Genomic DNA, 113,488 nt, shown 5'->3' with positions numbered 1-113,488 from the left:
TCGACCGACTAACCTTCGTGTCGTGACCGTGCATGACTCTCTAAGTTCCAAGCACTTGATAGTATACGGCAGTCGCTATGGCGAACTGCCTATCAACCTCACTAACTGAGTTAAGTCGGTAAAAATCGAATGGCCTTTTGAGGTGTGGTCAATACGAAGGAAATGTTGCTGAAAACAAAAAACTATTGAAAAAAGAGGTTTACAATGGGAGATAAACCGATATCATTTAGGGACAAAGATGGAAACTTCGTTTCTGCGGCCGATGTATGGAATCCAAAGAAGCTTGAAGAGCTCTTCACTCGCTTAAATCCAAACCGTAAGCTCCGTCTTGAACGTGAGCGTCTGGCAAAAGAAGAAGCAGCGAAACACCCTGAATTACATGAAGAAACAGAGCAAGTCTAGCACTTGCTCTGTTTTTGTCTTCTCAAATTGTGGCAATCAAAAACAGCTACTCTAGTAAGAGTAACTGTTGTGATGATTAGGCGTTTAGAACCTTGTCCAAGAATTCTTTCAAACGTGGATGTTGAGGGTTATCGAAGATTTGATCTGGTGTGCCATCTTCGAGGAACTCACCATCCGCAGTAAAGATTACTCGGTTAGCAACTTGACGGGCAAATCCCATTTCGTGAGTAACGATAAGCATGGTCATTCCTTGTTGTGCTAACTCTTTCATAACGTCAAGAACGTCTCCGACCATTTCAGGGTCAAGAGCAGAAGTCGGTTCGTCAAAGAGCATGATGTCAGGATTCATGGCCAAACCACGGGCAATTGCCACACGTTGTTTTTGTCCACCTGACAAGCTATCTGGTGTCGCTTCAGCCTTGTCTTCAAGACCAACACGCTTCAACAAATCCATCGCTAATTTATCAGCTTCTTCCTTAGTCATACGTCCAAGTTCAACCGGTGCGAATGTTACGTTTTCAAGTACTGACATGTGTGGGAAGAGGTTGAAGTGTTGGAAGACCATCCCGATGTTTTCACGGGCTTTGTCAACATTTGTCTTAGGATCTGATAATTCAAAACCATCCACGATTACTTTACCTGATGTAATTGTTTCAAGTAGATTTAGGGTACGAAGGAAGGTTGATTTACCAGAACCTGAAGGTCCGATGATACAAACAACATCGCCCTCGTAGAATTTGGCGTCAATGCCTTTAAGGACTTCATTGTCGCCATATGATTTGTGCAAGTCCTGCACATCGATTTTCAATTCAGCCATTATTTAAGTCTCTTTTCTAGTCGTTTAGCCAATTTCGTTAAGAATGTGATGATGACCAAGTAAAGGATGGCCAAGATAGCATACATACGGAATGATTGGTAGTTACGAGCAATAATGATTTTACCAGTTTGGAAGAGTTCGACCAAACCGATAGCTGATACGATAGTCGTATCCTTCAATGAGATAACAAATTGGTTGATGAAGTTTGGCAACATCAAGCGGACAGCCTGTGGCAAAATAACCTTACGCATGGTTGTATTGTAAGGAACACCCAAGCTTCGACTGGCTTCCATTTGACCAATTGGCACAGCTTCAATACCACCACGCACAATTTCAGCAATGTAAGCACCACCATTAAGTGAGAGGGCGATAGTCGCTGCCACAAAGTCATTGATTGGTGATTGGTGACCAGTGATATTTTCAATCAAGTTTGGAATACCCCAATAGATGAAGGCTGCAACGATCATCAATGGGATACCACGGACAACGTCAACGAAGACTTGTGAAATCACACGAAGGGTCTTGTTTGGTGCAACTGCCATCATACCGAAGATGACACCGATAATCATGGCAATCGCAAATGAAAGAAGGGTCAATCCAATAGTGATACCAAGACCTTGAAGAAGTTGGTGGTAGTTGTTTTTAATTAAGCCAACAATTGTTGTTTCATCAACAGCTTTGGTTGAGCTCTTTTCTTTAGATTTGTTATTGTCAAGGTATTTGTTGATAATCTTATCATAAGTACCGTCTTTAACAATAGCAGCCAAACCATTGTTGAACATTGTAATCAATTCAGGGTTAGTCCCTTTTTTAACAGCAAACCCAACTTCACCAGTAGAGATTCCCTTAATAGGTGTTTCAAAGTTACGTCCTTGTTGGATAGCGTAAAGAAGAACAGCTTCGTCATCCATAAGGGCATCGATTGAACCAGAGTTCAAGCTGTCATACATAGTAGAAGCTTCATCGTATGCACGAAGCGTGAAGCCATACTTATCGGCATTTTCTTCTAACCAAGAGTAAGAAGATGTTCCGTTTTTGGCACCAATAGTCTTACCTTTGAGATCTTCGTATTTCTTAACGTTAGAGCCTTTTTTCACAGCCAAACGAATGTTTGAAGTGTAGTAAGGATCTGAGAAATCAAAGATTTGTTTACGGGCATCCGTGATGGTCATACCAGCTAATACCGCATCGGCTTGGCTAGATTGAACGGCATTAAGGGATGCATCGAAACCAGGGTTGGTTAATTTGACATTGAAACCTTGGTTTTTAGCAATAGCGTTGATGATGTCAACGTCAATACCAACATACTTACCAGAACCATTTTGATATTCAAATGGTGCAAATGATGAGTCCATTGAGATGGTGTAAGTTTCCTTGGCAGGAGTTGCTTTTGCATTAGCATCACCAGTCAATTTAAGATCTGCTGAAGGTTTTGAAGAAGATTTTGATGAGTTACCCAACCATTTTTTCATGATTTTGTCGTAGGTACCATCTTTCTTCATAGCTTTAAGAGCTTCGTTGAATTCCTTGATGAGGTATTCGTATTTGCCCCCTTTTTTCACAGCGAAGGCAAAGCTACCGATAGATTCAGGCTTAATATTGATGGCATAGTCTTTACCTTGACCAATAGCGTATTGAACAACAGGAGTGTCGTCCATGGCTGCATCAACGGAACCAGAATCCAAACTATTGTTCATCAAATCACTGGTGTCAAACGTTTTAACAGTGAAGCCATACTTGCTTGCGTTTTTATCAAGCCATGATTGGGCAGCAGTACCGTTTTTAACACCGACTGTTTTACCCTTCAATTGTTTGTAGTCACTGATTTTATCACTACTACGTGTGTAGATAACAATGGATGTGTCGTAATAAGTGTCTGAGAAAGTGAAGACTTTCTTACGGGCATCGGTAACAGTCGTACCAGCCATAAGGGCATCGGCCTGTCCTGCTTGTACCGCATTAACGGCTGCGTCAAAACCAGGATAGGTTTGGTTAACATCCCATTTTTCACGTTTGGCAACTTCATTGATAATATCAACGTCGATACCCTTGTAGGTCTGATCAGAGTCTTTGAATTCAAATGGGGCATAGGCTGTATCTGAAACAACTGAAATCGTGCTAGCAGATGCTTTAGCTCCGAAAACAAAGAAAACTGACATGGCACTCAAAAAGAGTGTCAGAAGTTTTTTCTTCATTATAAAAAGTTCTCCTTTATAAAATACCTTCCTATTTTATCAAAAAAAGCCTTTGTTATCAAACTTTGAGAAGTTTGATGTTAGAAAATATAACAAGATTCGTCAATTATTAGAGCTATTTAAGAAGAAGTTGACAAGCCTATGTCAATTCGTTACACTGGAATCTAACACAAGTAAGGTTTGTAACAGGAGTTATTTAAATGAAAAAACGTATGCTTGAGAAATATACTAGACTATATGATAAAGTCCCAAGTTGGCTGATGATTATGCTCTCTTGCCTTATTGCTACTGGTTTTGTCCTTATAGGTGGACTGTTAGCAGGTTTTGTTGTAGGAATTCCGGTAGCCCTTGTCCTCTTTGTCATGATGCTAAATGGTAGTGTGCAACCGCAGGATATTAATGCAATCGCCTTTAAGTTATTCTCATCTGAGTATTTTGAACTGGGTGTTTTTGCCTTTACTGCTCTGATCGTCTTTTTCTGGGTCAAAGTTGTTGAAAAACGCTCCATTCGTTCCCTTGGATTCTTTAGAGGCTCTATTTGGTGCCATATGCTCAAGGGCTGGGGATTTGGGACTCTACTCTTGTTAGTGAGTTTTCTCGGGACTTATTTACTTGGTGGTTTAGAATTTGTAAGAGTAGATTTTTCTCAGAGAACCCTCCTATATATACTATCCCTAATACCTTTCTGGTTTATCCAAGGTGGAACCGAGGAGCTAGTGACTCGTGGTTGGTTGCTTCAGACAGTGACTAATAAATTGAACCTTTCTTGGGGAATTGCTATTTCAAGTTCTCTCTTTTCAATGCTACACATGGGAAATCAAGGTGTTACCGCCTTGTCTCTTATCAGTATTGTTTTAGTAGGGGTTCTCATGGCCCTTTACATGCTCAAGACAGATAATATCTGGGGTGTTGCTGCCCTTCACGGTGCTTGGAACTTTGCGCAAGGAAATCTAGTTGGCGTGGCAGTTAGTGGACGGGATGCAGGCGGTAGCTTATTGCACTTTCAGGCCAGGTCAGGCGTACCTGATTGGTTGTCAGGTGGAGCCTTTGGTCTAGAAGGGAATATCGTTACCTGTCTCGTTCTCCTGGTAGGTATCGTCATTCTCCGATTACAATTGAAAAAAGAAAATTTTTAAGGCTGAGTTCTAAAGACTCGGTCTTTTTACTTCTATGTTAAAATAGAAGAAACACTTGGAGGGGACAATATGATAGTTAAGCTTGATAGGGTCATGTTGAAATTGAAAATAGTGGTTGGCCTTATATTTTCCGTCTTGTCTTTATGGATTCTTTGTCCTGAGCTCATTAGAGGTTCTCTCCGTGAAAATCCAGTCAAGCAGTTTCTTGCTGTCATTGTTTTATTTTGGCTTTTATTTTCCATTATTCTTCTCATAGACGGTATCGTAAATCTCAAAGGTCATGGTAACCTCTTGGAACTTGATGACAATTTCTTGACCTACTACGGCCAAGCATTTGGACGGAAAACCTTTGACATTCCCTTATCCGAGATTGAATTTGTCAAGAAAGCTTGGACAACACGGATGGAGGATATTGAACGCTCTTCGACGGTGAGATATTCTTTGAAACGCATTGAGCATGTCTTCGACTATGATGCCGAAGTTGATGATAAAAAGAGGTACCAGGTTTTGCTTGTCTTCTTCAAAAATGGTGAGACAGCTGTTACCTATGATAAAAAGCTTGGTCATCAATCACGGAAGAAACGTGCCTATGTCGCTAAAATGCGAATGATTCAAATTCCGCTTACAAGTGGGGAAATTTTCTCCGACCAAGAGATGAATGATTACATAAATGAAAGGAAAAATCATGATAGATAGAAAAGAAGACAACCAATTTCATTTGGTTTCTAAATACGAACCTTCTGGGGACCAACCTCAGGCCATCGAAACCTTGGTTGATAATATTGAAGGTGGGGAGAAGGCTCAAATCCTAAAGGGAGCAACAGGGACAGGTAAGACCTATACCATGAGTCAGGTCATCCAGCGCGTGAATAAACCAACCTTGGTTATCGCCCACAATAAAACTTTGGCAGGTCAGCTTTATGGTGAGTTCAAAGAATTTTTCCCAGACAATGCTGTGGAATACTTCGTTTCCTACTACGATTTCTATCAGCCAGAGGCCTATGTGCCATCATCAGATACCTATATTGAAAAAGATAGCTCTGTCAATGACGAAATTGATAAGCTCCGTCACTCAGCAACATCAGCCCTATTGGAACGCAATGATGTGATCGTTGTGGCTTCTGTTTCTTGTATTTACGGTTTGGGTTCGCCCAAAGAATATGCGGATTCAGCTGTCAGCCTGCGTCCTGGCCAAGAGATTTCTCGAGACAAGTTGCTCAATGACTTGGTTGATATTCAATTTGAGCGAAACGATATTGATTTTCAACGTGGGAAATTCCGTGTACGTGGCGATGTGGTCGAAATTTTTCCTGCCAGCCGTGACGAACATGCTTTTCGAGTGGAATTTTTCGGTGATGAGATTGACCGCATATGTGAGATTGAGAGTCTGACCGGACGTAATCTCGGTAAAGTTGAGCACCTTGTTCTTTTCCCGGCTACTCACTTTATGACCAATGAAGAGCATATGGAAGAAGCCATCAAGAATATTATGGCAGAGATGGAAGCTCAGGTTAAGCAATTTGAAGCCGAGGGAAAACTCATCGAGGCTCAACGTATCCGTCAACGGACAGAATACGATGTCGAAATGCTTCGTGAGATGGGTTACACCAACGGTGTCGAAAACTACTCACGCCACATGGATGGTCGTAAAGAAGGCGAGCCACCATTTACTCTACTTGATTTCTTCCCAGAAGATTTCCTCATTATGATTGATGAAAGCCACATGACAATGGGACAGATTAAAGGAATGTATAACGGAGACCAAGCCCGTAAGAAGATGTTGGTTGATTACGGTTTCCGTTTGCCATCGGCTCTTGATAACCGTCCCCTCCGACGTGAAGAATTCGAGAGTCATGTGCATCAGATTGTCTATGTGTCTGCTACACCGGGCGACTATGAGATGGAACAGACCGAGACTGTGGTTGAGCAAATCATCCGTCCAACAGGGCTTCTTGATCCAGAAGTCGAAGTTCGTCCAACTATGGGTCAAATGGATGACCTTCTTGGTGAAATTAATGTCCGTACTGAAAAAGGTGAGCGTGTCTTCGTCACAACTTTGACTAAGAAGATGGCTGAGGACTTGACGGACTACCTCAAGGAAATGGGTGTCAAGGTCAAATACATGCACTCTGACATTAAGACTCTAGAGCGTACGGAGATTATCCGTGACCTGCGTCTAGGTGTCTTTGATGTCCTTATCGGAATTAACCTTCTCCGTGAGGGGATTGACGTTCCTGAAGTTAGTCTGGTTGCTATTTTGGATGCGGATAAGGAAGGCTTCCTTCGTAACGAACGTGGACTTATCCAAACAATTGGACGTGCTGCCCGAAATAGCGAAGGACACGTAATCATGTATGCGGATAAGATTACGGAGTCTATGCAGAAAGCCATGGATGAAACGGCTCGTCGTCGTGAAATCCAAATGGCCTATAATAAGGAACACGGCATTGTTCCACAAACCATCAAGAAAGAAATTCGAGATCTTATTTCGATTACCAAGGCTAATGAAGCAGAAGTGGCAGAGGATACGGTGGACTACAGTGCCATGAATAAGAAAGAACGCCAAGAAGCCGTCAAGAAACTTCAAAAACAAATGCACGAAGCAGCAGAATTGCTTGACTTTGAATTGGCGGCTCAAATCCGTGATATGGTGTTAGAACTGAAGAGTATGGATTAATTGACATTTCAGACTTAGCCATTATTTAAGCAATCTACTGTATATGAAAGGAAGGAAAATATGTCACGTTCGCAAGCAACTATTTTGACCAATATGTGCCTCATTGAAGATGGTCATGGAAATATTGTCATGCAAATCCGTGATCCAAAACGTTATTCCTGGTCGGGAGCAGCCCTGCCCGGTGGTCATATCGAAGCACATGAAGGTCTAGTAGAATCAGTTATCCGTGAAGTTAAGGAAGAAACTGGCTTGACCATCAGAAATCCTAAGCTAGTTGGTATGAAGCATTGGTACACGACAGATGACGAGCGTTACCTGGTTTTCCTCTATAGAGCTTCAGACTTTGAAGGAGATATTCACTCGACAGAAGAGGGCGAAGTTCGCTGGGTTGCTAGGGAGGATGTGCCTAAGATGGACTTGGCCTATGATATGCTCAATCTGTTACGTGTCTTTGAAGAAGACCAGCTCTCAGAACTTTTCTATCGGGAGCGCCTTGAAGATGACTTCATCCGAGAATTTTGGTAATAAAATGAACTATTTATTCAAATGAATGAATAGTTTTTTTATTATTTTTAAAACGATATGGAGAGCTTTAAAATAAAGCAAATTCCTAGTGATTAACAAGCAAAAAATTAATAAAAATAAAAATTATAATCAATAAAAGTCCATTTCCCCATTGACAAATGAATAATAATACATTATTATACTTACATAGTTAATAAATATAGAAAAGAGATTGATTATGAAAACATGGAAGAAACTTTTGTTGGGACTTACTGGAGTCTTTGCTTTGACGGCTTTGGCTGCTTGTTCGTCATCAAATAATACCTTGGACAAGGTCAAGGATAAGGGAACTTTGACAGTTGCTCTTAATCCCCACTTTGCTCCCTTTGAATTTAAAACCCTCCAAGATGGTAAAGATACTGTCGTTGGGGCAGATGTTGAAATTGCTAAGGCTATTGCTGATGAACTTGGTGTGAAAGTCAAATTCTCTGAAATGTCCTTTGACAATGTCCTAGCCAGCGTTCAGTCTGGTAAAGCAGATATTGCCATTTCTGGTATTTCAGCAACGAAAGAACGTCAGAAAACCTTCGATTTCTCAGATACTTACTATGAGTCTGAAACAGTTCTTGTCGTTAAAAAAGACGACACAGGAACTTATAAACAAACCAGCGACTTTGCTAAGAAATCTGTAGCTGTTCAAAAAGGTTCTATCCAAGAAAAAATTGCCAAATCTAATTTGTCAGATGCTAATGTTGTCGCTTTGTCACAACCTGGCGAAGCCATCAATGAATTGAAGTCTGGTCAAGTTAATGGTGTCGTTCTTGAAAAAGCTATTGCTCAAGGTTACGTGGAACAAAATAGTGACTTGGCTGTGTCAGACATTAAGCTCAAGTCAGATTCAAATGATGCTTATGCTGTAGCCATGCCTAAGGGAAGCGATAAACTAAAAGCTAAAGTCAACAAGGTGATTACTAAACTCAAAAAAGAAGGTAAAATTGATAGCTTTGTACAAGACGCTTACGCTCTCTCGCTAAAGAGTCCTACTAAATAAGGAGTAAACAATGAAGAAATTTTGGTTTGTACTCACGGCCTTAGTCGCAACTTGCGTCCTGGTCGCCTGTAGCGGAAGTCAGGGGGTGAAACCTCAAACGATTAAGGACAAGAAGAAAATTGTTGTCGCCACTGAATCAGAGTTTGCGCCTTTTGAATTCAAAACGCTCATTAATGGCAAGGACACTTTGGTCGGAGCAGATATCGAGTTGGCCAAGGCCATCGGAAAGAAATTAGGTGTCAAGGTCGAATTTTCCGTTATGTCATTTGACAATGTCCTAGCTAGTGTGCAAAGTGGCAAGGCAGATATTGCCATCGCAGGGATCTCGGTAACAAACGAGCGTAAGAAAGTCTATGATTTTTCTGATAGCTATTACACCGCTGAAAATGTGGTTATTGTCAAGAAAGATAAGGTCAATGACTTTACAAGCACTGATAGTCTAGCTAAACAAACCGTCGGTACTCAAAAAGGATCTGTTCAAGAAACAGTCGCTAAGAAACAAATTCCGAAAGCTAGCGTGGTTTCACTGGCTTCAAATGGTGAAATGATTAATGAACTCAAGTCAGGACAAATTCAGGCCGTTGTACTTGAAAAGGCTATTGCTGAGGGGTATATCTCTCAAAATGATGATTTGACCCTTGCCAACTTTAACCTCAAGTCAGACGGTTCAGATGCCTATGCAGTTGCAACACGTAAAGGCTCAGATGCCTTACTTAAAGAAATTAACGCCGTCATCAAAGAGACTAAAAACTCAGGCAAATTTGACCAATGGCTAAAAGAAGCATCGACTTACAAACAAAGTAAGTAAAATGAAAAGAGTTTCTATGATGAATTGAATAAAAGTTTTTTTAGAAACTTTCCTTAGGTGATGCCGAACGTCAGCCAACTTCTTTGAAGTTCCATGACTAGGTTTTGTACCTAAGATCTCAAAATTTCCAAGCACCTGAAACGAACACGTTTCAGGTGCTTTCATCACGGCGGAAAGTCTCATTTGATGCTTACTTTGCTAACTTAAGAGAGTTTTCAAAAATATTCTTAAATCTAAAATGGGGAATACCCCATTTTTTATTGAATTCTATGTTAAAAACAGGTATTATCAATGTAAGTCTGTCATAAATGACAATAAATAATGTAGTAAAGCAGAGCTTGAGATTAGCAAGGAGAGATAATGAAGCTACCACGTTTTGGTGTTGAAGAATGGCTTAATGTCCATGAAAAATCCGCCATTTATGATATTGCAGGTGTTTCAATTAAGGCCCTTACCCTAGAGGAATTATTTGACCTCTCAGGTATTGATAAGGACACTTTTTTTAACCAACTTTTAAGGAAAAAGATGGATTACGGCTGGATCGAAGGGTCGCCAGAGTTTAAGGCTCAGGTGTCAAGTTTGTACAAGAATATGCCAGTTGACAATATCCTCCAAACCAATGGGGCTACAGGTGCGACTATGCTTGCCCTCTATGCTCTGATTGAGCCAAAGGACCACGTTATCTCCATGTATCCCACCTATCAACAACTTTATGATATTCCTAAATCCCTAGGAGCAGAAGTGGATTTCTGGGAAGTTCAGGAAGATAAGGGCTGGTTGCCTGATTTGGATCAACTGCGTCGGCTGATTCGTCCTAATACCAAGATGATTTGTATTAACAATGCTAATAATCCTACCGGTGCCCTTATGAATGCTTCCTACCTCAAGGAGTTGGTGGCCATTGCTAAGGAAGTGGGCGCCTATATTTTCTCAGATGAGGTTTATCGCAGTTTTGATCATCCTGCTCCTTCCATCGTTGACTTGTATGACAAAGGTATTACGGTCAATAGTCTGTCGAAAACCTATTCAATTCCTGGTATCCGAGTAGGCTGGGTAGCTTCTAATGCGGAGGTGGCTTCTATTCTGCGAGATTATCGTGATTACACAATGATTTGTGCCGGTGTTTTTGATGACATGGTGGCGACCCTTGTCCTCAAAAATAAGGAAGCCATCTTGGAGCGTAACCGTAAGATTGTGACGGAAAATATAGCTCTTATGGATGCCTGGATTGCTGGTGAGCCTAAGGCTTCTTGGATTCGCCCAGCTAGTGTGTCGACTTCCTTTGTCAAGTTAGAGGTTCCTCGTCCCATTGAAGACTTTGCTCTTGAACTTTTACAGGACTATGGTGTTCTCGTTGTTCCAGGTAACCGTTTTGACAAGGAATCCCATGTCCGCATCGGCTATTGTTGTGACAAGGAAGTTCTTCAGAAGGGTTTGGAAAAACTTTCGCAATTTTTGCATAAATGTTGACATTATCACTAATTTCAAGTAAAATAACAAGCGAAAAATTATATTTATACAGGAGTTTCTTATGAAAATGAAAAAACTTTTCCTTGGGGCTATGGCTCTCCTTGCTACTGTGACTTTAGTAGCTTGTGGGTCAAAAAAGGATGCTTACGAATCCATTAAAGAAAATAAAAAGCTTGTTGTAGCTGTGAGCCCAGACTACGCACCATTTGAGTTCAAAACCTTGATTGATGGCAAGGACCAAGTGGTTGGTTCAGATATCAAATTGGCACAAGCTATCGCCGATGAACTCGGGGTTAAACTTGAAGTGACAACAATGAGTTTTGACAATGTCCTCTCTAGCCTTCAAGCTGGTAAGGCTGATATTGCTATTTCAGGTATCTCAGTGACAGCTGAACGTAAGAAAACCTTTGATTTCTCAGATCCTTACTACGAAACACAAAATGCTATCATCGTACGTAAAGATCAAGCCGCTGATTACTCAAGCTTAGATGCTTTCAAAGGTAAAAAAGTAGCCGTTCAAAAAGGAACTATTGAAGAAGGCCTTGCTAAGAAACAATTGAAAGATTCAACAGTCGTATCACTGACAGCTATGGGTGAAGCTATTAACGAAGTCAAATCTGGCCAAGTTGATGCTGTTGACCTTGAAAAACCAGTAGCAGAAGGATATGTTGCCCAAAATTCAGATTTAACTTTGGCAAGCGTTGCTCTTAAAGTTAATGATGGCGATGCGAAAGCTGTTGCCATGACTAAAGGTAATGATAAGTTGAAAAAAGCTGTTAATAAAGTTATCAAGAAATTGAAAGATAATGGTACTTACGACGAGTACATCAAGGATGCTTCTAAATACACAGCAGTTGACTAAAATAGGAACTGGAGATGATTTCTCTAGTTAGCTTGAAGACCAAGTCTTCTTTTTGAGACTTTCCTTAGGTGAAGTTGGAACTTATCCTTTCCTAAGGAGGTTTCAAACCTAGAATCTCAAAACTACCAGCGCCTGAAACTATAGAAGTTTCAGGCGTTTTATCGTGGCAGAAAGTTGTGTTAATAATCTCCTTATTGGAGAAAGGAGTACACCAAGGTTTTTGAAGTGATACTTAGGTCATCTCACTATTTAAAATGCTCTGTATATGTATTGACTAGAGAAATTTTTATTATGCCTAAGGAAGTAAAAACCTATCTAGAATTTCAAAAGGTGGAAACCTAAAAGATATTTCTTGACAGACAAAGATGAGTTTTGTATACTTGAATAGAACGTGTAAAATGTTACATTATCTTGAGGAGGTGAATTCAATGTCAAAAACAGTTGTTCGTAAAAACGAATCACTTGACGACGCTCTTCGTCGTTTCAAACGTTCTGTGACTAAAGCTGGTACTCTTCAAGAGGCTCGTAAACGTGAACATTACGAAAAACCTTCTGTAAAACGTAAACGTAAATCAGAAGCAGCTCGCAAACGTAAAAAATTCTAATTAAGAATGATTCTATAGCAAAAAAGCTTGAGTATATTCTCAAGTTTTTTTCTGTTTTAGCGAATAGATAAGACAGTTGGTTTTACTAAAACGAAAAAGATGTCTAATAATTATCAGACATCTTAGTTTCATATGCTTTTAGTTAAACAAATAGAGATTATTTGTTTGCAAGAAGGTCGCGGATTTCAGCGAGCAATTCTTCTTGTGATGGACCAGCATTTTCAGCAGCTTCTTCAGCAGCTTCTTTAGCGGCTTTATTGCTAAGAGCAGTTGCTTTACCAGCAGCTTTAACAACGAAGAAGAGAGTAGTACCAACGATGATGAAGTTGATGACTGCGCTCAAGAAGCTACCGTATGCGATACCATTCCATGACAATTTAGAAAGGTTTTCAACGTTAGCAGCCTTAACAACTGGGTTAAGGATAAGTGGTGTGATGATATCACCAACAAGTGAAGTAATGATAGCGTTGAAAGCAGCCCCCATAACAACGGCTACAGCAAGGTCAAGGACATTCCCCTTGAACAAAAAGTCTTTAAGTTCTTTAATCATTTTGACAATGATTCCTTTCTTTTATTTACTTTTAATAGTTTATCCGATTTTGTATACCTTGACAAGGGATTTGCTCAGAAAAATCATTTTTATTTTACTTTCATTTTTCATCATGCTATAATTAAGGGTAATGCAATTATGGTAAGATAGGGGGCGAGTATATGGCAATTGATAAAGCTTTAATAGAAGATATTAAGAGCAGTACCAATATCGTTGACGTGATTGGTGAAGTTGTCAGTCTAAATCGAGCAGGTCGCAATTACCTCGGACTTTGTCCCTTTCATAAGGAGAAAACCCCCTCTTTTAACGTTATTGAGGACAGGCAGTTTTACCATTGCTTTGGTTGTGGAAAGTCTGGGGATGTCTTTAAATTTTTAGAAGAATACCGTCAGATTTCTTTCCAAGAAAGTGTCAAGGTTCTGGCAGATCGCTTAGGTATCGCAGTTACGATAGATGCGCCAAGGCAAGCCCAACAGCAGCATTCTCCAAATCAAGCTTTTTACGATCTTCATGAGGATGCTCTTAAATTTTATCATGCCGTACTGATGACGACTAAGATAGGAGAGACGGCGCGTGCTTATCTTTATGAGCGTGGCATGACTGACGATTTACTTAAGGCCTTTCAGATTGGTCTATCCCCTGACGAACCAGATTATCTCTATCAGTCTGTTTCCAAAAAATACGACGAAGAGGTGCTGACAGAATCAGGTCTTTTTAATCTTTCTGAAAGTAATCGTCTTTTCGATACCTTTAAAAATCGAATCATGTTTCCGCTCAAAAATGAATTCGGTAAGACAATAGGTTTTTCAGGTCGTGTTTGGACTAAGGAAGCTATTGAACAAGGGCAAGCTAAGTACAAAAATACCAGAGCTACTCGCATTTTCAATAAATCCTATGAACTCTACCACTTAGATCAGGCTAAGCCAGTGATTCAGAAGACTCATGAAGTCTATTTGATGGAGGGCTTCATGGATGTTATTGCTGCTTATAGGGCTGGGCAGGTCAATGCGGTAGCTTCTATGGGAACGGCTCTGACGCCTGAACATGTCAATCGTCTTCGAAAATTAACCAAGAAGATTGTTTTGACTTATGATGGTGATAAGGCTGGGCAAAATGCTATTGCTAAGTCTTTGGAGCTTTTGTCGGACTTCCAGGTCGATATTGTTAAAATACCAGACAATATGGATCCTGATGAGTACCTTCAAAAAACATCTGAAGAGGCTTTGGGTAAACTGCTGGTCGAGTCTCGCATCTCAGATGTGGAATTTTGGATTGGCCAACTTAAACCTGCTAATGTAGATAATCTTCAAGCAGAGATTGCTTATGTTGAGCAGATTGCAAAGATTATTGCCAAGTCACCATCTGTGACGGCGCAAAATTCTTACATTTCTAAGGTGGCTGACTTACTGCCTGACTTTGACTTTTTCCAAGTTGAGCAAGCAGTTAACAACGAGCGCCTGACCTTGAGAAATCAGCAGACGGCTCAATTATCGGCTGCTGGCAATAGTAGTTATGAGTCTTCTGCGTCAGGATTTAGAGGAACGGTTAAGCTACCATCTACGCCTAAGATTACAGGCCTCCGTCGGGCGGAAAATCAACTCTTCCATCGCATGCTTAATCATCCTATGATCTTGAATGATTACCGGATGCGGGATGATTTTTTCTTCCAGACAGCCGAGCTAGAGGAGCTTTATCAGCTTCTTAAGCAGGATGGCCAGATTGACACGGTAGCTTTGTCTGTGCTTCCTCAAGAGGTACAAACAGCCTATTATCAGGTTTTAGAGGAGATTTTGCCACCTGAAACCAGTTTAGAAGAAGTCCAGGCTATTGAAGAGCGTAGAAATCATTTTCTGAGGGAACTGGACTTTCGTAAGCAAAGTAAACAAATAAGAGAATCAAGTAACCATGGTGATGTGGATGCAGCGGTGGAAGCCCTGCAGATGCTTATCGCCCAAAAACGAGATATGGAGTAACACATGGCAAAGAAAAAACAAAATACAGCATTTAACGTTCAAGTCGCTGATTTCATTCGTAACCACAAAAAAGCAGGTACAGCAATTGATGATGAAGTCACAGAAAAACTGGTTATCCCATTTGTTCTTGATGCTGACGGTATTGATGACCTTTTGGAACGTTTGACAGACGGTGGTATCTCTATCACTGATAAGGATGGAAACCCTTCATCTAAATATGTTGTTGAAGCACCAAAACCAGAGGAATTGACAGACGAGGAGCTTCTTGGTTCAAACTCAGCTAAGGTCAATGACCCTGTTCGTATGTACCTCAAAGAAATTGGGGTAGTCCCTCTTTTGAGTAATGAAGAGGAAAAAGAATTGGCTATAGCTGTCGAAAATGGTGACTTGGAAGCTAAACAACGTTTGGCAGAAGCCAACCTTCGTTTGGTCGTCTCAATCGCTAAACGTTATGTGGGACGTGGTATGCAATTCTTGGACTTGATTCAAGAAGGTAACATGGGGCTTATGAAAGCCGTTGATAAATTTGATTACTCTAAAGGTTTCAAATTCTCAACTTATGCGACATGGTGGATCCGTCAAGCTATCACACGTGCCATCGCAGACCAAGCACGTACCATCCGTATCCCAGTTCACATGGTTGAAACCATCAATAAATTGGTCCGTGAGCAACGTAATCTTTTGCAAGAGTTGGGCCAAGACCCTACACCTGAACAAATTGCAGAGCGCATGGGTATGACACCAGATAAAGTCCGTGAAATCCTCAAAATCGCTCAAGAACCAGTCTCACTTGAAACACCTATTGGTGAAGAAGATGACAGTCATTTGGGTGACTTTATCGAAGATGAAGTTATTGAAAATCCAGTCGATTACACGACTCGTGTCGTTCTTCGTGAACAATTGGATGAAGTCCTTGATACTTTGACAGACCGTGAAGAAAACGTTCTTCGTCTCCGTTTTGGTCTTGATGATGGGAAAATGCGTACTTTAGAAGATGTTGGTAAAGTCTTCAATGTTACTCGTGAACGTATTCGTCAGATTGAAGCGAAAGCCCTTCGTAAATTGCGCCATCCAAGCCGCAGTAAACAGCTTAAAGACTTTATTGAAGACTAAGAGAGTAAAATGGAGTAGGGCCTGATGTAGGGCCCTGATTTTGGAGGAAAAACTATGTCTGAAGTGACCTATACTGAAGCAGAAATTGAAAAAATCAAAGACCGTATCTTGGAAGCCCTGGAAATGGTTATCGACCCAGAGCTAGGGATTGATATTGTTAACTTAGGCCTCATATACGACATCCGTTTTGAGCAGGATGGTTCCACTGAGATTGATATGACCTTGACAACGATAGGTTGTCCCTTGGCAGATCTTTTAACAGACCAAATTCATGATGCCATGAAAGAGGTACCAGAAGTCACTAAGACTGAAGTGAAGTTGGTCTGGACACCAGCTTGGTCTGTAGAAAAAATGAGCCGTTATGCCCGTATCGCTCTAGGTATTCGTTAGGAGAACGTTTATGAAAACACTGGCTATCGTTGTCCCTTGTTATAATGAAGAAGAGACTATTCACCCATTTTTAGAAACTTGTCAATCTGTTGAAAAGCAGATGGCCAATCAACTGGCATTCGACTATTACTTTGTGAATGATGGTTCTAAGGATAAGACTTTAGAGGTATTGAGACAGGTTTCAAAGCAATTTGAAAATGTTCACTATCTATCTTTCTCACGTAATTTTGGTAAGGAAGCTGGCTTGCTTGCAGGTCTTGAAGCAGCTCAGGGTGACTATGTGACAGTTATGGATGCTGACCTTCAGGATCCGCCTGAACTGCTTATTGAGATGTATGCCAAAATTCAAGAAGGTTATGATGTTGTTGGGACCCGTCGTGCTGATCGTAAGGGAGAGCCTCCGATTCGTTCCATCTTTGCCAAGACTTTCTATTGGCTAATTAACAAAGTTTCTGATACCGAGATGGTTGATGGCGCACGTGATTTTCGTTTGATGACTCGCCAGGTTGTTGATGCTATCCTAGAACTCAAAGAGGTTAATCGTTTTTCAAAGGGACTCTTTTCTTGGGTTGGTTTCGATGTGGCCTATGTTTCTTATGAAAATCGTGAACGTGTAGCTGGAGAAACCTCTTGGTCTTTCTGGAAACTATTGAATTACTCTTTAGATGGTTTTATCAACTTTTCAGAAGTTCCTTTGAAACTAGCTACATGGGCAGGAACCTTCTCATTCTTGATTTCTTTGGTTGGAATTGTTTTCGTCATTATCAGAAAGTTGACCATTGGTGGAAGCGTAGCTGGTTGGGCGAGTCTTGTCTCTATTATCCTCTTTATCGGAGGTATTCAGCTCTTAGCGCTTGGTATCATCGGTCACTACATTTCCAAAATTTTCTTAGAAACTAAGAAACGTCCAGTGTATATTGTTAAGGAGAAGGGTTGAAAATGATTGAAGAGTTTTTAGGGTATCTTAGCAACTTCTGGGAGTTTATAAAAAGAAATAAAAAAGCATGCTTTATTATTCTTTCTATTTATCTAGTTGTAAACATTAATATTGGTTTAGCAGAGTTCCCATATATTGATGATATAGGTCGACAATTGGAAGGATATTCTGGCTTCTCAGAACATTATTCGAGATATCTTAGCGAGATATCTGCTCGGTTAATTCAAGGTGGAAGTCATTTAACTGATCCGGGACTTTCTACAAATATTATCTCAGCATTTATTTTAACTTTTGCAAGTGTAACTTTACTTTTTGTTTTATTTCCTTCGAAAAAAGTTAATCTAGCTTTGACTTTATCTTCAATAGTTATCGGTGTTAATCCATGGTTTCTAGAAGCACTGAGTTTTAGATTCGATAACCCATTTATGTCGTTGAGCATATTAGTGTCTCTCTTACCATTTATTTTTTGGGAATCAAAGAAGCTATTTAATCTTTTTTCAATCATATGTATTTATTTGATGTGTAATTCATATCAAGCATCGTCTGGAATATACATTTTGATGGTATTGACATTGGTATTTCTAGAGCTTATTTATGGAAATAAATTTAATATTAAGGGGTTACTGAACTCGGCCATATCATATATTATTGGTATGGTTTTGTATAAAGTACAAATTACTATTAAACCACCGATATTTGCGGAACAAGGGAAGACTCCAGGATTATTTCAACTTCCGAGTGTCATATTAGGCAATGCTAAAGGATATCTTAAAAATATCTATCTTCAAAGTTCTAAGACATGGATTTACCTTGTTATAGTATTACTCTTTTTGCTGATAGTAAATATCCTTATTAGTGGTAAACAGAAGAAGATATTTAGTCTATTATATACATTCATTTGGCTGTCTGTAGGTAGTGTGATTAGCTATGGTGCCTACTTAGCACTCCCAATGCAATTTTATTTAATGAGACCTAGATATGAGTATGGGCTAGGTGCATTTATCTCAATTATTTTAGTTGTAATTGTGGGTATAAGTAGTAAGAATAGTATTTTGAGTATTATCAAATCATCAGTTTCTGGCATATTTGTTTTTTATATGTTAACATTTTCACTTATTTATGTTAGTACATTGAAACAGCAAAATACAATATTTGAAACTCAAAGTTCGATTGTAGGAAATACGTTAAACAAATATGTCAATAAGAATAACCAAGTCGTTAATTTGAATAAATTCCTTCCGAATTCACCGATTTATGAAAATACTAGTTCTGTTTATCCCTTAATTGGAAGTTTAGTGATGCCAAATACCAATATTTCTTGGGACATGACTAAGAGATTTAACAGTTTGACAAAATTAGATGTTGAGTTCAAACCTTTTGATACAACACATCTAGATTCCAGTTATAAGTTACTAGAAACTACAAAATTGTTTGATCTTTATTCTAAAGATGAACAATTATATCTATTCATGAAATAGGAATTAGATAAACACAGAATAAAGCAGATTTTTTCTGCTTTTTTTGTTAAAATGAAACTAATATTATGTAATTACGAGGAGAATATTATGATTCTAGTAACAGGTGCAAATGGCCAACTCGGAACTGAACTTCGTCACCTTCTTGACGAACGCAACGAAGAGTATGTAGCAGTAGACGTAGCAGAGATGGACATTACAAATGCTGAGAAAGTAGACGAAGTGTTCTCAGAAGTGAAGCCAAGTTTGGTTTACCACTGTGCAGCCTACACTGCAGTGGATGCCGCTGAAGATGAAGGCAAAGAACTTGACTATGCTATTAATGTGACAGGAACTGAAAATGTCGCTAAAGCTTCAGAAAAGTATGGTGCAACGCTTGTTTATATTTCAACAGACTACGTTTTTGATGGTAAAAAACCAGTTGGACAAGAATGGGAAGTTGATGACAAACCAGATCCACAGACAGAATATGGTCGTACAAAACGCATGGGTGAAGAACTTGTTGAAAAACATGTTTCTAACTTCTACATCATTCGTACTGCGTGGGTATTTGGTAACTATGGTAAGAACTTTGTCTTCACTATGCAAAATCTTGCTAAGACTCACAAGACACTTACAGTCGTTAATGACCAACATGGTCGTCCAACTTGGACACGTACTTTGGCAGAGTTTATGACTTATTTGGCTGAAAATCGTAAGGAATATGGTTACTATCATTTGTCAAATGATGCAGCAGAAGATACAACTTGGTATGACTTTGCGGTTGAAATCCTCAAAGACACTGATGTTGAAGTGAAGCCTGTAGATTCAAGTCAATTTCCAGCCAAAGCGAAACGCCCGCTTAACTCTACAATGAGTTTGGCAAAAGCTAAGGCTACCGGATTTGTCATCCCAACATGGCAAGATGCTTTGAAAGAGTTTTACAAACAAGAAGTGAAATAATCGAAATAATAGAGATAATAAGAGAGCAGTCCCCTGTGACTGCTTTTCTGTTTGCATTAGGCAAAAGCCTTGTAAAATGGTATAATTGATTAGATTATAGACTTGTTAGAAAGGGGATTTATGCAACACGTATTCATTATCGGAAGTCGTGGACTTCCTGCAAAATACGGTGGTTTTGAGACATTTGTAGAGCAACTGGTCTCCAACCAAGTTTCATCCCAAGTTAAATACCATGTTGCCTGCCTTTCTGATGAAAAGGCCTATGAGCATTTCGAGTATAAGGGTGTAGATTGTTTCACAATCAAGGCACCCAAATTAGGTCCAGCTCGTGTGATTGCCTACGATATGATGGCTATTAACTACGCTTTAAAGATAATCCGTGATGAAAATATAAAAGAACCGATTTTTTATGTTCTAGGAAATACTATAGGTGCTTTTGTAGCTCCCTTTGCCAACAAGATTCATAAAATTGGTGGTAAATTCTATATTAATCCAGATGGTTTAGAGTGGAAAAGAGCTAAGTGGTCCAAGCCAGTACAAGCTTATCTAAAGTATTCTGAGAAAGTGATGACAAGATATGCTGACTTGGTTATCTCGGATAATCCAGGAATTGAAACCTATATTCAGGATGCCTATCCGTGGTCTAAGACAACTTATATTGCCTATGGAACGGACCTGTCACCGACCACACTTACAAATCAGGATGCTAAAGTTAGAGATATTTACAAGACGTGGAGCACTAACGAGAAAAATTATTATTTGATTCTTGGTCGTTTTGTTCCAGAAAACAACTATGAAACGGCTATTCGTGAGTTTATGAGTTCCTCAACGAAACGTGATCTAATTATTATTTGTAATCATGAGGGTAATGCTTACTTTGAGGAATTACGTTCCAAAACTCAGTTTGATAAGGATTCACGTGTTAAGTTTGTTGGAACTGTTTATGATCAAGACCTATTAAAATATATTCGTAAAGAAGCCTTTGCTTATATCCATGGTCATGAGGTTGGAGGAACCAATCCTGGCTTATTGGAAGCTCTAGCACAAACTGATTTGAATTTAGTTTTAGGTGTCCCGTTTAACCAGTCAGTAGCTCAAGATACAGCTCGTTACTGGAAAAAAGAAGAAGGGAACCTGTCGCATTTGATTGAGCAAGTAGATGAAGTTGAAGATTATTCTGAACTAGGTAAGTTAGCTAAAGAAAATATGAAACAGAACTTTACTTGGAAAAAAATTGTAGGTGAATACGAGGAGTTATTTTTATCATGAAAGTAAATATCTTACTGTCTACCTACAATGGTGAACAGTTTTTAGAGGAACAAGTAAAGAGTATCCAAGAGCAAACCTATCAGGAATGGCAACTTCTCATTCGTGATGATGGTTCGTCTGATGGAACAGTAGAAGTTATTAAACAATTGGTTGCTAAAGACCCACGTATTCACTTTATCAATGAGAATCAAGTCGAAAATGTTGGTGTTATCAAAAGTTTTCACACTCTACTCAAGTATGGGGATGCAGACCTTTATTGTTTTAGTGATCAGGATGATTTTTGGCTTCCTGACAAAATCTCACTTCAAGTGGCAGAAGCAAAAAAGTATTCTCAAGATAAGCCTTTACTGATTTATACTGATTTAAAGGTAGTAGACGAAAATCTATCAGTCCTCCATGAGAGTATGATTCGTACTCAGTCCGACCATGCTAATACTGAGTTGATTCAAGAGTTGACTGAAAACACAGTTACTGGCGGTGTTGTTATGATTAACCATGCTTTAGCGGACTTATGGACTGGTGAGGAAAAATATGATTTGCTGATGCATGACTGGTATCTGGGTTTGCTAGCTTCTGCATTTGGGAATCTAGTCTATATTGATGAGCCAACTGAACTTTATCGTCAGCATAGCAGTAATGTCCTTGGAGCTCGAACTTTGCGAAAAAGGATGAAGAATTGGGTTAGACCCCATATCCTATTTGCCAAATATTGGAGTCTTATTAAAGCTAGTCAAGATCAGGCTAGAAATTTACTAGAACTCCCGTTAAGTTCAACGAATAAGGAAATCATTGAAAACTTTGTGACAATTATGGATGCTCCATTTAGAGAGCGCTTTGGACGTATCCGAAAATATGGTTATCGAAAAAATAGAGCATTTCATACAACTGTATTTACGACATTGATTCTTACAAAGTTTGCATATAGAGGAGAAAAAGATGTTAGACTTTTTTAGTCAGAAAAATCGTATTTTGTTACGAGAAATGGTAAAAACCGATTTTAAATTGCGCTATCAAGGTAGTTTAATCGGTCATTTGTGGTCTATTTTGAAACCACTTATGCTCTTTACAATCATGTACCTAGTGTTTGTTCGCTTCTTGCGTTTTGACGACGGAACACCGCATTACGCTATTGGCCTCTTAATTGGTATGGTTACATGGAGTTTCTTTTCGGAAGCGACTAGTATGGGGATGATGTCAATTGTATCAAGGGGTGACTTGTTACGAAAATTGAATTTTTCAAAAGAGATTATCGTCATTTCATCTGTTGTTGGGGCCTCAATTAACTATATTATTAACCTACTTGTTGTCTTTGTTTTTGCCTTAGTCAATGGTGTCAATTTTTCATTTGGCTGGCTGACAGTTATTCCATTGTTTGCTGAACTCTTTCTTTTCTCAGCAGGTATTGCCTTTGTCTTAGCAACTCTCTTTGTTAAGTACCGTGATATCGGTCCGATTTGGGAGGTAGTTATGCAAGCTGGTATGTATGCGACACCTATTATCTATTCGTTGACATTTATTTTGCAACGTGGACAGGTTAAGATTGCAAAACTGATGATGTTGAATCCTTTAGCACAAATTATTCAGGACTTGCGACACTTTATTGTCTTCTCCGGTAGCTTACGAGGTTGGGATTTAATTGGTCATAAGGCTATTGCTGTTATTCCATATTTCCTACCATTTGTCATCTTTGCTATTGGTTACTACATTTTCCATCATCAAGCTAAAAAATTCGCGGAGATTCTCTAATGACAGAAAAGAAAATTGCAGTTAAAGTGGACCATGTAAGTAAGTTTTTCAAATTACCGGTTGAGTCCACTCAAAGTCTTAGAACTGCCTTGGTAAATAGATTTAAAGGAATCAAAGGCTATAAAGAACAACATGTTTTGAAGGACATTGACTTTGAAGTTGAGGAAGGAGATTTCTTTGGAATCGTGGGAAGAAATGGTTCAGGGAAATCGACATTATTGAAGATTATTTCTCAGATTTATGTTCCTGAGCAAGGGACTGTTACTGTGAATGGTAAAATGGTTTCATTTATTGAACTTGGTGTCGGATTTAATCCTGAACTAACAGGGCGTGAGAACGTTTATATGAATGGAGCCATGCTTGGCTTTACGACAGCAGAAGTAGACGCCATGTATGATGAGATTGTTGAGTTTGCTGAGCTTGAAGATTTCATGAACCAAAAACTCAAGAACTACTCATCTGGTATGCAGGTCCGCTTGGCATTCTCTGTGGCTATTAAGGCACAGGGGGATGTTCTTATCCTTGATGAAGTTCTGGCAGTAGGTGATGAAGCTTTCCAACGTAAGTGTAACGACTACTTTATGGAACGTAAAAAATCAGGAAAGACAACTATTCTTGTAACCCATGATATGGGTGCCGTTAAGAAGTACTGTAACAAGGCTATCTTGATTGAAAATGGTTATATCAAAGCAAAAGGTGAGCCTCGTGATGTTGCTAATCAATATAGCTTTGATAATACTGAACAAGTGGTTACTTCAGATCAACCGGGAATTGAAAGAAGTGGTTCAGTTGTTGAAAATTTGAAGCTGTCACTATTGTCTTCTAAAAGAGCTACACCAAATGAACCAATTTCATTTGATTTGACGTATACTTTGCTTGAAGATGTGCCTACTTATATTGCTATCTCATTTACAGATATTGATCGTAATATTTGGATTTATAACGATAATACGATGGATGATTTAACAAGTGGTAAGGGTGACATTAAAGTAAACTATCAGTGTTCACTAGCAGGACTAAATGATATTAAGTTAAAACTCGAAATTACTGTGAGGGATGCGAATAACCAAGTTCTAGCCTTTCTTCCAGCTGATGAGATTCCAGTTATTGTTCTAAATAGGAATGATATCGATGAAGATGATGAGTCAGCTAAAGATTCTGCAACTGGTATTATTCAAAGAAATGGGAAGTGGAGTTTTTCTTAAGTAAAAAGGAAAGTTTGAATGAAAGTATCGATTATTTGTACCAATTATAATAAAGGGGATTGGGTACGAGAGGCTATGGATAGCTTTCTCAATCAGAGAACGACTTTTGATTTCGAGATTATTATCATTGATGATGCTTCAACAGATCATTCGTATGAGATTATTCAAGATTATCAAAATAAATTTCCTGAAAAAGTTAGAACTTTTCGTAATGAAGTGAATCTTGGCATTACTAGAACTTGGAAAAAAGTTTGTCAAGAAGCTAAGGGTCAGTACATCGCGAGATGTGATAGTGATGATTTTTGGACAGATCCATTAAAACTTCAAAAGCAAGTTGATTTGCTAGATTCTTCAACAGATTCACTGTGGTCAAATACCGAATTTGATATGGTAGACCTAGACGGAAATATTATCCAAAAAGATGCCTTTGCTAATAAGGCACTTCCTTTGATTGATTCTTACGAAGAGATGCTTGTCATGAAAGGAATGACAATGGCTTCAACCTGGCTGGTTGATACCGCTCTTATGCAAGATGTATCTGATCAAATTAGCGATACAGCCGCAGACGATACATTTGAGTTACAACTTGAATTATTCAAACGCACTAAGATTTCTTTTTTAAGTGATTCTACTACAGTATACCGTATGAATTTAGGGTCAGATTCAAAGCCTATGACACTGGACACTGCTGAAAAACGGTTTACAGGTATTTTAAATTCTCAAATTAAATATCTTAATAAGTATCCAGATCAGGATATTCAAAGGATATCGCACCTAGCACTTGTTAAGGATCGTGATTTGGATATCTTAATCTTTAAAAAAGATCGTCAGATAGAAGATTTAGATTCCAGACTGAATCAAGTATCACATATTTCTCATAATCAAAATGAGTATATTGAAGTCTTGAAAAAAGAAAATCAAGATTTTCAAACTGAGTTGAGTCGTATACGGAGTCTATATGACGAATTGCAGATTCAATATAACAGTGTTGTTACTTCGAGAAGATGGACAATACCAACTAAAATTATTAATTTCTTTAGGAGAAGTAAATGAAACGTTTATTGCTTTATGTTCATTTCAATAAATATGATCATATTAGTCGACATGTATTTTATCAACTTGAACATATGAGACCATTATTTGATAAATTAGTTTTTATTTCAAATAGTCGTCTTAGTGAAAGTGAAGTACAGAAACTTCGTGATAAACACTTGATTGATGATTTTATCCAACGTGAGAATAAAGGTTACGATTTTGCTGCTTGGCATGATGGTATGGAATTTATTGGATTCGATAACTTGAAACAGTATGATTCTGTCACCGTTATGAATGATACCTGTTTTGGTCCTCTATGGGAAATGGCACCAATCTATGATAAATATGAATCAAACCCCAATGTAGATTTTTGGGGTATGACTAATCATCAAGGAATCAAGGCTGGTGATATTTATATTCATGAACATTTGCAATCTTACTTTATTTCATTTAAAAAACGTTTAGTTGAATCTAGTGTTTTCCAAAGGTTCTGGAAATCAGTTGAGAGTTTCGAAGATGTTCAAAAGGTCATCGATAATTATGAAACTCTTTATACCAAGAAGTTTATGGATGCTGGATTTAACTATGAATCGATTCTTAATACGATTCCGCTAAAAGATAAGTTCTTCCATAGTAATTTCACAATTCATTATCCTCATGTTTTACTTGATGCAGGGGTTCCGTTTATTAAGGTTAAAACATTTGATTTAACTCAACACCTTGCCCCTTATCTGCTCAAGGAGATTGAGAATAGAACGGACTATCCAGTAGAATTTATCTTATCTCACATGTCGGATATGAGTTTACCGACTCCACCTTACTTACTTGACCGTAAAGTTATTCAGGACAGTCCACAGGATTATTCAGACACTAAAAAGATTGCTGTGCATCTCCATACCTATTATGTAGATTTGCTTGATGATTTTTTACGACAATTTGAGAATTTTCATTTTACTTATGATCTCTTCCTGACGACGGATTCGGAAGAAAAGAAGAAAGAGATTCAGTCCATTCTTGATAAGCATGGCAAAGAAGCACGAATCTTTATTACTGGTAACCGTGGTCGTGATGTTATTCCAATGCTCAAGCTGAAGGATGAGCTTTCCGCTTACGATTATATTGGGCATTTCCATACAAAAAAATCACCAGAATATCCTTATTGGGTTGGAGATTCATGGCGAAATGAACTTTTCTCAATGTTGATTCAGCCTGCTGATAATATCATTGCAAATCTGGAGCATGATGATAGATTAGGTTTAGTAATTGCTGATATTCCAACTTTCTTCCGTTATACTAAAATTGTAGATCCTTGGAATGAGAATCGTTTTGCTGAAGGTATGAATGATTTATGGGAGCGGATGGATCTTGGTCGAGATATTGACTTTGATAAAATGAATACTTTTATCATGAGTTACGGGACATTCATTTGGTTCAAGTACGATACTTTGAAACCATTGTTTGACCTAGATTTACAAGATGAAGAAATCCCAGCAGAGCCAATTCCTCAACATACTATTTTGCATTCAATTGAGCGTATTCTAGTGTATCTTGCATGGGCAAGACGTTATGATTATGCTATTGCAAAAAATGATATCTATATTACGCCTTTTGTAGATAATGTTGTATTGAATATTCGACCTGATACGTTACCAAATACTTATATTAATTTTGATAATATTGGTGGTATTAAAGGTGCTATCAAATATATTATTGTAGGACCAGGAACTGCTGTGAAGTATATTTTGAGAAGAATAAAACGTAGGTTTAAATCAAAGAGTAGTAAGAATACTTTGAAATGATTTTGACAGTTATCAAGATATTTAATAATCTTGATGTTCACATCTAACAAAGTATTTCATATAAAGGAGATATAATGAAAAAAAATACAGTCTTTGTCTATACTATGTTTTTATTAGTTTATTATTTACTTTAGAGTCAGTTGTTTATATAGGTGATCCAGGAGATCAATTTGAATTTGCTAAAATGGCAAATAAGTTTTCTTTTTTTGAATTCGCATTTTTTAGATATAAAACCTGGTCAAGTAGGCTTCTTATAGAATCAATTACCATGTTTTTATCAGCACATTATTTAATTTTCAAATTTTGCTTATTTGCTGGAATGATAATATTTTTCTATTCATTAAATGAATTGCTATTTAATAAAGCAAAAGATTATAGAATAAAATATATAACTCCAATACTTTTTTTGGTAAGCTTTCCAAGTGTATTTTTCACTAGTGCCGGTCTGATTGCAACGATGACGAACTATCTTTTTCCAATGATATCTTTTGTTGTTGGTTGCTATCTTCTCAAATTCTCTAACAAATGGTTTGTTATATCTTCGGTACCGTTCTTAATTTTTGCATGTATGCAAGAGCAGTTTACTGTATTTGCATTTTTACTTGCTATATATATATCATTTAGAAATCTTGTTATCAAAAAGGAAAAATTATCTTTAAATATCATTCCGTTAGTAATTTGTTCTATTTTAGGATTGATATCAGCGATTATTTCTCCAGGTTCCAAAATTCGAGTTATCTTGGAGACAAAAACATGGTATCCGGGATTTGATAAGCTATCTATTTTTACAAAAGTAGCAAAGGGTTTTTTAGAAACAAATCGTGTTTTGTTTTTATCAACAGAGTTGAGTGTTATTTTCTTAATCTTATTATTGTTTGTATTTATTTCGCTTACTAAGAAACTCTGGAGAGTGACATTTATATCAGGTAGCTTGTTATATATTTTACTTACCAATAAACTGGGTATCTCTAGTATACTCTCTGCTCTTAGTAGGTTGATTGATATTCAAAATAGTCGAAATAATATGGTTTATTTTAATTGGTTTGAAAATCTTTTTCCTTTGATATTTTATACTTTTATACTTTTATTATTGGCTTATATTACTTTTAAATCGTTTAGTGATTATGAAAAGGGTGTGGATGCGGTTGTAATTTTGGCAATAGGTTATATTTCTCGTATGACTGTTTCGCTATCTCCAACTCTCTATGCATCTCAGTTAAGAACCTTTACACCACTTGTCTTCTCGCTCTTAATATTAAGTATTCTTCTAATCAAGGAGGAAATCGATAATTTGAGTATGATTAAGGATTGCGAGATTCCAGTAAAATAGGAAAGTATTTTATCACATTTGAGTAGTTGAAATAAAGTATCTTCTACTCATTTTTTGTTTACACGACAGATAGGAGAAAATTTTGAATAAAATTTATAATTCTTCGAAACTATTATTGTATTTATGGAGCGTATTGTTACTATCTTTATTGACTTTATCTTCAATACTTTATCGAACAATCCTTCTTATGGATGGATCTGAATTTGCCTATATACATAGAAATAGTTTTGTTTTTATTGGGTTATTTATACTAACAGTAATAATATTTTTCATTTTGTTACGGTTTATAATAAGGTTACCGTCAAAAGTAATTTTTTTATTAGGGACTATTTTTTATTTAGTTCTAGGAATATATCTTATAATGCATCAAAACGACATGTTACGACACGATGCGCTTCAAGTTCTAGTTGCTGCTAAATCTTTAAATAAATCTGATTATAGTTCACTTCAACCATTGGTAGGTTACCTTTTTAAGTATACGCACCAAATTGGCTTAGTTAGTTTGGAAAGATTACTTTTGATGTTATTAGGTTCTGAAAATGTTGAAGGTTTATTTATAATCAATTTAATATTATCAATCTGTGATAACTTTTTACTTTATAGGATAACAGATTTAGTTTTTAAAAACTCTCAAGTAAGTAAATTATCAATGGTAATGGCTTTCTTATTTCTTCCCCACATCTTCTTTATACTTTTTGTTTATGGAATAAACTATGGTCTATTTCTAGTCTTATTAAGTCTATTCTTCTTAATAAAATTCATTAATGATAAAAAGTGGGGCAATTTTGCTGGGGCACTTATTCCTTTGATTCTTGCTGTGGTTATAAGAAGTAATTATATTATTATGGCTATTACCATTTTTATCGTATTAATTTTGGATTTCTTGAGAACAAAAAGCTGGAAAAACATCTTACTAAGTATTTTACCTTTCATAATTGTTTCATTGCTTAATGGTATTTTGGTGAATTCATATGAACAAGCATCAAAAGTTAAACAAATTGATGGAGAACCCAAAATTGCTTGGATTGCTATGGGGCTAGATGATAATCCAACCTATAATAGATTGCCAGGCTGGTATGATGCTTATGTGGAAAATGTTTATACAAAATATAATGGTAACGGAGATGGTATAACTAATGATAGTAAAAAACTGATTGCTAAAAGATTAGATACATTTTCGGAAAATCCTAGATATACCTTCAATTTCTTTAAAAATAAGTACATTTCAACATGGACAGATAGTCTTTTCCAATCAATTTGGTCAGGACCTAATAGTAGTATGCCTGTTGAGGGTCAGTCAGTTAATGGCAAATTGATGTCGAGTATTTACCATGGAGGTGTAGCATATAAGGTTCTTTATTACTATGCCTCAGTTATTTTGATAATTATCTATGGTGGGGCAATGGTTTCGATGATAATTTCTATACGCAATATGAAAGCATCGAACTTATTCATTCTAGTTTTTACAATATATCTAACTGGTGGAGTTCTCTTCCATTTGATTTGGGAAACGAAAAGTCAGTACGTTTATCCATATGTTTATTTGCTTTTACCTTTAACAGCATATGGATTACATTCTTTGTATAATGTTCTTCCAAATAAAATTTCAAGTTACCTTAAAAATACATAATTTCCCCCTCCCACTTACGAATAAGTAAGTAGGAGGTTTTTTCTTATGTATAGTATTGTAGCTGAGGAGTCGGGACTTTTGCCTCGTGAGCGTCTCTTGCAGAAGGGGGCGGAGGTTTTGTCAGATCAGGAGCTGTTGGCCATAGTGCTGCGGACGGGAACTAGGTCGGAGTCGGTCTTATCTATGGCTAGTCGTATTTTGAAAGGGATGACGAGTTTGGCAGATTTATCTCGTTTGTCTTTAAATGAACTTCAGGCCATTCCTGGTATTGGGCGTGTGAAGTCTATCGAGTTGAAGGCTATGGTGGAGCTGTCTAAGCGGATTGAGAAGGCTGAGTTGGCTCGTTCTGAGCAGATTATGTCTAGTCAGCAGGTGGCCCGTCGTATGATGTTGGATATTGGGGACAAGCCTCAGGAGCATTTGGTGGCCATTTACCTGGATACGCAGAATCGTATCATTCAGCAAAAGACGGTGTTTATTGGTGGGGTGCGTCGTTCGATTGCAGAGCCTCGTGAGATTTTGCATTATGCTTGTCATCTGATGGCGACATCTTTAATAGTGGTTCACAATCACCCGTCTGGTGAGGCCTACCCTAGTCATAATGACATTGATTTTACGCAAAAGATCAAGCGGTCTTGCAATGACTTGGGGATTTGTCTCCTTGATCATTTGATTGTAGGCAAATCCACCTATTATTCTTTCCGAGAGGAAAGAGAGGATTTTGAGCTCTAGTAAGAGTCCCGCTAATATAGAAATACAAGAAAAGGAACTGAGACTGTACTCAGTTCCTTTTATAGTTCGTTAACAACATATTCGAAGAGTTTGAGGTCTTCTTCACGTTTGTCTAGGAGAAGCTCAGGATGCCACTGTACGCCTAAGAAGCGAAGGTTTGGCGTGTTTGACTCAACGGCTTCAACAGTGTTATCTTCAGGGTCACGCGCAATGACACGAAGGTCAGAGGCCAAGTGTTTGATGCTTTGATGGTGGAAAGAGTTAATAGAGGTTTCACAACCGTAAATGTCCGCCAACTTGCTGTGCTCTTCAATCACCATCTCGTGATAAAGATAATCCGAAGGTTTGTCTTGCCAATGATGCTCGATGTCTTGGTGGAGGCTGCCACCTAGGGCAACGTTCATGAGTTGGGTACCACGACAGATTGAAAAGATTGGTTTCTTTTGTTTGGTAGCTTCTTCAATCAGTGCCATCTCAAAGAGGTCTCGCTCAAGGAAGAAGTCATTTTCACTGGCATGATTTTCCTCGTTGTAGAATTTAGGGTCAACGTTTTGTCCACCAATGAGGATGAGTTTATCAATCATGGAGATGTAGCTCTTGGCTTCCGAAGGATCAGAAACAGGTAGGAGGATTGCTAGACCTCCGGCCCTTTGAACCCCTTCGACAAAGCCAGTTGGGGCATAGGACCAGTTAATATCTTCATGGGCTGGGTTTGGCCTTACATTGGCTGTGATTCCGATAATAGGTTTAGTCATTACTTCTCCTTGATTTTTCTTCTTCTTTCATGAAATAGAGTAGGGTTTGTAGTTCACTAGTGAGGTCCACGTACTGGACAACCACATGGCGAGGAAGATTGAGGTTGACTGGAGAGAAGCAGAGGATACCTTCAATACCAGCTTCAACCAAAAGATCAGCCACTTCCTGTGCCTTGATAGATGGCACTGTCAGGATGGCTGTTTTGATGTCTTCTTGGGCAATCTTATCTTTGATTTGAGAAATTCCATAGATGGGGATATTGTCCTCAGTTTGAGTGCCTACCAATTCGTTGTCGTCCGTGTCAAAAGCCATGACCAGCTGCATGCGGTTACGCTCTTGAAAACGATAGTGGAGGAGGGCACGTCCAATATTTCCAACCCCAACAAGGAGTACCTTGGTGGTTGAATTGTCGTTAAGGAGTTCAGCGAAAAATGTCATCAGCTTGTTCACGTCATAACCAAAGCCACGACGACCTAACTCACCAAAATAAGAGAAGTCCCGACGAACAGTAGCAGGGTCAATCCCGATAGCTTCAGCAATTTGCTTGGAGCTTGCTTTTTCAATATTTTCACGATGGAATCGTTTGAAAATACGATAGTAGAGAGAGAGACGTTTGGCGGTGGCGTTTGGGATGTTTTTCTCAAAAGTCATTGATCGCTTTCCTTTCTTGAATTAGTTTGAATATCTTATATTTTAAGAAAAGATTGTGAAGATTGCAACAAAAGAGTGTAAATGAAGCGATATAAAAAACCTATCACAAGGATAGGCGCTTTCTATGTAGCTAGAAAAATGTCTTAGACTTCTTCTTGCTCAAATACTTGACGATCAACCAAACTCTGCATCAAGAAATAAAATTTTTCTTGTAAGATGTGGTGGTCTTCTTTTTTAAAGATATTAACGTTACGAAGACCAGATTTGTCTGTGATGGACAATTTGAAGCCGGTCAAGTCTTTGTTAATAGTGATTTTGAGTGGGAAACCTTCGCCTGAGTTAGGTACTTTTTCGAGCAGGCGGTGTAACTCGTAGTTTCCGATTTTATTTTGCACAAAAGTCGTGTCACGTAGGGTGAATTTTTTGACATTAGGGCTGATGCTATAACGGTATTTGCAGTCAGCTAAATGAATGCTTTTTTCAAATGCCATGTTAGTCTCCTATGATTTGATTAAGTTTTTCGGCCAGAGCTAGAAGTTCTTCAGCAGTGTTATCCTCTGATAAGCTAATACGGATAGCAGTCTTAAGCTTGTCAGAATCCTTGCCATAGAGGGCTTGAATGACATGGCTGGGGTCAACAGTTCCGGCAGTACAAGCAGAGCCCGTTGAGACAGCGAAACCAGCCAAATCTAACAGAGTTAAGAGAGGACCATTTTCCTTACCAGGAAAACTGATGTTGATAACGTGAGGTAGGCTAGGACCAGCGCTATTAATCTCGTAAGGAACGGTAAGAGCGTCTAGGAAAGTCTGACGAATTGTTTCCACATGTTGGTAATTGTCTTGGTAGTGGTCGCTGGCTTGCTTGTAAGCTGCGGTCATCCCTACAATTCCGACTAGATTTTCAGTACTGGCACGACGTTTTTCCTCTTGTTCACCACCATGGAGAAAGTTGTCAAAGTGCAAGTCATTATGATAGAGCATGCCGACACCTTTAGGTCCATGGAATTTGTGGGCGCTGATAGAGACGAAATCGGCACCGAGTTCCTCAGGGTGAATAGGAAGTTTCCCTGCAACCTGAACGGCATCCACATGGAAGGCAGCCTGGTGGTCAGCGAGTAAGTTCCCAATTTCCTTGATAGGAAGCAGTTGGCCAGTTTCGTTATTGGCATACATGACAGAAACGAGAATGGTATCGTCACGTAGAGCGTCAGCGATTTGTTGGGCTGTGATAACCTGATTTTTCGGTTGAATATAGGTTACTTCAAAACCAAAGCGTTCTTCCAGATAGGCCATGGTGTGAAGGACCGAGTGGTGTTCAATGGCCGTCGTAATCAAATGTTTCCCCTTAGCTTGATTGGCGAGGGCGTAACCTTTGATAGCTGTATTATTTCCCTCGGTCCCACCAGAAGTGAAGATAAGCTTGCGGGCAGGAACGTCGAACTGTTTGGCCATTTCCTCACGTGCTTCACGGAGTTCTCTGGAAGCTTGGCGCCCATAAGCATGAAGACTCGATGGATTTCCAAAGGTTTCAGTCATGACATGGGTCATAGCTGAGATAGCAGCGGCATTCAATGGTGTTGTCGCTGCATTGTCCAAATAAACCATAACTTAGTCCTCATTAGATTTATAAGCAAAGAGTGGGCTAAGTGGTTGGCGTTCAAAGATACGAGTAATAGCGTTGGCAATGAGCTTACTTGCTGAAATGTATTTAACGTTTGTTGGAACTTTTTCTTTAGTTGCAACGGAGTCTGTCACCAAGATTTCTTTGATTGGTGCAACGTTGAGGATTTCAGCAGCTCCACCTCCGAAGAGACCGTGGCTAGCTACGGCATAAATGTCTTTCACACCAGCACGTTCAAGGATTTTGGCAGCTTCGGCAAAAGTTTTACCCGTATTAAGAATATCATCAACAATGATGGCTGTTTTGCCTTCAACTTCACCGATGATATAGCCTTCCTCACGTTCAGCGTCATCTTGGGCGTAGTCGATGATAGCGATTGGGGCATCAAGGTATTCTGCCAAACCACGTGCACGTTTAACACCAGAGTTTTTAGGACTAACAACGACAATATCACTACCTGTGAATCCTTTTTCGTTGTAGTATTCAGCAAATAAAGGCATCGTGAAAAGATTATCCACTGGAATGTCAAAGAAACCTTGAACTTGGACAGCGTGAAGATCAAGAGTCAAAATGCGGTTAACACCAGCTTTAACAAGCATGTTGGCAATCAATTTAGCAGTGATGGGCTCACGCGAAGCAGCGATACGGTCTTGACGTGCGTAACCAAAATAAGGCATAACCACGTTGACAGAGTTAGCGCTGGCACGTTTGCAGGCATCAATCATGATTAGTAATTCCCAGAGGTAATCGTTGACAGGTTTATTAGTAGATTGGATGATATAGATATCGTCCCCACGAACAGACTCTTCAATGTTAATCATGATTTCTCCATCAGAGAATTGACGTGAAGAAACTTTACCAAGTGGCAATCCGGTAGTCTCAGCAATTTTTTCAGCAATTTCGGGATTTGAGCTGAGAGAGAACAATTTCAATTGTGGGTTTGCTTTTTGATGTACCATGATAATGGTGACTCCTTTAATAAATAAGTGCTAAGCCCAGTTAGGGCTATTATAAATTAAACTACAGATAGTTCTATTTTAGCAAAAAGCAGCAGAAATTTCAGCCATCAAACTATGATATGAACGAAAATGACGAACCTTTAGAGAAAAATTGTCTCTTGTATGCGTTTTTAGACCAAACAGTAATGGTATTTCTGGTTACTCCTTTGGTTATCAAAAAAGACAAGGCACAAACCTTGTCTCAGAAATGAAATGAATTTTTTTATAGACTGGCATCGTAACTAATGAGCAGATTTTTTATCAGCTATTGTTAATTAGTCTTTATCGCGCTTGAGAGTAGCTACAAAGCGTGCTACCTTACTTTTGGCATATTTAAAGTTAATGTTATTTTCTTTAAGAAAGGCATCGAAGTCATCTTTGCCTTTTTCGGCATCCAAAACTTCCAACTCCAGTTCATAGTCTTTCTTGTCAGCGTAAACATTGACATCAAGGGCCATAAGCCCAATGTTGGTCTGGTATTCACGACGAGTTGTGGTTAAATGCCCGAGAACGGTCAAGTCCTCTAACTTAACCCCACGCTCCAGAAGAATGGACTTGATTTGGCAATCGGGAAAGTCTAGTGACTTGGTCATAGCCTTAGCCTCTGCACAATCCATGGTGACGTTGTACTCCATGTTTCCAACCTTCTCAGGAATTTTCAGAGTCAGTTCTCCATGAGTCGGGAGCGTTCGGATGCGTAAAGACAACTTTTTGCTCTTCATATCACCCTGAATGGTGTCAATGTAATAGTTTGTTTGTGTAACAGGTGTTACATGGGAGAAAAGCATAGCCAAACGATTATACTCATCTTTGGTGAGTAGAGTTTTGTACTCTATCTCTAAATGGTTCATGTGTGTCCCTCCCTCGTCCTTTAAATATGGTATAATATAACAGATTGTTTTTATTTTATAAAAAACTAAAGCTTTTGACAAGGAGGAGTCCTATCTTGACCATGGATTGGGAAGAATTTTTAGACCCCTATATTCAGGCCGTAGGTGAGCTCAAGATTAAGCTCCGAGGCATTCGTAAACAATTTCGTAAGAAAAATCGTCATTCGCCCATTGAATTTGTGACGGGCCGTGTGAAGTCAGTGGCTTCCATTGAGGAAAAAATTGCCCTACGTGGCCTGTCTGTTGAGAATTTGGCCAAGGAAATGCAAGATATTGCTGGACTGCGTATTATGGTCCAATTTGTCGATGATGTGGATGAGGTTTTGGCTTTGCTTCGTCATCGTAGTGATATGACCATAGTCTCAGAGCGTGATTATATTAGGAACCGTAAACATTCGGGTTATCGTTCTTATCATGTTATCGTGTCTTATCCTGTTGATACCATTGATGGTCGTAAGGAAATCCTTGCCGAGATTCAAATTCGGACTTTGGCCATGAACTTTTGGGCCACTATTGAACATTCCCTTAATTATAAATATCAGGGAAATTTTCCAGAGGAGATTAAACTCCGCTTGGAAAATACGGCACGCATGGCTTATCAGCTTGATGAAGAGATGCGTAAGATACGTGATGATATTCGAGATGCTCAGTTGCTCTTTGATCCAATCAACAGAACTTTGAAAGATAGTGTAGGAAATAGTGATGACACAGATGAAGACCTTTTCGGATGAGATGAAGGTGGCTATTATTGCTAATGGCAAGCCCCAGAGTAGGCGTGTTGCCTCAAAACTTTTTAATGCCTTTCGAGACGATCCTGATTTTTATTTAACCAAGAAAAATCCTGATGTGGTCATCTCTATCGGCGGTGATGGCATGCTGCTATCAGCCTTTCATATGTATGAAAAAGAGCTTGCTCGTGTCCGTTTTGTTGGCATTCATACGGGGCATTTGGGATTTTATACAGATTATTTAGATGGTGAGGTTGAGCAGTTGATTGAGACCTTGCGTAAGGATCGTGGCGACAAGATTTCTTACCCGCTCTTAAATGTCAAGCTAACCTTGGCTGATGGCCGTTCCTTTACATCAATTGCGCTCAATGAAGCAGCTATTAAACGTAATGAAAAAACTATGGCAGCTGATGTCTGCCTCAATGACATCTTATTTGAGAGCTTCCGTGGGGATGGTCTGTCTGTAGCAACGCCGACAGGTTCGACTGCCTACAATAAATCCTTGGGTGGTGCAGTTCTTCATCCCACTATTGAGGCCCTGCAATTGACTGAGATTGCCAGTCTTAATAACCGTGTTTACCGTACCTTGGGCAGTCCACTTATTGTTCCTAAGAATGAGAAAATTACCATTTATCCTACCCGTATGGGGAGCTACACGCTTTCGGTTGATAATAAAACCTACACTAATCGTAATGTGCAAAAGATAGAGTTCTCAATTGATCAGCGTAAGATTTCCTTTGTAGCTAGTGCCAGTCATACCAGTTTCTGGGAGCGTGTACGTGATTCCTTTATCGGAGACATGGAAGAATGAGATATGAATTTACTGTGGGACGTTCCTGCCGAGTAAAGACCTTTTTGAAGGAGCATGATGTTTCCAAAGGACTTTTGGCCAAGATTAAGTTTGAGGGTGGTCATATCTGGGTCAATGGTGAGGAACAGTTTGCGACCTACCCTGTCCATGAGGGAGATGTGGTCGCTATAGAGATTCCTGATGAGGCACCACATGATACCTTAACTCCCATCCCGTTTGACTTGGATATTGTCTATGAAGATGACAATTTCTTGGTGGTGAACAAGCCATATGGTTATGCCAGTATCCCAAGTGTCAACCATGACAACACCATGGCTAATTTTGTCAAATATCACTTTGTTAGCAATAATTATCCCAACCAGCGTGTGCATATTGTGACACGTCTGGACAAGGACACGTCTGGCCTCATGCTTTTTGCCAAGCATGGTTATGCCCATGCACGTATGGATAAGCAGTTGCAGCAGAAGTCCATTAAAAAGCATTACTATGCCTTGGTTGAAGGTGATACTAAACTTGAGGAGCAGGGAGAAATCATTGCCCCCATTGCGCGTGATGTGGATTCCATCATCACACGTCGGGTCCATAAATCAGGAAAATATGCTCATACCAGTTATCGTTTAGTAGGGGATTATGGGCGAGTTAAGTTGGTTGATATTAATCTTCATACTGGACGGACGCACCAGATTCGTGTGCACTTTGCTCATTTGGGTCTTCCTCTTTTGGGAGATGACCTTTATGGGGGCTCTCTAGATTATGGAATTGAACGTCAGGCCTTGCATTGTCACCGTCTTGCTTTTGTCAATCCCTTTACCAAGAAAGAGATGGTCTTTGCGTCTTCCTTGACAGATGACTTTGAAACCGTTATCATGGACTTACAAACTAAAAAAGATTGATTGAGGAGTATTTATGCGTAGTCTATTTGGTGAACTTCGTGAACGTATTTTAGGAAAGAACATTAAGATTGTTTTTCCTGAGGGTAATGACGACCGTGTGGTTCGTGCAGCTGCCCGTTTGAAATTTGAAGGATTGGTGGATCCTATTATCTTGGGAGACCCAGCTGAGGTTCACAAAATCTTGAATGATCTTGGCTTTGCAGATTTTAACTATACGATTATTAATCCTGAAACCTATGAAGGCTTTGAGGAAATGAAGGAAAAATTTGTCGAAATTCGTAAAGGAAAAGCGACAATTGAAGATGCAGACAAGTTGCTTCGTGATGTTAACTATTTTGGTGTTATGTTAGTGAAACTTGGTCTTGCTGATGGTATGGTTTCAGGTGCTATTCACTCAACAGCAGATACAGTACGTCCTGCCCTTCAAGTTATCAAGACAAAACCAGGCATTTCACGTACTTCAGGTGTTTTCCTTATGAACCGTGAAAACACTAACCAACGTTTGGTTTTTGCTGACTGTGCTATTAACATTGATCCAAACGCTCAAGAACTGGCAGAAATTGCTGTGAATACTGCTGATACAGCTGCCATTTTCGGACTTGATCCTAAAGTGGCCATGCTTAGCTTCTCAACAAAAGGTTCTGCCAAATCACCAAAAGTTGATAAGGTTGTTGAAGCAACAGCTCTTGCTAAGGAGATGCGTCCTGACTTGGCTATTGATGGTGAGTTGCAGTTTGATGCAGCCTTTGTTCCAGCAACAGCGGCTATTAAGGCACCAGACAGTGACGTAGCAGGACAAGCTAATGTCTTTGTCTTCCCAGGTTTGCAGGCTGGTAATATTGGCTATAAGATTGCCCAACGTTTGGGAATGTTCGAAGCTATTGGGCCAATCTTGCAAGGTCTCAATAAACCAGTTAACGACCTTTCTCGTGGTGCTAGTGCCGAAGACATTTACAATCTAGCGATTATCACAGCTGCTCAAGCACTTAATAATTAAAAGTAATGATAAAAGGAGGTCTGGCCGAGTGGCTGGGCCTTTTTATGCAACTTTTGTGATTAAAAATAAATCAACTTAAACTAAAGGAAACCCTTTATTGATAAGGAATCGCAGTGGTTTTCGTGTTTACAAATGTTATCGAATTGTACAAAAGATTCTAATAATAACTGTTCTTTTTGATTATTTATGCTATAATGAAGCTGTAAAAAATTTTATGTTTTGGAGAAATCTTATGAAAAAAAGTAAATGGTTAGCCTTAGCAGGCGTTGCCGTCCTTAGTGTTGGTATTTTGGCGGCTTGTTCATCTAAGTCTAGTACCAGTGGTACTACTTATGGTTACGTTTACAGTTCAGATCCTGAAACTTTGGATTACATTACCTCAAATACAGGACCTACAACAACTGCTGTGACAAATGGTGTTGATGGTCTTATGGAAACAGATAAATATGGTAATCTTGTACCTTCAGTGGCTGAAGATTGGTCTGTCTCTCAAGATGGTCTAACCTACACTTATAAAATCCGTAAAGGGGTTAAATGGTATACCTCTGATGGTGAAGAGTACGCTGACGTTACGGCCAAGGACTTTGTAACAGGTCTTAAGCATGCGGCAGACTCAAAAGCTGGCGCTCTCTATTTGGTTCAAGATTCTATTGCTGGTTTGTCTGACTACCTATCAGGTGCCAATAAAGATTTCTCAAAGGTTGGAGTTAAGGCAATTGACGACCATACCTTGCAATATACACTTAAACGACCAGAGCCATACTGGAACTCTAAGACAACTTATGGTTTGCTTTTCCCAGTCAATGCAGACTTCCTTAAGACTAAAGGAAAAGATTTCGGTAAGTCAACAGACCCAACCTCTATCCTATACAACGGTCCATTCCTTCTCAAATCTTTGACAGCTAAATCATCAATCGAGTTGACTAAGAATGAAAACTACTGGGATAAGAAGAACGTTCACTTTGATGCTATCAAATTGACCTATGATGATGGTTCTGATCCAGAATCTTTGGAACGTAGTTTCACTGATGGTGCTTATAGTATTGCTCGTGTCTACCCAATGAGCTCTAACTATGCATCTGTCGAAAAGAAATATAAAGATAATATCTACTATACAGCAGCTGGTGCGTCAACGTCAGCTATGAGTGTCAATATTGACCGTCAAAGTTACAAATACACTGCTAAAAAGACTGACGCTGAAAAGACCTCTACGAAAAAAGCTCTTTTGAATAAAGACTTCCGTCAATCAATTAACTTCGCTATTGACCGTACGGTATATCAATCACAAGTCAATGGTAAAGAGGGAGCAGCTAAAGCTATTCGAAATCTCTTTGTTCCTTCTGACTTCGTTAGTGCAGGTAATAAGACCTTTGGAGATCTTGTTACTGAAAAGATGAGTTCATATGGTGACGAGTGGTCAGGCGTCAACTTTGCTGATGGTCAAGATGGTCTCTACAATGCTGAAAAAGCTAAAACTGAGTTTAGTAAGGCTAAAGAAGCTCTCCAAGGAGAAGGTGTTCAATTCCCAATCCACTTGGACCTTCCAGTTGACCAAAGTTCTAAACTTAATGTTTCTCAAGCGCAATCTTTGAAACAAACCATTGAAAAATCATTGGGAAGTGACAATGTGGTGATTGATATCAACCAATTGTCATCTGATGATATGTAAAATGCAACCCTTAATGCGCCAAATGCGGCTGCAGAAGATTGGGATATTTCAAATGGTGTTGTTTGGAGTCCAGACTATCAAGACCCATCAACTTATCTTAATATCTTTAAGACAACATCAAATGAAAACACTAAGACCTTCATGGGATATGATAACCCAAATAATGCGGCAGCAGCTCAAGTAGGACTTAAAGATTATGATGCCTTGCTTGACTCAGCAGATTCTGAAACAACAGATCTCAATGTACGTTATGATCGTTATGCTCAAGCTCAAGCTTGGTTAGAAGATAGTTCACTTGTCATTCCTTTGACGGTTGGTAACGGTGCAGCTCCAGTTGTCTCACGTTTGACACCATTTACAGGTTCATATACTCAAGTGGGTGATAAGAGTTCAGGTGACTACTTCAAATATGTTAAACCACAAGAAAAAGTAGTTACTAAGAAAGAATTTGAACAAAGTCGTGAAAAATGGCTCAAAGAAAAGAAAGTGTCTAACGACAAGGCTCAAAAAGATCTTGCCAAACACGTTAAATAATGCCATGGAAAGAGGCGTAAGCCTTTTTCTTTTGGCCAAAAATTTATCAAAATGCTTTTGAAAGTAGCTATCAATTGTGAGAAAGAAGGCATAAGACAAAATATTCTGAAAATTGCTGTTATTTCGATTTTTATGGTATAATGGTGATATGACTATGATTTTTTGGAGAATGCTTATGAAAAAAAGAAGATAGTGCGTTACGATGTTAAACAAAAAGACAAGCAAGGCTGTGGTGAGGTCATCCTCAGGTAACTTTGGTTAATCAGAGTGTCGTACCAACGCATGCTTGATTGATAACAGACTCAGGTGACTATTCAAGTAGGAGCTGAGGGTTCTGACAGATGTTTACGCATCTTGAATCTTCAAAAGCTGTTGTCATAAGAAAAATGATGATACAGCCCGTGAAAACTGGTTTAAAGAAAAGTCTAAGTCCAACGAACACGCTCAAAAAATCATGAGAATGACGTTAAATAAAAGGACGATAGAACTTTCTCATTTGATTGGGAAAGTTCTTTTGGAGTTAAAGGAAGAGACATGAAAAAATACATTTTATTGAGAACCCTTCGTTCTCTATTGTCAATATTTGTCGTGACGGCCTTGACCTACACCATTATTTATACCATGGTGCCGAGGCGTCTGATTTTCAGACAGGACCCTAACTACAACAAGATTGCAAAGACAGCCGATTCGAAGGCTAACTATGAAAATACAATCTATGAGCGAATGGGTTATATTGATTACTATGACACCAAGGAATTGCAGGAAAAAGCAAGCTCGCTTGATAAGTCTGTAACGACTAAACCAACCAAGGCCAATAAGGCTATCTACCAAAAATATGTGGATAGTTTGGGACGTGGCTGGCATTTGCAGCAGTTTAAGGAAAGTAAGCAATTTTATGCGACACGTGATGTGCCAGTACTTGAACGTGTATTTGGCTTCTATAAGCACCTCTTTGAATTTGACAATACTGGATGGGTGAAAGATAAAACAAATCCAAACTTGAAACGTTACATTCGAATTGAAAATGATCCGGCTATTGGTTGGTCAGTGGTTGGTTCAGGGACTAAGCATAAATATCTGCTTTACTTTAATGGTCAGTTCCCATTTGTTCACCAAAACTTCGTGAAGATGAACCTTGGTACGTCTTACCCAACCTATGCTGATCAGGGTGTCCTTGATGTCATTACGCAGGGCCAAGGACAAACCTTAACAACTGATGTGAATTTCCCAACGGGTAAAAAGCCATCTTCAGTGGATATTTACTCTCGTACCTATAAATCACCAAGTCAGGCTGACGAAAGAGACCGTTCTTTGTTTGGCAATGATCCTTATACAGCAACGAAAAGTCATTACCAGTATCCATCAATGGTGACAAGCTCTGCTATTGCTGGATTGATTGGCTTGGTCTTGTCTTATGCATTGGCGATTCCATTAGGGTCATACATGGCCCGCTTAAAGAACACCCTCTTTGATAGTGTGTCAACAGGTATTCTGACCTTCTTGCTTTCTCTACCAACTATTGCCTTGGTTTATATCATTCGATTGATTGGTTCTGAAATTGGTCTTCCGGATTCCTTCCCAATCTTGGGTGCAGGTGACTGGCGTTCTTATGTCTTGCCATCTGTTATTCTTGGTCTCTTGTCAACACCAGGGCTTGCCATTTGGATTCGTCGTTATATGATTGATTTACAATCTCAAGACTTTGTTCGTTTTGCACGCGCCAAAGGGTTGTCAGAAAAAGAAATTTCAAACAAACACATTTTCAAAAATGCGATGGTATCCTTGGTTTCAGGAATTCCAGCATCTATCGTAAGTGTTATCACCGGAGCTACCTTGACAGAAACTATTTTTGCCTATCCTGGTATGGGTAAAATGTTGATTGACTCTGTTCGTGCTTCAAATAATGCTATGGTTGTGGGTCTCGTGTTTATTTTCACAGCTCTCACCATCTTCTCATTGCTTGTGGGTGATATCCTTATGACAGTGATTGACCCACGTATCAAATTGACATCTAAAGGAGGTAAATAATGGCTTCAATTGATAAAAGTAAGTTCCAATTTGTAAAGCGCGATGATTTTGCCTCTGAAACAATTGATGCACCGGCTTATTCTTATTGGAAATCGGTGATGCGTCAGTTCCTTAAAAAGAAATCAACAGTAGTCATGTTGGGTATCTTGATTGCCATTGTTTTGATGAGTTTTATTTACCCGATGTTTTCAAAATTTGATTTCAATGATGTCTCAAAAGTTAATGATTTCAGTTTGCGTTATGTTCACCCAAATGCTCAATATTGGTTTGGTACCGATAGTAATGGTAAGTCTCTATTTGACAGTGTTTGGTTTGGAGCTCGTAATTCAATCCTTATCGCTGTTATCGCTACCTTCCTTAATGTTGTCATTGGTTTGCTTGTGGGTGCTGTTTGGGGGATTTCTAAGACCTTCGATATGGTTATGATGGAAATCTACAACATCATCTCAAATATTCCTGACCTCCTTGTGGTTATTGTCTTGACTTATTCATTGGGTGCTGGTTTCTGGAATATGATTTTTGCCATGACTGTGACAGGTTGGATTGGAATTGCCTACAGTATCCGTATTCAAATCATGCGTTACCGTGATTTGGAGTACAACTTGGCTTCCCGTACACTGGGAACACCAACGGCAAAGATTGTGGTTAAAAATATCATGCCACAACTTGTGTCAGTTATCGTGACCATGGCGAGTCAGCTTTTGCCAGGATTTATCTCTTACGAAGCTTTCCTTTCCTACTTCGGTTTGGGACTTCCCGTTACAACACCTAGTCTAGGTCGTTTGATTTCAGACTATGCTCAGAACGTTACGGTCAATGCTTATCTTTTCTGGATTCCATTGACAACCTTGATTCTCGTTTCTCTTGCCCTCTTTATTGTTGGTCAAAACTTAGCGGATGCTAGTGACCCACGTACGCATAGATAGGAGTCCAATATGACAGAAAATAAAAATGTAATATTATCGGCTCGCGATATCGTCGTGGAATTTGACGTTCGTGACCGTGTTTTGACAGCTATTCGAGGGGTTTCCCTTGATTTGGTTGAAGGTGAGGTTTTGGCCTTGGTTGGTGAGTCTGGTTCAGGTAAATCAGTCTTGACTAAAACTTTCACAGGGATGCTTGAAGAAAATGGCCGTGTAGCCAGTGGATCTATTAATTATCGTGGTCAAGATTTAACAAAACTTAAGAGTCACCAAGGTTGGGCACCAATTCGTGGAGCTAAGATTGCAACAATCTTCCAGGATCCTATGACCAGTCTGGACCCTATTAAGACTATCGGTAGTCAAATTGTTGAAGTCATTGTCAAGCACCAAGGTAAATCGCCTAAGGAAGCTAAGAAAATGGCCATTGACTATATGGACAAGGTCGGTATTCCTGATGCGGAGGAACGTTTCAATGAATATCCTTTCCAATATTCTGGTGGGATGCGTCAACGTATCGTTATTGCCATTGCCCTAGCTTGTCGTCCTGATATTCTTATCTGTGACGAGCCAACAACGGCTCTTGACGTGACTATTCAGGCTCAAATCATTGACCTCTTGAAATCACTCAAAGAGGAGTATGGTTTCTCGGTCATTTTCATTACCCATGACCTTGGTGTCGTAGCCAGTATTGCTGATAAGGTTGCGGTTATGTATGCTGGAGAAATCATTGAGTTTGCTACGGTTGAGGAAATTTTCTATGAACCTTGCCATCCCTATACTTGGAGCTTGCTGTCAAGCTTGCCACAGTTGGCTGCTGATAAGGGTGAACTCTTCTCAATTCCAGGAACACCGCCATCACTTTATACACCTGTAGTTGGAGATGCCTTTGCCTTGCGTTCAGACTATGCTATGCAAATTGACTTTGAGGAAAAAGCGCCACAATTCCAAGTTTCTGATACTCACTGGGCTAAGACCTGGCTCTTACATGAGGATGCGCCAAAAGTTGAAAAACCTGAGGTCATCCAAAATCTACATGAAAAAATCCGTGCCAATATGGGATTTGCACATTTAGAAGATGAGGAGGAAGGCAATGCCTGAGAAGTTAGTTGAAGTAAAAGATGTGGAAATTTCCTTCGGTGAGGGAAGCAAGAAATTCGTTGCGGTCCACAATGCTAATTTTTTCATCAACAAGGGTGAAACCTTTTCCCTCGTTGGTGAGTCTGGTAGTGGTAAAACGACTATCGGGCGTGCCATTATTGGTCTAAATGATACCAGTAATGGCGACATTATATTTGACGGTAAGAAAATCAATGGACATTTATCTCACTCTGAGAAAAATGACCTTATCCGTCGTATTCAGATGATTTTCCAAGACCCTGCAGCTAGTTTGAATGAACGTGCGACGGTTGACTATATCTTGTCTGAGGGTTTGTATAACTTCCATCTTTATAAGGATGAAGAAGACCGTAAGGCTAAAATCAAGGAAATCATCAAAGAAGTAGGGCTTCTCGAAGAGCACTTGACACGTTATCCTCACGAATTTTCTGGGGGACAACGTCAACGTATCGGGATTGCGCGTTCCTTGGTTATGCAACCTGATTTGGTTATTGCCGATGAACCGATTTCAGCCCTTGACGTGTCAGTCCGTGCCCAAGTCTTGAACTTGCTTAAGAAATTCCAAAAAGAGTTGGGATTGACCTACCTCTTTATTGCTCATGACTTGTCAGTGGTCCGTTTCATTTCTGATCGTATCGCTGTTATCTATAAGGGAACAATTGTGGAAGTTGCCGAAACGGAAGAACTCTACAACAATCCTATTCACCCTTACACCAAGTCACTCTTGTCTGCTGTTCCTATTCCAGACCCAATCTTGGAACGTAAGAAAGTTTTGAAGGTTTATGATCCAAACCAACACGACTATTCTGTCGATAAACCAGAAATGGCTGAAGTACGCCCAGGACACTTCGTTTGGGGTAACAAGGCAGAAATCGAGACTTACCGTAAAGAACAAAGCAAATAAGTCTTTTCAATGCAAAAAAAATCGTGTTCCAAAAGGACCACGGTTTTTATTTTAGTCTAAATTCAAGCGCTTGGTCATGATATAGTAGGTACCAAAGTAGCTTGCAGCGATAATAATGATAGACTGAATGATACCCAAAATATATGTCAAATTGTTCATTGAATTACTTGTGATATTTGAAGTCAAAGCAGCGCTAAATCCAAAGAAGAAACCAATAAAGAATAGGATAGACTGAATAGCGAAATAAGCGACAAACCCCATAAGAATTTTGTTAGTGTTGAAGAGATTTCCGATACTAATACAGAGGTAATAAAGTAGAATACCAGCAATTGTTCCTAAAATTGTAGCAGGGATGAAGAGGTAGAGGGCCCCCATTTCTTTTAATATTTGACCAAAGTAGCTGGTAGTCAGGAGGATATCTTTCATATCAAGGTTGAAAGCGGCTATAATGCCAATTGAAGCGAGTACAACGAGAGATGAAATCGTATCTAAAATAAAGGCTACAAAGAGTTTAGACAAGACAAGCTGGTGCGCTGAAACAGGAAGCGTGTTGCTTAGGTAGCCTTCTCGTCCAAAGACGCTGGTCGCAAAGCGTTTGATGATGAGGACAATAGTTGCGATATAGATGGTTCCCCAAACAACAATGGTAGCAATAACAATCAGTGTAAAGAAGGCCATAAAAAGTAGGCTTGGTTCCTTATGGCTATGTTCAAAGGAGACTATTAATTTTTGAAGCATTAAGCCCAAAGGTATAGACAGTAGGATGGCAATCCCATAGATGCCAAGGTACCACTTGCGGACTGATTGTAATTCATACTTAACTAATTTCCAAAACATGCTCATACCTCCTAGTTGTGGAACATCTCTCTGAAGAGCTTGTCAATAGACTTGCCATGGGCTTGGCGGATATTATCGGCATCTCCTTGAAGTTCAATCTGACCGTACTTTAAGAAAACAACCTCGTCTAAAATAGATTCAACATCTGAAATCAAATGAGTTGAGATGATAACAGAAGCTTCTTCCGAGTATTGGTTGATGATGGTCCTGAGGATATAGTCACGAGATGCAGGGTCAACGCCACCAATAGGCTCATCAAGAAGATAGAGCTTGGCCTCTCGGCTCATAACCAAAATCAACTGAACTTTTTCCTTGTTTCCTTTTGAGAGGTCTTTGAGACGAAGATTAGGTTGAAGGTGTAGATCCTCCAGAAGTTGCAAGGCAAGAGGATAGCGAAAGTCGGCATAGAAATCTTGGAAGAAGTCCAAGTAGTATTGGATGGTCTTACTTTCATCTAAATAGGTTGTGTCAGGCAGATAAGCCACTTGTGACTTGGTGATAGGTGATGGCTCAAATCCGTTAATCGTTACAAGACCAGAAGTTGGCTGAAGGAGGCCATTCAAAATCTTAATGAGGGTCGTTTTACCACTTCCATTTGGTCCTAGGAGACCAACAATCTTTCCTGAAGGGATAGTCATAGTCACATCTCTTAGGGCTGGAATACCATTGTAGGTTTTGGTGAGATTTGTTAAAGTTACAATATCAGTCATCAGTCTATAACTCCTTTCCTCTTTGTTCAATGTAGTCGGTGATAATGGTTTTAATTTCAGGTGAACTGAAGCCAATAGCCGACATTTCAGTGACAAAGTTCTTAATCAGGTTTTGAGCAATTTCGTGTCGTTTTTGGTTAATGAGTTTCTCGTCTTCGGTGACAAAGCGACCAGAAGTACGGGCAGAGTAAACCAAACCTTCTTTTTCCAGTTCTTGGAAGGCCCTTTGTACAGTGTTTGGATTGACACCGGCTTCTTGAGCGAATTCTCGAACGGGTAAAAGTTGTTGCCCCATGCTTAATTCTTTAGAAGCAATTTTAAGTTTGACACGATAGGCGATTTGAAGATAAATGGGTGATTTTTCATCAAATGTCCAAGCCATAAGAGACTCCTTTCTAGGAAATATCATTACATTATTTTTGTACTACAGTAATGATACAACTTAAAAACATAATTTGCAAGTGAAATACTATATTTTCTCTCATAACTGTGGCTTTTCCCTAACTTATGTTTCTATTTTTGGTACAATAGGAGCAAGTGTATTCGACCTGAAGGGAGATTATTTTGAAAATTTTAGCAACAGATATGGATGGTACTTTTTTGGATCATCATGGTACTTATGATAAAGCACGTTTGGATAGCCTGTTGGATGCTTGTGAGGCCAAGGACTATGTTTTTACAGTTGCCTCTGGACGGGCTCTTTTAGCCTTGGAGGAGCTTTTTGACGGGTTTGTGGACCGTATTGCTATCATTGCGGAAAACGGAGCCTTGGTTCAGTATAAGGGTCAGGTCTTGTTTGAGTCCAAGCTAGAACCTAAAGATTATTTGGAAATTGCAGACACGACTTTAGCCTTGCCAACCTGTGAAGGCATTCTCCTGTCAGGGCGTCAGGGAGCTTACGCACCTAACGACGCTGCCTCTGCCTATCTTAAGGCTATGGAACGTTATTATAAAAATGTCGTGGCGACAGACCTTGAATCAGTGACTGATGATATTTTTAAGGTGACGGCTAAGTTCCAAGGGGATACCATCATGGAGCGTGGTGACTATCTCAACACGATTTTTGAGGATATGACGGCTGTGACAACTGGCTTTGACTCTATGGATATTATTCTTAAGGGTGTGGATAAGGGCTTTGGCCTCTACCATCTCTGTCAAGAGTTAGGGCGTCAGGCTTCTGATGTTGTGGCTTTTGGTGATAATCTCAATGATATAGAGATGTTGACCTTTGCGGGTCGTGCCATTGCGATGGGAAATGCGCGTGATGAGATTAAGGCTGTAGCTGATGAAGTGATTGGTCACCATAAAGATGGTGCCGTCTTTGACTATATGGAAGGGTTGGTAGGTTCAGATGTCTGAGATTAAACTACTGGCCTTGGATTTGGATGGGACGCTTTTTACCAAGGATAAGCAGGTTACTGTTGAAAATAGAGAGGCTCTAAAAGCGGCAGAGGCTAAGGGGGTTCACGTGGTCATTACGACTGGTCGTCCTCTTCCTGCAATCGACCATATTTTGAAAGATTTGGGCTTGTTGGACGACAAGCATTACAGCGTGACTTTTAATGGTGGCTTGGTTCAGCGCAATAACGGTGATATCCTCGTAAAGAAGGAGATGAGTCGAGAGGATATAGAGCAGGTTTATGCTGCTTTTGAACCTCTGGGACTTCCCATGGATGTTCTCAGTGATGGCATCGTCTATGGTGTGCCAAGTAAAGGAAACCACTCTCTCTACCGCCAGGCTAATCCAGCCCTGACCTTTGTTGATGTGAATAGCATTGATGACATTCCGAAGAATATCGTCTATAATAAGATTGTTACGGTCTGTGAGGAGGCGTTTTTGGATGCACAAATTCCCAAATTGCCTAAACAGCTTTCCGAAGACTTTGAAGTTTTTAAGTCTCGAGAAATTATCCTTGAAGTGATGCCTAAGGGTGTTCATAAGGCTGAGGGATTGAAACTATTGTCAGATTATCTGGGCATTGACCAAAGTCAAGTCATGGCCATGGGTGATGAGGAAAACGATTTGACCATGTTGAAATGGGCTGGTCTCGGTGTGGCTATGGCTAATGGTGTTGATAAAGTCAAGGCTGTCGCAGATGCTGTAACAACCAAAACGAATGAAGAATCTGGTGTGGCAGAGGCCATCCATAACTATATTTTAGAGAAATAAGGAGAACCAAATGGGTCTATTTGATCGATTATTTGGACAGAAAAACGAACAGTCACAGGAAGCTGCAGAAACTGTTGCCAGCAATGATTTAACAGATGACATTTCAGAAACAGAGTCTCTTGACAATCAAGACTTGCAAAACTTTGACTCAGAAGTCGAGTTCCTTGATCATCAAGATTTATCAACAAGCGAGTCAGCTAGTGAGAGTCAAACTGAGCAGGTAAGTCAGTCAGAAAATCCAGAAGAAGCTTTATCCACAGAATCTGTTGATGAAGTGGCTGACGCTGTAGACGTGAACAGCGAAGAAGTATCTGAAGAAGAAACGGTTGAAGATTTTTCTGAGGATAGTATTTCTTCTAGTGAGTCAGAAGTAGGTCAAGAGCCTGAAGAAAGTCAAGCTGCTGTGGATAACCATTTTGCTGATGTCATGGCTGACTATTATGCCAAGAAAGCACAAGTAGCTGCTGCTGCCGAAAAAGGTGAAACAGTTACTTTTGAAGCGGTTCAAACCCGTCAAGTTGAGGAAAAACCCGAAGAAGTTGCTACTTCTCAAGTAGAAACAGAACAAGAAAAGTATGATCGGACACTCAAAAAGACTCGTACTGGTTTTGCTGCCCGTCTGAATGAATTTTTCGCTAATTTCCGTCGTGTTGATGAAGAGTTTTTCGAAGAATTGGAAGAAATGCTAATTCTCTCTGACGTTGGGGTCAATGTTGCGACACAATTAACGGAAGACTTACGCTATGAAGCTCGCCTTGAAAATGTCAAAAAGACTGAGGATCTTCAGCGCTTGATTATCGAAAAGCTTGTGGATATCTATGAGAAGGACGATGTTTACAATGAGCAAATTAACTTCCAGGATGGCTTGACTGTTATGCTTTTTGTTGGGGTCAATGGTGTAGGTAAGACGACATCTATCGGTAAGTTGGCACACAAATACAAACAAGAAGGTAAAAAAGTCATGCTGGTTGCTGCTGATACCTTCCGTGCAGGGGCAGTTGCCCAGTTGGTCGAGTGGGGACGTCGTGTAGAGGTGCCAGTTGTGACTGGCGCTGAGAAGGCTGACCCTGCTTCAGTAGTCTTTGATGGTATGGAAAAGGCTCTTGCTGAGGACGTTGATGTTCTCATGATTGATACGGCAGGTCGCTTGCAAAATAAAGACAACCTCATGGCAGAGCTTGAAAAGATTGGCCGTATTATCAAACGTGTGGTCCCAGAAGCTCCTCATGAAACCCTCTTGGCTTTGGATGCTTCAACAGGTCAAAATGCGCTTAGTCAGGCTAAGGAATTTTCAAAAATCACACCCTTGACTGGTCTTATCTTGACTAAATTGGACGGTAGTGCCAAGGGTGGGGTAGTTCTAGCCATTCGCCAAGAATTGGATATCCCAGTAAAATTGATTGGTTTTGGTGAAAAAATTGATGATATTGGTGAATTCCATTCGGAAGAATTTATGCAAGGTCTCTTGACTGGCTTGGTTTAAAAGATAAGAATAAAAGAGTGAGTGCTAGGAAAATAGGATTCACTCTTTTTAATGGTTCCCTCACCTTGAAAAAAGTCGCTTTTATTGGTAGAATAGTAAGGTAAAAGGCATGCTCCGGTGAGTGAGCTGTCACGGAATCAATCAACAACCCCCAAGCTGTAGAAATGAGCATCTGCTTTTCTGTTTTTACGGCAAGTTTAAAGAGATTTTTAATCTTAGTTTAAGGAGAAGACATGTCTGATCGTGGACTTTTAATTGTTTTTTCAGGGCCTTCTGGTGTCGGAAAAGGAACTGTCCGTCAGGAAATTTTTTCAACACCTGACCACAAATTTGAATACTCAGTCTCAATGACTACACGTGCCCAGCGTCCTGGTGAGGTTGATGGAAAGGATTATTTCTTCCGTTCTCGTGAGGAATTTGAGGAGCTTATTCGCAACGGCCAAATGTTGGAATATGCTGAGTATGTTGGTAACTACTATGGAACACCATTGACTTATGTTAATGAGACCTTGGATAAGGGTATTGATGTGTTTCTTGAAATCGAGGTACAAGGAGCCCTCCAGGTTAAGAAAAAAGTTCCAGATGCTGTCTTTATCTTTTTGACACCACCAGATTTGAACGAACTTCAAGAACGTTTGGTTGGTCGTGGAACAGATTCTGAGGAAGTGATTGCTAAACGTATTGAGCGTGCCCGTGAAGAGATTGCTCTTATGAGCGAGTACGATTATGCTATCGTCAATGACGAGGTGCCTTTGGCTGCTGAACGTGTCAAACGTGTCATTGAAGCAGAACATTTCCGAGTAGATCGTGTGATTGGCCGCTATCGTAATATGATTTCAGAAAAGAAATTATCAGATAAATAAATTAGAAATAGGTATAGAATTATGATGTTGAAACCCTCTATTGATAAGCTTTTGGATAAAGTGCCTTCAAAATATTCATTGGTTATTTTGCAAGCCAAACGTGCTCATGAATTGGCAGCTGGTGCTGAACCAACTCAAGAATTTTCAGCTGTCAAATCTACGCTTCAAGCCCTTGAAGAAATTGAATCTGGAAATGTCACAATCCACCCAGATCCAGAAGGTAAACGTGAATTGGCACGTTTGAAAGTTATCCAAGCACGTCTAGCTGCTGAGGAAGAAGAACGTAAAATCAAAGAACAAATCGCTAAAGAAAAAGAAGAAGGCGATAAAATCTAAAATCAAAGTCTAGCTTTGGTTTATGAGGACAGGGGGAGCTGAGGCATAGTGTCTCAGCTTCCTTCTTTATGATGATAATCCAACTCAGGAGGTCCTGAGCACTACAAAATACTGGTCTTAAGGCAGTGATGGGAGGAGATATATGGTTTTAGTTGCACAAATAATTGTAGATGTTCCTCTGATGCAGACGGACAGGCCTTATAGTTACCTTGTACCCGAATCAATGCAAGGTCAAATTGCCATCGGTATGCGGGTTCATGTCCCTTTTGGTAAGGGAAATCGTCTTTTGCAAGGCTTTATCCTTGGTTTGGAAGAGCAGGAAAATGGAGACAATCTTCCAGAGTTGAAGCCTATTGCGGAGCTTTTGGATTATGAGCCGGTCCTAAATCAGGATCAGCTGGATCTGGCTAACCAAATGCGACACACGGTCTTTTCCTATAAGATTTCCATCTTGAAGTCTATGCTTCCAGGTCTTCTTAATTCTCAGTATGACAAAGTTATCATGGCGACTGATAAGCTGAGTGAAGAGGAGAGGGTCACTTTTCTTCAGGGGCGAGACCACATTCTTTTCTCCCAATTATCAGAGGAACAAGGTCAAGCTATTCCTCGTCTGGTGCAATCTGGTCGCGTAACGGTTGATTACATTGCCAAGGATAAGCAAAATATAAAAACGGAGAAGCATTATAGTGTTCAAAAGGGCATTTTAGAGACTTTGGACATTTCGCAACGAGCCAAGAAACGGTTAGAGTTAAGGGACTTCTTGCTAGAAAAAAGTGAATCTGGGAAGTTGGCTGACCTCCATAAATTGTTTTCTCGAGATGTGGTTAAGTTTTTCATTGAAGCTGGAGCTTTGGTCATCACTGAGGTTGAGGTTAATCGTGCCGATAGCTACTTTGAAAAGGTAGCAAGGACAGATTTTCTGGAGCTTAATGCGCAACAGGCGCATGCTGTTGAAGTCATGACAGGTCAGATTGGTCGTGGTGGCAAACCGTTCTTGTTAGAAGGAGTGACGGGTTCGGGTAAGACGGAAGTCTATCTTCATCTTATTGAGCGGACCTTGGCCATGGGGAAAACAGCCATTGTCTTGGTTCCAGAGATTTCCCTGACACCCCAAATGACCAATCGTTTCATCTCTCGTTTTGGTGACTTGGTGGCCATTATGCATTCAGGCTTGTCAGACGGTGAGAAATTTGACGAGTGGCGTAAGGTTAGGTCTGGTCAAGCCAAAGTTGTTGTAGGGGCACGTTCGGCTATCTTTGCTCCCTTGGACAATATTGGAGCAATCATTATTGATGAGGAACATGAGGCTACTTACAAACAAGAGTCCAATCCTCGCTACCATGCTAGAGATGTGGCCTTGCTTAGGGCCAAGAGTCATGGCGCTATTCTTGTCCTTGGCTCAGCGACGCCTTCTATTGAGACACGAGCGAGGGCTCAGAAAGGGGTTTACCATTTTCTTGAGTTGACGGAGAGGGCCAATCCTAAAGCTAAAATTCCACAGGTAGAAGTGGTGGATTTTAAGGACTTTGTAGGCCGACAAGAGGCGAGTGATTTTACGCCACCTCTCTTGGAAAAAATCAGAGAACGCTTGGCACGCAAGGAACAGGTTGTATTGATGTTGAACCGTCGTGGGTATTCCTCTTTTGTCATGTGTCGTGACTGTGGCTATGTGGATGATTGTCCCAACTGTGATATTTCATTGACCTTGCACATGGATACCAAGACCATGAATTGTCACTATTGTGATTTTCAAAAAGCAATACCACATGTCTGCCCTAACTGTCAGAGTCGTCAGATTCGCTATTATGGTACAGGAACACAGAAGGCTTATGATCAATTGACAGAACTCTTGCCTGAAGCCAGAGTGATTCGGATGGATGTTGATACGACACGTAAGAAAGGGGCTCACGAGAAGCTCTTGGAGGCTTTTGGAAGTGGTAAGGCTGACATTTTGCTTGGGACCCAAATGATTGCCAAGGGCTTGGATTTTCCAAATGTTACCTTGGTAGGGGTCTTGAATGCGGATACGTCCTTGAATTTACCGGATTTTCGTTCGGCTGAGCGTACCTTCCAACTCTTGACTCAAGTGGCTGGTCGTGCCGGTCGTGCGGACAAGGAAGGAGAGGTTATTATTCAGACCTATAATCCTAGCCATTATGCCATTCGGTTTGCCCAGCAACAGGATTATGAAGGTTTTTATGCCTATGAGATGGGGATTCGCCATCAGCTGTCCTACCCGCCCTATTTCTATACGGTAGGAATCACGCTTTCTCACAAGGATGAAGAGTTTGTAGTCCGCAAGAGCTATGAGGTTATGGCTTATTTAAGAGAGTACTTGTCAGACAAGGTGACCTTCCTAGGGCCAACGCCTAAGCCTATTGCTCGAACACATAACCTTTATCATTATCAGATTATTATCAAATACCGTTTTGAAGATAACTTGGAAGAGACGCTTAATGGGGTCCTTGATATGACCCAGGAACCTGAAAATAAGGACCTGCGTCTGATTATTGATCACGAACCTCAGAATTTTACTTAATCTAGAAAAGGAAAAATATGACAAAATTAGTATTTATGGGAACGCCTGCCTTTTCAGCGACAGTGCTGGAAGGACTTTTGACAGATGAGCGTTACGAAATTGTCGCTGTTGTCACACAGCCAGACCGTGCTGTCGGCCGTAAAAAAGAAATCCGCATGACACCAGTTAAGGAAGTGGCCTTGGCGCATGATTTGCCTATTTATCAACCTGAAAAATTGTCGGGTTCAGAAGAGATGGCTCAAGTAATGGCACTAGGTGCTGATGGGATTGTGACTGCGGCTTATGGACAATTTTTGCCAAGCAAGTTGCTTAATAGCATGGATTTTGCGGTGAATGTTCACGCTTCTCTCTTGCCAAAATACCGTGGTGGGGCACCGATTCACTATGCCATTATCAATGGTGACGCAGAAGCTGGTGTGACGATTATGGAGATGGTCAAGGAAATGGATGCTGGGGACATGGTCAGCCAAAAGGCCTTGCCAATTCTTGACGAAGATAATGTCGGTACCATGTTTGAAAAATTGGCCGTTTTGGGTCGTGACCTTTTGCTTGAGACCTTGCCTGCCTATATTGCAGGAGAAGTTAAACCTGTTCCTCAAGATGCTAGTCAGGTAACCTTTTCACCAAACATTAGCCCAGAAGAAGAACGCCTTGATTGGAACAAGTCAGCACGTGACATCTTCAATCAAATCCGAGGAATGTATCCATGGCCTGTGGCCCATACTTTGCTTGATGGCAAACGTTTCAAGATTTATGAAGCAGACTTGGTAGAAGGTCAAGGACAGGCTGGTCATATCATTGAAAAGACTAAGAAGCGTTTGGTCGTTGCGACTGGTCAAGGAGCTATTTCGCTTAAGACAGTTCAGCCTGCAGGGAAGCCTCGTATGGCTATTACTGATTTTCTCAATGGGGTCGGTCGCAATCTTGAAGTAGGTGATGTATTTGGCCAATGATTGGAAAAAAACAGCCCGTGGACAGGCACTTGAAGTCTTAGAAGAAGTCTTTCAGGAAGGGGCTTACTCAAATATTGCCCTCAATGCACGTCTAAGCAAGTCGCATCTAACAGATAAGGACAAGGCCTTGGTGACGGAAATGGTTTATGGGACCGTTGCCCGTAAGATTACTTTGGAATGGATCTTGGCCCATGTTATTGAGGATCGAGACAAACTTGAAGCTTGGGTGTACGACCTCTTGCTTTTGAGTCTCTACCAGTTGGCTTACTTAGATAAAATTCCAGCCCATGCGGTGGTTAATGATGCCGTTTCTATTGCTAAAAATCGAGGTAATAAAAAGGGTGCTGAGAAGCTGATTAATGCCGTTCTTCGGAAATTGTCTAGTCAACCATTGCCAGATCCAAGTAAGATTAAACGTGTCAATAAACGCTATTCTGTTCAATATTCCCTACCTGTATGGTTGGTGAAGAAACTTATTGACCAGTATGGGGAAGACCGTGCCCTTGCTATTTTCCAAAGTCTTTTTGTGAGAAACAAGGCTAGTGTTCGTGTGACAGATGTGTCTCGTATGGAAGAGATTGCGGATGCAACTGGTGCTGAACGTTCAGAACTGTCACCAGTTGGGCTTGTTAAGTCCTCTGGTTACTTTGCTGGGACAGAATATTTTAAAGAGGGCTTGTTAACCATTCAGGATGAGACCAGTCAACTGGTTGCGCCAACTTTAGGGATTCAAGGTGAAGAAGAAATCCTTGATGCCTGTGCGGCTCCTGGTGGTAAGACGGTCCATATGGCTTCGTATTTGACCAGTGGACATGTAACAGCGCTTGACCTTTATGATCATAAACTAGATCTCATCAAGGAAAATGCGCAACGACTTGGTCTGGCTGATAAGGTTAAGACACAGAAACTGGATGCTAGTCAGGTTCATCGAGTCTTTCCAGCTGATAGTTTTGATAAGATACTCGTGGATGCTCCTTGCTCAGGAATTGGGCTCATCCGTCGAAAACCAGACATTAAGTACAATAAGGACCTGCAAGACTTCGCATCCCTTAAGGCTGTGCAGTTGGACATCTTATCCAGTGTTTGTCAAACCCTACGCAAAGGTGGTATAATAACATATAGTACTTGCACCATTATAGCTGAAGAAAATCAAGAGGTGATTCAAGCTTTTCTTGAAACGCATCCTGATTTTGAGCAAGTTGCCTTAGACCATCCATGCCAAAACATAATGGTTAATGGCTGTTTGGCAATCACCCCCGAACAGTATCTAACTGATGGCTTCTTTATCGCACAGTTGCGTAAAAAGGCCTAGGGTTACAGAGGAGGAAATGCTGACGCAAGTCAGAAAGAAGATTATGGAATTTTCATTATTAACGGACATTGGCCAAAAGCGGTCAAACAACCAAGACTTTGTTAATAAATTTGTTAACCAGGCTGGTGTTACCCTTGTCGTTGTTGCAGACGGAATGGGTGGACACCGAGCTGGTAATATTGCCAGCGAAATGTCAGTAACGGACCTTGGTCGTGATTGGATCAACACAGATTTTCGTGAATTAAGTAAGATTCGTGATTGGATGATTGCTGCTATTGATGCAGAAAATCGTAAAATTTATGAACTCGGTCAAAATGAAGAGTACAAGGGCATGGGAACAACTATTGAAGTTCTTGCCTTTGTTGATAATGCTGTGATTTTTGCCCATGTTGGGGATTCACGTATTGCTCACATTCGTAATGGTGAATACAAACAATTGACAAGTGACCACTCTTTGGTAAATGCCCTTATCAAGGCTGGTCAATTGACAGAGGAAGAGGCAGCTGTCCACCCGCAACGTAATATCATTACGCAATCTGTAGGACAATCTGCCCCAATTGAGGCGGACCTCGGTGTGCAACAATTGGAACCTGGAGACTATATTTTAGCGAATTCAGATGGATTAACAAATATGATTTCAACTGATCAGATTGTTCATATTGTCAACAGTCCTGGATTTGTTGAAGAAAAGACTAGCCGTTTAGTGGCAGCTGCCAACGAGGCAGGTGGTCTTGATAATATCACAGTTGCTCTTGTTAAGATAGAAAGTGAGGAAGGATAATGATCCAAGTCGGCAAATTGTTTGCTGGACGTTATCGAATCCTTAAAGCTATCGGACGTGGCGGTATGGCGGATGTTTATCTGGCTAACGACCTGATTTTGGATAATGAAGAAGTGGCTATCAAGGTGCTTCGGACCAATTATCAGACCGATCAGGTGGCTGTAGCGCGTTTCCAACGGGAAGCGCGTGCCATGGCAGAACTCAGTCATCCAAATATTGTTGCGATTCGAGATATTGGCGAAGAAGACGGCCAGCAATTCTTAGCGATGGAATATGTGGACGGTTCGGACTTGAAGAAATATATTCAAGATCATGCACCTCTATCTAACCAAGACGTTGTGCGTATCATGGGAGAAGTTCTCTCTGCCATGACTCTTGCCCATCAAAAAGGGATTATTCATAGGGATTTGAAGCCGCAAAACGTTCTTTTAACAAAGGATGGAACGGCTAAGGTGACCGATTTTGGTATTGCAGTGGCCTTTGCTGAAACGAGCCTGACTCAGACCAATTCTATGTTAGGTTCAGTCCACTACCTGTCTCCAGAGCAAGCGAGAGGGTCTAAAGCTACTATTCAGAGTGACATCTATGCTATGGGTATCATGCTCTTTGAGATGTTGACAGGACATATTCCTTATGATGGTGACAGTGCAGTTACCATTGCCCTCCAACATTTTCAAAAGCCTCTGCCATCGATTTTGGCTGAGAACCATAACGTTCCTCAAGCTTTGGAGAATGTGGTTATTCGAGCGACAGCTAAAAAGTTAGAAAACCGTTACCACAGTACTCTGGAAATGAGCCGTGACCTTGTGACGAGTCTTCATCCTAGCCATAGTCGTGATGCTAAGGTAGTCTTTGATGACATGACGGATACCAAGACCTTGCCTAAGGTTGATCCAGTTCCGTCAGCAACCCTTGAGAAAAAGACTGCTGCTCAACCATCAGAGCCTACGCCAACCCAAAGTAAACACCCAAGGAAAAAACCTTCTCCAGCTAAAAAGAAGAAAAATCTCTTTTCAACTCTACTCAAGGTTTTCCTAGGACTAGTCTTTATTGGCATCATCATCTTTGCCTATTTGGTATTTACTAACCCAGATAATGCTCAGGTGCCAAATGTTGTCGGACAAGAGTTGTCAACGGCTCAGACGAAACTTGAAAGTGCAGGCTTTAAGGTCGGTGATGTCAAAGAAGTCGAGGATGATTCTGTCGACAAGGGCAAGGTTATCAAGACAGATCCTACAGCTGGAACGACTCGTAAAGAAGGAACAAGCATTGATGTCTATGTTTCTTCCGGCGACAAAGGATTCACTCTGAAAGATTACAAGGGCAAAAACTACAAGGATGCTGTCAAAGACTTAACCTCAAATTATGGGGTATCTGAAGATCAAATTGATATTCAAAATGTCGAAGATGATAGTGCCGATGAAGGTGAAATCTTGTCACAGAGCCCTGGTAAGAATAAGACCTTTAATCCTAAAGATTCTAAGGCTAAGATCAAGTTCCGTGTGGCAACACCTAAGACCATCACTATGCCTGATGTAACAGGCTTGACAGTTTCAACAGCAGTGCAGACCTTGAACCGTAAAGATATTTCAAGTAGTAATATTGAATATCACGACTATAATACAGGCGCCAAGTTGGATAAGGATAAGGTTCCTAGTAGTACTGAGGTTCTTTATCAAGATCCACAAGTTGGTACTGCCGTTGATGGTACGGTGATTCTCTACGTTTCTATCACAACAGCAAGTTCAAGCCTTCAGTCAAGCTCAACAAGTACGACTCATTCGTCATCTACCAGCTCAAGCACTGAAAGCACATCTTCAAGTACAGAAACATCTACAGAAGCTACCCACACAGAACAACAATAGACTGCTTGTCATTGAGAAGTTCTGAAAAGAATAGGAATGGTTTTATGTATGCGAACGAAGCAAGCATAAACCGAGACTTTCGACTACGATAACTATGCCTGAACTTTAAAGTTTCAGACGTTCGGAAGCTTCATGATTGTAGTTATGAGACTCCAAAGGGTTTTGCTGACGCTTGTCTTTATCTTAGGAAAGTCTCAACAGAATTAATATCAAAGAGAGGTTGTGAGACCTCTCTTTTTCTGCACTTTTTGTCAATTGGCCTAAAATTTGATAGAATGAAGCCTGTATACTTTTATGTGAGAGGTCCTTATGACCAAATTTAATTTTTTCTTGGTAGTGGAAGCCTTACTTTTGACTTTAGGGTTAATCACTATCTTTAACAATGATATTACCAGTTTTATTTTTATTTTAGTCTTGACTCTCTTGGCTATCCGTTTCTTTAATAAAGAGTCTAAGAGTGATTTTGTCTTGACGATTAGTTTAATTTCACTTTTTTTGGTTTCCATGTGGAATGTCTATGTGGTACTTGCTATCTTGGTGGGTGTAGCCTATGTCATGATTAACCATTTTTCACAGGTTAAGAAAAAGAATCGCTATGCCCTCATCAAGTTCAAAGAAGACGATTTAGATCCTCGGGCTGTGCGAAATCAGTGGATTGGGACCCGTATGGAGCCAGTGAGTGATCGCTATGACTTTGATGACATCAATATTATCCGTTTCTTTGGGACAGATGTGATTGATTTGACTCAGGTTATTGTTTCAGGTAGAGACAATGTTGTGATTCTTCAGAAACTGTACGGGCCAACGACGGTCTTGGTGCCCATTGATGTCTCTGTTAAACTTAACATTTCTGCTATTTATAGCTCTGTTACCTTCTTCAATGAAGATGAATATGACCTTCGTTATGAAAGTTTGACCTTGCAAGGTGCGGAGTATGAGCATGCCTATAGAACCGTCAAATTGATTCTCAATGTGGGAGCTGGGCCAGTGGAGGTACGTCGCAAATGAAAAAACAGTACCTATTTTTAATCCTTATTTACTCGGTTGTTGTCCTGGTCGGTGTCACCTTGGTTGTGATGGACAGTTTCAATCTCAATTTTTCATTGGTTTTTGGTAGTCTTTCCCAAGCGTTTCACTTTCTTTTTAACATGTTCTTTGTGGTTCTGAGTCTGCTCATTCTGCTCTATATCCTGTGGGCTATTGCTAATGATAATAGTATGCGTTCGGTCAATCAGGATTTGCGTCGGATTATCAATAACCAATCTGTTAAGCGCCAGGGAGATATTGAGTTAGACAAGAACATGATGCGCCTGTCTCATAAGATGCGCAAATTGACTGAAGACCTGCAAAAGACTGAGAATGCTCAGGCCCTTCAAAGCCGTGATATTATCAAGAAGGAGCGAGGTCGTATTGCTCGTGATCTTCATGATACGGTGAGTCAGGAACTCTTTGCGGCTAGTATGATTCTGTCTGGGGTCTCTCAAATGGTGGATCAGCTGACTAAGGAGGACCTCCATAATCAGATACAGGCGGTGGAAGCCATGCTTACTGATGCTCAGAATGACATGCGTGTTTTACTCTTGCATCTTCGCCCGACTGAGCTTGAAAACAAGACCTTGCAAGAAGGTTTGCAGATGATTCTTAAGGAGCTAACCGATAAATCCAATATTCGTGTGATTTACAAGGATATGGTTAAGAAAGTGCCTAAGCGGATTGAAAATAATCTCTTTAGGATTGCCCAAGAGTTTATCTCTAATACCCTAAAACACGCCAAGGCTAGTCAAATAGAGGTTTATCTCTACCAAAATAGTCAGGAGATTCAGTTGAAAATGCTGGATAATGGTGTTGGTTATGATTTGAATGCCTCGACTGACGAAATGAGTTACGGATTGAAAAATATCCAAGAACGTGTCGATGAAATGGCTGGAACCGTACAGTTCCTATCTGCTAAAGGTAAAGGAACCTCCATTGATGTTCGTGTGCCAATATTGAGAGGAGAAAATAATGTCGAATAAGATAAGTGTGATTTTGGTCGATGACCATGAAATGGTCCGTTTGGGCCTCAAGAGTTTCTTGAATCTTCAAGGAGATGTAGAAGTGGTTGGAGAGGCAGGTAATGGCCGTGAAGGTGTCGACCTGGCTTTGGAATTACGTCCGGATGTGGTTGTAATGGACCTTGTCATGCCTGAGTTAGATGGCGTACAAGCCACTTTAGAATTGCTCAAAGAATGGCCTGAAGCTAAAATTTTGGTTTTGACCAGTTATTTGGACAATGAAAAAATTTATCCGGTTATTGAAGCAGGTGCTAAAGGTTACATGCTCAAAACTAGCAGTGCGGCAGAAATTCTCAATAGTATCCGTAAGGTTTACCGTGGTGAGGAAGCTATCGAGACTGAGGTAGACAATAAGATTAAGTACCACGATAGTCATCCAGATTTACATGATGACTTGACAGCACGTGAACGTGATATCCTGGCACTTTTGGCTAAAGGCTATGACAATCAAACCATTGCTAATGAACTCTTTATTTCGTTGAAGACTGTCAAAACGCACGTTTCGAATATCTTGGGTAAACTCAATGTAGATGATCGTACTCAAGCAGTAGTCTATGCTTTTAGACATCATCTAGTTTCACAAAACGATGATTAAGGTGGCTCATGTCAACTCGTCTGTAAAAAAATACCAAGAGTATTTGCTTAAAGAAAATTTTTTCTGATTTTGTCAGTCAAATATATTGACTTTATGTCTAGCAAGACATACAATAGAGTTATCCTAAAACTTTTCTTTTTTCATATGAGGTCACTCAACCTCGTATCATCCATCTAAGTGCTCTTAGATGATGAAATCTCCTAATTCAAAGCAATCGGTTAACCGGTTGTTTTTTTGTGAAAAAATGTTAAAAAGTGTTGACAGTCATCCTATCTTTCTGTAAAATAGTAAGAGTCTTTTGGGGTATAGCCAAGCGGTAAGGCAAGGGACTTTGACTCCCTCATGCGTTGGTTCGAATCCAGCTACCCCAGTTTTATCTGAGGGTAAAAAGATAAACTATGGTCCGTTGGTCAAGGGGTTAAGACACCGCCTTTTCACGGCGGTAACACGGGTTCGAATCCCGTACGGACTATTAGTACCAGCTAGAGAGAGCTGGTTTTTTTGTATCCTTTTTGATAGAATAGAGAAGCTAATTGGCCAAAACAAGACCATTCATGCTACTCTAAAATTAAAGTCAATAGAAGCATCTGACGTGACTAAAAAGACTCATGTGATGATGACAGACATAGGTTCGCCTTGCCTTAAAATAAGAATGCCCAAGCGATTCACTGAAGTCTTTCACCTTTCTAGCAAGGAAGAGTTTAAGTTACTGCTTACTTTGATTGAGAAAAATAAATAAGGAATTTAAATGACATACTATAACGTTGGAAAGATTGTAAACACACAGGGCTTACAGGGGGAACTCCGTGTTTTGTCTGTAACGGATTTTGCGGATGAACGTTTTAAAAAGAAGAGTCTCCTAGCCCTTTTTGATGACAAAGATAACTACATCATGGATGTTGAAGTTGCTAGTCACCGTAAACACAAGAACTTTGATATTGTTAAGTTTAAGGGACTCTATCATATCAATGATGTCGAAAAGTACAAGGGGTACAGCCTCAAAGTTGCTGAGGAAAATCTAACAGACCTTGATGATGGGGAGTTTTACTACCATGAAATCATTGGTCTTGATGTTTATGAAGGGGATACCCTTATCGGTCAGGTTAAAGAGATTCTCCAACCGGGGGCCAACGACGTTTGGGTAGTGAAACGCAAAGGCAAGAAAGACTTGCTCCTGCCTTATATTCCACCAGTGGTTCTCGATGTTGATGTTGCGGCTGGCCGTATTGAAGTTGAACTCATGGAAGGGTTAGACGATGAAGATTGATATCTTGACGCTATTTCCAGATATGTTTGCTCCCTTAGAGCACTCCATCGTAGGCAAGGCCCAGGAAAAAGGTCTCTTAGAAATTAACTATCATAACTTTCGTGAGAATGCAGAGAAGGCTCGTCATGTGGATGATGAACCCTACGGTGGCGGACAAGGCATGTTGTTGCGTGCTCAGCCAATTTTTGATACCTTTGATAAACTACAGGTGACCAAACCTCGTGTCATTCTCTTAGATCCTGCAGGACGTACCTTTGATCAGGTCTATGCGGAAGAATTGGCTCAAGAAGAGGAGTTGGTCTTTATCTGTGGCCACTATGAGGGCTATGACGAACGCATCAAAACCTTAGTGACGGACGAAATCTCACTAGGAGACTTTGTCTTAACAGGCGGAGAGTTGGCTGCTATGACCATTGTAGATGCAACTGTCCGCTTGATTCCAGAGGTTTTGGGTAAGGAAGCCAGTCATAAGGATGATAGTTTTTCATCAGGGCTTTTGGAGTTTCCACAGTATACGCGTCCAGCTGAATTTCGTGGCATGAAGGTACCTGATGTTCTCTTGTCAGGACATCATGTCAATATTCGACGCTGGCGGATGGAGCAAAGTTTGCGTAAGACCTTAGAGCGTCGACCAGATCTTTTGGAAAACTATGATTTTACAGATGAAGAACGTCAGATTTTAGAAGAGATAAAAGCAGAAGGAAAATAAAATGTCAGAAGAAAAGATTTACGATATTACCATTATTGGTGGTGGACCAGTCGGTCTTTGGGCAGCTTTTTATGCTGGCCTACGTGGCATGACTGTTAATATTATTGAGAGTTTGTCAGAGCTTGGTGGTCAGCCTGCCATTCTCTACCCAGAAAAGAAAATCTACGATATTCCGGCCTTTCCTCAAACGACAGGTGCGGAATTGACAGACAACCTCTTGATTCAGCTCAAGCGTTTTGAAGACCGTGTCGATATTCATTTGAAAGAGGAAGTACAAACCTTTGAGAAGACGGATGGTGTCTTCACGATAACGACTAGTAAGGGTCAACACTTGTCTAAGGCTATCGTCATTGCTTGTGGAAATGGTGCTTTCGCTCCACGTCCTTTGGGTGTGGACAATGAAGAAGATTATGCAGATAATAACTTGTTCTATAATGTGCATAGTCTGGACCAATTTGCTGGCAAGAAGGTTGTGATTGCTGGTGGCGGTGATTCAGCCGTTGACTGGGCCAATCACTTGGATGGTATTGCTGAGAGTGTGACCTTGATTCACCGTCGTGATGCCTTCCGTGCCCATGAGCACAGTGTTGAGCTACTTCATCAATCGTCAGTTAACGTGATGACGCCTTATGTACCGCTTGAAATTAAAGGCGAAAATGGTCTCGCTCAAAGTTTGACGGTTCAAAAAGTGAAGTCAGACGAGGTTGAGGAATTGCCATTAGATTCCCTGATTGTCAGCTTTGGTTTCTCAACTAATAACAAAAATCTTCGCAATTGGAATGTCGATTACAAACGTTCAAGTATTGCGGTCAATCCTAAGTTTGAAACGTCGCAAGAAGGGGTTTACGCTATCGGTGATGCAGCAGAATATGACGGTAAAATTGATTTGATTGCTGTTGGTATGGGTGAAGCCCCTATCGCTATTAACCAAGCTATCCAATATATTAATCCAGATGGTAAGAACCGCCCAGTTCACTCAACGTCTTTGATTGAAGAATAATTTTAAAAGAAGACTTTGCTTTCAATTTCAAGAGAGACTTGTCTCTCTTTTTTCATGTTTAAAAACGTGGTATAATACAGCTATGGCTAGAACGAAAAAAACAAAAAAGGGGACGGATTCTAAGAGCAGTAAGAAGCGGCCCACAAAAGCAGAATTAGACAGACAGAAGGCGATTAAGCGGATGCTATGGACCTTCTTTTTTGCCTTTGTCTTAATTTTCCCAGTCTTTCGATTGGGTTTCTTTGGGATAACACTCTACAATTTCTTTCGTGTGTTTGTAGGCAGTCTGGCTTATCCATTGATTTTTGCCATCTATGTCTATCTTTTTGGGTTTAAATGGTTGCGTAAACATAGCAATTATGTGACGGGATTTTGGATGGCTTTTGTAGGCCTCTTGATAGAGTTTCATGCCTATCTCTTTACCTTAGATCGTATGGATGGTCTAGATATTTTCCCTGGAACGATGGATTTGCTTTTTGGGGAATTTGTGAGTGTGCAGGTAGCTCGCTTCACAGGGGGAGGTTTGTTAGGTGCTCTCTTGTATAAGCCTAGTTACTTCCTCTTTTCAAATCTTGGTAGTTTCATGATTGGTGGCTTGTTCATTCTCTTGGGTGCTTTTATTATGAGTCCCTGGGATGTTTTGGATGTCATTGATTATGCTAAAGCAGTATGGCAACGAGGTGCTGAAAAGCGTTTGGAACGAATAGCTCTACGGCAGGAGAAGAAGGCAGAGCGTCAGGCCCAGAAAGAGCGTGAAGCGCAAGAACGTGCAGAGGAAGAACGTCTGGCTGATTTGACCGTTGATGAAGAGACTGGCGAAATTTTAGAGGACGAAGCAGAGGAATTACCGCAAGAAGCCGAGATTTATACTCCCGAACCAGAAATCAGTGATTATGCCTCTGAGGTCTACGATGACAATTTTCCTCCAGAGGATTATGAGGATTTTCAAGCGAACTTCCCTCCTTATCCAGAGGATTTGCCAACCGAAGAGTTTCCACCATCTATGGTGGTTGAGGGCGATGATGCTCCTGTTGAGGTAGATTTTACACCGAAGGAGCTCTTGCAGTACAAACTCCCTACTATCGATCTTTTTGCACCGGACAAACCTAAAAGTCAGTCTAAAGAGAAAAACATTGTTCGTAAGAATATACGTATCCTTGAGGATACCTTCAAGAGTTTCAACATTGATGTCAAGGTTGAGCGGGCCGAAATTGGGCCATCTGTGACCAAGTACGAGGTCAAACCTGCTGTTGGGGTTCGGGTCAATCGTATATCCAATCTAGCGGATGACTTGGCTTTGGCTCTTGCCGCAAAAGATGTCCGCATTGAGGCGCCTATTCCTGGAAAATCTTTGGTTGGTATTGAAGTTCCTAACTCTGAGATTGCGACGGTGTCTTTCCGTGAACTTTGGGAGCAGGCTAAGACAGATCCTAATAAACTCTTGGAAGTTCCTCTTGGTAAGGCGGTTGACGGTTCGGCTCGTAGCTTTGATTTAGCTCGCATGCCTCACTTGTTAGTGGCTGGGTCAACAGGTTCTGGTAAATCTGTTGCGGTTAACGGAATCATCTCAAGTATTCTGATGAAGGCTCGCCCAGATCAGGTTAAGTTCCTCATGGTCGATCCTAAGATGGTTGAGCTCTCTGTTTACAACGATATTCCTCATCTCCTCATCCCTGTGGTGACCAACCCACGTAAGGCGGCTAAGGCCCTTCAAAAAGTGGTGGATGAGATGGAAAATCGTTACGAACTCTTTAGTAAGTTTGGTGTACGTAACATCGCTGGCTACAATGCCAAAGTTGAAGACTGGAATGCCCAATCGCAAGAGAAACAGATTCCTTTGCCTTTGATTGTGGTTATTGTCGATGAGTTAGCTGACTTGATGATGGTGGCCAGCAAGGAAGTGGAAGATGCTATCATCCGTCTGGGACAAAAGGCGCGTGCAGCAGGTATCCACATGATTCTTGCCACCCAACGTCCATCAGTTGATGTTATCTCTGGCTTGATTAAGGCCAATGTGCCATCTCGTGTGGCCTTTGCCGTGTCTTCTGGAACAGATAGTCGTACCATTTTGGATGAAAATGGAGCTGAAAAATTACTCGGACGTGGGGACATGCTTTTCAAGCCTATTGATGAAAACCATCCCGTTCGTTTGCAAGGCTCTTTCATTTCTGATGATGATGTGGAACGCATTGTGACCTTTATCAAGGAACAAGCCTCAGCTGACTACGATGAGAGCTTCGACCCTGGTGATGTTTCTGAAAATGATTTTGGAGGAGCTTCATCTTCTAATGGTGGGGGTTCAGAAGGCGATCCGCTTTTTGAGGAAGCCAAGGCTCTGGTATTGGAAACGCAAAAAGCAAGTGCATCCATGATTCAACGTCGTCTATCAGTTGGTTTCAACCGTGCCACTCGTTTGATGGAAGAATTGGAAGAAGCAGGTGTTATCGGACCAGCCGAAGGTACCAAACCTCGTAAGGTTTTGATGACTCAAGAATAATGATACAAAGCGTATCAGCTTTAGCCTGTAGCCTATAATATTCTAAAATGACTAAAGGATATGAGAAATAACTGCGTTTAGTGGATTTCTCATATCCTTTTTTTATTGGTAGGGAGAATAGTTCTTACTTTAGAAAAAAACGCTTTCAAATTCACCTTTATTTTGTGTTATAATGAGTGTATGTATTACTTAGATAGAAAAGGAGAAAAAATGGACAACAGGGTAATCGTTCATTTTCACAGTATGAACGGTGAATATTCAAAATATAGCATGTGGAGGTGGCTAGATGGCTACTGGGGAAAGGATGCGTTTTTTTCAGGCCAAGATGACTTTGGCTTAATTGGAGAAGTATCATTTCCAGCATCTCGTTTTATTGATTCTGTAAATTTGTTGGTAAAAAGCGGGAACTGGTCTAGTCAAACACATGATTATCATATTCGTCGTTTTTTGGGGGATGCTCCCAATGAGATTTGGTTGGTAGAGGGAGATTCTGAAGTTTACTATTCAAAGCCAGCTGCTTTAACTAGCAGTTGCTTTACTGAACGTGACCACCATGCCTTTGACATGGCCATTCGTAAGAAAGAATTCGACCAAAAATGGGGCTTTCAAGGCTGGTTAGGTCACAAATACCATGCAAAAGAAACAGAATTCCGTTTGTGGGCCCCTTTGGCGCACCGTGTTCAGGTCCTCATCTATAGAAAAGATGGAAAACGTCCTCGCATCATTAAAATGAAAAGAGGGACAAGTATCAACAAGGATCACCATCAGTTAAATAATCAGGGTGTGTGGACAGCTAAAATCAAACAAAACTTAGATGGAGTGGCTTACCAATATCGTGTGTATCATGAAGAAAGATTCTACCAAGACACACGAGATCCTTACAGCCTGGCACTTAGCTTAGATAACAAAAAGAGTCTGGTCGTCAATCCAGAACGAATGATTCCAAAGGGCTATCAAAAAGTCACAAAAGCCAATGCCCACTGGCGAACCAAGAATCCATGCTCTGCAGTCATTTGTGAAATGCATATCCGTGACTTCTCTAAGTCAAAGACTTCAGGGGTCAAAGAAAAATACAGAGGAACCTACCTCGGTGCTTGTCAAGAGGAAACAAAGAATGCTCATGGTGATGTGACTGGATTTGATTACATCAAGGGTATGGGATACAATTACATACAATTGCAACCTGTTTTTGACCACCATAAGACCTATGACGAAAACGGCAATATTCTATACAACTGGGGATACGATCCTGAAAACTATAATGTTCCCGATCGCCAGTTTGCCGCTGACCAAAAGAATCCTTTAGCCCCTATCTTAGAACTGAAGAATATGATTCAGGCCTATCATAAGGCAGGTATTGGAGTTATTATGGACGTTGTTTATAATCACACCTACTCTTCTTACAGTTCACCCTTCCAATTGTCTGTACCGGCTTATTATTACCGTATGCATGACAATGGTTCGTTTCAAGATGGTTCTGGTTGTGGAAATGAAACAGCGAGTGACAAGGAAATGTTTCGTAAGTATATGATTGATTCCTTGACTTACTGGGTTGAAGAATTTGGAGTTGATGGTTTTCGTTTTGACCTAATGGGATTGCATGATGTTGAAACAATGAATGCTATCCGCTCAGCCATGGATGCTATTGATTCCCGTATTTTACTCTATGGTGAAGGATGGGATATGGGAATAGGTTTAGCCAGTGAACAAAAGGCTAAGAAGGATAATGCAGCCCTCCTTCCTCGTATAGGTTTCTTCAATGACAATTCACGTGATGCCGTTAAAGGGGCAGAAGTATATGGCCATATCAGTAAAGGTTTTGTTTCAGGTGCTCCAACAGAAGATAAAATTGCTAAGAGTCTCTTGGGAAGTCGTGGCTTTGTCAATTACTTGATGCCAGGACAAGTATTAAATTATATTGAGGCTCATGATAATTATAATCTTAACGATCTCATGAATCACTTACATCCTGAAGAATCTGAAGAAGATATTGAAAATCGTATTTACTTAGCTAATGCTTTAAATCTGAGCATGCAGGGAATGTGCTTCATGCAACTTGGTCAGGAGTTTCAACGGACTAAGATGGTGGGAACTGGACCTGATGGTGCCATTACCAATGAGGATGAACAACGTGCTATGAATAGCTATAATGCGCCAGATGAAGTTAATCAGGTGGACTGGAACCAAGTTACGCTTAAAAAATCATTGATTGCCAAGGTTGCTAAGTTGATTGAAAGAAAGAAAACAAGTCCTGAATTTTCATACCATAGTTTCGCAGAAATTTATGATAATCTTTTTGTATTTAAAGCGGAGTATGACTCAGGTATTGTGGAATTACATGTTTCTGGTCATCTAAATAAAGCATTTGTTTTTAACAATGTGAAAAAAAGTTTAGATATTTTCTGACAGGGCATAGAAAATATGATATAATTTAGTAAACGCTTACATAGAGGCTTTGATAGCTCACGCATTATCTAGAAAAGTTTTAGTGTAGTAGAATTATCAATTTTCAGGAAGGAGAGATGATATGAAACATGATGAAGCTATGTATACATTTGGAATAGGTGAGAATTTCCATTTACAAAATTATCTAGGTTCACATGAGATAGATGGTAGTGAAGAGGGCTATGTTTTCCGTGTCTGGGCACCCCATGCTGAAAATGTTCAGGTGATTGGTGACTTTACAGGATGGTTTGACGAACCCTTAGACATGGTTAAAAATCATATTGGTGTTTGGGAGGTAACGTCAGACCTCCCAGAAGAAGGTCAGCTTTATAAGTTTTTGGTTAAGCGCAAGGGTGGTCAAGTGGTCGAAAAAATGGATCCTTTTGCCACTTACTTGGAACCTAGACCAGGAACAGGAGCTGTGATTCGTAAAAAAGTTGACAAAAAATGGAAAGATGGCCTTTGGATGGGCCGTCGTAAGCGTTTAGGTTTTCAAAAACGTCCCGTTAATATTTATGAAGTTCACGCCTCTTCTTGGAAGTTAAAAGAAGACGGTCAACCATACACCTTTAAAGAACTCAAAGAAGAGTTGATTCCATACTTGGTTGAGATGAAATACACACATGTTGAGTTTCTTCCTTTGATGGCTCACCCTCTAGGGATGAGTTGGGGTTATCAACTGATGGGGTATTTCGCTTTTGAACACACCTACGGTACACCAGAAGAATTCCAAGATTTCGTTGAAGCTTGTCACCAAAATAACATTGGTGTTCTGGTAGACTGGGTTCCAGGGCATTTCACTCAAAACGATGATGCCTTAGCATACTTTGATGGAACGCCAACATTTGAGTATCAAGACCATGACCGTGCCCACAATTATCGTTGGGGAGCCTTGAATTTTGATTTAGGAAAAAATCAAGTACAGTCTTTCCTTATCTCAAGTGCACTTTATTGGATTGAAAATTATCATATCGATGGTATCCGTGTAGATGCTGTATCTAATATGCTCTATTTGGACTACGATGAAGGTCCATGGCTACCAAATAGGGAAGGTGGAAATCGAAACTTAGAAGGCTATGGCTTCCTACAAAAATTAAACCGAGTCGTTAAAGAACGTCATCCAGGTGTTATGATGATTGCTGAAGAATCAACGGCAGCAACACCAATTACTCAGCCTATTGAAGAAGGTGGTCTAGGCTTCGACTTCAAATGGAACATGGGTTGGATGAATGATATTCTTAAGTTCTACGAAGAAGATCCAGTTTATCGTCAGTATGATTTCAATCTTATGACCTTCAGCTTCATGTACTGTTTCAATGAGAATTATGTCTTACCATTCTCACATGACGAAGTGGTACACGGTAAAAAGAGCATGATGCATAAGATGTGGGGTGATCGCTACAATCAATTTGCTGGCCTACGTAATCTCTATACTTATCAGCTTTGCCACCCAGGTAAAAAGTTGTTGTTCATGGGTTCTGAATTTGGCCAATTCCTAGAATGGAAGTATGACTACCAATTGGAGTGGGTGAACCTTGAAGATAAATTGAACCAACAAATGCAAGAATTTACTAGCTTTGCTAATGGTTTCTATAAAGACCATCGAGCATTGTGGCAGATAGATGATTCGTACAGTGGTTTGGAAATCATTGATGCTGATAACCGTGCTGAAAGTGTTCTGTCATTCATTCGTTGGAGTGAAAAGGGTGAGTTCTTGGTATGTGTCTTCAACTTAGCACCAGTAGAACGTAGAAACTTCACCATTGGATTACCAGTAGCAGGTATCTACCAAGAAGTTCTTAACACTGAAATGGAAGAATTTGGTGGTGTTTGGAAAGAAGGAAATCCTAATACGAAGACGAAAAAATCTAAGTGGAAGGATTATGAAAATACCCTTACCTTCACTTTGCCTGCACTTGGTGCAAGTATCTGGCGTGTGAAACGTCGTCTAAAATAACATTTTTAGTAACGATTTAGTTTTGCTATTATCGTGGAACGTAACAATAGCTTTATATTTATAATTTGTCATACTCAACTTCGTGAAAGAAAAACGTTAATAAGGAGTCTTATCCATCGCCGTCTTTCTCTTCAAACGATTAGAGGCTAAAACTAATTGGAGGAATTTACATGAAAAATGAAATGTTGGCTTTGATTCTTGCCGGTGGGCAAGGAACTCGTCTTGGGAAATTGACCCAAAGCATTGCCAAACCTGCGGTACAATTTGGTGGTCGCTACCGTATCATTGACTTCGGTTTGTCTAACTGTGCCAACTCTGGCATTAACAATGTTGGTGTTATTACTCAGTACCAACCATTGGCTTTGAACAGCCATATTGGTAATGGATCAAGTTGGGGCTTGGATGGTGTAAATTCTGGTGTTTCAATTCTTCAACCATATTCTGCAAGTGAAGGAAACCGATGGTTTGAAGGAACTAGCCATGCCATCTACCAAAACATTGATTATATCGACACTATCAATCCTGAGTATGTCCTTATCTTGTCTGGTGACCATATCTACAAAATGGACTATGATGAAATGCTAGAATCACATAAGGATCATAATGCTAGTCTTACGGTAGCTGTACTTGATGTACCACTTAAAGAAGCAAGTCGCTTTGGTATCATGAATACTGATGCAAATAATCGCATTGTAGAATTTGAAGAAAAACCAGAACATCCAAAATCTACGAAAGCATCAATGGGTATTTACATCTTTGACTGGAAACGTCTACGCAACATGTTGGTATCAGCAGAAAAAGGTGGCATTGAAATGTCAGACTTTGGTAAACATGTTATTCCTGCTTACTTGGAAACTGGTGAAAGTGTTTATGCTTATGAATTTTCAGGCTATTGGAAAGATGTCGGTACTATCGAATCCCTTTGGGAAGCAAATATGGAGTACATTTCACCAGAAAATGCTTTGGATAGCCGTAACCGCCAATGGAAGATTTACTCACGTAACATGATTGCTCCACCAAACTTCTTTGGTGAACATGCCCATGTTGAGGATTCCCTTGTAGTCGACGGTTCATTAGTTGATGGAACAGTTAAACATTCTGTCCTTTCAACCAATGCTCAAATTCGTGAAGGTGCTGTGGTTGAAGATTCAGTAATCATGAGTGGTGCAGTCATTGCTAAAGGTGCAAAAATTAAACGTGCCATTATCGGTGAAGGAGCACACATTTCTGAAGGCGTTGAAATTGACGGAACAGAAGAAGTGCAAGTCGTAGGATACAATGAAGTAGTGGGGGTACCAAAAGATGAAGATTGATAAATATTCTGCAATTCTAGGAAATACCGTAGGGTATCATGACATGGATGGTTTGACGGCACACCGTCCTATTGCCAGCCTACCATTTGGTGGAAAATATCGCCTCATCGACTTCCCTCTCTCTAATTTGGCTAATGCTGGTATTCGTAGCGTCTTTGGTATCTTCCAAAACGAAAACATTAGCTCAGTTTTTGACCACATTCGTTCTGGTCGTGAGTGGGGCTTGTCTACTCTCTTGAGTCACTACTACCTTGGTATTTACAATACTCCTGTTGAAAGTTCAACTGTTGATGAGGAATACTACCGTCAAATTTTGACTTATTTGAAACGTTCAGGGTCAGATCAGACTGTAGCACTTAACAGTGATGTATTGGTTAACATTGACCTTAATCAAGTTTTCCACCTTCATAACACTACAGATCAAAAAATTACAGTAGTTTATAAGAAATTGCCAAAAGAACAGATTTCATCAGTTAACAGTGTGTTTGAAATTGATGAAACTGATAAGATTGTTTCGCATGAACTCTTCCAAGACAATGGTCAAGAAATTTATAACATGTCAACAGATATCTTTGTAGTTGACACTCCTTACTTGATTGAAAAATTGGAAGAAGAAGCTGCTAAGGAAGAACCTCGTAAACTACGCTATGTTCTTCGTGATTTGGCAGCTGCTGAGGGTGGATTCGCCTATGAATATACTGGCTATCTTTCAAATATCCATTCTGTAAAATCTTACTTTGACGCTAACTTGGATATGTTGGATACTCAAAAATTCTATACACTCTTTGCTCCAAATCAAAAAGTGTATACAAAAGTGAAAAACGAAGAGCCAACTTACTACTCAAATAGTTCTGATGTTAAACGTTCTCAGTTTGCATCTGGTTCTATTGTGCGTGGCCATGTTGAAGATTCAGTAGTGTCTCGTAATGTAGACTTGCAAGAAGGTTCTAGTGTGACGCACTCTGTTGTTTTCCCTCGTGTTGAAATTGGTAAAAATGCAACTGTTGATTACGCTATCGTTGATAAAGGTGTTACAATTGCTGATGGTGTAACCATTCAAGGAACTGAAAACAACCCTGTTGTTATTACAAAAGGAAGCGTTGTAACAGAGGATATTGTACGATGAAAGTTTTATTTGTAGCAGCTGAAGGTGCACCTTTCGCTAAAACAGGTGGTCTTGGTGATGTAATCGGTGCTCTTCCTAAATCATTAGTTAAAGATGGAAATGAAGTTGCCGTTATTCTTCCTTACTACAATATGATTGCCGCAAAATTTGGTGATCAAATGGAAGATTTAGGCTACTTCTACACGAAATTGGGATGGCGTTGGCAATATGTTGGCATGAAGAAAACCACCCATGAAGGTGTTGACTTCTACTTCGTGGATAACGAACAATACTTCAATCGTGGAACAGTTTATGGTGAATGGGATGACGGCGAACGTTTTGCTTATTTCCAATTGGCTGCCTTGGAGTTAATGGAAAAAATTGACTTCATTCCAGATGTTCTTCATGTGCATGATTACCACACAGCCATGATTCCTTTCTTGCTTAAGGAAAAATACCACTGGATTAAAGCCTATAAAAATATCAGGACTGTCTTTACCATTCATAATATTGAATTCCAAGGTCAATTTGATAGTGGCATGTTGGGCGATCTTTTCGGCGTGGGCTATGAACGTTATGAAGATGGAACACTTCGTTGGAACAACTGTCTCAACTGGATGAAAGCCGCTGTGCTTTATGCCGATCGTGTAACAACTGTTTCACCATCATATGCAGAAGAAATTAAAACACCTGAATTTGGTAAAGGCCTAGACCAAATTATGCGTATGGAATCAGGTAAGTTATCTGGTATTGTTAATGGTATCGATACAGACCTCCTTGACCCAGAAACAGATACTCATATTCCTTATCATTTTTCCGTTAAAGATTTGTCTGGTAAGGCCAAAGATAAAGCTGCCCTTCAAGAACGTGTTGGCTTGCCAGTACGCAAAGATGTCCCTTTGATTGGTATGGTTTCACGTTTGACTGACCAAAAAGGATTTGACTTGGTTGTTAATGAATTGCATAACATTTTGCAACATGATGTTCAGGTTGTTCTTTTGGGAACAGGTTATGGCGATTATGAACATTCTTTCTCTTGGTTTGGACAAGCCTATCCTCAAAAAATGTCAGCCAATATCACATTTAACCTTGAATTGGCACAACAAATTTATGCAGGCTGTGACATTTTCCTAATGCCTTCTGCTTTTGAACCATGTGGACTTTCTCAAATGATGTCTATGCGTTACGGTACTTTGCCAGTAGTTAGCGAAGTCGGTGGCTTGCGTGATACGGTTGAACCCTACAACGCTGTTACTGGTGAGGGTACAGGTTTCTCATTTGGTAACTTCTCTGGTTACTGGATGGTACAAACCCTTGAAAAAGCGCTTGATCTTTATGAAGATGATCCTAAGGCTTGGAGAAAATTGCAAGATAATGCAATGACTCGTGACTTCTCATGGGATACTGCAAGTTTGGCATATGTTGATTTATATAAGCAATTAGTTTAAAACGATGATAACTTTTCTCAATTTGAGAAAAGTTATTTCGTGTCATGAGAAAGATTACTCACATTTTAACCATGACAGGGAATGTCTTGTAAAGGCGAATGAAGTTCTAGAACTTCTTCACAAAGTTCATTTTTTAACCTACAAGGATTTGCTCTGATGTGGTATAATCTACATAACTAGTCTGTAGTCTGCTTGAACATACTAGAATACGAAGAGATATTCTCCTAAAAATAAGTGATGACATTCTCCTCATATTACTTTGTGATTGGGATGATAGGTCTTATCTAATAACGCCTTTAAAAGGGGCAATGTGATCTTAGTCCTCTCTGCCGTCTATGATTGGTGTTTTATCAGAAAAAGATTTCCCCTTTCGTCTGTGCCATTAATTATGGTAACTCTCGAAATAGGATGTCCTATTTAGGGGATGTCTTGTGATTTACTGCTTTAAATTGCATTTGAGATAATGGCAATTAAGAAAGGATTTCTATGCAACTTGAAAATTTAACTCCAGAACAATTTATTCGTGACTTTAAAGACACACTCCACCAAGAACAACTTATCAAGGTTGCCAAAGCAACACCTACTGAAATTTTTACAGCCTTGGCTGGTTTGATTCGTAAGTATTACACGAATACATGGATTACACGTAATCATGAACTTTCAGAAAAACAAGAAAAGATTGCTTACTACTTCTCAATTGAGTTTCTTCCAGGTCGTATGTTGGAAACTAACCTTCTTAACCTTGGTATTCTTGATGTTGTTAAAGAAGGTTTTGCGGAACTTGACATTGACTTCCGTGAAGTTGTAGAAGCAGAGCATGACATGGCTCTTGGTAATGGTGGTCTTGGTCGTTTGGCAGCTGCCTTCATGGATTCACTTGCGACTACTGGTTACCCAGGTTTCGGTAATGGTCTTCGTTACCGTTATGGACTCTTTAAACAACGTATCGTTGATGGTTACCAAGTGGAATTGCCAGATGGTTGGTTTGGTTCAACAGGAAATGTTTGGGAAACTCGTAAAGACCATGATATTGTAAATGTTAAACTTTATGGTGATGTTTACCTTGAAGCTAACGAAGAAGGCCGTATTGTTCCAACTTATAAGAGCGCTCAAGTTCTTCGTGCGGTTCCTTACGATGTGCCACAAATTGGTTTCCAAAACGACGTCATTAACAACCTTCGTCTTTGGGATGTTGAAATTCCTGAAGAATACGAATTGGACTACAGAACATTGGAAGATCGCCGCCGTGTGAAAAATATCACAGCTATTCTTTATCCAGACGATTCAACTGTCGAAGGTAAAGAATTGCGTTTGGTTCAAGAGTACTTCATGACAAGTGCAGGTCTCCAAACAATCATTAAATCTTATCTCAAGATGGGCTTGCCATTGAAAGATATCCATAAAAAAGTCTCTGTCCATATCAATGATACTCACCCAGCGGTTGCGCCAGCTGAATTTATGCGTCTCCTTCTTGACGAATACGGACTTTCATGGATTGATGCTTGGAATGCCACTGTTAAGACCATGAGTTACACTAACCACACTATTCTTCAAGAAGCCCTTGAAAAATGGGATCAAGAACTCTTCAAACGTGTTCTTCCACGTGTTTACCAAATTATTTTGGAAATCGATAACCGTTATGTAGCTGAAATGGCTGGACGTGGTGTTGCTGCGGATGTTATCGAACGCACACGTATTGTGAAAGACAACCAAGTGCACATGGCTAACCTTTCAATCATTGGTGGTCACTCAGTCAACGGGGTTGCTAAACTTCACACAGAGCTTCTTAAAGAAGATACTCTCCACGATTTCTATACTATTTATCCTGAAAAATTCAATAACAAGACTAATGGTATTGTTCAACGTCGTTGGACACAAATTGCAGCACCAGAACTTTCTGCAGCTATTGATGATGTGATTGGTAACGGTTGGCGTAAAGACATCCATGAGCTTGAAAATCTGACAACTTACTTGGATGATAAAGCAGTCTTGAACCAATTCTATCAAGTTAAGACAGCAGCTAAACAACGTTTGGCAGACTACATCAAGGAAAGTACTGGCATTGAAGTATCTACAGATGCTATCTTCGACGTTCAAGTTAAACGTCTTCACGCTTACAAACGTCAATTGCTTAATCTCCTTCACATTATCAAACTTTACTGGGATCTTAAAGATAATCCAGATAAAGACATGGTACCACGTGTCTTCATCTTTGGGGCTAAAGCTGCTCCTGGATATCACTTCGCTAAATCAGTTATCAAACTTATCAATGAAGTGGCTAACCTTGTCAATAATGATGAAAGTCTCCAAGGCAAACTTAAGGTTGTTTTCCTTGAAAACTACCGTGTAAGCTTGGCTGAAATTATTATCCCAGCAGCTGATGTCTCTGAACAAATCTCATTGGCTTCTAAAGAAGCATCTGGTACATCAAACATGAAATTCATGATGACCGGTGCCATTACTTTGGCGACACTTGACGGTGCCAACATTGAAATCAAAGACGAAGTTGGTGATGAAAATGTTGTCATCTTCGGTATGAACAAAGACGAAGTTTACGAACACTATGCTCGTCACGATTATTATTCTCGTGCAGTTTATGAGAATAACCCTGTGATTCGTCGTGTTGTTGATACTTTTGTCAATGGTACTATTCCAAATGCTCAATCAGAAGGTACTGAAATCTATGAAGCGCTTATCACTCATAACGATGAGTACTTCCTCTTGGAAGACTTCGCAGCTTATGTAGAAGCTCAAGAGAAAATCGATGCGCTTTATCGTGACCATGACAAGTGGGCACGCATGAGCTTGGCTAATATTGCTAAATCTCATAAGTTTACTTCTGATGATACTATCACAGAATACGCTAAAGAAATTTGGGAATTGAAAAAATAAGCGAAAGCTAATACATCAAAAAAACAACGGCTAGAAATGGTCGTTGTTTTTGAGGCTCTATAATTTCTGTAGTGGGTAAAACCACCATAGAGATTATAGAGCTTTTTGAATGCAGACAAAGTCTCAATATATGTAGGTTTCTAGGTTTCATTCTGAAAAAATAACTTTGTATATATTGTGAATAAAACCAATCAAATGACTTTATCAGTCCCTACTAAAAGGAAGCTGAGTTAACAACATGATTATTTCATCAAGAACTTCTTTAAATGAGATGCCATTAGTATAACTGTATTTTCTTGCGTAGTTTTGCCATTGTTGGTTTTGGGTTTCATCATTTTTAAATGATTTAAGAAGTTCAATATTTTTATTGTAATCAAATGTGGTAGCACGAAATGCAAATGTTCTTTTTATGGCTAATTGGAGCTGTAAGGTGTCAATTTCTTCCCTCTTCAATTTTGAAAGAATATAAATGTCATAAAAGTCTTTGCTACGGCTATTCAAAAAGTTTCTAGAGTATATCGTTTGTAGCTTTTCAGCAATAATGGTCTCAATGGGATAAGCAATGATTGGGAAGTGGTCATCTTCAAAAAGAGATTTATAGTCGTAATGAATAGGGTGTGGCGTTACAATATCCCCTGTTGCAATATCTAAATGAACCATTTGTTTGATGTTTTCGAGCTGGCAAAGAATGCTGGCCCGGTACCCACTGTAAAGGTCGCTTTCTTTAATAGAAACTATAGATTGGAGCGTAAAATTGATACCCTCTATTGGAATCGCAAGAATATCCTTGAGTTGCTTCTCAACATTTTCAAATGATAGTGTGATGTTCTGGAATAGAAAGTCAATATCGACAGTACTACGTGATTCAACGCCAATGACATTCGAGAGAAGAAAGCCTCCTTTAAAGATATAGTTTCTTGAGTATGAACTCTGGCTTAACTTTTTTAGGATCATTTCAAGAAAATAATAGGTCATCACGGAGTTAAAGGTTAAGCCAGTTTGCTTAGAGATTTTGTGGCAGAGTAGGGTTAATGTTGCTTTGCTCACATAAGAACCTCCAGAGTTTGCTTGATATCTTTTATGGCCTGCATTTTAGTAGCATAGTCATAAAGTTTACCTATATTCTTATTCGGATTTTTAGCAAAACTCTGAAGTGTTTTCACAAAAAGTTCTGTATCAATGTGATTTCGGTTAATAATTAAATCGCAAATAGTTCGCTCTAGGTCATAAGCCTGAACGTAGTTCCCCATAAGAGTTTTAATGCGTGTGACCCCAATTTCGATAAATTTCTTAGTTGTCGTATGAATTAGGAGATTGGAAGGAGGGGTGTTAAAACGATAACCTCTAGGTACAGTTACCTCAAAATATTGAGGAATCTCGTCAGTAATGCCTAATAGATATAATGCAGATGTGTAAGAGTAGATAGCCTTTGAAAATCTATATTGAAAAAAGTAATAGTCGTCATAGTCCCCGTTAGCATCTAGATAAATTCCTTTTTCAACTCGAAAAATAGTTCCTTCCTGTTCTAACCTAGTTAGATAGACAGTGGGTATGCCAAGAGTTTTACAGTCTTTATAAGTAATGATGCCATTATGATGTGCAAGATGGTGCAGCATTCTTTCTTTATTTGACATACCATCCCTCCTTTTGTTGCGTTTATACATCAATTTTATCTTTTTTGTAGTGTAGACGCAACATTTTTCGATGCTAGCTGTTTCTGAAGTCTTCGGAATCTTTTAGTCATCCTTACTTGAAGTTTGCAACTGTTCGCTAAGATGATATAATGGCCTATAGATATAGGCATCAGAAAAGGGGGAATTGTTATGGCTTTACGTAGCCAATTAATTACCAAGGAGTTTCCAGATTTAGATAGGGTGGAGCGTTTGAATAATGAGGCCTTTCCAGAGGAAGAACGTATTCCATTGAGTGAGTTCTTACAACTGGATGGTCGTGAGGATTATCATTTCTTTGCCTTTTATGACGAAGATGATTTTATTGGCTTTGCCTCAGTTCTCTATAATGCTAAGGTTTTTTATGTTAGCTTTTTTGCTATTGTTCCTCAAATGAGGAGTCATGGCTATGGTAGTGAAATCATTAATAAATTAGTGGAGTTTTATGGGCCAACACGATCCATGGTTTTAGAGGTGGAGCGTTTGGATGAGCCTAATGATAATCCAGAGCAACGTGCGGCTCGTTGGGATTTCTACAAGCGTAATGGTTTTAAGACTTCAAATGCCTTTCTGGAATATGAGGGCTTGAGTTTTGAGATTCTCTATCGTGGAGATCACTTTGATGAAGAAGCTTACAGAGAGATTTTCCAAAAACTTCAGGAAAATGCTTATTTTGACTTTAAGATTAAACATCGTCACTTGAGTGATTTATAAGGCAGGGAAGCAGGTTAGATACGACCTGCTTTTCATCTATTTTCAGGATTGTCAACCGTTTTCAGTATAATTTGCCGTCCTATGATATAATGGAAGTACTATGAAGAAAGCAATTTTACAGTATTTGGCAAGTGCCTTGGCTGTAATCCTTATACTTGGTCTTGTGGTTTTCGACCGTCGTCGAAACCAATATCTGGTCAAGAGGGTCAAAGACCCAGAAATTTCCTACATTTATCAGGCTTCTTTGGAAAATTTAGACAGACTGGCTCTGAGTCAGGCTGGGGTCATCCAATCTTATCAAATTGATCCGATGTCGGTGCGTAAGGAGGATGGAAAGATTCGTCTATCCCTCCATATCAATCATTCCTATGATAAACAGGTCAATCTTGTCCTAAAGTCGGATGCTTATGGTGATTTGTCAGTAGTTCAAGCGACGCCGTCGGATGCTCTGAAGCTAGCTTTGACAGATGAGGCCTATCAGAAACGCTTGGCTGTGATTTCGCAAAAAGCTGATGCGATTATAGCCCGTGACCACTGGGATCAGGCGATTAAGCCGGCCTATGTGGCTCAGGTAAGAAGTAAAATGAAAAAGACTTCTCTGGACCACTTTGACAACATCTTGAATGACATTGATCAAGAAAGTAAGGAAGTTGGTTCTGATACTTATGCAGCCTTTTTCCAAGCTTCTCAATTACCTAACCATGACAAGCTTAATTTGGTTATGAACCATATGCAGGTTTATGTGGATAAGTACCAGTTTCTCCAACTTGGGAAGTCGGGTTATAAATTTTCCAAACAACTTGAGCCAACCAGTCCTTTTTATAGCTACTTCCGTGAAGCTATCATGGAAACCTATCAGACGGATCAGGGCTTGGGTGTGGATGAGTTAGGCATCAAGCTCCATCTATTCAGATCTTGGATTGATAAGCAGTCTATGGACTATGTTAGGACCAACTACAAGGGCAAGACGGATTTGGATAAGCTTTTGGCCTATAGCAAGGACAAGAAGATTAATCTGGATTACACCACAGGTGCTTCCTTTCATAATCGAACTTTAGGTGATTTCACCTATCCGCATAATATGAAAATTCAGTTGCCTCAGACCAGCATTATGGGGCCCTACGGTGTTAGTAATGCCCGTTTTATTGAATTCATTGTCAATATGGATACAGGAAAATTTGTATCCGAATGGAATGTTTATAAGAAAAAGAAAGATGGTAGTATCGACTCTAATCCTAAGCATTATAAGATAGAGGATGGGGCTGACATTGCCGATACAGACTCGGCTAACTATGGTTTGTCCAAGGGCCTCAATGCCGATTTACCAGCTTACCTCAATAATAGCCACACCTATCTGGATGTTCATCATCCTGCTGATAATGCCATCAGACGGAAAATGGTTAAGAAGTGGAAAAATCCGAGGAATGTGCTAAACGGTGGAAACTATGCCGATATTGTTAAAAAAGGAGGCTTGAAAGATCTTGAAACATGGAGACACGTTAAAGCTGAAGACCGCCTTCAGGTATACAATGCCTATCTGGATCATATTCGTTCTACTTTTGTGCTTGATGGTTTTGACAGCTTTTACCAAGAAACCTACAAGTTCCAAGGTCAAGGAGGAAGCCAAGCAAACGGAAACCCTTGATAAGGCTCTCGTATCTAAAAATTTCTATCGGGTCAGAGATGCCTACGCCATCAAACTTTATGGACAGGATGAGGGAATGTCCTTTGATGTTGCTAATCAAAGACTCTTTGGATCAAACATTGCCATTAAGGATGGTATCTTGTATGGGTCTAGTCTTGGTGATTTGACGATTGAGGATTATTTTCAAGGGGAGTTGTCCTACCTCTTAGGGGCTACTCAAAAGCTCCCTGTGGATAAGGCTCGCATTAAAGCCGACCACTATACCCAGGACATCCGCTTGGATAGGGTGTGGTCTGAGCTTAAGGATCAAGAAACCTCTAACAGTATCATTTCGCAGTTTCAGGACAAGACTTTACTCAAGTTGCGCATTAGTTATAACAAGGATTTCCTTCCAACTAAGATTCAAGGCTTTTACAATAGTCAAAAGCTTAACGGCTGGCAGGACTTATTTTACATTGACTATCCCTATGCCAATCAGGCGGCCTTTGAACAGGCTCAAGACGTCTATATCCAAAATATTCAGTACTTGGAAGCTCATCCCAAAGAGGAGACAGGTGACTAGTACTTGCATAGAAAAAGCGCCTTTATCACATGTTGATAAAGGTGCTTTGCTTTATGACAGTTTAGTTTTGATGTTTGAGGGCTACTAATTCTGGGAAAAGCTTGTCCAGGATTTTTGGAGTAATAGCTTGACCTGGTCCTTCAGCACAATAGGTGTGCATATACATAGAAGGGTTAAAGTTAAGCTCAATGCAGGTGCAATGAGGATTTTCCTTGCTGGCAATTTGGGTTTCATCTGGAATTATCAGGTCAACCCCACAAGCCCAGGCTCCCATGCTAGTTGCCATGGCTGCGGCTAATTCTTGGTAAGAGGAATCCATAGTCTCAGTGACATCAATAGAGTCGCCACCTGTAGAGATGTTAGAGTTACGGCGTAGGTTAACCTTTTTCCCATCAGGAAGGACATCGTCAGGTGTGTAGCCTTGTTGGGCCAACATTAGTTGTTCGATGTCTCCTAAGGCAATGATTTCAAGCGGTGAGCGGTGGTCGTGGCCACGCAATGGATTGGCATTTTTCTGAGCAACCAATTCACGGATAGTGTGTTTGCCATCTCCAACGACATTTGCAGCAACACGAAGGAGGACAGCTTCACAATGCCCGTCCAAGATGAAGAAACGGTATTCAGTACCCGGGATAAATTCTTCAACCAGGACTGCGGTATCTTCTGCGAAGGCAATTTCAAGGGCTTTTTGATAGTTTTCAAGACTGGCAGGTTCTTGGAAAATGGAGATTCCCAAACCAAAGTTGGTTGATTTTGGTTTGACCACGATTTGTTTGTTCTTGATTAGAGGGTAATAGGCAAGCCCTTGCTCAAGGCTGGTAAATTCGTCACCAGCAGGAACTGGAAAGCCAGCATCTGCCAGAATCTTCTTAGTCACAGTTTTATTGGCCATGGCAAGAGGGACCACGTAGTTGTCTTTTGAAGTCATATTACCGTTCTTGACGTATTCAACATGGTCTTTGTGCCAGAGTTTGAGGAATTGGTCCTGTTCATCCAAAATGTCGAAATTGATTCCCTTTTGGATAGCATCAAAAAGCAACATCTGTGTAGAGAGCTCCATCTCTTCGTAGCCCTTGAGGGCATAATGAGCGGTCCAATCATAGTCCTGATAGGCCAGCGCCTTGTTCAAAGCAAAGTCAGCTAGGGACTTGTCTTTGATATAAGGTAAGAGTTGAGCAGAGAGCGTCTGTTTTGGATCCGCAAAGGTTGCCTTGACTTGCTTAACCAAATCTTGATGATAGTCACCAAGTCCAAAGTGTTGAACCAATTGGTCTAGGGCTTTAATAATATCCTTAGTTTCGGCTATAGCTTGATCAGGTAGTGGTTCTAGCGGATGAGAAAGGGCAATTTTCTCATTTAGTGCGTGACCTTGAGCTAGAACTTGATCAACATTTTCAGGGCTATCAAGCCAAAGGAAGGCTAAAATGAGCAAGTGTACAGTGTCCATAGTAGTCTGGCTAATACCGATACGCTCAAAGGGATTGAGGTCGAAGTTACGGAATTCCAGATAGGTAATTCCCTTGTCCAGGAAGGAACGATTAGCCTTTTGGCCACGGAAACGAACAGCTGAATAAAATTCCTTCTCGGCAATCAAATCACCATTGGCAATATAGGTTTCGATATCGGAGACATAGTCCTCAAGATTATCAAAGGATACTTGGATTTCTTCCTTATTGACATAGCCGTGGTCACTGTTACGGAAGGAACGCACAGGTTCTGGAACTTCTTGGTCGAAGAAGCCTTGCTCAGCAATAGGTGCAGCCCCAAAAAGATAGGTAATCACCCAACGGTAGCGCAAGTAGTTTTGAGCCAACTTAAGATAGAGGGCATTCTTGAAGGCAATCATATCGGTCTGATTACTTTCTTGGAACAAGGCCTCAACCAAATCTTTACCCAGTTCCATATTATAGTGGATACCTGAGATAGCTTGTAGTTTAGTTCCGTATTTTTCAGCCAAGTAGTTACGATAATGGCGTTCGAATTCATTTTCCAGTTGGGCAACTTGAATCTCTTCGGCTTTGATGCGAGGTGGCATAGAGAGGGGCCAGAGAACCTCGTCTTGAGAAATCGAACGTCCGGTCACATCGGTAATAGCTCCTAGAAGACGACGAGCCTCAGTGGTGGATTTGGCAACTGGCGTAATGAGCTCCATTTGAAACTCACAAAAATCAGTCTGAATATAGGGGTGGAAGCTACGAGCTCCTAGACAGGATGGGTGAGGCGTATGCGCCAGCTGTCCTTGCCTATCGACACGCAGACTCTCACGCTCGATTCCAAAGTTCGCTTGGAGAATGGGGCTGGTAGACTCCAGCTTTTGAAGCAGTTGGTTTATAGTCATAGAATCACCTTTTCATCTAATGTTAGTGATAGTCTATTATAAATAGGAGAATAAAACAACTTTCCGCTACGGTTAAGGGGAATTTCCGAATGTTTTAGATAAGTTTGTGAAAAATGAACAGATTATGGGCAGAATAATGAGGAAATCAGAACAAATCCTAGTCATATAGCATTTTACTTGCAATTTAAGTCACATTAACCTATACTATAAGTAACATCTATATTAAAACGAAGTCTCCCTAGGGCCCATCCCTCAGGGGCTTTTATATGCTCTCAAAAGGGTATAACTGTTCTTTTATAGATAAAATATGAACATTTTGACTGTTCTTATGAAACTTTGCTCTGCATAGAGCAGACGATATTTTTCGCCGTGGCAACAGTTGTCTAAATCTGTTCAGTCTTGTTTAGAGCAGAGTAAGATGCTAACAGTTCGCTCTGCCCACCAGAGATGCTTTGCCGTGATGGATTACAGGACTAGCTTATATCTATCAATGCCTGAAACACGCTCTGCATAGAGCAGACGATATTTTTCGCCGTGGCAACAGTTGTCTAAATCTGTTCAGTCTTGTTGAGAGTAGAATAAGATGCTAGTAGCTCGCTCTGCCCACCAGCGATGCTTTCGCCGTGATGATATTCCTATAACTGCAGAAGCAGTTATAGGAAGCGGAGTTATCGAGACTTTGGCTCGATAACTAGTCATGGAACGACTGTGTCGGTCGCTGACGTCCGCCATCACTTAAGAAAGCATCAAAAAAGTAAAAAAACAACAAATAAAACGGAGGTAACTATGTTTCAAACCCTGATCGCCCAGATAAAGGAATTCAAGAAACCCTCACTCCTAGCGTCCTTTTTCATGATGCTAGAGGTCATGTTTGAGATTTCCATTCCCTTTGTCATGGCTAATCTTTTGGACAAAGGTGTCCAGCAATCTAACATGTCTAACATCTGGTTCTATGGTGGCCTCATGTTAGTCTGCGCCTTTCTATCCCTATTCTGCGGTATGCAGTCGGCTCGCTATGCGGCCTTTGCCTCTGCTGGATTTGCCAAGAATCTACGTCAGGCCATTTTCAAGAAGGTTCAAAGCTTCTCCTTTGAAAATATTGATAAGTTCTCAGCTGGTGGTCTGGTAACCCGTATGATGACTGATGTTACCAACGTTCAGAACTCTTATCAAATGATTATCCGCATCTGTGTGCGTGCCCCACTCAACCTGATTTTTGCCATTACTGCTAGTTTCCTTATCAACGGTCAGATGGCTTGGATTTTCGTTGGCGTAACACTCTTTCTTGGTGTGATTCTAGCGCTTATTACCAAGATTGTATATCCTCTCTTTACTCAAGTATTTGAGGCTTATGACAATCTTAACAACAGTATCAAGGAAAATATCACCAACATGCGTGTGGTGAAATCCTATGTTAAGGAGCAGGAAGAGACTGATAAATTCAAGAGGGCCTCACGTCGCATTTATCAAATGTTTATGCGTGCTATTCGTGTGGTTGTCATGTCTAACCCAGCTATGATGTTGTCAATGTATGCGTCCTTCCTCATGATTTCTTGGTTTGGTGCCCACCTTATCGTTGTCGGTAACCTATCTACAGGTGAATTAACCTCTATGTTCAGCTACACCATGACTATCCTCATCTCACTCATGATGTTCATGATGATCTTTGTCATGTTGTCCATTTCTATGGCTTCTGTGGAACGTATTAATGACGTCCTCAGTACTGAAGCGACTATCCTTTCACCTGAAAATGGTCTAACAGAAGTTAAAGATGGTTCTATCAGCTTTGATCATGTGGATTTCTCATACACGGATGAAAATGGTGACAAGACCCATGTCCTCAAAGATATTACGCTGGATATTAAGTCTGGTGAAGTTATTGGTATTCTTGGTGGAACGGGTTCAGGAAAATCTAGTCTAGTTCAGCTGATTCCTCGTCTCTATGATGTGGAAACTGGTCAAGTCAAGGTTGCCGGGCACAATGTTAAGGACTATGATTTGGATAGCTTGCGTAAACAAGTTGCCATGGTCCTTCAAACCAACGTTCTTTTCTCAGGCACTATTAAGGAAAATATGCGCTGGGGAAATAAACAGGCAACAGATGAAGAAATCATCCAAGCTTGTAAGATTGCCCAAGCTGATGAATTTATCCAAGAGTTTAAGGATTGCTATGACACCAAGATTGAACGTGGTGGCGCCAATGTCTCAGGGGGACAACGTCAACGTCTTTGTATCGCACGTGCTCTCCTCATGAATCCGAAAATCTTGATTTTGGATGATTCGACATCGGCAGTCGATACCAAGACAGATAGTTTGATTCGTCAAGGCTTCGCTTCAAGTCTTAAGGATACGACCAAAATCATCATCGGTCAACGGATTTCATCTATCCAAGATGCCGACCGTATCATCGTCATGAATGATGGTCGTATCGATGCTATTGGTACTCATGACGACTTGGTGGCTAATAATGCCATCTATCGTGACGTTTACAAGATGCAAACACAAGGGAAAGGAGTAGCAGATGCAGAATAAGAAAAAAGCCAGCTGGGGCTCACTAGCACGACTGCTACGCTTTTTGTGGCAAGACTACAAGCTTTCACTTTCTATCTCCTTTGTCCTTATCGTTGTAGCTTCTTTGGCAACGGTTAATTTGACGGCTTCAATTCAGTCCTTGGTGGATGTTTACGTTCAACCCATGGTTAAGTCTGGTAGTCATGATTTTGGGCCATTGTTACGTTTCTTGACTTCAGTGGCTGTCTTCTGTCTTATTGGTGTGATTGCCAACTATGTGGCTTCCCTCCTCATGGCGACGATTTCACAAGATTCCCTACGTTCCCTTCGTAATCAGCTTTTTGCTCGTATGCAAAAGCTTCCTATTCGTTACTTTGACACTCATAAACACGGGGACATCATGTCGATCTATACCAATGACATCGATGCCCTCCGTCAGGCCATTGAGCAATCCATTCCCCAACTCTTGCAAACGGCTATCACCATTATCGGAGTGACAGTAACCATGCTTACGGTTAGTCCTCTCCTCTTTATCGTGGTCCTAATCATGGTAGGCATCATGTTTATGGTTATTAAAAATATATCTGCCAAATCAGGCCGTTACTTCGGCGAGCAACAAAAGAATCTTGGGATTGAGAATGGCTTTATCGAAGAAATGATGTCAGGTCAAAAAGTGGTCAAGGCCTTTGTCCACGAAGAAGAAAGCATGGCTGACTTTGACAAGATTAATGAAGAACTCTTCCAATCCTCATACTTGGCCAATCGCTATGCCAATGTCCTCATGCCAATCCTTGGGAACTTAGGAAATGTATCCTTCGTCTTGACTGCCTTGGTCGGTGGGGTCTTTGCCCTCAATGGTGTGGGTGGCTTGACTATCGGTGGTCTCATGGCCTTCCTACAATTGAACCGTTCCTTCAACGGCCCTATTACTCAGGTGTCTCAACAACTGAACTTTGTCCTTATGGCGCTTGCCGGTGCCGACCGTATCTTTGACCTTCTGGATGAAGCAGAAGAAGTGGATCAAGGTAAGGTTACTTTGGTCAACTACGAATTGGTAGACGGTCAAATGGTTGTGACAGACAAGAAAACCAACCATTGGGCTTGGAAGCACCCACGTCCAAATGGCGACTACGAGTTGGTCGAGTTGGTCGGAAATGTGGTCTTGCAAGATGTTGATTTCTCTTACGATGGTAAGAAGCAAATCCTTCATGACGTTAACCTCTATGCGGATAAGGGTCAAAAGGTTGCCTTTGTCGGTGCGACAGGTGCTGGTAAGACGACAATTACCAACTTGATTAACCGTTTCTACGACATCCAATCTGGTGTGATTACTTATGATGGTATCGATGTGAAGCTGATTGAAAAAGATTCTCTTCGTCGCTCACTTGGTATCGTGCTTCAGGATACTCATCTCTTCACAGGGACTATCGCTGAAAATATTGCCTATGGCCGTGCGGATGCGACTCGTGAAGAAATTCTTGAAGCTGCTCGTATTGCTAACGTGGATTCCTTTGTGCAACATCTGGACAATGGTTACGACACTGTTCTGACAGATGATGGTGCAGGTTTGTCTAACGGACAACGTCAGCTGATTGCCATTGCGCGTGCTGCCCTTGCTAATGCACCGGTTCTCATCCTTGACGAGGCGACTTCCTCTATTGACTCTCGTACCGAAAAAATGGTACAAGAGGGGATGGACCGACTCATGGAAGGACGCACGGTCTTTGTTATCGCCCATCGTCTTTCGACCATCGTTAACTCAGATGTGATAATGGTTATGGATCACGGACGTATTATTGAACGTGGCGACCACGACAGCCTTATGGAACAAGGTGGTACTTACTACCGACTTTATACTGGTGGTCTTGAAATTGATTAAGACTAAAAGAACTCAGGTTTTGCCTGAGTTTTTTGTATATGAAGAAAATGATTCCTTTGAGACTTTTCTTGTAAAAACGATAGATTTGATATCCTAAATCTCAACTTCTTTTAAATCGTGTGAGTCCAGGCGATATATCTTTTGGCAAACTTGTCTGAGGTAGTTGACATCATGTGAGACTGTCAGAATGGCACCTGGATAGTTCTCAAAGAGCTGTCGGACTTGGGGTTGTGAGGTGGGTGAAAAATTTCTGGTTGGTTCATCTAGGATAAGGAGCTGAGGGCTTTCTAAGACCAGGTGTAGCAGGAGTAGTTTTCCTTTCTGTCCTCCAGATAAATCAGAAATGGCATGGTTCATTTCATCATGACTAAAGTTGAGGTTAGCGAGATGGGAATTTATAACCTCTCGTTCAGACTTGTCGCCAGTCTTACTCAAAAATGCTATTGGAGACAGTTCCACTGGCAAGATAGCTTCATAACGTTGAGGCATGTAGCCAATAGTCAGGTCTGTCTTCTTGCTAAGTTCTTGGTAGAGAAAGTGTAAGAGAGTGGATTTACCACAGCCGTTATCTCCAACAATACCAATTTTTTCTTGCCCTTTCAAAGAAAGTTTGAGATGGTCAATGGTTAGGTGAGGAGCGATGTTTATCTGCTTCTCATCCAGATTTAAGAGATATTTTCCCTGAGGTAGAGGAGTGATATGAGAGAAGAATAGTTCAATACTGTCTTCTTTATCAGGCATTTGTGTCATATCTTGGGCAAGGCGGTCGTAGCGTTTTTCTTGCGAGAGGATAGCTTTCATCTTTTTAGCAAGCAATCGTCCTTGCGTGCTATCATGCGTATTCCGTAGGGTAGTTTGGACATTTTGTTTGATACGGCGATGCTTGGCCATGGCTTTGTCATAGGCTTTTTTCTCGGTCTTGGCTTGCTGCAGCTGTTGTTGGAAAGCATCGTAGCGTTGTTGACTATAGTTATCATAGTCGAGATGTTCCACACTGGTCCTGGCTTGTTGACGACGTTTAAAGAGTTCTAGGTGGATAATGGTATCTGCTGTCTTGCTAAGTAGGTCCTCGTCATGTGAGATATAGATTATGGTTTGTTCAGAATGTTTGATAAAATTTTTTAGCCAAGTCATAGTAGTCAAGTCCATATCGTTTGAGGGCTCATCAAGAAAAATGATGTCGTGGGGATGGGCTAATTCTCGTATGAGTTGAATTTTGAGTTTCTCGCCACCTGACAGAGAGGAGATAAGCTGACTGCTAGCAAAACGATCACTATCAAAATGAAGTTCATCAGCCAGACGATAGAGGGTAGCATAGTCTAGGCCATAAGTATCCGCAAAGAAGTAGTCGTTAAGGGTTAGGGATTGTAAGTCATCCGAAATCTGTTGGGGAATATAGACCTGTGGGCTATCAGGTTTATTAATAGTTCCCTCGTAAGAAAGATGGTCAAAATGTGCTTTAGGATTGACAAGAAGGGTAAGGAGACTTGACTTTCCATTGCCTTCTTCCCCAATGATAGCGACTTATTCGCCTAGAGTTATTGTTAGATTTAAGTCATGAACGAGTTCACGAAAATCTTTAGTATGTGTTATGGTTAGGTGTTGAATCTGTATCATAGGACCTCCTAGGTCTGAGTGCTTATAGATATTGTTTCATGGGTAGTACAGTTTTTACTTCAAACAATATCAAAGGTCAAAAAACAGTCCTACCTTATAAGATAGAACTGTCTTGAATCTAGCTAAAAAACCCTCTAGGAGATAGTTATGGTGTGGATGCAAAAAAAACGCAGATACCACCAATAAATTTTCTACAGAAAAAGAGCACAAAAAAGACATGAGAACAATCTATCAAATAAAGCAGGTTTATTGTGAATAGACTTAGTTGTTCATGTCTCCATTTACCTCCGAATGTTACTTGCCTTGATTGTACGCTGTCTGACGGATTTTGTCAAATGAAAATAAAATATCCAACCTTATTAGACTGCCAATCTACCTTATCACCCCCCCTTGTCTATGCTATACTAAAAGTTATACAGAAAAATGGGAGATTGTTATGGAAAATAGGTTTATGAAAAAGTCCACACCTAAGAGTGATAAGACAACCAAGGCTATTTTTATTGGTCTCTTAGTGGCGCTTCTCTTTGTTATTGCTGGGATAGCTATCTTTTTTGCTCTCAATGGTAGCAGTAAAAGCGCTAAAGGCTCGAACGCATCTGGCAAGTCGGGTAGTACCCTTCATTCAGGCAGCAATGCAGAGGATCCTTTGTTCAAAATCACCCTGAAAACTTTCGGGGATAACAAGGAATTTCTACTCGTGACACCAAACCCTGGTCATGATAGAAAAATGTTTAACATAGTGGGGGTAGCTGGTCAATACCTCGTCACTCAAGAGTATAAAGGGGATCTATCTGGTAAGAAAAATGCCAAGAGTGATAGTCTTTACAAGTATGACTACTATAATATCTATGTGTATGACACGGAAAAACCAACTCAAAAACCTAAACAAATCGACCTCTTGAAATTGGCTAAAAAAGCTGGGGATGAAGATTATTTAAATCAGGCAAGTCTAAGACTTTTCATGCTCAATGGACAGGGCTACCTACAATTGCCATTTGGGGCATCGTCAGCTGATCCGATTGCCAATAAAAAGTTCCTCAATCTTTATTCACAAAAGATAGAGGAAATGTACATTCCAACCAACTCCGATACATTGGAGACGGAATTTAAGCATGCTGATGTTGATATCTCTAAGACGTTAGCGCCTTTTGGTTTTGAGATGTTTCAGAGTGCTACTAATGGTAAAGATTTTGATGATCATAGTAACACACCAACTGGTAATCTGCCTGCTTTATACTACCTTTCAGCCAAGGACAGAAGTCTTAATATGGACAATACCAACTTTGCCAAAGAGCAAAAAGATGCCTACGAGGCAGTTAAGACCAAACATGCGAGAATCTACAGCCTTCCAAATAAAGTCACTAACGAGACTTGGGTTAATACCCTGTTGCACTGGATGGCGCCAGTGGGGCAAGATGCCTACGAGTTACCGGTTAGTACCTTTAAATCGACTAATGAGGAAGGTAAAGTCAAATCCTATCAAGAATTACAGAGCTGGAACGACAACCATATAAGGAAGAAATAGACAAGCAGTTCCTCTCTAAAAAAATGACAAGAATCCCAAGTTTATAAGCTTGGGATTTTAAAATTTTAAGAAAAGAGGCTAACTAGACTAATCTTAAGTCTCTGAGAAACCGTTAGTAAGTAACAAAATCTTGAGAGGGTTACCGGGAAAAAGGGATGCCTTTTTTGAATTGTGAGGAAAAAATGGATAAAACCAGGTAGGTATTAATAAACTTTTTAAGATTTTTAACTCTTGGCAACCATTTTCAAATAGGGGAATCTGAGGGAAAAGCGCCCCTTAAACAAAAAGAAGGAGACAATCGTCAGTTTAGGCTAGCTTTTCGATTCAGAGGGACATATAGTCCGCCTTTATGTGATTTCTCTACTTTAAGTAAGGCATAAATGAGAACATAAATAAAAATAATGATAATTATATAACACATCAACAATCACTAAGATTAAAATTATGATTAATCTGCATGAGTTGATTAGAAAAATAAGAAGTGGTAAAAGATGGAAAATTTAAAGAAAAACTCAGTTATTTACTGCATTTTACAGTTGTTAGGTAAGAATTAATGAGTAAAAACAAAGTAAAATGTCTGACAATTTGATTTTTTTTAAAAAAGTTGTCTAAATCACTTGACTATAAATTGTCAGAATGTTAAAATGCAATTGAATCATGGATACGAGAATACAAATTCTCGTATGCATGTGACATATAACTAACTTTTTTAAAGAGGGAGACTTTATAATGAAAGACATTTTCAACAGACGCCAACGCTTTTCATTGCGTAAATATTCGTTTGGTGTCGCTTCAGTCTTGCTTGGGACAGCATTGTTTGCTGCTCACACCGCACAGGCTGAAGAGGTTGACGCAGCATCAACGTCGTCTTCAGATTCTTCTGCAGCTGTAGGAGCTGAAGGTACTTCAGATCTGGTCAAAGAAACAGCAACTTCTGTTGCCCAATCAGATCCAACTGCTGCAGCTGCGGCTGAAGCCCCAACTTCAACGCTACCAATCTCAGTAGCTTCTGCTTCTGAAGCTCCAAAGGCTGAAGCAACAACTTCTGAAGCAGCAAAAGAAGAAGCTTCTTCAAGCGCTAAATCAGAAGCAGCTAAACCTGCAGAAAACAAAGCTACGTCAGAAGCAGCTAAACCAGCAACTCCAGCTTCAACTGCAGCTTCAACTGCAGCAGCTAGCGGTAAAGTTGAAACAACAGCTTCAACAACAGCCGCTACAGCAACTCCAGCTGCAGCAGCAGCTAACCATTCTGCAGCAACAGCAGCTCCAGTAGCTGAAGAAACACCAGCAGCTGAAACTGCGGCGGCAGCAACAAGTGTTAAGCCAAATGTTACAGCACGTGGTTATTCACGTTTTTATTCTGTAGGATCAGCAGCAAATCGTAGTGCAACACTTGACCGTGCAGCAACAGATATGACGAATGCTGGTGCTTTGGCAACAAGAAGCAGCCGTCGTAACCGTCGTGCTTTGACAGACCATAACGTAGCACCGATTGATGTTGTAACGAAATTGAAAACTGATGAAGCAGCAACTCCTACTATGGATGACCCAAATGGATCAAGTGTTTCATCTCAATCTGTACCAGCTGGTTATGAAAGAAAAGAAGGTGACTTCTATACATACGGTATTTGGGATTTAACGAAGTTTAACGAACGTTATCATACGAATTATTATGCACGTGCCTATAAGAGTTTTGATAATTCAACGGATACAACAGTTGAATTGATTAATAAAAATACGGGCGCTGTTGTTGAAACTAGGAAAATTACTGCCTCAAGTGGTGTCCAAAAATTCACAACTACAACTGCTGCATCGAACGGAGAATTGACTTTCCAAGTAGATTACAATGAAGGTAGGGGAGCTGCTGCTGATAAAACAGATAAACCATTTATTCAAAATGGTTATGAAGTTGGAGCAGCTATCAAAGCCTTAGTTGCTGCTGGTCATACCTTAACTCCAGCAGAGAAAACTCGTTACGATGCGGTTTATAATGCTCGTACGACAACGGATATTATCAACGTTGTTGAACCTGCTTATAACGGTCGTACTATCACAGATTCAAATGACAAAATCCCTGTCACTGTCAATCAAAAAACGCTTTATAAAGTAGTTGATAAAAACAACCCAACTTATGATCCTAATAAAACGGATAAAACTGCACAGACTTATAAACCTAACGGGAATGAAGTAGAACTTGCAAGTTATTCAATAACAGCTATGGAAGGTCAAAACTTCACTGCTTCTGGTGAACGTCAGTTTGTGAATTATAAACTTTATCAGACAGCTGATGCGAATGAAAAGACTGGTTATGTCAGCAAGCCTTACACTGTAGGTACCAGATTTATGGACGCTGAGCGTGCAGGAATCAAACGTATCAAGGAAATCGTAGGTGAAGATGGTACTGTAGTTATCCGTGTTTATCTTTTGGACCCAAGACAACAAAACAAACGTTCTGACGGTACTTTGAGTACTGACGGTTATATGCTTTTAGCAGAAACTGAACCAATTAAACCAGGGCAAGCCAATACAAAGGAATTGGTGGTTAAAAAGACACCGCTTCGTACGATTGCTTTCAGAGGTAATGATGGCGTCAACCATCCAAATGGTATTGAAGTGCCATTTGACTTCCAAACTGCTGCCGATTATGTACCTAAAAAGACAGTCTTTGTTCCATTCTTGGGAGATAATATTGGTCACCTTTCTCCAAATGCCCAATTGGAGCGTGGAGTAAAAGGTATTGGTACCAACGTTGACTTGCTCAACACATTAGTCCCTTACAAACAACCTGTTTACTATTATGTAAAACCAGAGCCTGTAACAGTGACTCCAGAAGTTGAAAAACAATTGGCAGGTCGTACTCTTGTAGATGGTGAATTCAGCTTTAAGATTAAGGAAAAATCTTCTGCACCTGGTGTGGAAGAAACTGTCACAAATAAAAACGGTAAAGCAACCTTCTCTAAATTAACATTTGATAAAGTAGGTACTTATACATACACTATCACTGAAGAAAAAGGCGCAGATGCAGATAAGAATGTCGATTATGATGCTATGGAAGTAACCATGACCGTTACGGTTACTCAAAATGCTGCGGGTGATTTGCAAGCAAATGTTAAATACAGTGGTGCTGGCGGTTTTGCTTCAAGCGCAGATGACAAAGTCTTTAACAACTACGTTGTAGCTCCTGTTAAGACTAAATTTAACTTCTCTAAAGCTCTTGCAGGTCGTGCTCTTAAAGATGGTGAGTTCACTTTCCAATTGAAAGATGCCAACGGAACTGTTCTTCAAACTAAGACTAACAATGCTAGCGGTGTAATCGCCTTTGACGATTTGACATTCACAAATGCACAAGTTGGTACTCACAAGTACACTGTTGAAGAAGTTCGTGGTTCTGAAGCTGGTATGCAATATGACCCAATGAAAGCTGAAGTAACCATTACTGTTACTAAAGATGGTCATGTTCTTAAAGCGGTTAATACACTTCCAGCAGATACTGAGTTCAACAATACTTTCACACCTGCTGCAACACAAGCACAATTCCGCTTCACAAAACGTTTGGAAGGTAAGACTCTTGAAGCTAATGCCTTCACATTCGAATTGCTTGAAAACGGTAATGTGATCCAAACTAAACAAAATGCAGCTGATGGTTCAATTCAGTTTGACCCAATCTCATATGCAACTGTAGGTACACACACTTACACTGTACGTGAAAAAGCTGGAACAGATACAAACATTGATTACGATTCAATGAACGCAGTTGTGACTGTAAATGTTACAAAAGATGCTCAAACAGGTCTTTTGAACGCTGCAGTTACTATGCCAGCTGATACTGAGTTCAACAACTTTGCTGTTGCACCAGTTAAGACTCGTTTTGACTTCAGCAAGGCTCTTGCAGGTCGTGCTCTTAAAGATGGTGAATTTAGCTTCGTATTGAAAGATGCTAACGGAACTGTTCTTCAAACTAAGACTAACAATGCTAGTGGTGTGATTGCCTTTGACGATTTGACATTCACAAACGCACAAGTTGGTACTCACAAGTACACTGTTGAAGAAGTTCAAGGTTCTGAAGCTGGCGTTCAATATGACACAATGAAAGCTGAAGTAACAATCACTGTTACTAAAGATGGTCATGTTCTTAAAGCTGTTAATACACTTCCAGCCGACAAAGAATTCAACAATACATTCACTTCATCTCCAACACAAGCACAATTCCGCTTCACAAAACGTTTGGAAGGTAAGACTCTTGAAGCTAATGCCTTCACGTTCGAATTGCTTGAAAATGGCAATGTGATCCAAACTAAGAAGAATGCGGCTGATGGTTCAATCCAATTTGACCCAATCTCATATGCAACTGTAGGTACACACACTTACACTGTACGTGAAGTAGCTGGAACTGACACAAACATTGATTACGATCCAATGAACGCAGTTGTGACTGTAAATGTCACAAAAGACGCTCAAACAGGTCTTTTGAACGCTACCGTTACAATGCCAGCTGATACTGAATTCAACAACTATGTTGTTGCTCCAGTTGTGACTAAGTTCGACTTTACTAAGAAATTGGCAGGTCGTGAACTTAAAGCAGGTGAATTCAGCTTCGTATTGAAAGATGCTGCTACAGGTGCAGTTGTTGAAACAGTTAAGAATGATGCTGCTGGTAATGTTTCATTCTCTAACTTGTCATTCGACAACACTAAAGTAGGTACTCATACTTATACAGTAGAAGAAGTTATCCCAGCCAACAAAGAGTTTGGTATGACTTACGATAAGATGAAAGCTACTGTTACAGTTGAAGTTGCTAAGAATGGTCATTCATTGACTACAGTTACAAACGTATCTTCAACTGGTGGGGTTGATGCCAACGGTAATGCTACTGACGGTACTGCCGATAAAGAATTCAACAACAAAGTAACACCACCAGAAAAACCTAATTTCCAACCAGAAAAATTCGTTGTAAGCAAAGAAAAATATGATATCACTGGTCATAAATTGACTGATGATGACGATGATGTTCCTGGTGACGAGTATGAAGCCACAAATGCAAATCCATATGTTGATGGTGTTGCTAACAACGAACCAGAAAACTTGAATACTAAGACTGTTAAACGCGGTTCTAAATTGGTATACCAAGTATGGCTTGATACTACTAAATTCACAGAAGCTAACAACGTTCAATACGTTGGTGTATCAGATACATATGATGCTGATAAATTAACAGTGAACGCTTCAGATATCAAGGCTTACGATTCAGTTACTGGTGCAGATGTGACTAACAAGTTCGACATCACAGTTGAAAATGGTACAATCACTGCAACTTCTAAAGCAGATTTCATCAAAGATAAAGTAAACAACCCAGTTATCGATACTACTAAGTTCGAATTTGGTCGTTACTATAAATTTGATATTCCAGCAACTGTTAAAGAATCTGTTAAAGCTGGTGCTGATATTGAAAATACAGCCAACCAAACAGTTCACGTTTACAACCCAGTAAGCAAGACAGTTGAAACACCACACAAACCAACACAAAAACGTGTTAACAGTGTTCCAGTTCCACTTGACCTTAACTTCACTAAGACTCTTGCTGGACGTACACTTCAAGCTAACGAATTCGAATTCATCTTGAAGAAAGATGGTACAGAAGTTGAACGTGCTCATAATGATGCGAGTGGTAAAGTAAACTTCAAGACACTTGAGTTTGGTCGTGATGATCTTGGTAAGACATACAACTACACTGTAGAAGAAGTTCGTGGTACTGATAGCACAGTTACTTACGACCCAATGGTTGCGACTGTGAAAGTTGTAGTATCTCACGATGGTACAGCAAAAGCAATCGTAGCTACTGTCACAGATGCTGTTGATAAAGAATTTAACAATACCGTAACTCCTCCAACAGAACCTAAGTTCCAACCTGAGAAATACGTTGTTTCTAAAGCGAAATTCGATATCACAGGTACTAAGCTCGTTGATGACGATTCTGAATTGACAGATAAATATGGTGAAACAAATACAAATCCATATGTCGACAATACAAACAACAACGAAGCAGAAAACTTGAATACTAAGTCAGTTGAACGTGGATCTAAACTTTACTACCAAGTATGGTTGGATACAACTAAGTTTGACGCAAACAACAAAGATAACATCCAAACAGTTGGTATCTCAGATGACTTTGACGAAACTAAGTTGAATGTTACTGCATCTGACATCAAGGTTTACGATTCAGTAACTGGTGCAGACGTTACTAACAAGTTTGATATCGCTATTAATAACGGTATTGTAACAGCTAACCTTAAAGCCGGCTTCACTAAGTCACTTGGCGACGCTGAAAACACTCAAGTAATTGATACTACTAAGTTTGAATTTGGACGCTACTATAAATTTGATATCCCAGCAACAGTTAAAGACGATGTCGTAGCTGGTGCCGATATTGAAAACAAAGCAGCCCAAGTAGTTAACTACTACAACCCAGTAAGCAAGACAGTTGAAAAACCAAACAAACCAACTGAAAAACGTGTTAATAGTGTTCCAATCTCAGTAGAATTCAACTTCACTAAGAAATTGGAAGGCCGTGCACTTAAAGCTGGCGAATTCACATTCGAGTTGAAAGATAGCGACAATGTTGTAATTGCAACTACAACCAACGACGCAGACGGTAACTTCAAGTTTGTACCAGTTGATTACACAAACAAAGCTGGTGAAACTGTTACAGCCCTTAAATATAAGAAGGGTCAAGAAGGTACTTACACTTACACTGTAACAGAGGTTAAAGGTACAGACTCAACAGTCACATACGACCCAATGGCTGCAGTTGTAACGGTTAAAGTCAGTCACGATGGTACTGCCAAAGCATTGATCACAAACGTGACAGATCCTGCCGATAAAGAATTCAACAACCGTGTCACTCCACCAACAGAACCTAAGTTCCAACCAGAGAAATACGTTGTTTCTAAAGCTAAATTCGATATCACAGGTACTAAGCTCGTTGATGACGATTCTGAATTGACAGATAAATATGGTGAAACTAACGCTAACCCATATGTCGATGATACAAAGAACAACGAAGCTGAAAACTTGAATACTAAGACAGTTGAACGTGGCTCTAAACTTTACTACCAAGTATGGTTGGATACAACTAAGTTTGACGCAAACAACAAAGATAACATCCAAACAGTAGGTATCACAGATAACTACGACAAGGATAAATTGACTGTTAACGCTTCAGACATCAAGGTTTACGATTCAGTTACTGGCGCAGACGTAACTAACAAGTTCGATATTTCTGATAACAATGGTGCTCTTACAGCTAACCTTAAAGCCGGCTTCACTAAGTCACTTGGCGACGCTGAAAACACTCAAATCATTGATACTACTAAGTTCGAATTTGGTCGCTACTATAAATTTGATATCCCAGCAACAGTTAAAGACGATGTCGCAGCTGGTGCCGATATTGAAAATAAAGCAGCGCAAGTTATTAACTACTACAACCCAGTAAGCAAGACAGTTGAAAAACCAAACAAACCAACTGAAAAACGTGTTAATAGTGTTCCAGTTCCACTTGATCTTAAATTCACGAAAGCTCTTGAAGGTCGTCAATTGAAAGATCAAGAGTTCACATTTGTTCTTAAGAAAGATGGCAACGTTGTTGAAACAGTTAAGAATGATGCGACTGGTAAGGTTAACTTCACTCAACTTAAGTTTGGTAAAGATGATCTTGGTAAGACTTACAACTACACTGTAGAAGAAGTTCGTGGTACTGATAGCACCGTTTCTTACGACCCAATGGTTGCAACTGTGAAAGTTGTGGTTTCTCACGACGGTACAGCTAAAGCAATCGTAGCGAATGTAACAGATGCTGCTGATAAAGAGTTCAACAACCGTGTAACTCCACCAGAAGAACCTAAGTTCCAACCAGAGAAGTATGTATTGAATGCAGAGAAATTCTCAATCACTGATAACAAACTTCTCGACGATGATTCTGAATTGGCTGACAAGTACGCAGATACAAATGCCAACCCATATGCGGATGGTACTGCCAACAACGAAGCTGAAAACATCAATACTAAGACTGTTAACCGTGGCGACAAGTTGGTTTACCAAGTATGGCTTGATACAACTAAATTCGACGCTAACAACAAGGATAACATCCAAACAGTTGGTATCTCAGATGACTTCGACGAAACTAAGTTGGAACTTGACGCTACTAAGATTAAAGCGTATGACTCTGTAACAGGCGATGATGTAACTTCTAAATTCGATATCACTGTTAACAATGGTGTGATTACAGCTAACCTTAAAGCCGGCTTCACGAAGTCACTTGGCGACGCTGAAAACACTCAAATTATTGATACAACTAAGTTCGCATTTGGACGTTACTACAAGTTCGACATCCCAACAACAGTTAAAGCTGATGTTCCTGGCGGTGCAGACATTGAAAATACTGCAGCTCAAGTTGTAAACTACTACAACCCAACTACTAAGAAAGTTGAAAAACCAAGCAAACCAACTGAAAAACGTGTTAATAACGTTCCAGTTGAAGTGTCATTCAACTTCACTAAACGTTTGGAAGGTCGTGAGCTTAAAGCCAACGAATTCAACTTCGTGCTTAAAGATTCAACAGGTAAAGTTGTTGAAACAGTAAGCAATGATGCGGCTGGTAATGTTAAATTCTCACCACTCAGCTTCAAGAAAGGTGAAGAAGGCGTTCACAACTACACTGTAGAAGAAGTTAAGGGAACAGACGCAACTGTCGCTTACGATACAATGAAAGCAACTGTAGCAATCACAGTATCACACGACGGTACAGCTAAAGCCCTTGTAGCAACTGTAGGTGCAATCGCTGATAAAGAGTTCAATAACCGTGTAACTCCACCAGAAGAACCTAAGTTCAACCCTGAAAAATATGTTGTTTCTGAAGAGAAATTCGATATCACAGGTGACAAGCTCGTTGATGATGACAAAGAGTTGGCAGACAAGTACGCAGATACAAATGCCAACCCATATGCGGACGATGCATCTAACAACGAAAAACAAAACTTGAACACTAAGACTGTTAACCGTGGCGACAAGTTGGTTTACCAAGTATGGTTGGATACAACTAAATTTGACGCTAACAACAAGGATAACATCCAATCTGTTGGTATCACTGATGACTACGATGAAGCTAAGTTGAATCTTGACGCTACTAAGATTAAAGCTTACGATTCAGTAACAGGTGATGATGTAACTTCTAAATTCGATATCGCTGTGAACAATGGTGTGATTACTGCAACCCTTAAAGATGGCTTCACTAAGTCACTTGGCGACGCAGAAAATACTCAAATCATCGACACAACTAAATTCGCCTTCGGACGTTACTACAAGTTCGACATCCCAACAACCGTTAAAGCTGATGTTCCTGGCGGTGTGGATATCGAAAATACAGCAGCTCAAGTTGTAAACTACTACAACCCAACAACTAAGAAAGTTGAAAAACCAAGCAAACCAACTGAAAAACGTGTAAACAACGTTCCAGTTGAAGTGTCATTCAACTTCACTAAACGTTTGGAAGGTCGTGAGCTTAAAGCTAACGAATTTACATTCGAGTTGAAGGATGCAGCAGGTAAAGTTGTTGAAACTGTTAAGAATGATGCAGCTGGTAACGTTGCATTCTCACCACTCAGCTTCAAGAAGGGTGAAGAAGGCGTTCACAACTACACTGTAGAAGAAGTTAAGGGCACAGATTCAACTGTTACATACGATACAATGAAAGCGAATGTAACAGTAACCGTTAAACACGACGGAACTGCTAAACTTCTCGTAGCAACTGTAGGTGCAATCGCTGATAAAGAGTTTAACAACCGTGTAACTCCACCAGAAGAACCTAAGTTCAACCCTGAAAAATATGTTGTTTCTGAAGCGAAATTTGACGTAACAGGTACTAAACTCGTTGATGATGATAAAGAATTGGCTAACAAGGTTGCGGATACAAACGCTAACCCATATGCGGACGATGCATCAAACAACGAAGCTGAAAACTTGAATACTAAGTCAGTTAAACGTGGTCAAAAACTTTACTACCAAGTATGGCTTGACACTACTCAATTTGACGCAAACAACAAGGACAACATCCAAACAGTTGGTATCACAGATGACTTCGATGAAACTAAGTTGACTGTGAATGCTTCAGAAATCAAGGTATACGATTCAGTATCAGGTGCCGATGTTACATCTAAGTTCGATATCTCACTCGCTAACGGTGTAATCACAGCTAACCTTAAAGATGGCTTCACTAAGTCACTTGGTGACGCTGAAAACACTCAAATCATTGATACAACTAAGTTCGAATTTGGACGCTACTATAAATTTGATATTCCTGCAACAGTGAACGCTAACGTTCCTGGCGGTGTGGATATCGAAAATACAGCAGCCCAAGTTGTTAACTACTACAACCCAACAACTAAGAAGGTTGAAAAACCAAACAAACCAACTGAAAAACGTGTAAACAGTGTTCCAGTTGACATCGAATTCAACTTCACTAAACGTTTGGAAGGTCGTGAACTTAAAGCTAACGAATTCAACTTTGTGCTTAAAGATGCTTCAGGTAAAGTTGTTGAAACAGTAAGCAATGACGCAGCTGGTAACGTTAAGTTCTCTAAACTTGAATTCAAGAAGGGTCAAGAAGGCGTTCACAACTACACTGTAGAAGAAGTTAAGGGCACAGATTCAACTGTTACATACGATACAATGAAAGCGAATGTAACAGTAACCGTTTCACATGACGGAACTGCTAAACTTCTCGTAGCGAAAGTTGGCGAAATCGCTGATAAAGAGTTCAACAACACTGTTCGTCCTCCAGAAGAACCTAAGTTTAAACCAGAGAAATACGTTCTTAGCAAAGATAATGGTAAGTTTGATATCACTGGTACTAAGCTTGTTGATGATGATAAAGAGTTGAAAGATAAGTATGCAGAAACAAATGCAAACCCTTATGCTGATGATCCATCAAACAACGAAGTAGAAAACATCAATACTAAAGCTGTTAAACGTGGCGATATTATCAACTACCAAGTATGGCTTGATACAAATCAATTTGATGCAAACAACAAGGATAACATCCAAACTGTTGGTATCACTGATGATTACGATGAAGCTAAATTGGAAGTTAAAGCTTCAGAAATCAAGGCTTATGATGGTAAGACTGGTGCAGATGTAACAGATAAATTCGATATCACAGTTAATAACGGTGTGATTACAGCTAACCTTAAAGATGGCTTCACTAAGTCACTTGGCGACGCTGAAAATACTCAAATCATTGACACTACTAAGTTCGAATTTGGACGTTACTACAAGTTTGTCATCCCAGCTAAAGTAAGCAGTGGTGCATTTGATGGTGCTGAAATTGTAAATACAGCAGCTCAGCTCGTTCACTACTATAACCCAACAACTAAGAAAGTTGAAACACCTAAGGTACCAACTGAAAAACGTGTCAACAATGTTCCAACAGCTATTGAGTTGGTATTTGGTAAGACACTTAACGGACGTCAGTTGAAAGATCAAGAATTCAGCTTCGTACTTAAAGATTCAGAAGGTAAAGAAATTGAAACTGTTAAGAACGATGCAGAAGGTAAGGTTAAGTTCCATACTATCAATTATGCTAAGGCAGATATTGGTAAGACATTCAACTACACTGTAGAAGAAGTTAAGGGAACTGATAAGACAGTTACTTACGACCCAATGAAAGTCAATGTTACTGTTACAGTTGTTCAACCTTCACCAGGTGCTCAATTAACAACTGTCGTTTCTTACGCTACAGTAGGTGGAGATGCTTACGGTGCAGACGATCGTGTCTTTGATAACGAGGTTAACCCTAACTTCAAACCTGAAAAATATGTTGTTTCAGAACCAAGCTTCGACATCATTGGTAACAAACTTGCCGATGACGATGATTCAGCTGATAAAGTTGAAATCCAAAACTTGAATGGTAAGACCCTCAAACGTGGTCAAAAGATCTACTATCAAGTATGGCTTGACACTCGTGACTTCACAGCAGAAAGCAATCTTCAAACTGTAGGTATCACTGATAACTACGAAGAAGATAAGCTTGATATCAATCCTGCTGAAATCAAAGTTTACGATGGTAAGACTGGTGCAGATGTTACTGATAAGTTCGACATCAAGGTTGAAAACGGTGTTCTCTATGGTTCATCTAAAGCAAGCTTGACTAAGCCTATCAGCGATAAAGATGCAACTCCAGTTATCGATACAACTAAATTCGAGTTTGGTCGTTACTATAAATTTGATATCCCAGCAACTGTTAAGGATATTAAAGAAAACGACGGTGTTGATATTGAAAATACAGCCAACCAAACTATCCACCAATACAACCCTTACAATAAGAAAGTTACAACTCCTAACAAACCAACTCAAACACGTGAAAACAACGTTCCAGTTCCACTCGAGTTCGACTATACTAAACGACTTGAAGGACGTGAGTTGACTGCAGGTGAGTTCAGCTTCGTATTGAAAGACCAAAACAACAAGGTTCTTCAAACAGTAACCAACGATAAAGATGGTCACATCAAGTTTGAAAAACTCTTGTTCAGCAAAGCAGATCTTGGTAAGACATTCACTTACACTGTGGAAGAAGTACCAGGTAAAGATACTACTGTATCTTACGATGGAATGGTAGCTAAAGTAACTGTTGAAGTTACTAAAGAAGGTAAAGTTCTTAAGACTGTTGCTAACTACTCTGCAACTGGCGGTAACGCTTCTGGCGCTAACGACAAAGAGTTCAACAACAAAGTTCGCCCACCAGAAACACCTAAGTTCCAACCAGAAAAATATGTTGTTTCTGAAGCAAAATTCGATATCACAGGTACTAAGCTCGTTGATGATGATAAAGAATTGGCTAACAAGGTTGCAGATACAAATGCTAATCCTTACGCTGATGATGCATCAAACAACGAATTGGAAAACTTGAATACTAAGTCAGTTAAACGTGGTGAAAAGATTTACTACCAAGTATGGCTTGATACTACTCAATTTGACGCTAACAACAAGGATAACATCCAAACAGTTGGTGTATCAGATGACTACGATGAAACTAAGTTGACTGTGAATGCTTCAGACATTAAGGCATACGACTCAGTAACTGGTAAAGATGTTACAGATAAATTCGATATTTCAATCGAAGGTGGTAAGATTGTTGCTAACCTTAAAGATGGCTTCACTAAGTCACTTGGCGATGCTGAAAATACTCAAGTTATCGACACTACTAAGTTCGCCTTTGGACGCTACTATAAATTTGATATTCCTGCAACAGTGAACGCAAACGTTCCTGGCGGTGTGGATATTGAAAATACAGCAGATCAAGTTGTTCACTACTATGATCCAACTCATAAATCTGTTGAAAAACCTAACAAACCAACTGAAAAACGTGTTAACAGTGTTCCAGTTGAAGTCGGATTCAACTTCACTAAACGTTTGGAAGGTCGTGAGCTTAAAGCTAACGAATTCACATTCGAATTGAAGGATGCAGCAGGTAAAGTTGTTGAAACTGTTAAGAATGATGCAGCTGGTAACGTTAAATTCTCTAAACTTGAATTCAAGAAAGGCCAAGAAGGCGTTCACAAGTACACAGTAGAAGAAGTCAAAGGAACTGATGCAACTGTTACATACGATACAATGAAAGCGAATGTAACAATCACTGTTTCTCATGATGGTACTGCTAAAGCTCTTGTAGCAACTGTTGGTGAAATTGCTGATAAAGAATTCAACAATGCTGTTCGTCCACCAGAAAAACCTAAGTTCCAACCAGAAAAATATGTTGTTTCTGAAGCGAAATTCGACGTAACAGGTACTAAACTTGTTGATGATGATAAAGAATTGGCTAATAAGGTTGCAGATACAAATACCAACCCTTACGCTGATGATGCATCAAACAACGAAGCTGAAAACTTGAATACTAAGTCAGTTAAACCTGGTCAAAAACTTTACTACCAAGTATGGCTTGATACAACTCAATTTGACGCTAACAACAAGGATCATATCCAAACTGTTGGTATCACTGATGACTACGATGAAACTAAGTTGGATGTTGATGCATCAGCAATCAAGGCTTACGATTCAGTATCAGGTGCGGATGTAACTTCTAAGTTCGACATTAAGGTTGAAAATGGTGTTGTTACAGCTAACCTTAAAGATGGCTTCACTAAGTCACTTGGCGATGCTGAAAACACTCAAGTTATCGACACTACTAAGTTCGCCTTTGGACGCTACTATAAATTTGATATTCCTGCAACAGTCAAGAAAGACATTAAAGCTGGTGTGGATATCGAAAATACAGCAACTCAAGTTGTTAACTACTACAACCCAACAACTAAGAAAGTTGAAAAACCAAACGTACCAACTGAAAAACGTGTTAACAGTGTTCCAATTTCAGTAGAATTCAACTTCACTAAACGTTTGGAAGGCCGTGAGCTTAAAGCTAACGAATTCAGCTTCGTGCTTAAAGATTCAGAAGGTAAGACTCTTGAAACTGTAAGCAATGACGCTAAAGGTAACGTTAAATTCTCACCTATTGAGTACAAGAAAGGCCAAGAAGGCACTTACAAGTACACAGTAGAAGAAGTTAAAGGTACTGATGGTACTGTTCAATACGACGGTATGAAAGCTCTTGTCACTGTTGAAGTATCACATGATGGTAAAGCGAAAGCTCTTATCACTAAGGTTACTGACCCAGCAGATAAAGAATTCAACAATACTGTTCGTCCACCAGAAAAACCTAAGTTCCAACCAGAGAAATACGTTGTTTCTAAAGAAAAATTCGATATCACTGGTATGAAACTTGTTGATGATGATGCTGAGTTGAAAGATAAAGTAGGCGATACTAATAAAGATCCTTACGCTGACAGCACAGCTAATAACGAAGCTGAAAACCTTAATACTAAGACACTCAAGAAAGGTGATAAGTTTGTTTACCAAGTATGGCTTGATACAAACAACTTCACTGACGCTCAAAATATCCAATCTGTTGGTGTTACAGATAAATATGACAGCGAAAACTTGAACATCAATGTCAAAGATATTAAAGCATACGACTCTGTAACAGGAGAAGATGTGACAGCTAAGTTTGACATCAAGGTTGAAAATGGTGTAATCACTGCAACATCTAAGTCTGACCTTACTAAGTCACTCGGTGATGCAGAAAATACTCAAGTGATCGATACTGCTAAATTGGCATTCGGACGCTACTACAAGTTCGATATTCCTGCAACTATCAAAGGCACTGCTAAAGATGGTGTAGACATCGAAAATACTGCGTCACAAATCGTTCACCAATACGACCCAACTAAGAAATCTGTTGAAAAACCAGAAAAACCAACAGAAAAACGTGTAGTCAATATCCCAACTAAGGTTGAGTTTGAATTCACTAAGAAACTTGAAGGTCGTGAACTTAAAGCTGGTGAGTTTAGTTTCGTACTTAAAGACAGCAAGGGTAATGTGATCGAAACTGTAAGCAATGATGCTAACGGTAAGATCAAGTTCTCAGCTCTTGAGTACAAACGTGGTGAAGAAGGTACTCACGTCTACACAGTAGAAGAAGTACAAGGTAACGATGCAACTGTTACTTACGATAAGATGGTTGCTACAGTCGTTGTTTCAGTAACTAAAGACGGTAAAGTCTTGACAGTAACTTCTCAATTGCCAGAAGATACTGAGTTCAACAATATTGTGACACCACCGACTCCTCCAACACCACCGACTCCACCAACTCCACCAACTCCACCAACTCCTCCAACACCACCGACTCCTCCAACTCCAGTGGTTCCACCAGTGACACCACCAACTACACCAGAAGCTCCTAAAGGACCAGCACTCCCTGAAACAGGTGATGATGCGTCTATGGCAGCTATGGCTCTCGGAGGAATCCTTGCGGCAGCTGGACTTGGTTTGGCAGGAAAACGCAAAAAAGAAGACTAAGATAGTTCATAGGTTAAATCCCTCAACATAGTTAGTTAGACTATTTCAGTTTTCGAAAAAGAGACTCATCCCGAAAGGGGTGGGTCTCTTTTGTGATGTTCAAAGTGATGAATACCTTTTTTGGGCTCTATGTCAACTGTAGTGGATGACGAAAAGCTAACATCTAGAGAGAACCTGATAGGTTTTCTCTTTTTGTGTGTTCAGAGTGATGAAGACACTCTTCTTAAAGTTGATAAAGTTTGTAGACCAAATTCCAACTGTTTGATGTTTTTGATCAACTTATTAGTCACTTCAAGTTTCGCGCTTTGAATAGTCCGTTTCTAGCGCATTTTTGATGTATTGTTTGTGTCTAAGAAAAGTTCTAAAGACAGTTTGAAAGTAGTGATTGACCTTGTTCATATTTTCCGCTATGAGTTCAAAGAACTCATCTACTCTCTTCTCCTGAAAGTGAAATAGTAAGAGTTGGTAAAGATTATAGTAGTCGCAGAGTTCCTCTGAGAAATTCAGTGTCTTTTCAATGACTTTATGTGGTTATAAAGTTTGACGGAAGGTCTTTGAGTAAAAAGGGGTGAGAGATAACTTACGGCAGTCCTTTTGGAAGAGTCTCCAGTGATTTTTCAAGGTTCGATAGGGTAGTGATTTCTTGATGAAATGATTTATAATCGCAATTCTAGTCTTAAAAATAGTGGCTCTATAATCTCTATAGCCGTTTTAGCTACTACAGACATTATAGAGCAACTTTTAATTATTCAGTCAAAAACAAAGTTTTATGGAAGAAATAAAATATTAAAAATACTGATATCTTTTCAATTTAATTACATTAATAAATCTAAAAACTTGTATATTTATACTTGAATCTTAGTTTTATTATGAGTGTATCTATAAATATTGAAGGTGTAAAAGGTAAGAATTATTCTATGATTCGAAAATTGCAAGACTTTTAAAAAGTAATATTTGTTGATATTGTAAGATGTTATAAATGCTTTAAATACAATGATTAATTTATATTTTGAATTATATATGTAAAGTTGTATAGGTTCTGTATAAAAAGAAGGTGTTAGAAAATAATACTTTGAAAAGAATAATGCTTAAGTTATTTAAAAAAAATAGGGTAAACTAATTTTATAATGGTAAAATATTGATTCAATTCTAATTATATGATATATTTGACGTTAGGGAAATTCAATTTAAATTATTTTTAGAAGAGACAAGAGTAATCAAAATCTAATGATTGCTTGTCTAGGAGGAAAGATGGGTAAAGATATCTTTAGTAAGAAGAGTCGTTTCTCGATTCGTAAATTGAATATTGGAGTCTGCTCGGTCTTGCTTGGTACTTTGATCATGATTGGTCACACAGCTCAAGCGGATGAAACGACATCTGATGGAGCAACAGTTGCAGCTACAGCTGTAAGTGCAAGTCAAGGTGAAGGAGTCGCGGCTACAACTTCGCCAACTACAGCACCAGAAAGTGTCTCAACTACTACGGTAACACCAGCTGCCACTGAAACAGTCGCAGCGACGTCGGTTGCACCTACAACATCAGTTGCACCAAGTGCAGTAGTAAGTTCGGAAGCGCCAGCTTCAACAAGTGTTGCAAGTTCAGCGCCGGCAAATTCAGTAGCGACATCAACAAGTCCAGTAGTTGCTTCAGAAGTTACAGGCTCAACAAATGCATCAACCGCAAAACCAGCAACTGCATCTGAGGCATCTCGTTCAGTCACAGCTTCTACAACACCATCAACTACAGCAAGCTCAGAGAGCGCTATCACAAATAATATTAGTGCGTCAGAAACTGCAAATGCGCCTCGTGTACGTAGTCGTCGAAGTATCGCACAAGGAGCAACACGTTCAGCATCAACTGCAACACGTGCGTCAGATGGTGCACAAAACCTTGATTATTCTAACAAAGAAAATGCTCAAGATTATGTACAGATTAGCTACGAAGTAGACAAGGCTAATAACGTTCTTCATTGGACTGTTCTTGATAATCCAGGCCGAAAAGCGAATGCCGCTAGTGGTTATGTTTACTTTACTATCCCTAAAGATTCTGTTGGCGCACCAACGAACTGGCAAGTTGTTCAAACTGACAAAAATGGAAAAGTAGTCAATACGCGTAATTACTGGAAGGATAATGATGGATCATACTTGATGGGTCAAAATGGTAGAATGGATACCTATACAGGCTCTGAAATGACTCAACGTTTGACCCAACTTTACAAAGATATAAAAAATCCAGCAATTCAAGGAAATGAAGCAGCGGTAGCGGCTCAAACAGCAGAACGTTCACAAGCTTTGTATACGATGACAGCGGATAATAATGCAATTCGTAATGTTATGTGGACGATTACATTTGACACACCGATCGTAGATAAATCTAAGCCACTTGACTATGTTGCAGGTATGCAAGGAACAGGAGTTATTGGCGGAAGAACGAATATTATGACTGGTTATGCGGATAACTTCATTGATAATGAAAGTTCAAAATTCCAAGCAGTAGCAGTCAAAGAAAAGTATACTGCAAAAGTTGGTGGAAGTTTTGATGCTACTCCGGCTAATTATGTAACCAATAAAGCTGGAACACCAGAATTCCCAAATAACTATCGTGGTGCAACAACATTTGCATGGAAAGACGGCCAAGCTCCAACTGCTACACAAGCAGGTACTTATACAAAAACCGTAGTGGTTACTTACCCAGCTCATTATAATCAAGCTCCACAAGAAGTGACCATTACTTTTGAAGTTCAAGGTGAAACACCAAAACCAGTTGCACCAGCAAGTCAGGTTCCAGAAATTACTTCAAATCTTAATGGTAAAGCAAGTACACCAGCTGATGTGACTGTAAATGCAACAGCAGGCTCAACTGTAAAACTTTATAATAATGATGGCGTTGTGATCGGTGAAGCAGTAGCAAACGACCAAGGTGTAGCCACTGTTCACCCTACAAACAGCCTTCCAGAAGGAGAAATTACAGCTACCTCAACACCAGCAGGTGGAAGTGAGTCAGCTAAGAGTGCACCGATTACAGTTACAAAAACACAGTTGACCTATGTAGGTGGAGGAGTTAGTGGTGATAACTACACTCAACTTTTGGTTACCGAGTCACATCTTACAGTTTACCCGGGTGATCCTGTCAATGTAACAATTCAAGCAGCAGGATCACCGTCAGTTGAAAAATTTTGGATTCCTAATAATCCTTATTTGGCAAAAGGACTAGCATATACGAATGATTCTAATGGTGGTTTTCTGGATACAGCTGGCTCAAATACTTATAGACAGCGTAAGGCATACTATCGTGGTAATGTTGATATGACGCAGTCTGCAGGTAGTTCCACTGCTACCTATGCTGTTAGAAATAAAAATGGTAAAGTAGTAACGAGAAATCTTACAATTACCGTTCTTGAGACAGCTAAGAAGTATGAGCCAACTCCTGGAGGAGCAAAAGTAGAAGTTGCTGATCCTAATAATATAAGTGCAACTGAGAAGGCAGCTGTTGAAAAAGCGGTTGGAGATGCGAATACTGCACTTCCACAAGGAACAACATACGTTGCGGATGAAAAGGGTAATGTTACTATTACTTATCCTGATAAATCAGTAGATAAAATTGCTGCTGCATACTTAGTTACACCTGCAAAAGACACTACAGCCCCAGCGAAACCAGTAGTGAATACAGACCTCACAGGCAAAGCAGGCACTAAGCCATCAGTAGAAGTAACTGCAGAACCAGGTTCAACTGTTGCTCTTTACGATAAAGACGGCAACAAGATTGG

General features: G+C 40.0%; 79 protein-coding genes, 2 tRNA genes and 3 pseudogenes. 67 read left to right on the top strand and 17 right to left on the bottom strand.

Going from position 1 to position 113,488, the window contains the following annotated elements; all coding sequences use genetic code 11:
- The first annotated feature begins 204 nt into the window (after positions 1-204).
- On the top strand, positions 205-402 hold the full coding sequence (locus HMPREF0848_RS05620; protein ID WP_008535221.1) for a hypothetical protein: 198 nt from the start codon (positions 205-207) through the stop codon (positions 400-402).
- 76 nt (positions 403-478) lie between these two features.
- Here the strand turns inward: HMPREF0848_RS05620 and HMPREF0848_RS05615 are convergent, their stop codons facing one another.
- Both HMPREF0848_RS05615 and HMPREF0848_RS05610 read right to left on the bottom strand, forming a co-directional pair.
- Complete coding sequence (locus HMPREF0848_RS05615) at positions 479-1,219, bottom strand: amino acid ABC transporter ATP-binding protein (protein WP_002889453.1); 741 nt, start codon at positions 1,217-1,219, stop codon at positions 479-481.
- On the bottom strand, positions 1,219-3,414 hold the full coding sequence (locus HMPREF0848_RS05610; protein ID WP_002889451.1) for an ABC transporter substrate-binding protein/permease: 2,196 nt from the start codon (positions 3,412-3,414) through the stop codon (positions 1,219-1,221). The genes HMPREF0848_RS05615 and HMPREF0848_RS05610 overlap by 1 nt, the downstream gene beginning before the upstream one ends.
- 200 nt (positions 3,415-3,614) lie before the next feature.
- Between HMPREF0848_RS05610 and HMPREF0848_RS05605 the strand changes: the two genes are divergently transcribed.
- From HMPREF0848_RS05605 to rpsU, 9 genes are all read left to right on the top strand, one after another.
- Positions 3,615-4,550, top strand: a complete 936-nt coding sequence (locus tag HMPREF0848_RS05605) for a CPBP family intramembrane glutamic endopeptidase (protein WP_008535219.1) — start codon at positions 3,615-3,617, stop codon at positions 4,548-4,550.
- A gap of 69 nt (positions 4,551-4,619) precedes the next feature.
- The gene (locus HMPREF0848_RS05600) at positions 4,620-5,246 is read left to right on the top strand and encodes a hypothetical protein (RefSeq protein WP_008535218.1); all 627 of its coding nucleotides are present in this window, start codon (positions 4,620-4,622) and stop codon (positions 5,244-5,246) included.
- Positions 5,236-7,227 (top strand): excinuclease ABC subunit UvrB, encoded by a 1,992-nt coding sequence (gene uvrB / locus HMPREF0848_RS05595; protein ID WP_037609003.1) that lies wholly within the window; start codon positions 5,236-5,238, stop codon positions 7,225-7,227. Before HMPREF0848_RS05600 ends, uvrB begins: the two co-directional genes overlap by 11 nt.
- A 60-nt stretch (positions 7,228-7,287) precedes the next feature.
- A complete protein-coding gene (locus tag HMPREF0848_RS05590; protein ID WP_008535215.1) occupies positions 7,288-7,752 on the top strand; it encodes an 8-oxo-dGTP diphosphatase in 465 nt (154 codons plus the stop codon).
- Positions 7,753-7,969: 217 nt separating this feature from the next.
- Positions 7,970-8,782, top strand: a complete 813-nt coding sequence (locus HMPREF0848_RS05585; protein WP_008535213.1) for a transporter substrate-binding domain-containing protein — start codon at positions 7,970-7,972, stop codon at positions 8,780-8,782.
- 10 nt (positions 8,783-8,792) lie between these two features.
- Positions 8,793-9,590, top strand: a complete 798-nt coding sequence (locus tag HMPREF0848_RS05580) for a transporter substrate-binding domain-containing protein (protein ID WP_008535211.1) — start codon at positions 8,793-8,795, stop codon at positions 9,588-9,590.
- 360 nt (positions 9,591-9,950) lie between these two features.
- On the top strand, positions 9,951-11,060 hold the full coding sequence (locus HMPREF0848_RS05575) for an aminotransferase (RefSeq protein WP_008535210.1): 1,110 nt from the start codon (positions 9,951-9,953) through the stop codon (positions 11,058-11,060).
- Between the two features lie 67 nt (positions 11,061-11,127).
- On the top strand, positions 11,128-11,922 hold the full coding sequence (locus tag HMPREF0848_RS05570) for a transporter substrate-binding domain-containing protein (protein WP_037609165.1): 795 nt from the start codon (positions 11,128-11,130) through the stop codon (positions 11,920-11,922).
- A 428-nt stretch (positions 11,923-12,350) separates the two neighbouring features.
- The gene (rpsU, locus tag HMPREF0848_RS05565; protein WP_002884573.1) at positions 12,351-12,527 is read left to right on the top strand and encodes a 30S ribosomal protein S21; all 177 of its coding nucleotides are present in this window, start codon (positions 12,351-12,353) and stop codon (positions 12,525-12,527) included.
- Positions 12,528-12,684: 157 nt separating this feature from the next.
- On the opposite strand, the gene mscL is transcribed toward rpsU, so the two are convergent.
- The gene (gene mscL / locus HMPREF0848_RS05560) at positions 12,685-13,077 is read right to left on the bottom strand and encodes a large conductance mechanosensitive channel protein MscL (RefSeq protein ID WP_008535198.1); all 393 of its coding nucleotides are present in this window, start codon (positions 13,075-13,077) and stop codon (positions 12,685-12,687) included.
- 161 nt (positions 13,078-13,238) lie between these two features.
- Here mscL and dnaG point away from each other — a divergent pair, with 161 nt between their 5' ends.
- From dnaG to radC, 15 genes are all read left to right on the top strand, one after another.
- Positions 13,239-15,050 (top strand): DNA primase, encoded by a 1,812-nt coding sequence (gene dnaG, locus HMPREF0848_RS10660; protein ID WP_008535197.1) that lies wholly within the window; start codon positions 13,239-13,241, stop codon positions 15,048-15,050.
- Positions 15,051-15,053: 3 nt separating this feature from the next.
- The gene (rpoD, locus tag HMPREF0848_RS10655) at positions 15,054-16,163 is read left to right on the top strand and encodes an RNA polymerase sigma factor RpoD (protein ID WP_008535195.1); all 1,110 of its coding nucleotides are present in this window, start codon (positions 15,054-15,056) and stop codon (positions 16,161-16,163) included.
- A 54-nt stretch (positions 16,164-16,217) separates the two neighbouring features.
- A complete protein-coding gene (locus tag HMPREF0848_RS05545; RefSeq protein ID WP_008535193.1) occupies positions 16,218-16,553 on the top strand; it encodes a metal-sulfur cluster assembly factor in 336 nt (111 codons plus the stop codon).
- A gap of 10 nt (positions 16,554-16,563) precedes the next feature.
- A complete protein-coding gene (locus HMPREF0848_RS05540) occupies positions 16,564-17,490 on the top strand; it encodes a glycosyltransferase family 2 protein (RefSeq protein WP_008535192.1) in 927 nt (308 codons plus the stop codon).
- Positions 17,491-17,492: 2 nt separating this feature from the next.
- Positions 17,493-18,968, top strand: a complete 1,476-nt coding sequence (locus HMPREF0848_RS05535) for a glucosyltransferase domain-containing protein (protein ID WP_008535191.1) — start codon at positions 17,493-17,495, stop codon at positions 18,966-18,968.
- A gap of 87 nt (positions 18,969-19,055) precedes the next feature.
- Positions 19,056-19,907: a dTDP-4-dehydrorhamnose reductase gene (gene rfbD, locus HMPREF0848_RS05530; protein ID WP_037609000.1), complete on the top strand. Its 852-nt coding sequence runs from the start codon at positions 19,056-19,058 to the stop codon at positions 19,905-19,907.
- Positions 19,908-20,027: 120 nt separating this feature from the next.
- Positions 20,028-21,176, top strand: a complete 1,149-nt coding sequence (gene cps2T / locus HMPREF0848_RS05525; RefSeq protein WP_021152374.1) for a beta 1-4 rhamnosyltransferase Cps2T — start codon at positions 20,028-20,030, stop codon at positions 21,174-21,176.
- Positions 21,173-22,129, top strand: coding sequence for a glycosyltransferase family 2 protein (locus HMPREF0848_RS05520; RefSeq protein ID WP_008535188.1), 957 nt, complete (start codon positions 21,173-21,175; stop codon positions 22,127-22,129). The genes cps2T and HMPREF0848_RS05520 overlap by 4 nt, the downstream gene beginning before the upstream one ends.
- Entirely contained in the window at positions 22,113-22,922 is an 810-nt protein-coding gene (locus tag HMPREF0848_RS05515; RefSeq protein ID WP_008535187.1) for an ABC transporter permease, read from the top strand. Before HMPREF0848_RS05520 ends, HMPREF0848_RS05515 begins: the two co-directional genes overlap by 17 nt.
- On the top strand, positions 22,922-24,127 hold the full coding sequence (locus HMPREF0848_RS05510; protein ID WP_008535183.1) for an ABC transporter ATP-binding protein: 1,206 nt from the start codon (positions 22,922-22,924) through the stop codon (positions 24,125-24,127). Before HMPREF0848_RS05515 ends, HMPREF0848_RS05510 begins: the two co-directional genes overlap by 1 nt.
- A gap of 18 nt (positions 24,128-24,145) precedes the next feature.
- Complete coding sequence (locus tag HMPREF0848_RS05505) at positions 24,146-25,180, top strand: glycosyltransferase family 2 protein (protein ID WP_008535182.1); 1,035 nt, start codon at positions 24,146-24,148, stop codon at positions 25,178-25,180.
- Complete coding sequence (locus HMPREF0848_RS05500; protein WP_008535181.1) at positions 25,177-26,961, top strand: rhamnan synthesis F family protein; 1,785 nt, start codon at positions 25,177-25,179, stop codon at positions 26,959-26,961. Before HMPREF0848_RS05505 ends, HMPREF0848_RS05500 begins: the two co-directional genes overlap by 4 nt.
- Positions 26,962-27,145: 184 nt before the next feature.
- A complete protein-coding gene (locus HMPREF0848_RS05495) occupies positions 27,146-28,291 on the top strand; it encodes a hypothetical protein (RefSeq protein WP_008535180.1) in 1,146 nt (381 codons plus the stop codon).
- 82 nt (positions 28,292-28,373) lie between these two features.
- Complete coding sequence (locus HMPREF0848_RS05490; protein ID WP_037608997.1) at positions 28,374-29,921, top strand: hypothetical protein; 1,548 nt, start codon at positions 28,374-28,376, stop codon at positions 29,919-29,921.
- A gap of 45 nt (positions 29,922-29,966) precedes the next feature.
- Positions 29,967-30,653 carry a RadC family protein gene (gene radC, locus HMPREF0848_RS05485; protein WP_008535178.1) on the top strand — a complete coding sequence of 229 codons (687 nt, stop codon included), beginning with the start codon at positions 29,967-29,969 and terminating at the stop codon, positions 30,651-30,653.
- A 59-nt stretch (positions 30,654-30,712) separates the two neighbouring features.
- Here radC and HMPREF0848_RS05480 read toward each other — a convergent pair whose 3' ends face one another.
- The 6 genes from HMPREF0848_RS05480 to HMPREF0848_RS05455 form a co-directional block, all read right to left on the bottom strand.
- The gene (locus HMPREF0848_RS05480) at positions 30,713-31,408 is read right to left on the bottom strand and encodes a gamma-glutamyl-gamma-aminobutyrate hydrolase family protein (RefSeq protein WP_008535177.1); all 696 of its coding nucleotides are present in this window, start codon (positions 31,406-31,408) and stop codon (positions 30,713-30,715) included.
- The gene (locus HMPREF0848_RS05475) at positions 31,401-32,060 is read right to left on the bottom strand and encodes a redox-sensing transcriptional repressor Rex (protein ID WP_002889417.1); all 660 of its coding nucleotides are present in this window, start codon (positions 32,058-32,060) and stop codon (positions 31,401-31,403) included. The genes HMPREF0848_RS05480 and HMPREF0848_RS05475 overlap by 8 nt, the downstream gene beginning before the upstream one ends.
- Before the next feature lie 143 nt (positions 32,061-32,203).
- Positions 32,204-32,551, bottom strand: a complete 348-nt coding sequence (locus tag HMPREF0848_RS05470) for a DUF1831 domain-containing protein (protein WP_002889416.1) — start codon at positions 32,549-32,551, stop codon at positions 32,204-32,206.
- Between the two features lies 1 nt (position 32,552).
- Positions 32,553-33,665: a cysteine desulfurase family protein gene (locus HMPREF0848_RS05465; RefSeq protein ID WP_008535176.1), complete on the bottom strand. Its 1,113-nt coding sequence runs from the start codon at positions 33,663-33,665 to the stop codon at positions 32,553-32,555.
- 3 nt (positions 33,666-33,668) lie between these two features.
- A complete protein-coding gene (locus HMPREF0848_RS05460; RefSeq protein WP_008535175.1) occupies positions 33,669-34,640 on the bottom strand; it encodes a ribose-phosphate diphosphokinase in 972 nt (323 codons plus the stop codon).
- A gap of 314 nt (positions 34,641-34,954) precedes the next feature.
- Positions 34,955-35,530, bottom strand: a complete 576-nt coding sequence (locus HMPREF0848_RS05455) for a CYTH domain-containing protein (RefSeq protein WP_008535174.1) — start codon at positions 35,528-35,530, stop codon at positions 34,955-34,957.
- A 95-nt stretch (positions 35,531-35,625) separates the two neighbouring features.
- On the opposite strand from HMPREF0848_RS05455, the gene HMPREF0848_RS05450 reads away from it, so the two are divergent.
- The 9 genes and pseudogenes from HMPREF0848_RS05450 to HMPREF0848_RS05410 all read left to right on the top strand — a co-directional run bounded on the left by HMPREF0848_RS05450 (position 35,626) and on the right by HMPREF0848_RS05410 (position 46,172).
- Positions 35,626-36,300: a GTP pyrophosphokinase gene (locus HMPREF0848_RS05450; protein ID WP_037608995.1), complete on the top strand. Its 675-nt coding sequence runs from the start codon at positions 35,626-35,628 to the stop codon at positions 36,298-36,300.
- The gene (locus HMPREF0848_RS05445; RefSeq protein WP_037608993.1) at positions 36,272-37,108 is read left to right on the top strand and encodes an NAD kinase; all 837 of its coding nucleotides are present in this window, start codon (positions 36,272-36,274) and stop codon (positions 37,106-37,108) included. The genes HMPREF0848_RS05450 and HMPREF0848_RS05445 overlap by 29 nt, the downstream gene beginning before the upstream one ends.
- Complete coding sequence (locus tag HMPREF0848_RS05440; RefSeq protein WP_008535168.1) at positions 37,105-38,001, top strand: RluA family pseudouridine synthase; 897 nt, start codon at positions 37,105-37,107, stop codon at positions 37,999-38,001. The genes HMPREF0848_RS05445 and HMPREF0848_RS05440 overlap by 4 nt, the downstream gene beginning before the upstream one ends.
- A gap of 13 nt (positions 38,002-38,014) precedes the next feature.
- Positions 38,015-38,998, top strand: coding sequence for a phosphate acetyltransferase (gene pta / locus HMPREF0848_RS05435; protein ID WP_008535166.1), 984 nt, complete (start codon positions 38,015-38,017; stop codon positions 38,996-38,998).
- 232 nt (positions 38,999-39,230) lie between these two features.
- Positions 39,231-41,201 (top strand): annotated as a pseudogene (locus HMPREF0848_RS05430) (peptide ABC transporter substrate-binding protein).
- Between the two features lie 534 nt (positions 41,202-41,735).
- Positions 41,736-43,229, top strand: coding sequence for an ABC transporter permease (locus HMPREF0848_RS05425; protein ID WP_002889404.1), 1,494 nt, complete (start codon positions 41,736-41,738; stop codon positions 43,227-43,229).
- On the top strand, positions 43,229-44,155 hold the full coding sequence (gene oppC, locus HMPREF0848_RS05420; RefSeq protein ID WP_008535160.1) for an oligopeptide ABC transporter permease OppC: 927 nt from the start codon (positions 43,229-43,231) through the stop codon (positions 44,153-44,155). The genes HMPREF0848_RS05425 and oppC overlap by 1 nt, the downstream gene beginning before the upstream one ends.
- 9 nt (positions 44,156-44,164) lie before the next feature.
- Positions 44,165-45,250 (top strand): ABC transporter ATP-binding protein, encoded by a 1,086-nt coding sequence (locus HMPREF0848_RS05415; protein WP_008535158.1) that lies wholly within the window; start codon positions 44,165-44,167, stop codon positions 45,248-45,250.
- Positions 45,243-46,172 (top strand): ATP-binding cassette domain-containing protein, encoded by a 930-nt coding sequence (locus HMPREF0848_RS05410; RefSeq protein ID WP_021152348.1) that lies wholly within the window; start codon positions 45,243-45,245, stop codon positions 46,170-46,172. Before HMPREF0848_RS05415 ends, HMPREF0848_RS05410 begins: the two co-directional genes overlap by 8 nt.
- 51 nt (positions 46,173-46,223) lie before the next feature.
- Here HMPREF0848_RS05410 and HMPREF0848_RS05405 read toward each other — a convergent pair whose 3' ends face one another.
- Genes HMPREF0848_RS05405 through HMPREF0848_RS05395 form a run of 3 tightly spaced genes read right to left on the bottom strand, consistent with a single transcriptional unit; the run spans position 46,224 to position 48,101 of the window.
- Entirely contained in the window at positions 46,224-47,009 is a 786-nt protein-coding gene (locus HMPREF0848_RS05405; protein WP_037608990.1) for a hypothetical protein, read from the bottom strand.
- Between the two features lie 11 nt (positions 47,010-47,020).
- On the bottom strand, positions 47,021-47,719 hold the full coding sequence (locus HMPREF0848_RS05400) for an ABC transporter ATP-binding protein (protein WP_002889399.1): 699 nt from the start codon (positions 47,717-47,719) through the stop codon (positions 47,021-47,023).
- Positions 47,720-47,723: 4 nt separating this feature from the next.
- Complete coding sequence (locus HMPREF0848_RS05395; protein WP_008535155.1) at positions 47,724-48,101, bottom strand: GntR family transcriptional regulator; 378 nt, start codon at positions 48,099-48,101, stop codon at positions 47,724-47,726.
- A 182-nt stretch (positions 48,102-48,283) separates the two neighbouring features.
- Between HMPREF0848_RS05395 and HMPREF0848_RS05390 the strand changes: the two genes are divergently transcribed.
- From HMPREF0848_RS05390 to HMPREF0848_RS05265, 25 genes are all read left to right on the top strand, one after another.
- Positions 48,284-49,078: a Cof-type HAD-IIB family hydrolase gene (locus HMPREF0848_RS05390; RefSeq protein WP_008535154.1), complete on the top strand. Its 795-nt coding sequence runs from the start codon at positions 48,284-48,286 to the stop codon at positions 49,076-49,078.
- Positions 49,071-49,889, top strand: a complete 819-nt coding sequence (locus tag HMPREF0848_RS05385) for a Cof-type HAD-IIB family hydrolase (RefSeq protein ID WP_002889395.1) — start codon at positions 49,071-49,073, stop codon at positions 49,887-49,889. Before HMPREF0848_RS05390 ends, HMPREF0848_RS05385 begins: the two co-directional genes overlap by 8 nt.
- 10 nt (positions 49,890-49,899) lie before the next feature.
- Positions 49,900-51,372 (top strand): signal recognition particle-docking protein FtsY, encoded by a 1,473-nt coding sequence (gene ftsY, locus HMPREF0848_RS05380; RefSeq protein ID WP_008535153.1) that lies wholly within the window; start codon positions 49,900-49,902, stop codon positions 51,370-51,372.
- Between the two features lie 233 nt (positions 51,373-51,605).
- A complete protein-coding gene (gmk, locus tag HMPREF0848_RS05375; RefSeq protein ID WP_008535152.1) occupies positions 51,606-52,235 on the top strand; it encodes a guanylate kinase in 630 nt (209 codons plus the stop codon).
- A 21-nt stretch (positions 52,236-52,256) separates the two neighbouring features.
- Positions 52,257-52,571, top strand: coding sequence for a DNA-directed RNA polymerase subunit omega (rpoZ, locus tag HMPREF0848_RS05370; protein WP_002889391.1), 315 nt, complete (start codon positions 52,257-52,259; stop codon positions 52,569-52,571).
- Between the two features lie 142 nt (positions 52,572-52,713).
- Positions 52,714-55,110, top strand: a complete 2,397-nt coding sequence (locus tag HMPREF0848_RS05365) for a primosomal protein N' (RefSeq protein WP_008535150.1) — start codon at positions 52,714-52,716, stop codon at positions 55,108-55,110.
- A 17-nt stretch (positions 55,111-55,127) separates the two neighbouring features.
- Positions 55,128-56,063 carry a methionyl-tRNA formyltransferase gene (gene fmt, locus HMPREF0848_RS05360; protein ID WP_008535148.1) on the top strand — a complete coding sequence of 312 codons (936 nt, stop codon included), beginning with the start codon at positions 55,128-55,130 and terminating at the stop codon, positions 56,061-56,063.
- The gene (gene rsmB / locus HMPREF0848_RS05355) at positions 56,053-57,375 is read left to right on the top strand and encodes a 16S rRNA (cytosine(967)-C(5))-methyltransferase RsmB (protein ID WP_037609161.1); all 1,323 of its coding nucleotides are present in this window, start codon (positions 56,053-56,055) and stop codon (positions 57,373-57,375) included. Before fmt ends, rsmB begins: the two co-directional genes overlap by 11 nt.
- 43 nt (positions 57,376-57,418) lie before the next feature.
- Complete coding sequence (locus tag HMPREF0848_RS05350; protein WP_037609159.1) at positions 57,419-58,156, top strand: Stp1/IreP family PP2C-type Ser/Thr phosphatase; 738 nt, start codon at positions 57,419-57,421, stop codon at positions 58,154-58,156.
- Entirely contained in the window at positions 58,156-60,021 is a 1,866-nt protein-coding gene (pknB, locus tag HMPREF0848_RS05345; protein WP_008535145.1) for a Stk1 family PASTA domain-containing Ser/Thr kinase, read from the top strand. Before HMPREF0848_RS05350 ends, pknB begins: the two co-directional genes overlap by 1 nt.
- A 309-nt stretch (positions 60,022-60,330) precedes the next feature.
- The gene (gene liaF, locus HMPREF0848_RS05340) at positions 60,331-61,029 is read left to right on the top strand and encodes a cell wall-active antibiotics response protein LiaF (protein WP_002889373.1); all 699 of its coding nucleotides are present in this window, start codon (positions 60,331-60,333) and stop codon (positions 61,027-61,029) included.
- Positions 61,026-62,036 carry a sensor histidine kinase gene (locus tag HMPREF0848_RS05335; protein ID WP_002889372.1) on the top strand — a complete coding sequence of 337 codons (1,011 nt, stop codon included), beginning with the start codon at positions 61,026-61,028 and terminating at the stop codon, positions 62,034-62,036. Before liaF ends, HMPREF0848_RS05335 begins: the two co-directional genes overlap by 4 nt.
- Positions 62,026-62,670: a response regulator transcription factor gene (locus tag HMPREF0848_RS05330; RefSeq protein WP_008535144.1), complete on the top strand. Its 645-nt coding sequence runs from the start codon at positions 62,026-62,028 to the stop codon at positions 62,668-62,670. The genes HMPREF0848_RS05335 and HMPREF0848_RS05330 overlap by 11 nt, the downstream gene beginning before the upstream one ends.
- 299 nt (positions 62,671-62,969) lie before the next feature.
- A tRNA-Gln gene (locus HMPREF0848_RS05325) sits at positions 62,970-63,041 on the top strand.
- Between the two features lie 29 nt (positions 63,042-63,070).
- Positions 63,071-63,142: transfer RNA gene (locus HMPREF0848_RS05320), tRNA-Glu, on the top strand.
- Between the two features lie 276 nt (positions 63,143-63,418).
- Positions 63,419-63,937: a ribosome maturation factor RimM gene (gene rimM, locus HMPREF0848_RS05310; RefSeq protein WP_008535143.1), complete on the top strand. Its 519-nt coding sequence runs from the start codon at positions 63,419-63,421 to the stop codon at positions 63,935-63,937.
- Complete coding sequence (gene trmD / locus HMPREF0848_RS05305; RefSeq protein ID WP_008535142.1) at positions 63,927-64,646, top strand: tRNA (guanosine(37)-N1)-methyltransferase TrmD; 720 nt, start codon at positions 63,927-63,929, stop codon at positions 64,644-64,646. The genes rimM and trmD overlap by 11 nt, the downstream gene beginning before the upstream one ends.
- Position 64,647: 1 nt before the next feature.
- A complete protein-coding gene (locus HMPREF0848_RS05300; RefSeq protein WP_008535141.1) occupies positions 64,648-65,646 on the top strand; it encodes an NAD(P)/FAD-dependent oxidoreductase in 999 nt (332 codons plus the stop codon).
- A gap of 82 nt (positions 65,647-65,728) precedes the next feature.
- Complete coding sequence (locus HMPREF0848_RS05295; protein ID WP_008535139.1) at positions 65,729-68,143, top strand: DNA translocase FtsK; 2,415 nt, start codon at positions 65,729-65,731, stop codon at positions 68,141-68,143.
- Between the two features lie 210 nt (positions 68,144-68,353).
- The gene (gene pulA, locus HMPREF0848_RS05290) at positions 68,354-70,549 is read left to right on the top strand and encodes a type I pullulanase (RefSeq protein ID WP_083802105.1); all 2,196 of its coding nucleotides are present in this window, start codon (positions 68,354-68,356) and stop codon (positions 70,547-70,549) included.
- A 121-nt stretch (positions 70,550-70,670) separates the two neighbouring features.
- Entirely contained in the window at positions 70,671-72,545 is a 1,875-nt protein-coding gene (gene glgB, locus HMPREF0848_RS05285; protein ID WP_008535135.1) for a 1,4-alpha-glucan branching protein GlgB, read from the top strand.
- Between the two features lie 170 nt (positions 72,546-72,715).
- On the top strand, positions 72,716-73,858 hold the full coding sequence (locus tag HMPREF0848_RS05280; protein WP_002889363.1) for a glucose-1-phosphate adenylyltransferase: 1,143 nt from the start codon (positions 72,716-72,718) through the stop codon (positions 73,856-73,858).
- Positions 73,848-74,984, top strand: coding sequence for a glucose-1-phosphate adenylyltransferase subunit GlgD (gene glgD / locus HMPREF0848_RS05275; RefSeq protein WP_008535134.1), 1,137 nt, complete (start codon positions 73,848-73,850; stop codon positions 74,982-74,984). Before HMPREF0848_RS05280 ends, glgD begins: the two co-directional genes overlap by 11 nt.
- A complete protein-coding gene (glgA, locus tag HMPREF0848_RS05270) occupies positions 74,981-76,411 on the top strand; it encodes a glycogen synthase GlgA (protein ID WP_008535133.1) in 1,431 nt (476 codons plus the stop codon). The genes glgD and glgA overlap by 4 nt, the downstream gene beginning before the upstream one ends.
- Before the next feature lie 486 nt (positions 76,412-76,897).
- The gene (locus HMPREF0848_RS05265) at positions 76,898-79,303 is read left to right on the top strand and encodes a glycogen/starch/alpha-glucan phosphorylase (RefSeq protein WP_008535132.1); all 2,406 of its coding nucleotides are present in this window, start codon (positions 76,898-76,900) and stop codon (positions 79,301-79,303) included.
- A gap of 204 nt (positions 79,304-79,507) precedes the next feature.
- Here the strand turns inward: HMPREF0848_RS05265 and HMPREF0848_RS05260 are convergent, their stop codons facing one another.
- Together HMPREF0848_RS05260 and HMPREF0848_RS05255 are read right to left on the bottom strand one after the other, a co-directional pair.
- Positions 79,508-80,350, bottom strand: coding sequence for a nucleotidyl transferase AbiEii/AbiGii toxin family protein (locus HMPREF0848_RS05260; RefSeq protein ID WP_008535131.1), 843 nt, complete (start codon positions 80,348-80,350; stop codon positions 79,508-79,510).
- Positions 80,347-80,937 (bottom strand): type IV toxin-antitoxin system AbiEi family antitoxin domain-containing protein, encoded by a 591-nt coding sequence (locus tag HMPREF0848_RS05255; RefSeq protein WP_008535130.1) that lies wholly within the window; start codon positions 80,935-80,937, stop codon positions 80,347-80,349. Before HMPREF0848_RS05255 ends, HMPREF0848_RS05260 begins: the two co-directional genes overlap by 4 nt.
- 189 nt (positions 80,938-81,126) lie before the next feature.
- Here HMPREF0848_RS05255 and HMPREF0848_RS05250 point away from each other — a divergent pair, with 189 nt between their 5' ends.
- The 3 genes from HMPREF0848_RS05250 (at position 81,127) to HMPREF0848_RS05240 (ending at position 83,894) form a co-directional block, all read left to right on the top strand.
- Positions 81,127-81,687, top strand: coding sequence for a GNAT family N-acetyltransferase (locus HMPREF0848_RS05250; RefSeq protein WP_008535129.1), 561 nt, complete (start codon positions 81,127-81,129; stop codon positions 81,685-81,687).
- A 100-nt stretch (positions 81,688-81,787) separates the two neighbouring features.
- Positions 81,788-83,332, top strand: coding sequence for a DUF1310 family protein (locus tag HMPREF0848_RS05245; RefSeq protein WP_008535128.1), 1,545 nt, complete (start codon positions 81,788-81,790; stop codon positions 83,330-83,332).
- Entirely contained in the window at positions 83,256-83,894 is a 639-nt protein-coding gene (locus tag HMPREF0848_RS05240; RefSeq protein ID WP_037608984.1) for a hypothetical protein, read from the top strand. The genes HMPREF0848_RS05245 and HMPREF0848_RS05240 overlap by 77 nt, the downstream gene beginning before the upstream one ends.
- A gap of 61 nt (positions 83,895-83,955) precedes the next feature.
- Here the strand turns inward: HMPREF0848_RS05240 and gshAB are convergent, their stop codons facing one another.
- The gene (gene gshAB, locus HMPREF0848_RS05235) at positions 83,956-86,232 is read right to left on the bottom strand and encodes a bifunctional glutamate--cysteine ligase GshA/glutathione synthetase GshB (protein WP_008535125.1); all 2,277 of its coding nucleotides are present in this window, start codon (positions 86,230-86,232) and stop codon (positions 83,956-83,958) included.
- Positions 86,233-87,018: 786 nt separating this feature from the next.
- On the opposite strand from gshAB, the gene HMPREF0848_RS05230 reads away from it, so the two are divergent.
- Positions 87,019-88,764: an ABC transporter ATP-binding protein gene (locus HMPREF0848_RS05230; protein WP_008535123.1), complete on the top strand. Its 1,746-nt coding sequence runs from the start codon at positions 87,019-87,021 to the stop codon at positions 88,762-88,764.
- Complete coding sequence (locus HMPREF0848_RS05225) at positions 88,754-90,622, top strand: ABC transporter ATP-binding protein (RefSeq protein ID WP_008535120.1); 1,869 nt, start codon at positions 88,754-88,756, stop codon at positions 90,620-90,622. The genes HMPREF0848_RS05230 and HMPREF0848_RS05225 overlap by 11 nt, the downstream gene beginning before the upstream one ends.
- Positions 90,623-90,715: 93 nt before the next feature.
- Here the strand turns inward: HMPREF0848_RS05225 and HMPREF0848_RS05220 are convergent.
- Positions 90,716-92,239, bottom strand: a pseudogene (locus HMPREF0848_RS05220) (ATP-binding cassette domain-containing protein).
- A gap of 436 nt (positions 92,240-92,675) precedes the next feature.
- Here HMPREF0848_RS05220 and HMPREF0848_RS05215 point away from each other — a divergent pair.
- A complete protein-coding gene (locus HMPREF0848_RS05215; protein WP_008535115.1) occupies positions 92,676-93,764 on the top strand; it encodes a hypothetical protein in 1,089 nt (362 codons plus the stop codon).
- Positions 93,765-94,493: 729 nt separating this feature from the next.
- Entirely contained in the window at positions 94,494-109,721 is a 15,228-nt protein-coding gene (locus HMPREF0848_RS05210; protein WP_008535114.1) for a YSIRK signal domain/LPXTG anchor domain surface protein, read from the top strand.
- Between the two features lie 163 nt (positions 109,722-109,884).
- Here HMPREF0848_RS05210 and HMPREF0848_RS10450 read toward each other — a convergent pair.
- Positions 109,885-110,399: pseudogene (locus tag HMPREF0848_RS10450) on the bottom strand (transposase); the annotation flags it as partial.
- A 573-nt stretch (positions 110,400-110,972) separates the two neighbouring features.
- On the opposite strand from HMPREF0848_RS10450, the gene HMPREF0848_RS05205 reads away from it, so the two are divergent.
- On the top strand, positions 110,973-113,488 hold a 2,516-nt coding region (locus HMPREF0848_RS05205), incomplete at its 3' end, for a YSIRK-type signal peptide-containing protein (protein WP_037608982.1).

Origin of the sequence: Streptococcus sp. C150, assembly GCF_000187445.1 — a bacterium.
In the GTDB taxonomy this organism is placed as follows: Bacteria; Bacillota; Bacilli; order Lactobacillales; family Streptococcaceae; genus Streptococcus; species Streptococcus raffinosi.
This window is presented reverse-complemented; position numbering and strand designations above follow the sequence as displayed.

Bases quoted from the DNA above. Each gene is read 5' to 3' on its own strand.
- rpoZ (WP_002889391.1), top strand. From the start codon at position 52,257: ATGATGTTGAAACCCTCTATTGATAAGCTTTTGGATAAAGTGCCTTCA.
- HMPREF0848_RS05400 (WP_002889399.1), bottom strand. From the start codon at position 47,719: ATGACTGATATTGTAACTTTAACAAATCTCACCAAAACCTACAATGGT.
- HMPREF0848_RS05210 (WP_008535114.1), top strand. From the start codon at position 94,494: ATGAAAGACATTTTCAACAGACGCCAACGCTTTTCATTGCGTAAATAT.
- HMPREF0848_RS05395 (WP_008535155.1), bottom strand. From the start codon at position 48,101: ATGGCTTGGACATTTGATGAAAAATCACCCATTTATCTTCAAATCGCC.
- radC (WP_008535178.1), top strand. From the start codon at position 29,967: ATGTATAGTATTGTAGCTGAGGAGTCGGGACTTTTGCCTCGTGAGCGT.
- gmk (WP_008535152.1), top strand. From the start codon at position 51,606: ATGTCTGATCGTGGACTTTTAATTGTTTTTTCAGGGCCTTCTGGTGTC.
- HMPREF0848_RS05580 (WP_008535211.1), top strand. From the start codon at position 8,793: ATGAAGAAATTTTGGTTTGTACTCACGGCCTTAGTCGCAACTTGCGTC.
- HMPREF0848_RS05540 (WP_008535192.1), top strand. From the start codon at position 16,564: ATGAAAACACTGGCTATCGTTGTCCCTTGTTATAATGAAGAAGAGACT.
- fmt (WP_008535148.1), top strand. From the start codon at position 55,128: ATGACAAAATTAGTATTTATGGGAACGCCTGCCTTTTCAGCGACAGTG.
- pulA (WP_083802105.1), top strand. From the start codon at position 68,354: ATGGACAACAGGGTAATCGTTCATTTTCACAGTATGAACGGTGAATAT.
- HMPREF0848_RS05445 (WP_037608993.1), top strand. From the start codon at position 36,272: ATGACACAGATGAAGACCTTTTCGGATGAGATGAAGGTGGCTATTATT.
- HMPREF0848_RS05470 (WP_002889416.1), bottom strand. From the start codon at position 32,551: ATGGCATTTGAAAAAAGCATTCATTTAGCTGACTGCAAATACCGTTAT.
- glgA (WP_008535133.1), top strand. From the start codon at position 74,981: ATGAAAGTTTTATTTGTAGCAGCTGAAGGTGCACCTTTCGCTAAAACA.
- HMPREF0848_RS05620 (WP_008535221.1), top strand. From the start codon at position 205: ATGGGAGATAAACCGATATCATTTAGGGACAAAGATGGAAACTTCGTT.
- HMPREF0848_RS05240 (WP_037608984.1), top strand. From the start codon at position 83,256: ATGGTTTTGACAGCTTTTACCAAGAAACCTACAAGTTCCAAGGTCAAG.
- HMPREF0848_RS05475 (WP_002889417.1), bottom strand. From the start codon at position 32,060: ATGACTTTTGAGAAAAACATCCCAAACGCCACCGCCAAACGTCTCTCT.
- HMPREF0848_RS05505 (WP_008535182.1), top strand. From the start codon at position 24,146: ATGAAAGTATCGATTATTTGTACCAATTATAATAAAGGGGATTGGGTA.
- HMPREF0848_RS05385 (WP_002889395.1), top strand. From the start codon at position 49,071: ATGTCTGAGATTAAACTACTGGCCTTGGATTTGGATGGGACGCTTTTT.
- HMPREF0848_RS05515 (WP_008535187.1), top strand. From the start codon at position 22,113: ATGTTAGACTTTTTTAGTCAGAAAAATCGTATTTTGTTACGAGAAATG.
- HMPREF0848_RS05520 (WP_008535188.1), top strand. From the start codon at position 21,173: ATGAAAGTAAATATCTTACTGTCTACCTACAATGGTGAACAGTTTTTA.
- HMPREF0848_RS05610 (WP_002889451.1), bottom strand. From the start codon at position 3,414: ATGAAGAAAAAACTTCTGACACTCTTTTTGAGTGCCATGTCAGTTTTC.
- HMPREF0848_RS05365 (WP_008535150.1), top strand. From the start codon at position 52,714: ATGGTTTTAGTTGCACAAATAATTGTAGATGTTCCTCTGATGCAGACG.
- ftsY (WP_008535153.1), top strand. From the start codon at position 49,900: ATGGGTCTATTTGATCGATTATTTGGACAGAAAAACGAACAGTCACAG.
- HMPREF0848_RS05300 (WP_008535141.1), top strand. From the start codon at position 64,648: ATGTCAGAAGAAAAGATTTACGATATTACCATTATTGGTGGTGGACCA.
- HMPREF0848_RS05545 (WP_008535193.1), top strand. From the start codon at position 16,218: ATGTCTGAAGTGACCTATACTGAAGCAGAAATTGAAAAAATCAAAGAC.
- HMPREF0848_RS05495 (WP_008535180.1), top strand. From the start codon at position 27,146: ATGGCAAATAAGTTTTCTTTTTTTGAATTCGCATTTTTTAGATATAAA.
- HMPREF0848_RS05615 (WP_002889453.1), bottom strand. From the start codon at position 1,219: ATGGCTGAATTGAAAATCGATGTGCAGGACTTGCACAAATCATATGGC.
- HMPREF0848_RS05455 (WP_008535174.1), bottom strand. From the start codon at position 35,530: ATGAACCATTTAGAGATAGAGTACAAAACTCTACTCACCAAAGATGAG.
- HMPREF0848_RS05480 (WP_008535177.1), bottom strand. From the start codon at position 31,408: ATGACTAAACCTATTATCGGAATCACAGCCAATGTAAGGCCAAACCCA.
- rpoD (WP_008535195.1), top strand. From the start codon at position 15,054: ATGGCAAAGAAAAAACAAAATACAGCATTTAACGTTCAAGTCGCTGAT.
- HMPREF0848_RS05510 (WP_008535183.1), top strand. From the start codon at position 22,922: ATGACAGAAAAGAAAATTGCAGTTAAAGTGGACCATGTAAGTAAGTTT.
- HMPREF0848_RS05280 (WP_002889363.1), top strand. From the start codon at position 72,716: ATGAAAAATGAAATGTTGGCTTTGATTCTTGCCGGTGGGCAAGGAACT.
- oppC (WP_008535160.1), top strand. From the start codon at position 43,229: ATGGCTTCAATTGATAAAAGTAAGTTCCAATTTGTAAAGCGCGATGAT.
- HMPREF0848_RS05330 (WP_008535144.1), top strand. From the start codon at position 62,026: ATGTCGAATAAGATAAGTGTGATTTTGGTCGATGACCATGAAATGGTC.
- HMPREF0848_RS05575 (WP_008535210.1), top strand. From the start codon at position 9,951: ATGAAGCTACCACGTTTTGGTGTTGAAGAATGGCTTAATGTCCATGAA.
- HMPREF0848_RS05255 (WP_008535130.1), bottom strand. From the start codon at position 80,937: ATGTCAAATAAAGAAAGAATGCTGCACCATCTTGCACATCATAATGGC.
- HMPREF0848_RS05465 (WP_008535176.1), bottom strand. From the start codon at position 33,665: ATGGTTTATTTGGACAATGCAGCGACAACACCATTGAATGCCGCTGCT.
- rpsU (WP_002884573.1), top strand. From the start codon at position 12,351: ATGTCAAAAACAGTTGTTCGTAAAAACGAATCACTTGACGACGCTCTT.
- mscL (WP_008535198.1), bottom strand. From the start codon at position 13,077: ATGATTAAAGAACTTAAAGACTTTTTGTTCAAGGGGAATGTCCTTGAC.
- HMPREF0848_RS05585 (WP_008535213.1), top strand. From the start codon at position 7,970: ATGAAAACATGGAAGAAACTTTTGTTGGGACTTACTGGAGTCTTTGCT.
- HMPREF0848_RS05225 (WP_008535120.1), top strand. From the start codon at position 88,754: ATGCAGAATAAGAAAAAAGCCAGCTGGGGCTCACTAGCACGACTGCTA.
- HMPREF0848_RS05250 (WP_008535129.1), top strand. From the start codon at position 81,127: ATGGCTTTACGTAGCCAATTAATTACCAAGGAGTTTCCAGATTTAGAT.
- HMPREF0848_RS05590 (WP_008535215.1), top strand. From the start codon at position 7,288: ATGTCACGTTCGCAAGCAACTATTTTGACCAATATGTGCCTCATTGAA.
- HMPREF0848_RS05215 (WP_008535115.1), top strand. From the start codon at position 92,676: ATGGAAAATAGGTTTATGAAAAAGTCCACACCTAAGAGTGATAAGACA.
- HMPREF0848_RS05500 (WP_008535181.1), top strand. From the start codon at position 25,177: ATGAAACGTTTATTGCTTTATGTTCATTTCAATAAATATGATCATATT.
- pta (WP_008535166.1), top strand. From the start codon at position 38,015: ATGCGTAGTCTATTTGGTGAACTTCGTGAACGTATTTTAGGAAAGAAC.
- HMPREF0848_RS05570 (WP_037609165.1), top strand. From the start codon at position 11,128: ATGAAAAAACTTTTCCTTGGGGCTATGGCTCTCCTTGCTACTGTGACT.
- glgD (WP_008535134.1), top strand. From the start codon at position 73,848: ATGAAGATTGATAAATATTCTGCAATTCTAGGAAATACCGTAGGGTAT.
- HMPREF0848_RS05605 (WP_008535219.1), top strand. From the start codon at position 3,615: ATGAAAAAACGTATGCTTGAGAAATATACTAGACTATATGATAAAGTC.
- HMPREF0848_RS05335 (WP_002889372.1), top strand. From the start codon at position 61,026: ATGAAAAAACAGTACCTATTTTTAATCCTTATTTACTCGGTTGTTGTC.
- HMPREF0848_RS05440 (WP_008535168.1), top strand. From the start codon at position 37,105: ATGAGATATGAATTTACTGTGGGACGTTCCTGCCGAGTAAAGACCTTT.
- HMPREF0848_RS05460 (WP_008535175.1), bottom strand. From the start codon at position 34,640: ATGGTACATCAAAAAGCAAACCCACAATTGAAATTGTTCTCTCTCAGC.
- gshAB (WP_008535125.1), bottom strand. From the start codon at position 86,232: ATGACTATAAACCAACTGCTTCAAAAGCTGGAGTCTACCAGCCCCATT.
- uvrB (WP_037609003.1), top strand. From the start codon at position 5,236: ATGATAGATAGAAAAGAAGACAACCAATTTCATTTGGTTTCTAAATAC.
- HMPREF0848_RS05405 (WP_037608990.1), bottom strand. From the start codon at position 47,009: ATGTTTTGGAAATTAGTTAAGTATGAATTACAATCAGTCCGCAAGTGG.
- pknB (WP_008535145.1), top strand. From the start codon at position 58,156: ATGATCCAAGTCGGCAAATTGTTTGCTGGACGTTATCGAATCCTTAAA.
- HMPREF0848_RS05265 (WP_008535132.1), top strand. From the start codon at position 76,898: ATGCAACTTGAAAATTTAACTCCAGAACAATTTATTCGTGACTTTAAA.
- rimM (WP_008535143.1), top strand. From the start codon at position 63,419: ATGACATACTATAACGTTGGAAAGATTGTAAACACACAGGGCTTACAG.
- liaF (WP_002889373.1), top strand. From the start codon at position 60,331: ATGACCAAATTTAATTTTTTCTTGGTAGTGGAAGCCTTACTTTTGACT.
- HMPREF0848_RS05600 (WP_008535218.1), top strand. From the start codon at position 4,620: ATGATAGTTAAGCTTGATAGGGTCATGTTGAAATTGAAAATAGTGGTT.
- dnaG (WP_008535197.1), top strand. From the start codon at position 13,239: ATGGCAATTGATAAAGCTTTAATAGAAGATATTAAGAGCAGTACCAAT.
- HMPREF0848_RS05230 (WP_008535123.1), top strand. From the start codon at position 87,019: ATGTTTCAAACCCTGATCGCCCAGATAAAGGAATTCAAGAAACCCTCA.
- trmD (WP_008535142.1), top strand. From the start codon at position 63,927: ATGAAGATTGATATCTTGACGCTATTTCCAGATATGTTTGCTCCCTTA.
- rfbD (WP_037609000.1), top strand. From the start codon at position 19,056: ATGATTCTAGTAACAGGTGCAAATGGCCAACTCGGAACTGAACTTCGT.
- cps2T (WP_021152374.1), top strand. From the start codon at position 20,028: ATGCAACACGTATTCATTATCGGAAGTCGTGGACTTCCTGCAAAATAC.
- HMPREF0848_RS05535 (WP_008535191.1), top strand. From the start codon at position 17,493: ATGATTGAAGAGTTTTTAGGGTATCTTAGCAACTTCTGGGAGTTTATA.
- HMPREF0848_RS05295 (WP_008535139.1), top strand. From the start codon at position 65,729: ATGGCTAGAACGAAAAAAACAAAAAAGGGGACGGATTCTAAGAGCAGT.
- HMPREF0848_RS05425 (WP_002889404.1), top strand. From the start codon at position 41,736: ATGAAAAAATACATTTTATTGAGAACCCTTCGTTCTCTATTGTCAATA.
- HMPREF0848_RS05350 (WP_037609159.1), top strand. From the start codon at position 57,419: ATGGAATTTTCATTATTAACGGACATTGGCCAAAAGCGGTCAAACAAC.
- HMPREF0848_RS05415 (WP_008535158.1), top strand. From the start codon at position 44,165: ATGACAGAAAATAAAAATGTAATATTATCGGCTCGCGATATCGTCGTG.
- HMPREF0848_RS05245 (WP_008535128.1), top strand. From the start codon at position 81,788: ATGAAGAAAGCAATTTTACAGTATTTGGCAAGTGCCTTGGCTGTAATC.
- glgB (WP_008535135.1), top strand. From the start codon at position 70,671: ATGAAACATGATGAAGCTATGTATACATTTGGAATAGGTGAGAATTTC.
- HMPREF0848_RS05410 (WP_021152348.1), top strand. From the start codon at position 45,243: ATGCCTGAGAAGTTAGTTGAAGTAAAAGATGTGGAAATTTCCTTCGGT.